Origin of the sequence: Vannielia litorea, assembly GCF_900142295.1 — a bacterium.
GTDB classification, from domain to species: Bacteria; Pseudomonadota; Alphaproteobacteria; order Rhodobacterales; family Rhodobacteraceae; genus Vannielia; species Vannielia litorea.
Map to the genome: position 1 here is coordinate 1,710,921 of NZ_FSRL01000001.1, position 109,687 is coordinate 1,820,607.

Annotated in this window: 117 protein-coding genes and 6 tRNA genes (2 of these 123 only partly in view); 60 read left to right on the forward strand and 63 right to left on the reverse strand. The window is 68.3% G+C overall.

What is annotated here, in order from left to right; translation table 11 throughout:
* Positions 1-128, reverse strand: the 5' portion of a protein-coding gene (locus tag BUR94_RS08480; RefSeq protein ID WP_074255831.1) for a hypothetical protein. It extends 499 nt beyond the left edge of the window; the window shows 128 of its 627 coding nt (coding positions 1-128); the start codon lies at positions 126-128; the stop codon falls past the left edge of the window.
* A 461-nt stretch (positions 129-589) separates the two neighbouring features.
* On the opposite strand from BUR94_RS08480, the gene purL reads away from it, so the two are divergent.
* Positions 590-2,749, forward strand: a complete 2,160-nt coding sequence (gene purL / locus BUR94_RS08485) for a phosphoribosylformylglycinamidine synthase subunit PurL (RefSeq protein WP_074255833.1) — start codon at positions 590-592, stop codon at positions 2,747-2,749.
* A gap of 28 nt (positions 2,750-2,777) precedes the next feature.
* Positions 2,778-3,278 carry a hypothetical protein gene (locus BUR94_RS08490; protein WP_074255834.1) on the forward strand — a complete coding sequence of 167 codons (501 nt, stop codon included), beginning with the start codon at positions 2,778-2,780 and terminating at the stop codon, positions 3,276-3,278.
* Here BUR94_RS08490 and BUR94_RS08495 read toward each other — a convergent pair.
* A complete protein-coding gene (locus BUR94_RS08495) occupies positions 3,269-4,408 on the reverse strand; it encodes a pyridoxal phosphate-dependent aminotransferase (protein ID WP_074255835.1) in 1,140 nt (379 codons plus the stop codon). The genes BUR94_RS08490 and BUR94_RS08495 overlap by 10 nt on opposite strands.
* A 125-nt stretch (positions 4,409-4,533) precedes the next feature.
* On the opposite strand from BUR94_RS08495, the gene BUR94_RS08500 reads away from it, so the two are divergent.
* A complete protein-coding gene (locus BUR94_RS08500) occupies positions 4,534-5,283 on the forward strand; it encodes a DsbA family protein (protein WP_074255837.1) in 750 nt (249 codons plus the stop codon).
* A 41-nt stretch (positions 5,284-5,324) separates the two neighbouring features.
* On the opposite strand, the gene ispG is transcribed toward BUR94_RS08500, so the two are convergent.
* The 3 genes from ispG to hemA all read right to left on the reverse strand — a co-directional run bounded on the left by ispG (position 5,325) and on the right by hemA (position 9,689).
* Complete coding sequence (ispG, locus tag BUR94_RS08505) at positions 5,325-6,452, reverse strand: flavodoxin-dependent (E)-4-hydroxy-3-methylbut-2-enyl-diphosphate synthase (protein ID WP_074255839.1); 1,128 nt, start codon at positions 6,450-6,452, stop codon at positions 5,325-5,327.
* 118 nt (positions 6,453-6,570) lie between these two features.
* On the reverse strand, positions 6,571-8,274 hold the full coding sequence (locus tag BUR94_RS08510; RefSeq protein ID WP_074255840.1) for a helix-turn-helix domain-containing protein: 1,704 nt from the start codon (positions 8,272-8,274) through the stop codon (positions 6,571-6,573).
* Between the two features lie 197 nt (positions 8,275-8,471).
* Positions 8,472-9,689 carry a 5-aminolevulinate synthase gene (hemA, locus tag BUR94_RS08515; RefSeq protein ID WP_074255842.1) on the reverse strand — a complete coding sequence of 406 codons (1,218 nt, stop codon included), beginning with the start codon at positions 9,687-9,689 and terminating at the stop codon, positions 8,472-8,474.
* A gap of 223 nt (positions 9,690-9,912) precedes the next feature.
* Here hemA and BUR94_RS08520 point away from each other — a divergent pair, with 223 nt between their 5' ends.
* Positions 9,913-11,292 carry a dipeptidase gene (locus BUR94_RS08520; protein ID WP_074255843.1) on the forward strand — a complete coding sequence of 460 codons (1,380 nt, stop codon included), beginning with the start codon at positions 9,913-9,915 and terminating at the stop codon, positions 11,290-11,292.
* A gap of 82 nt (positions 11,293-11,374) precedes the next feature.
* The gene (locus tag BUR94_RS08525; protein ID WP_074255845.1) at positions 11,375-12,244 is read left to right on the forward strand and encodes an alpha/beta fold hydrolase; all 870 of its coding nucleotides are present in this window, start codon (positions 11,375-11,377) and stop codon (positions 12,242-12,244) included.
* Between the two features lie 277 nt (positions 12,245-12,521).
* On the opposite strand, the gene BUR94_RS08530 is transcribed toward BUR94_RS08525, so the two are convergent.
* The 6 genes from BUR94_RS08530 to BUR94_RS20275 form a co-directional block, all read right to left on the reverse strand.
* Positions 12,522-12,598 (reverse strand) — tRNA-Asp (locus BUR94_RS08530).
* A 49-nt stretch (positions 12,599-12,647) separates the two neighbouring features.
* Positions 12,648-12,724: transfer RNA gene (locus BUR94_RS08535), tRNA-Asp, on the reverse strand.
* Between the two features lie 64 nt (positions 12,725-12,788).
* Positions 12,789-13,634 carry a hypothetical protein gene (locus tag BUR94_RS08540; RefSeq protein ID WP_074255846.1) on the reverse strand — a complete coding sequence of 282 codons (846 nt, stop codon included), beginning with the start codon at positions 13,632-13,634 and terminating at the stop codon, positions 12,789-12,791.
* 135 nt (positions 13,635-13,769) lie between these two features.
* Positions 13,770-13,845, reverse strand: a tRNA-Val gene (locus tag BUR94_RS08545).
* A 94-nt stretch (positions 13,846-13,939) separates the two neighbouring features.
* A tRNA-Val gene (locus tag BUR94_RS08550) sits at positions 13,940-14,014 on the reverse strand.
* A gap of 12 nt (positions 14,015-14,026) precedes the next feature.
* A complete protein-coding gene (locus tag BUR94_RS20275) occupies positions 14,027-14,446 on the reverse strand; it encodes an HU family DNA-binding protein (protein WP_084192961.1) in 420 nt (139 codons plus the stop codon).
* A gap of 109 nt (positions 14,447-14,555) precedes the next feature.
* Between BUR94_RS20275 and BUR94_RS08560 the strand changes: the two genes are divergently transcribed.
* From BUR94_RS08560 to BUR94_RS08570, 3 genes are all read left to right on the forward strand, one after another.
* Positions 14,556-15,986: an MFS transporter gene (locus BUR94_RS08560; RefSeq protein WP_074255848.1), complete on the forward strand. Its 1,431-nt coding sequence runs from the start codon at positions 14,556-14,558 to the stop codon at positions 15,984-15,986.
* Between the two features lie 31 nt (positions 15,987-16,017).
* The gene (locus tag BUR94_RS08565; protein WP_074255849.1) at positions 16,018-16,707 is read left to right on the forward strand and encodes a DUF2199 domain-containing protein; all 690 of its coding nucleotides are present in this window, start codon (positions 16,018-16,020) and stop codon (positions 16,705-16,707) included.
* A 146-nt stretch (positions 16,708-16,853) separates the two neighbouring features.
* Positions 16,854-17,114, forward strand: coding sequence for a hypothetical protein (locus BUR94_RS08570; RefSeq protein WP_074255850.1), 261 nt, complete (start codon positions 16,854-16,856; stop codon positions 17,112-17,114).
* A 38-nt stretch (positions 17,115-17,152) separates the two neighbouring features.
* On the opposite strand, the gene BUR94_RS08575 is transcribed toward BUR94_RS08570, so the two are convergent.
* Positions 17,153-18,226, reverse strand: coding sequence for a hypothetical protein (locus BUR94_RS08575; RefSeq protein ID WP_074255851.1), 1,074 nt, complete (start codon positions 18,224-18,226; stop codon positions 17,153-17,155).
* A 153-nt stretch (positions 18,227-18,379) separates the two neighbouring features.
* On the opposite strand from BUR94_RS08575, the gene BUR94_RS08580 reads away from it, so the two are divergent.
* The 4 genes from BUR94_RS08580 (at position 18,380) to BUR94_RS08595 (ending at position 21,865) form a co-directional block, all read left to right on the forward strand.
* Positions 18,380-19,024, forward strand: coding sequence for an SDR family NAD(P)-dependent oxidoreductase (locus BUR94_RS08580; RefSeq protein ID WP_074257644.1), 645 nt, complete (start codon positions 18,380-18,382; stop codon positions 19,022-19,024).
* A gap of 159 nt (positions 19,025-19,183) precedes the next feature.
* Entirely contained in the window at positions 19,184-19,969 is a 786-nt protein-coding gene (gene surE, locus BUR94_RS08585) for a 5'/3'-nucleotidase SurE (RefSeq protein ID WP_074255852.1), read from the forward strand.
* Entirely contained in the window at positions 19,966-20,616 is a 651-nt protein-coding gene (locus BUR94_RS08590; RefSeq protein ID WP_074255853.1) for a protein-L-isoaspartate(D-aspartate) O-methyltransferase, read from the forward strand. Before surE ends, BUR94_RS08590 begins: the two co-directional genes overlap by 4 nt.
* A gap of 52 nt (positions 20,617-20,668) precedes the next feature.
* Entirely contained in the window at positions 20,669-21,865 is a 1,197-nt protein-coding gene (locus tag BUR94_RS08595) for a peptidoglycan DD-metalloendopeptidase family protein (protein WP_074255854.1), read from the forward strand.
* A gap of 184 nt (positions 21,866-22,049) precedes the next feature.
* On the opposite strand, the gene BUR94_RS08600 is transcribed toward BUR94_RS08595, so the two are convergent.
* The 6 genes from BUR94_RS08600 to BUR94_RS08625 form a co-directional block, all read right to left on the reverse strand.
* A complete protein-coding gene (locus tag BUR94_RS08600; protein ID WP_074255855.1) occupies positions 22,050-22,874 on the reverse strand; it encodes an ATP-binding protein in 825 nt (274 codons plus the stop codon).
* Positions 22,875-22,888: 14 nt separating this feature from the next.
* Entirely contained in the window at positions 22,889-23,746 is an 858-nt protein-coding gene (tatC, locus tag BUR94_RS08605; protein ID WP_074255856.1) for a twin-arginine translocase subunit TatC, read from the reverse strand.
* Between the two features lie 4 nt (positions 23,747-23,750).
* Positions 23,751-24,413: a Sec-independent protein translocase protein TatB gene (tatB, locus tag BUR94_RS08610; RefSeq protein ID WP_074255857.1), complete on the reverse strand. Its 663-nt coding sequence runs from the start codon at positions 24,411-24,413 to the stop codon at positions 23,751-23,753.
* Positions 24,414-24,434: 21 nt separating this feature from the next.
* A complete protein-coding gene (gene tatA, locus BUR94_RS08615; RefSeq protein WP_074257645.1) occupies positions 24,435-24,650 on the reverse strand; it encodes a twin-arginine translocase TatA/TatE family subunit in 216 nt (71 codons plus the stop codon).
* A 159-nt stretch (positions 24,651-24,809) separates the two neighbouring features.
* Positions 24,810-25,889 carry an ABC transporter ATP-binding protein gene (locus BUR94_RS08620; RefSeq protein ID WP_074255858.1) on the reverse strand — a complete coding sequence of 360 codons (1,080 nt, stop codon included), beginning with the start codon at positions 25,887-25,889 and terminating at the stop codon, positions 24,810-24,812.
* A 113-nt stretch (positions 25,890-26,002) separates the two neighbouring features.
* Positions 26,003-26,785 carry an SDR family oxidoreductase gene (locus BUR94_RS08625; RefSeq protein ID WP_074255859.1) on the reverse strand — a complete coding sequence of 261 codons (783 nt, stop codon included), beginning with the start codon at positions 26,783-26,785 and terminating at the stop codon, positions 26,003-26,005.
* Between the two features lie 260 nt (positions 26,786-27,045).
* On the opposite strand from BUR94_RS08625, the gene BUR94_RS08630 reads away from it, so the two are divergent.
* Positions 27,046-28,074 (forward strand): Hint domain-containing protein, encoded by a 1,029-nt coding sequence (locus tag BUR94_RS08630; protein WP_084192962.1) that lies wholly within the window; start codon positions 27,046-27,048, stop codon positions 28,072-28,074.
* 70 nt (positions 28,075-28,144) lie between these two features.
* A complete protein-coding gene (locus BUR94_RS08635; RefSeq protein WP_074255861.1) occupies positions 28,145-28,777 on the forward strand; it encodes a TetR/AcrR family transcriptional regulator in 633 nt (210 codons plus the stop codon).
* 350 nt (positions 28,778-29,127) lie between these two features.
* On the opposite strand, the gene BUR94_RS08640 is transcribed toward BUR94_RS08635, so the two are convergent.
* Positions 29,128-29,394 carry a Rho termination factor N-terminal domain-containing protein gene (locus BUR94_RS08640; protein ID WP_074255862.1) on the reverse strand — a complete coding sequence of 89 codons (267 nt, stop codon included), beginning with the start codon at positions 29,392-29,394 and terminating at the stop codon, positions 29,128-29,130.
* A 71-nt stretch (positions 29,395-29,465) separates the two neighbouring features.
* Here BUR94_RS08640 and BUR94_RS08645 point away from each other — a divergent pair, with 71 nt between their 5' ends.
* The 4 genes from BUR94_RS08645 to BUR94_RS08660 all read left to right on the forward strand — a co-directional run bounded on the left by BUR94_RS08645 (position 29,466) and on the right by BUR94_RS08660 (position 34,626).
* Positions 29,466-31,064, forward strand: coding sequence for a peptide chain release factor 3 (locus tag BUR94_RS08645; protein ID WP_074255863.1), 1,599 nt, complete (start codon positions 29,466-29,468; stop codon positions 31,062-31,064).
* 85 nt (positions 31,065-31,149) lie between these two features.
* Positions 31,150-32,115: a hypothetical protein gene (locus tag BUR94_RS08650; RefSeq protein ID WP_074255864.1), complete on the forward strand. Its 966-nt coding sequence runs from the start codon at positions 31,150-31,152 to the stop codon at positions 32,113-32,115.
* An 82-nt stretch (positions 32,116-32,197) separates the two neighbouring features.
* Positions 32,198-33,046, forward strand: coding sequence for an alpha/beta hydrolase (locus tag BUR94_RS08655; RefSeq protein WP_074255865.1), 849 nt, complete (start codon positions 32,198-32,200; stop codon positions 33,044-33,046).
* Between the two features lie 125 nt (positions 33,047-33,171).
* Positions 33,172-34,626: a DEAD/DEAH box helicase gene (locus BUR94_RS08660; RefSeq protein WP_074255866.1), complete on the forward strand. Its 1,455-nt coding sequence runs from the start codon at positions 33,172-33,174 to the stop codon at positions 34,624-34,626.
* 87 nt (positions 34,627-34,713) lie between these two features.
* On the opposite strand, the gene BUR94_RS08665 is transcribed toward BUR94_RS08660, so the two are convergent.
* The 5 genes from BUR94_RS08665 to BUR94_RS08685 all read right to left on the reverse strand — a co-directional run bounded on the left by BUR94_RS08665 (position 34,714) and on the right by BUR94_RS08685 (position 39,668).
* A complete protein-coding gene (locus BUR94_RS08665; RefSeq protein WP_074255867.1) occupies positions 34,714-35,661 on the reverse strand; it encodes a hypothetical protein in 948 nt (315 codons plus the stop codon).
* A 69-nt stretch (positions 35,662-35,730) separates the two neighbouring features.
* Positions 35,731-37,056, reverse strand: coding sequence for a trigger factor (gene tig / locus BUR94_RS08670; protein WP_074255868.1), 1,326 nt, complete (start codon positions 37,054-37,056; stop codon positions 35,731-35,733).
* Positions 37,057-37,218: 162 nt separating this feature from the next.
* On the reverse strand, positions 37,219-38,010 hold the full coding sequence (locus BUR94_RS08675) for a M15 family metallopeptidase (protein ID WP_139301248.1): 792 nt from the start codon (positions 38,008-38,010) through the stop codon (positions 37,219-37,221).
* Positions 38,011-38,057: 47 nt separating this feature from the next.
* Entirely contained in the window at positions 38,058-39,398 is a 1,341-nt protein-coding gene (locus BUR94_RS08680; protein ID WP_074255870.1) for a caspase family protein, read from the reverse strand.
* A 188-nt stretch (positions 39,399-39,586) separates the two neighbouring features.
* Positions 39,587-39,668, reverse strand: a tRNA-Leu gene (locus tag BUR94_RS08685).
* 142 nt (positions 39,669-39,810) lie between these two features.
* Between BUR94_RS08685 and BUR94_RS08690 the strand changes: the two genes are divergently transcribed.
* The gene (locus BUR94_RS08690) at positions 39,811-40,308 is read left to right on the forward strand and encodes a Hint domain-containing protein (protein WP_084192965.1); all 498 of its coding nucleotides are present in this window, start codon (positions 39,811-39,813) and stop codon (positions 40,306-40,308) included.
* A gap of 117 nt (positions 40,309-40,425) precedes the next feature.
* On the opposite strand, the gene BUR94_RS08695 is transcribed toward BUR94_RS08690, so the two are convergent.
* The gene (locus tag BUR94_RS08695) at positions 40,426-41,988 is read right to left on the reverse strand and encodes a bifunctional ADP-dependent NAD(P)H-hydrate dehydratase/NAD(P)H-hydrate epimerase (RefSeq protein ID WP_074255871.1); all 1,563 of its coding nucleotides are present in this window, start codon (positions 41,986-41,988) and stop codon (positions 40,426-40,428) included.
* 178 nt (positions 41,989-42,166) lie between these two features.
* Between BUR94_RS08695 and BUR94_RS08700 the strand changes: the two genes are divergently transcribed.
* From BUR94_RS08700 to BUR94_RS08710, 3 genes are all read left to right on the forward strand, one after another.
* Positions 42,167-42,505 (forward strand): P-II family nitrogen regulator, encoded by a 339-nt coding sequence (locus BUR94_RS08700; protein WP_074255872.1) that lies wholly within the window; start codon positions 42,167-42,169, stop codon positions 42,503-42,505.
* A gap of 52 nt (positions 42,506-42,557) precedes the next feature.
* Positions 42,558-43,964 carry a type I glutamate--ammonia ligase gene (gene glnA, locus BUR94_RS08705; RefSeq protein WP_074255873.1) on the forward strand — a complete coding sequence of 469 codons (1,407 nt, stop codon included), beginning with the start codon at positions 42,558-42,560 and terminating at the stop codon, positions 43,962-43,964.
* 322 nt (positions 43,965-44,286) lie between these two features.
* Positions 44,287-45,825, forward strand: coding sequence for a hypothetical protein (locus BUR94_RS08710; RefSeq protein WP_074255874.1), 1,539 nt, complete (start codon positions 44,287-44,289; stop codon positions 45,823-45,825).
* Between the two features lie 15 nt (positions 45,826-45,840).
* Here BUR94_RS08710 and BUR94_RS08715 read toward each other — a convergent pair whose 3' ends face one another.
* A complete protein-coding gene (locus tag BUR94_RS08715; RefSeq protein WP_074255875.1) occupies positions 45,841-47,166 on the reverse strand; it encodes an ATP-binding protein in 1,326 nt (441 codons plus the stop codon).
* Between the two features lie 36 nt (positions 47,167-47,202).
* On the opposite strand from BUR94_RS08715, the gene BUR94_RS08720 reads away from it, so the two are divergent.
* The 4 genes from BUR94_RS08720 (at position 47,203) to BUR94_RS08735 (ending at position 50,346) form a co-directional block, all read left to right on the forward strand.
* Positions 47,203-48,108, forward strand: a complete 906-nt coding sequence (locus tag BUR94_RS08720; RefSeq protein ID WP_074255876.1) for an MBL fold metallo-hydrolase — start codon at positions 47,203-47,205, stop codon at positions 48,106-48,108.
* Positions 48,109-48,177: 69 nt separating this feature from the next.
* Positions 48,178-48,252: transfer RNA gene (locus tag BUR94_RS08725), tRNA-Asn, on the forward strand.
* A 788-nt stretch (positions 48,253-49,040) separates the two neighbouring features.
* Positions 49,041-49,508, forward strand: coding sequence for a hypothetical protein (locus tag BUR94_RS20655; protein WP_175570439.1), 468 nt, complete (start codon positions 49,041-49,043; stop codon positions 49,506-49,508).
* Between the two features lie 316 nt (positions 49,509-49,824).
* Positions 49,825-50,346: a hypothetical protein gene (locus tag BUR94_RS08735; RefSeq protein ID WP_074255877.1), complete on the forward strand. Its 522-nt coding sequence runs from the start codon at positions 49,825-49,827 to the stop codon at positions 50,344-50,346.
* A 114-nt stretch (positions 50,347-50,460) separates the two neighbouring features.
* Here BUR94_RS08735 and BUR94_RS08740 read toward each other — a convergent pair whose 3' ends face one another.
* From BUR94_RS08740 to BUR94_RS08755, 4 genes are all read right to left on the reverse strand, one after another.
* Positions 50,461-51,027 (reverse strand): transglutaminase-like cysteine peptidase, encoded by a 567-nt coding sequence (locus BUR94_RS08740; RefSeq protein WP_175570440.1) that lies wholly within the window; start codon positions 51,025-51,027, stop codon positions 50,461-50,463.
* Positions 51,028-51,222: 195 nt separating this feature from the next.
* Positions 51,223-51,885, reverse strand: a complete 663-nt coding sequence (locus BUR94_RS08745; protein ID WP_074255879.1) for a 3-oxoacid CoA-transferase subunit B — start codon at positions 51,883-51,885, stop codon at positions 51,223-51,225.
* Positions 51,885-52,604, reverse strand: coding sequence for a 3-oxoacid CoA-transferase subunit A (locus BUR94_RS08750; RefSeq protein WP_074255880.1), 720 nt, complete (start codon positions 52,602-52,604; stop codon positions 51,885-51,887). Before BUR94_RS08750 ends, BUR94_RS08745 begins: the two co-directional genes overlap by 1 nt.
* A 24-nt stretch (positions 52,605-52,628) precedes the next feature.
* Positions 52,629-54,281, reverse strand: coding sequence for a thiamine pyrophosphate-dependent enzyme (locus BUR94_RS08755; RefSeq protein ID WP_074255881.1), 1,653 nt, complete (start codon positions 54,279-54,281; stop codon positions 52,629-52,631).
* 240 nt (positions 54,282-54,521) lie between these two features.
* On the opposite strand from BUR94_RS08755, the gene BUR94_RS20660 reads away from it, so the two are divergent.
* From BUR94_RS20660 to BUR94_RS08795, 9 genes are all read left to right on the forward strand, one after another.
* On the forward strand, positions 54,522-54,674 hold the full coding sequence (locus tag BUR94_RS20660) for a hypothetical protein (RefSeq protein WP_175570441.1): 153 nt from the start codon (positions 54,522-54,524) through the stop codon (positions 54,672-54,674).
* Between the two features lie 78 nt (positions 54,675-54,752).
* Positions 54,753-55,109 (forward strand): TfoX/Sxy family protein, encoded by a 357-nt coding sequence (locus BUR94_RS08760; RefSeq protein ID WP_074255882.1) that lies wholly within the window; start codon positions 54,753-54,755, stop codon positions 55,107-55,109.
* A 58-nt stretch (positions 55,110-55,167) separates the two neighbouring features.
* Positions 55,168-55,677 carry a hypothetical protein gene (locus BUR94_RS08765; protein ID WP_074255883.1) on the forward strand — a complete coding sequence of 170 codons (510 nt, stop codon included), beginning with the start codon at positions 55,168-55,170 and terminating at the stop codon, positions 55,675-55,677.
* A 70-nt stretch (positions 55,678-55,747) separates the two neighbouring features.
* Positions 55,748-56,179 carry a DUF4112 domain-containing protein gene (locus BUR94_RS08770; protein ID WP_074255884.1) on the forward strand — a complete coding sequence of 144 codons (432 nt, stop codon included), beginning with the start codon at positions 55,748-55,750 and terminating at the stop codon, positions 56,177-56,179.
* 35 nt (positions 56,180-56,214) lie between these two features.
* Positions 56,215-56,685, forward strand: coding sequence for a YbaK/EbsC family protein (locus BUR94_RS08775; protein ID WP_074255885.1), 471 nt, complete (start codon positions 56,215-56,217; stop codon positions 56,683-56,685).
* Entirely contained in the window at positions 56,682-57,269 is a 588-nt protein-coding gene (locus BUR94_RS08780) for a hypothetical protein (RefSeq protein WP_074255886.1), read from the forward strand. Before BUR94_RS08775 ends, BUR94_RS08780 begins: the two co-directional genes overlap by 4 nt.
* Positions 57,270-57,406: 137 nt before the next feature.
* Entirely contained in the window at positions 57,407-57,880 is a 474-nt protein-coding gene (locus BUR94_RS08785; protein WP_074255887.1) for a DUF2852 domain-containing protein, read from the forward strand.
* 115 nt (positions 57,881-57,995) lie between these two features.
* Positions 57,996-58,451 carry an RDD family protein gene (locus BUR94_RS08790; RefSeq protein WP_074257647.1) on the forward strand — a complete coding sequence of 152 codons (456 nt, stop codon included), beginning with the start codon at positions 57,996-57,998 and terminating at the stop codon, positions 58,449-58,451.
* A 116-nt stretch (positions 58,452-58,567) separates the two neighbouring features.
* Positions 58,568-59,422, forward strand: a complete 855-nt coding sequence (locus BUR94_RS08795) for an arginyltransferase (protein ID WP_074255888.1) — start codon at positions 58,568-58,570, stop codon at positions 59,420-59,422.
* Positions 59,423-59,467: 45 nt separating this feature from the next.
* Here the strand turns inward: BUR94_RS08795 and BUR94_RS08800 are convergent, their stop codons facing one another.
* From BUR94_RS08800 to yajC, 11 genes are all read right to left on the reverse strand, one after another.
* Positions 59,468-60,013: a DsbE family thiol:disulfide interchange protein gene (locus tag BUR94_RS08800; protein WP_074255889.1), complete on the reverse strand. Its 546-nt coding sequence runs from the start codon at positions 60,011-60,013 to the stop codon at positions 59,468-59,470.
* A complete protein-coding gene (gene ccmD / locus BUR94_RS08805) occupies positions 60,010-60,156 on the reverse strand; it encodes a heme exporter protein CcmD (protein WP_074255890.1) in 147 nt (48 codons plus the stop codon). Before ccmD ends, BUR94_RS08800 begins: the two co-directional genes overlap by 4 nt.
* Positions 60,149-60,904 carry a heme ABC transporter permease gene (locus tag BUR94_RS08810; RefSeq protein WP_074255891.1) on the reverse strand — a complete coding sequence of 252 codons (756 nt, stop codon included), beginning with the start codon at positions 60,902-60,904 and terminating at the stop codon, positions 60,149-60,151. Before BUR94_RS08810 ends, ccmD begins: the two co-directional genes overlap by 8 nt.
* Before the next feature lie 56 nt (positions 60,905-60,960).
* Complete coding sequence (gene ccmB / locus BUR94_RS08815; protein WP_074255892.1) at positions 60,961-61,617, reverse strand: heme exporter protein CcmB; 657 nt, start codon at positions 61,615-61,617, stop codon at positions 60,961-60,963.
* Between the two features lie 163 nt (positions 61,618-61,780).
* On the reverse strand, positions 61,781-62,395 hold the full coding sequence (ccmA, locus tag BUR94_RS08820) for a heme ABC exporter ATP-binding protein CcmA (RefSeq protein ID WP_074255893.1): 615 nt from the start codon (positions 62,393-62,395) through the stop codon (positions 61,781-61,783).
* Positions 62,392-62,754, reverse strand: a complete 363-nt coding sequence (locus BUR94_RS08825) for an Mth938-like domain-containing protein (RefSeq protein WP_074255894.1) — start codon at positions 62,752-62,754, stop codon at positions 62,392-62,394. The genes ccmA and BUR94_RS08825 overlap by 4 nt, the downstream gene beginning before the upstream one ends.
* 7 nt (positions 62,755-62,761) lie before the next feature.
* Positions 62,762-63,517, reverse strand: a complete 756-nt coding sequence (locus tag BUR94_RS08830; RefSeq protein ID WP_074255895.1) for a sulfite exporter TauE/SafE family protein — start codon at positions 63,515-63,517, stop codon at positions 62,762-62,764.
* An 82-nt stretch (positions 63,518-63,599) separates the two neighbouring features.
* Positions 63,600-64,349: a sulfite exporter TauE/SafE family protein gene (locus tag BUR94_RS08835; protein ID WP_074255896.1), complete on the reverse strand. Its 750-nt coding sequence runs from the start codon at positions 64,347-64,349 to the stop codon at positions 63,600-63,602.
* Positions 64,342-65,316 carry a protein translocase subunit SecF gene (secF, locus tag BUR94_RS08840; RefSeq protein ID WP_074255897.1) on the reverse strand — a complete coding sequence of 325 codons (975 nt, stop codon included), beginning with the start codon at positions 65,314-65,316 and terminating at the stop codon, positions 64,342-64,344. The genes BUR94_RS08835 and secF overlap by 8 nt, the downstream gene beginning before the upstream one ends.
* A 4-nt stretch (positions 65,317-65,320) precedes the next feature.
* Complete coding sequence (secD, locus tag BUR94_RS08845) at positions 65,321-66,994, reverse strand: protein translocase subunit SecD (protein WP_074255898.1); 1,674 nt, start codon at positions 66,992-66,994, stop codon at positions 65,321-65,323.
* Positions 66,995-67,026: 32 nt separating this feature from the next.
* Positions 67,027-67,317 (reverse strand): preprotein translocase subunit YajC, encoded by a 291-nt coding sequence (gene yajC, locus BUR94_RS08850; protein ID WP_074255899.1) that lies wholly within the window; start codon positions 67,315-67,317, stop codon positions 67,027-67,029.
* A gap of 377 nt (positions 67,318-67,694) precedes the next feature.
* Between yajC and serS the strand changes: the two genes are divergently transcribed.
* From serS to grxD, 4 genes are read left to right on the forward strand one after another with little or no spacing between them, the layout of a single operon-like run.
* Positions 67,695-68,987, forward strand: coding sequence for a serine--tRNA ligase (gene serS, locus BUR94_RS08855; protein ID WP_074255900.1), 1,293 nt, complete (start codon positions 67,695-67,697; stop codon positions 68,985-68,987).
* Positions 68,988-69,047: 60 nt separating this feature from the next.
* A complete protein-coding gene (locus tag BUR94_RS08860) occupies positions 69,048-69,281 on the forward strand; it encodes a BolA/IbaG family iron-sulfur metabolism protein (RefSeq protein WP_074255901.1) in 234 nt (77 codons plus the stop codon).
* A 10-nt stretch (positions 69,282-69,291) separates the two neighbouring features.
* On the forward strand, positions 69,292-69,492 hold the full coding sequence (locus tag BUR94_RS08865; protein ID WP_074255902.1) for a hypothetical protein: 201 nt from the start codon (positions 69,292-69,294) through the stop codon (positions 69,490-69,492).
* Between the two features lie 5 nt (positions 69,493-69,497).
* Positions 69,498-69,857 (forward strand): Grx4 family monothiol glutaredoxin, encoded by a 360-nt coding sequence (grxD, locus tag BUR94_RS08870; protein WP_074257648.1) that lies wholly within the window; start codon positions 69,498-69,500, stop codon positions 69,855-69,857.
* Positions 69,858-69,891: 34 nt separating this feature from the next.
* On the opposite strand, the gene BUR94_RS08875 is transcribed toward grxD, so the two are convergent.
* From BUR94_RS08875 to cysS, 3 genes are read right to left on the reverse strand one after another with little or no spacing between them, the layout of a single operon-like run.
* On the reverse strand, positions 69,892-70,668 hold the full coding sequence (locus BUR94_RS08875) for a squalene/phytoene synthase family protein (RefSeq protein WP_074255903.1): 777 nt from the start codon (positions 70,666-70,668) through the stop codon (positions 69,892-69,894).
* A 10-nt stretch (positions 70,669-70,678) separates the two neighbouring features.
* A complete protein-coding gene (cimA, locus tag BUR94_RS08880) occupies positions 70,679-72,310 on the reverse strand; it encodes a citramalate synthase (protein ID WP_074255904.1) in 1,632 nt (543 codons plus the stop codon).
* A complete protein-coding gene (gene cysS, locus BUR94_RS08885; protein ID WP_074255905.1) occupies positions 72,307-73,671 on the reverse strand; it encodes a cysteine--tRNA ligase in 1,365 nt (454 codons plus the stop codon). Before cysS ends, cimA begins: the two co-directional genes overlap by 4 nt.
* 213 nt (positions 73,672-73,884) lie before the next feature.
* Here cysS and BUR94_RS08890 point away from each other — a divergent pair, with 213 nt between their 5' ends.
* From BUR94_RS08890 to BUR94_RS08920, 7 genes are all read left to right on the forward strand, one after another.
* Positions 73,885-74,709 (forward strand): isocitrate lyase/PEP mutase family protein, encoded by an 825-nt coding sequence (locus BUR94_RS08890; RefSeq protein WP_074255906.1) that lies wholly within the window; start codon positions 73,885-73,887, stop codon positions 74,707-74,709.
* Between the two features lie 19 nt (positions 74,710-74,728).
* A complete protein-coding gene (locus tag BUR94_RS08895; RefSeq protein WP_074255907.1) occupies positions 74,729-75,079 on the forward strand; it encodes an MmcQ/YjbR family DNA-binding protein in 351 nt (116 codons plus the stop codon).
* A gap of 42 nt (positions 75,080-75,121) precedes the next feature.
* A complete protein-coding gene (locus tag BUR94_RS08900; protein ID WP_074255908.1) occupies positions 75,122-76,015 on the forward strand; it encodes a TPM domain-containing protein in 894 nt (297 codons plus the stop codon).
* Positions 76,016-76,122: 107 nt separating this feature from the next.
* On the forward strand, positions 76,123-76,740 hold the full coding sequence (locus BUR94_RS08905) for a CDP-alcohol phosphatidyltransferase family protein (protein WP_074255909.1): 618 nt from the start codon (positions 76,123-76,125) through the stop codon (positions 76,738-76,740).
* Positions 76,740-77,963, forward strand: coding sequence for an ABC transporter substrate-binding protein (locus BUR94_RS08910; RefSeq protein ID WP_074255910.1), 1,224 nt, complete (start codon positions 76,740-76,742; stop codon positions 77,961-77,963). The genes BUR94_RS08905 and BUR94_RS08910 overlap by 1 nt, the downstream gene beginning before the upstream one ends.
* 97 nt (positions 77,964-78,060) lie before the next feature.
* On the forward strand, positions 78,061-79,737 hold the full coding sequence (locus BUR94_RS08915) for an ABC transporter permease (RefSeq protein ID WP_074255911.1): 1,677 nt from the start codon (positions 78,061-78,063) through the stop codon (positions 79,735-79,737).
* The gene (locus tag BUR94_RS08920; protein WP_074255912.1) at positions 79,730-80,380 is read left to right on the forward strand and encodes an ATP-binding cassette domain-containing protein; all 651 of its coding nucleotides are present in this window, start codon (positions 79,730-79,732) and stop codon (positions 80,378-80,380) included. The genes BUR94_RS08915 and BUR94_RS08920 overlap by 8 nt, the downstream gene beginning before the upstream one ends.
* A gap of 64 nt (positions 80,381-80,444) precedes the next feature.
* On the opposite strand, the gene BUR94_RS08925 is transcribed toward BUR94_RS08920, so the two are convergent.
* The 8 genes from BUR94_RS08925 to argS form a co-directional block, all read right to left on the reverse strand.
* Positions 80,445-82,262: an ABC-F family ATP-binding cassette domain-containing protein gene (locus tag BUR94_RS08925; protein WP_074255913.1), complete on the reverse strand. Its 1,818-nt coding sequence runs from the start codon at positions 82,260-82,262 to the stop codon at positions 80,445-80,447.
* Between the two features lie 65 nt (positions 82,263-82,327).
* Positions 82,328-82,480 carry a hypothetical protein gene (locus BUR94_RS20665; protein ID WP_175570442.1) on the reverse strand — a complete coding sequence of 51 codons (153 nt, stop codon included), beginning with the start codon at positions 82,478-82,480 and terminating at the stop codon, positions 82,328-82,330.
* A gap of 4 nt (positions 82,481-82,484) precedes the next feature.
* Positions 82,485-82,625, reverse strand: coding sequence for a hypothetical protein (locus tag BUR94_RS20670; protein ID WP_175570443.1), 141 nt, complete (start codon positions 82,623-82,625; stop codon positions 82,485-82,487).
* A gap of 3 nt (positions 82,626-82,628) precedes the next feature.
* Positions 82,629-83,231 carry an SMC-Scp complex subunit ScpB gene (gene scpB / locus BUR94_RS08930; RefSeq protein WP_074257649.1) on the reverse strand — a complete coding sequence of 201 codons (603 nt, stop codon included), beginning with the start codon at positions 83,229-83,231 and terminating at the stop codon, positions 82,629-82,631.
* Between the two features lie 43 nt (positions 83,232-83,274).
* Positions 83,275-84,066 carry a segregation and condensation protein A gene (locus BUR94_RS08935; RefSeq protein WP_074255914.1) on the reverse strand — a complete coding sequence of 264 codons (792 nt, stop codon included), beginning with the start codon at positions 84,064-84,066 and terminating at the stop codon, positions 83,275-83,277.
* Positions 84,059-85,081, reverse strand: coding sequence for a glycoside hydrolase family 3 N-terminal domain-containing protein (locus tag BUR94_RS08940; RefSeq protein WP_245794407.1), 1,023 nt, complete (start codon positions 85,079-85,081; stop codon positions 84,059-84,061). Before BUR94_RS08940 ends, BUR94_RS08935 begins: the two co-directional genes overlap by 8 nt.
* A complete protein-coding gene (locus BUR94_RS08945; RefSeq protein WP_245794408.1) occupies positions 85,078-85,971 on the reverse strand; it encodes an SPOR domain-containing protein in 894 nt (297 codons plus the stop codon). Before BUR94_RS08945 ends, BUR94_RS08940 begins: the two co-directional genes overlap by 4 nt.
* A 243-nt stretch (positions 85,972-86,214) precedes the next feature.
* Positions 86,215-87,957, reverse strand: a complete 1,743-nt coding sequence (argS, locus tag BUR94_RS08950; protein WP_074257651.1) for an arginine--tRNA ligase — start codon at positions 87,955-87,957, stop codon at positions 86,215-86,217.
* A gap of 226 nt (positions 87,958-88,183) precedes the next feature.
* On the opposite strand from argS, the gene BUR94_RS08955 reads away from it, so the two are divergent.
* Positions 88,184-89,266 (forward strand): hypothetical protein, encoded by a 1,083-nt coding sequence (locus BUR94_RS08955; RefSeq protein ID WP_074255916.1) that lies wholly within the window; start codon positions 88,184-88,186, stop codon positions 89,264-89,266.
* On the opposite strand, the gene BUR94_RS08960 is transcribed toward BUR94_RS08955, so the two are convergent.
* Entirely contained in the window at positions 89,240-90,469 is a 1,230-nt protein-coding gene (locus BUR94_RS08960; RefSeq protein ID WP_281249224.1) for a deoxyguanosinetriphosphate triphosphohydrolase, read from the reverse strand. The two genes, BUR94_RS08955 and BUR94_RS08960, sit on opposite strands and share 27 nt — an antisense overlap.
* Positions 90,470-90,507: 38 nt before the next feature.
* On the opposite strand from BUR94_RS08960, the gene BUR94_RS08965 reads away from it, so the two are divergent.
* Complete coding sequence (locus BUR94_RS08965) at positions 90,508-90,825, forward strand: HesB/IscA family protein (RefSeq protein WP_074257652.1); 318 nt, start codon at positions 90,508-90,510, stop codon at positions 90,823-90,825.
* A 76-nt stretch (positions 90,826-90,901) separates the two neighbouring features.
* Here the strand turns inward: BUR94_RS08965 and BUR94_RS08970 are convergent, their stop codons facing one another.
* A complete protein-coding gene (locus BUR94_RS08970) occupies positions 90,902-91,159 on the reverse strand; it encodes a hypothetical protein (protein WP_074255918.1) in 258 nt (85 codons plus the stop codon).
* A gap of 115 nt (positions 91,160-91,274) precedes the next feature.
* On the opposite strand from BUR94_RS08970, the gene xth reads away from it, so the two are divergent.
* The gene (gene xth, locus BUR94_RS08975) at positions 91,275-92,057 is read left to right on the forward strand and encodes an exodeoxyribonuclease III (RefSeq protein ID WP_074255919.1); all 783 of its coding nucleotides are present in this window, start codon (positions 91,275-91,277) and stop codon (positions 92,055-92,057) included.
* Positions 92,050-92,817, forward strand: coding sequence for a DUF6630 family protein (locus BUR94_RS08980; protein ID WP_074255920.1), 768 nt, complete (start codon positions 92,050-92,052; stop codon positions 92,815-92,817). The genes xth and BUR94_RS08980 overlap by 8 nt, the downstream gene beginning before the upstream one ends.
* Positions 92,818-92,865: 48 nt before the next feature.
* On the opposite strand, the gene BUR94_RS08985 is transcribed toward BUR94_RS08980, so the two are convergent.
* Positions 92,866-94,023: an FAD-dependent oxidoreductase gene (locus tag BUR94_RS08985; RefSeq protein ID WP_074255921.1), complete on the reverse strand. Its 1,158-nt coding sequence runs from the start codon at positions 94,021-94,023 to the stop codon at positions 92,866-92,868.
* A gap of 63 nt (positions 94,024-94,086) precedes the next feature.
* Positions 94,087-94,509, reverse strand: a complete 423-nt coding sequence (gene dksA, locus BUR94_RS08990) for an RNA polymerase-binding protein DksA (protein WP_074255922.1) — start codon at positions 94,507-94,509, stop codon at positions 94,087-94,089.
* A 178-nt stretch (positions 94,510-94,687) separates the two neighbouring features.
* On the opposite strand from dksA, the gene BUR94_RS08995 reads away from it, so the two are divergent.
* The gene (locus BUR94_RS08995) at positions 94,688-95,527 is read left to right on the forward strand and encodes an AAA family ATPase (protein ID WP_074255923.1); all 840 of its coding nucleotides are present in this window, start codon (positions 94,688-94,690) and stop codon (positions 95,525-95,527) included.
* Between the two features lie 11 nt (positions 95,528-95,538).
* Here BUR94_RS08995 and BUR94_RS20455 read toward each other — a convergent pair whose 3' ends face one another.
* Together BUR94_RS20455 and BUR94_RS09000 are read right to left on the reverse strand one after the other, a co-directional pair.
* Positions 95,539-95,802, reverse strand: a complete 264-nt coding sequence (locus BUR94_RS20455) for a hypothetical protein (protein WP_139301249.1) — start codon at positions 95,800-95,802, stop codon at positions 95,539-95,541.
* A gap of 18 nt (positions 95,803-95,820) precedes the next feature.
* Entirely contained in the window at positions 95,821-96,174 is a 354-nt protein-coding gene (locus tag BUR94_RS09000; protein ID WP_139301250.1) for a hypothetical protein, read from the reverse strand.
* A 25-nt stretch (positions 96,175-96,199) separates the two neighbouring features.
* Between BUR94_RS09000 and BUR94_RS09005 the strand changes: the two genes are divergently transcribed.
* The 3 genes from BUR94_RS09005 to BUR94_RS09015 all read left to right on the forward strand — a co-directional run bounded on the left by BUR94_RS09005 (position 96,200) and on the right by BUR94_RS09015 (position 98,495).
* The gene (locus BUR94_RS09005) at positions 96,200-97,051 is read left to right on the forward strand and encodes a PhzF family phenazine biosynthesis protein (protein WP_074255925.1); all 852 of its coding nucleotides are present in this window, start codon (positions 96,200-96,202) and stop codon (positions 97,049-97,051) included.
* Between the two features lie 66 nt (positions 97,052-97,117).
* The gene (locus BUR94_RS09010; RefSeq protein WP_074255926.1) at positions 97,118-97,534 is read left to right on the forward strand and encodes a Fur family transcriptional regulator; all 417 of its coding nucleotides are present in this window, start codon (positions 97,118-97,120) and stop codon (positions 97,532-97,534) included.
* A gap of 79 nt (positions 97,535-97,613) precedes the next feature.
* Positions 97,614-98,495, forward strand: a complete 882-nt coding sequence (locus BUR94_RS09015; protein ID WP_074255927.1) for a DMT family transporter — start codon at positions 97,614-97,616, stop codon at positions 98,493-98,495.
* On the opposite strand, the gene BUR94_RS09020 is transcribed toward BUR94_RS09015, so the two are convergent.
* Positions 98,492-99,193 (reverse strand): heme-dependent oxidative N-demethylase family protein, encoded by a 702-nt coding sequence (locus BUR94_RS09020; protein ID WP_245794409.1) that lies wholly within the window; start codon positions 99,191-99,193, stop codon positions 98,492-98,494. The two genes, BUR94_RS09015 and BUR94_RS09020, sit on opposite strands and share 4 nt — an antisense overlap.
* Before the next feature lie 184 nt (positions 99,194-99,377).
* On the opposite strand from BUR94_RS09020, the gene dddP reads away from it, so the two are divergent.
* Positions 99,378-100,709, forward strand: coding sequence for a dimethylsulfonioproprionate lyase DddP (gene dddP / locus BUR94_RS09025; RefSeq protein ID WP_074255929.1), 1,332 nt, complete (start codon positions 99,378-99,380; stop codon positions 100,707-100,709).
* Between the two features lie 158 nt (positions 100,710-100,867).
* Positions 100,868-101,662, forward strand: coding sequence for a lytic murein transglycosylase (locus BUR94_RS09030; RefSeq protein WP_074255930.1), 795 nt, complete (start codon positions 100,868-100,870; stop codon positions 101,660-101,662).
* On the opposite strand, the gene BUR94_RS09035 is transcribed toward BUR94_RS09030, so the two are convergent.
* Positions 101,637-102,566, reverse strand: a complete 930-nt coding sequence (locus BUR94_RS09035; RefSeq protein WP_175570444.1) for an endonuclease/exonuclease/phosphatase family protein — start codon at positions 102,564-102,566, stop codon at positions 101,637-101,639. The two genes, BUR94_RS09030 and BUR94_RS09035, sit on opposite strands and share 26 nt — an antisense overlap.
* A 58-nt stretch (positions 102,567-102,624) precedes the next feature.
* Between BUR94_RS09035 and BUR94_RS09040 the strand changes: the two genes are divergently transcribed.
* From BUR94_RS09040 to BUR94_RS09055, 4 genes are all read left to right on the forward strand, one after another.
* Positions 102,625-103,839 carry a bifunctional alpha/beta hydrolase/OsmC family protein gene (locus BUR94_RS09040; RefSeq protein WP_074255932.1) on the forward strand — a complete coding sequence of 405 codons (1,215 nt, stop codon included), beginning with the start codon at positions 102,625-102,627 and terminating at the stop codon, positions 103,837-103,839.
* A gap of 155 nt (positions 103,840-103,994) precedes the next feature.
* A complete protein-coding gene (locus BUR94_RS09045; RefSeq protein WP_074255933.1) occupies positions 103,995-104,936 on the forward strand; it encodes a nucleoside hydrolase in 942 nt (313 codons plus the stop codon).
* The gene (locus BUR94_RS09050) at positions 104,933-105,400 is read left to right on the forward strand and encodes a GNAT family N-acetyltransferase (protein ID WP_074255934.1); all 468 of its coding nucleotides are present in this window, start codon (positions 104,933-104,935) and stop codon (positions 105,398-105,400) included. Before BUR94_RS09045 ends, BUR94_RS09050 begins: the two co-directional genes overlap by 4 nt.
* The gene (locus BUR94_RS09055; protein ID WP_074255935.1) at positions 105,397-106,797 is read left to right on the forward strand and encodes a protein adenylyltransferase SelO; all 1,401 of its coding nucleotides are present in this window, start codon (positions 105,397-105,399) and stop codon (positions 106,795-106,797) included. Before BUR94_RS09050 ends, BUR94_RS09055 begins: the two co-directional genes overlap by 4 nt.
* A gap of 15 nt (positions 106,798-106,812) precedes the next feature.
* On the opposite strand, the gene BUR94_RS09060 is transcribed toward BUR94_RS09055, so the two are convergent.
* The 3 genes from BUR94_RS09060 to BUR94_RS09070 all read right to left on the reverse strand — a co-directional run.
* On the reverse strand, positions 106,813-107,940 hold the full coding sequence (locus BUR94_RS09060) for an NUDIX domain-containing protein (RefSeq protein ID WP_074255936.1): 1,128 nt from the start codon (positions 107,938-107,940) through the stop codon (positions 106,813-106,815).
* A 30-nt stretch (positions 107,941-107,970) separates the two neighbouring features.
* Positions 107,971-108,477 (reverse strand): TrgA family protein, encoded by a 507-nt coding sequence (locus BUR94_RS09065; protein WP_074255937.1) that lies wholly within the window; start codon positions 108,475-108,477, stop codon positions 107,971-107,973.
* 136 nt (positions 108,478-108,613) lie between these two features.
* Positions 108,614-109,687: the 3' portion of a cryptochrome/photolyase family protein gene (locus BUR94_RS09070; RefSeq protein WP_074255938.1), read on the reverse strand. 309 nt of this gene lie beyond the right edge of the window; 1,074 of the gene's 1,383 nt are visible here — the last part of the coding sequence; the start codon falls outside the window, past its right edge — the gene reads right to left on this strand; it ends in the stop codon at positions 108,614-108,616.

Sequence of the window (109,687 nt, forward strand, 5' to 3'; positions counted from 1 at the left end):
GCCACCGAGCCCCCGCCAACGCTCACCCCGGCGGAAATGCCGCCGACACTCACGCCCACGCCCAGGCCTCCGGCTTGCGCCGGCACAACCAGAGCGAAAGATGCGCCGACCACGGCCGCAGCCTTCATTGACTTGTTAAGTATCTGCACGCTAATCATTTTTCTGCTCCTGGCAATAGTTCCATCGGATGCCCCACACCTCAGATGATAGCATTCCGCTCTCCCTCCGGCTGCATCACATGCCGGTAACGGAACCGTGAACTGACCCCATGGAACCGTAAGCATACGCAATGAAATTAACGATCTGCCAACAATCGCTGGCTGGCCTTCATCGGCGAAAATCTGGGCCTACGACCATGGTCGGTGTGAGACTCAGGCACTGACCCCGCGTCAACAAACTGTTTCCAAACGGTTTTTGCCCACCTGCAATCGGTTACACACGCCCGGCGTGAAAAAGGTTAACGCCAGATGCAGCTTTTACGCCCCCCGCGCCGGCCCCTCCGATTCGCCAATCCCGGCCCGCTGCACTTTGCGCCTTTCCCTCCTGCGGCCCTTTTTCTAAAAGGCGCGTGAGCATCAGGGGAGCCATCATGACCGAACCCGAAATCACGCCCGAACTGATCGAAGCCCACGGGCTGAAGCCGGATGAGTATGAGCGCATCCTCGAGATCATCGGGCGCGAGCCGAGTTTCACCGAGCTCGGCATCTTCTCGGCCATGTGGAACGAGCACTGCTCCTACAAGTCCTCCAAGATCCACCTGCGCAAGCTGCCCACCTCCGGCCCCCAGGTGATCTGCGGCCCCGGCGAGAACGCGGGCGTGGTCGACATCGGCGATGGCCAGGCCGTGGTGTTCAAGATGGAGAGCCACAACCACCCCAGCTACATCGAGCCCTATCAGGGCGCGGCCACCGGCGTGGGCGGCATCCTGCGCGATGTCTTCACCATGGGCGCCCGGCCCATCGCGGCGATGAACGCGCTCAGCTTCGGCGAAACCGCCCACCCCAAGACCCGCCAGCTGGTCAACGGCGTGGTCCACGGCATCGGCGGCTATGGCAACTGCTTCGGCGTGCCCACCGTGGGCGGCGAGGTCCGCTTTCACCCGGCCTACAACGGCAACTGCCTCGTCAACGCCTTCGCCGCCGGCCTGGCGGACGCCGACAAGATCTTCTACTCCGCCGCCTCCGGCGTGGGCCGCCCCGTGGTCTACCTCGGTGCCAAGACGGGGCGTGACGGCGTCGGCGGCGCCACCATGGCCTCGGCCGAGTTCGACGACACCATCGAAGAGAAGCGCCCCACCGTGCAGGTCGGCGACCCCTTCACCGAAAAGCGGCTGATGGAGGCCACGCTGGAGCTGATGCAGACCGGCGCGGTGATCTCGATCCAGGACATGGGCGCCGCCGGCCTCACCTGCTCCGCCGTCGAGATGGGCGACAAGGGCGGCCTCGGCATCCGGCTCAACCTCGACGCCGTGCCCCAGCGCGAGCCCGACATGACCGCCTACGAGATGATGCTGTCCGAGTCGCAGGAGCGCATGCTCATGGTGCTCGACCCGGCCCGCGAGGCCGAGGCCCGCGCCGTCTTCGAGAAGTGGGATCTCGACTTCGCCATCGTCGGCGAGACCATCGCCGAAGACCGCTTCATCGTGATCCACGGCAACGAGACCAAGGCCGACCTGCCGCTGGCCACCCTCTCCGGCTCCGCCCCCGAGTATGACCGGCCCTGGGTCGAGACGCCCCCCGCCGCGCCGCTCGCTCCGATCCCCGAGATCGACCCCATCGACGGCCTGAAAACCCTGATCGGCTCGCCCAACTACGCCCACAAGGCCTGGGTCTGGGAGCAATACGACACGATGGTCATGGCCGATACCGCCGTGCCCCCCGGCGCGGGCGCCGGCGTGGTGCGCGTCCATGGCACCGGCAAGGCGCTGGCCTTCACCTCCGACGTGACCCCGCGCTACGTCAAGGCCAACCCCTACGAGGGCGGCAAGCAGGCGGTGGCCGAGGCCTACCGCAACCTCACCGCCAAGGGCGCCCTGCCGCTGGCCACCACCGACAACCTGAACTTCGGCAACCCCGAGAAGCCCGAGATCATGGGCCAGTTCGTCGGCGCCCTGCGCGGCATCGGCGAGGCCTGCGAGGCGCTCGACATGCCCATCGTCTCCGGCAACGTCTCGCTCTACAACGAGACCGACGGGCAAGGCATCCTGCCCACCCCCACCATCGGCGCCGTCGGCCTGCTCGACAGCCTCGACCAGCTCATCGACGGCCAGGCCCGCCCCGGCCATGTCGCCCTTCTGGTCGGCGCCGAGGGCAGCCACCTCGGCCAGTCCGCCCTGCTCTACGAGGCCTTCGCCCGTGAAGACGGCGACGCGCCCCACGTCGACCTCGCCGCCGAGAAGGCCCACGGCGCCTTCATCCGCGCCAATGCCGGGCTGATCGTCGCCTGCACCGACCTCGCCGATGGCGGCCTCGCGCTCGCCGCCTTCGAGATGGCCGAGGCGGCCGGCACCGGCGTCACCATCGAGGCGGCAGGCAACGGCCCGCTCTTCGGCGAAGACCAGGGCCGCTATCTCATCGCCTGCTCCTTCGACAAGGCCGAGGCGCTGATGGTCGAGGCCGGCAAGGCAGGCGTGCCCGTCACCACCGTTGGCAAGTTCGGCGGCGACAGCGTGTCTCTCGGCGGCAGCTCCGCGCCGCGCGCCGAGCTCTCCGCCCTCTACCGGGGCGTCTTCGCCGAGGCCTTCGACTGATGCAGGCAGGGACACCCCGCCAATCGCCATGACCGAGCTGCCCGACCTCACCCCCGACTGCGAGCACTGCGCCGCGCTCTGCTGCATGGCGCTGGCCTTCGACGCGGGCGATGACTTCGCCATCGACAAACCCGCCGGCCTGCCCTGCCCCAAGCTCGCGGGCCATGCCTGCACCATCTACGACCACCTCGAGGCCGAGGGCTTCTCCGGCTGTGCCCGCTACACCTGCCACGGCGCAGGGCAGCGGGTCACCCAGGAGGTGTTCGACGGCGCCACCTGGGTCGATACGCCCGAGCTGGCCGGCCCGATGTCGGAGGCGCTCCGTCAGATGAAATCGGTCCACCAGGCGCTCGAGCTGCTGGCCTCCGCCGAGCGGCTGGAGCTGGAGGACGACGACGAGGAGACCCGGCAGGAGATCGTCGCCGCACTCTCGCCCGAGGCGGGCTTCACCCCCGAGACCCTGGCCGCCACCGCCGAGACGCTGAAGCGCGTGCCCGCCTTTCTGGCGAGCCTGCGCGACTACATCTGAGGCACGACCTCGATCAGCCGCCGCAGCCCTTCGGCAATATCCGCCTCGCCCCGCGCATAGGAAAACCGCAGCCACTTCGCACCCCGCGCGGAGTCGAAATCGAGGCCCGGGGTCGCCGCAACCCCTGCCCTTTCAAGCAGTTGCCGGGAGAAGTTCAGGCTGTTTTCGGTCAGCTCCGACACGTCCGCATAAACGTAAAACGCCCCATCCGGCGGCGCGAAGCGGGTAAAGCCGGCCTTGGGCAAGCCCTCCAGCATCGCCGCCCGGTTGCGGGCATAGACGGCCCGGTTGGCCTCCAGTTCCTCTTCGCAGTCGAGCGCCGCCAACGCGGCCACCTGCGCCACATGGGGCGGGCAGATGAACATGTTCTGCGCCAGCCGCTCGTAGGTGCGGATATCCGCCTCCGGCACCACCATCCAGCCCACGCGCCAGCCGGTCATGCTGAAATACTTGGAGAAGGAGTTGATCACCACAACATCATCCGTAAGCTCCAGCGCGCTCACCGCCCGATCGCCGTAGTGCAGCCCGTGGTAAATCTCGTCGCTGACAACGCTCGCCCCAATCTCCCCCGCCCGCTCCAGCAAGGCCGACAGGGCGCCGCGGTTCAGGATCGTCCCGGTCGGGTTGCCCGGCGAGGCCAGGATCAGCCCCGCAAGCCCCTCAGGCACATCCTCCGGCGCGGGCTGCATCCGGGTGGCCAGCCGCGCCTCGATCTCCACCGGCTGCAAGCTCAACGCCCGCAATATCTGCCGGTAACTCGGATAGCCCGGCGCCCCCAGCCCCACCTTCTCGCCCGCGTCGAACAGCGCCGAGAAGGCCAGCAGGAAGGCCCCCGAGGAGCCCGTGGTCACGATCACCCGCTCCGGGTTCAGCTCCACCCCGTACCAGCGTGCATAAAGCCGCGCGATCCCCGCGCGCAGCTCCGGCAGCCCCAGCGCCACGGTGTAGCCCAGCGGCCCCGCCTCCAGCGCCGCCGCCACCGCCGCCCGCGCACCCGCCGGTGCCGGCGTGCCCGGCTGGCCTACCTCCATGTGGATCACGCTGCGCCCCGCCGCTTCCGCCGCCCGCGCGGCCTCCATCACGTCCATCACGATGAAGGGATCGACCTCGCTTCGCCTTGAAACCCGCATCTGCCTCTCCTTAACCTGTGGCCACCACACCCAAGCGGCGCCCTGCCGTCAACATCGCCCTCGCTTGCGGCACCGCACGAACCGTGCGAAACCCGCCGCAACCTGCCAGCCAAAGGACGACAGTCATGTTCCGCGCCCCCCTTCTCGCCGCCACCCTCGCCCTCACGGCCCTGCCCGCCGCCGCCTTCGACATGGCCGCGATGAGCGATGCCGAGCGCGAGGCCTTCCGCGCCGAGATCCGCGCCTACCTGCTCGACAACCCCGAGGTGCTGATGGAGGCCATCGGCGTGCTCGAGGAGCGCCAGGCCGAGGCCCAGGCCCAGGGCGACGTGGCCCTCGTGTCCTCTCACGCCGATGCGCTCTTCAACGACGGCTTCAGCTGGGTCGGCGGCAACCCCGAGGGCGACATCACCATCGTCGAGTTCATGGATTACCGCTGCGGGTACTGCAAGAAGGCCTTTCCCGAGGTCGAGAGCCTGATCGAGGCCGATGGCAACATCCGCTTCATCGTCAAGGAGTTCCCGATCCTCGGCGAACAGTCCGAGCTGGCCTCCCGCTTCGCCATCGCCACGCTCCAGGTCGAGGGCGACGCGGCCTACAAGGCCGTGCATGACGGGCTGATGCAGATGCGCGGCGAGATCAACGAGGCCTCGCTCACCGCCCTGGCCGCCGAAGCCGCCTTCGACCCGGCCCCGGTGCTCGCCGCCATGACCTCCGACGAGGTCAGCGCCGTCATCGCCGAGAACCGCGCGCTCGCCCAGCAGATGCAGATCAGCGGCACGCCCACCTTCGTGCTCGAAGACCAGATGCTGCGCGGCTACGTGCCCCTGCAAGCCATGATGGGCCTCGTCAGCGAGGCCCGCGACGCGAAGTGACGCGCCGCTTCATCCGGGATGCCTGAACGCGCGGCAGCGGCTCACTCCGCCGCTTCCGCCTTCTCCGCCGCCTCGATCTGCGCCGCCTTGGCCTCGACCTGTTCGACGATGTGCTCGATCATCTGGTCGTTGCTGATCTTGTGGTCCTGCTTGCCCGCCAGGTAGACCATCCCGTGCCCGGCGCCGCCGCCGGTGAAGCCCACGTCGGTCATCAGCGCCTCGCCCGGCCCGTTCACCACGCAGCCGATGATCGAGAGGCTCATCGGGGTCTTGATGTGCTCCAGCCGCCGCTCCAGCGCCTCCACCGTCTTGATCACGTCAAATCCCTGCCGGGCGCAGCTCGGGCAGGAGATGATGTTGACGCCCCGGTGCCGCAGACCGAGGCTCTTCAGGATCTCGAAGCCCACCTTCACCTCTTCCACCGGGTCGGCCGAAAGGCTCACCCGGATCGTGTCGCCGATCCCCATCCACAGCAGGTTGCCGAGGCCGATGGCGCTCTTGATCGTGCCGGAGGTCAGCCCGCCCGCCTCGGTGATACCCAGGTGAATCGGCGCATCCGTCGCCTCCGCCAGCTGCTGGTAGGCCGCCGCGCTGAGAAAGACATCCGACGCCTTGCAGCTGATCTTGAACTCGTGAAAGTCGTTGTCCTGCAACAGCTTGATATGATCGAGTCCGCTCTCCACCATCGCCTCGGGGCAAGGCTCGCCGTATTTCTCCAGCAGGTGCTTCTCCAGCGACCCGGCATTGACCCCGATCCGGATCGAGCAGCCGTGGTCCTTGGCGGCCCGCACCACCTCGGTCACCCGCTTGGCATCGCCGATGTTGCCCGGATTGATCCGCAGGCAGGCCGCCCCCGCCTCGGCGCTCTCCAGCGCCCGTTTGTAGTGAAAGTGGATGTCGGCCACGATCGGCACCGGGCTCTCGGCCACGATCTCCTTCAGCGCCCGGCTCGATCCCTCGTCGGGCACCGAGACCCGCACGATATCCGCCCCTGCCTCGGCTGCCGCCAGCACCTGCGCCACCGTCGCCTTCACGTCGGTGGTCAGCGTGTTGGTCATGGTCTGCACGCTGATCGGCGCGCCGCCGCCCACCGGCACCTTGCCCACCATCACCTGCCGGCTCTCCCGGCGGTAGATGTTTTTCCAAGGGCGCACTGCGTTGATCGACATGGGGCCTCCGAAACGTTCACGCGTCAGCCCGAGACATAGGCCGCGCGCCCTCGGGCGGCAATGCGAGAAAACCGCGCGCCGTCCTCGGCTGCGCCGTCATCGCGGCTCCCGGGTTGCTCTATTCGGATACCAGCGGCGCGTTTTCCGCCACCATCACGTCCTTCAACGCGGGGTCGCGCGTCAGGTCGGCCAGGGCCAGCCCTTCGGTCGCCCCCTCCGCACTCAGCGCGAAGTTCGAAACCACCTCGCCCCGGCTGCCCACCGGCCCGTAGGCCTGGCCTCCGGTGACAACGTAGATCGAGCCCGCATCGCCGGTGCGCAGGGTCGCCGCCAGCTCGGCCTGCGGCACCACGTAACGGTCGCCCGGCTGCATCGTGCGCTCGTAGATGGTGCTGCCATCGGCGGCCCGCACCCGCACCCAGCTCGGGCGCACGGCGACAAGCTCCACCACCGGCTGGCCATCGGCCGTCACCTTGGGCGCATTGGCCACGATCGCCTCGGCAGCGCGGCGCAGCTCCTCGTAGTTCTCGGGCGCGTTCAGCGGCTTCTGCGGCGCCTCGGCCAGCACGCGGGCCAGCGCATCGTCCCCCGCCCCGTCGGCCACCGTGAAGGCGTCGCGCAGCCCGTCGCGGGTCAGCTCGACCCCCGACACCACGTTGCCGCTCGGCCCGGCCGGGCCATAGGTCTTGCCGTCCATGGCAAAGTAGACGGCCCCCGCCGCGCCCGTGCGCAGCACCGCGGCACGCTCGCCCTCGGGCACGATCCAGCGTTCCCCGGCGTTCAGGGTCTTCTCGAACAGAATGTTGCCCGCCTCGTCCTGCACCCGCACCCAGGCCGGGGCGGTGGCGACGAGTTCGAGCACGTCGGCGGTCTCCACCTCGGTGCCGTCGTCGCGGATGACCTCGCTGGTCTCGGCCATCAGCGTGCCGCCCTGGCCAAAACCGGCCCCCGGCGCAAGCGCCCCCTGGGCCTGCGGATCGAGCGCGGCAATCGGGCCATCGCGCGGCACCATCACCGGCGTGTCCAGCGCCTGCGGACGGTAGAGCCGGTCGAGCGCATCGGGCGTCGCGGCATCCACGCCGGCATATTGCGGCGAGTCGCCCTCGGGCGCCGCAGGCACTGCCAGCGGATCGAGGTCGGCCAGCACGCCGGGCGCCTCGTCGACCGGGGCGACGGAGACGCGCTGCAACTGCTGGAGCACCGCCCAGCCGCCATAGCCCACCGCGCCGATCAGGGCGAGCAGCACCAAGGACGAGCCGATCGCGCCCGGTTCGATCTTCGAGAACATCCCCTCTGCGCGCGGGGTGAAACTGACGCTGGGCTCGGCAAAGGGATCGCGCGCGCCGGCCACGCGGGTCAGCGGCCGCGCCTTGGCGCCGCCCTTGCCCCGGGCCCCGGGCGCACCGCCCTTCAGCCGGGTGAGCATGCCCCCCAGCGCACCATCGGCGGCGGCAGCCGCCTCCTTCGACACCTTGGCGCTCTCGCCCTTGCGCCCGCCCTGCTCCAGCCCGGAGAGGGTGGCAAAATCGGCCTCGCGGCAGAAGGTCTCGAAGGCCCATTCCGGATCGAGCGCGAGGTAGCGCGCGTAGGAGCGCACGTATCCTGCGATGAAACCGGGGGTCTCGAAGGCGCTCGGGTCGGAATTCTCGATCGCGGCGATGTAGGTCGCCTTGATCTTCAGCTCGCGTTGAACGTCCAGCAGGCTCTTGCCCATCGTCGCCCGCTCGCCGCGCATGATATCGCCGAGCCGAAGATCGAAATCATCGAACCCCTTGGGAGGCGTGTCCTCCGCTTCCGGCTTTGGCGGCCTGCGCCTGATCATCTGCCCTGCCCCGCGCGAATTTGCGTGTTTTTCCCCAAGATCTACGGCGATTCGTGCGCATCACGCCGCGATCACGTGCAGATTACCATGATGCCAATACCGATGCACTTGCAGAAGCATGTGCAGGAGGCTTCTTGCCGATGCGGCAGCAGCACGCGAAACTGCGCTCCCACCAGGCCGCGGCGTGGCAGCCTGCCTCAGGCCGACAGTTCCTGCCGGTTCAGTTCGCAGTGGTTCCAGAGCCCGTCCATCGCCTTGACCAGCCCGTCGATCATCTTGGGGCCATGCACCGGCGAGGGGGTGAACCGCAGCCGCTCGGTGCCCCGGGGCACCGTCGGGTAGTTGATCGGCTGCACGTATACCCCGTACTGCTCCAGCAGCATGTCCGAGATCATCTTGGTGTGCTTGGGGTCGCCCACGATCACCGGCACGATGTGCGAGCCATGGTCGATGATCGGCAGCCCCAGCGCCTTCAGCCGCATCTTCAGGATGCGGGCGTTGGTCTGGTGCTGGTCGCGGATCGTCTGGTCCTGCTTGAGGTGCGCAACGCTCGCCGCGGCCCCGGCCGCCACCACCGGCGGAAGGCTGGTGGTAAAGATGAAGCCCGGCGCATAAGACCTTACGGCATCACAGATTTTCGCGCTGGCTGCGATGTATCCGCCATGCACGCCAAAGGCCTTGCCCAGCGTGCCGTTGATGATGTCGATCCGGTCCATCAACCCGTCGCGCTCGGCCACGCCGCCGCCGCGCGGGCCGTACATGCCCACCGCGTGCACCTCGTCGAGATAGGTCAGCGCGCCAAACTCGTCGGCCAGGTCGCAAAGCTCCCGGATCGGGCCAAAATCGCCATCCATAGAGTAGATCGACTCGAAGGCGATGAGCTTCGGCGTCGCCGGGTCGTCGGCGGCCAGAAGCTCGCGCAGATGCGCCACGTCATTGTGCCGGAACACCCGCTTGGCCCCGCCGTTGCGGCGGATGCCCTCGATCATCGAGGCGTGGTTCAGCTCGTCGGAGTAGATGATGAGCCCAGGCAGCAGCTTGGGCAGCGTGCTTAGCGTTGCGTCATTGGCGATGTAGGCCGAGGTGAAAAGCAGCGCGGCGTCCTTGCCGTGCAGGTCGGCCAGCTCGGCCTCCAGCCGCTTGTGGTAAACGGTCGTGCCGCTGATGTTGCGCGTCCCGCCCGAGCCCGCGCCGGTGGCTTCCAGCGCCTCGTGCATGGCTTCCAGCACCACCGGGTGCTGCCCCATGCCGAGATAGTCGTTGCCGCACCACACCGTGATGTCCTGCTCGGATCCGTCGGGCTTCATCCACACGGCATGCGGAAAATGCCCCTTCCGGCGCTCGATGTCGATGAAGGTCCGGTAGCGGCCTTCCTCGTGCAGCCTGTCGAGGGCTGCATCAAACTTGTCGAGCATGTCCGTCTTGCAAGTCACGGGGCGCGTCCTCCTTGATCCGCTCTGCGGCGTCGTAAAGTCTTAACAGAGCCATAGCATTTCGTGAATGTTTCTCACCTGCGATATTTTGGCGCTTTGATCCAGATCACGTGGATTTCACGAAAAGCGCACGCCCGGGCATGACTCCGGCCCGCTGGACACTCCCCTGCCCGGTGCTACCCTCCGCCGAAATCAAGGAGGCACCATGTCCATCGACCCCGTTCTCGCCCGTATCGATTCTCAGCTACCCGCCGCGCTCGAGCGGCTGATGGAGCTGCTCCGCATCCCCTCCATTTCCACCGACCCCGCCTTCAAGCCCGACTGCGCCCGCGCGGCCGACTGGCTGGTCGAAGACCTTCAGTCGCTGGGCCTCAAAGCCTCCGCCCGCCCCACCCCCGGCCATCCGATGGTGGTGGCCCACGGCGGCCCCGAAGGCGCGCCCCATCTGCTCTTCTACGGCCATTATGACGTGCAGCCCGTCGACCCGCTCGACCTGTGGGACCGGGACCCCTTCGACCCCGAGATCCAGGACACCCCCAGGGGCCGCGTGATCCGCGCCCGCGGCGCCTCCGACGACAAGGGCCAGCTGATGACCTTCGTCGAGGCCCTGCGCGCCTGGGTCGCCGAGCACGGGAGCCTGCCCTGCAAGCTGACGATCTTCTTCGAGGGCGAGGAGGAGTCCGGCTCGCCCTCCCTCATCCCCTTCATGAAGGAGCACGCCGAGGAGCTGAAGGCCGATATCGCGCTGATCTGCGACACCGGCCTCTTCGCCGATACCGTGCCCGCCATCGTCACCCAGCTCCGCGGCCTCCTGGGCGAGGAGCTGACCATCACCGCGGCCAGCAAGGATCTGCACTCCGGCATGTATGGCGGCGCCGCGATGAACCCCATCCGCGTGCTCACCCGCATCCTCGCCGCGCTGCACGACGACGAGGGCCGCATCACCGTGCCCGGCTTCTACGACGGCGTCCCCGAGATCGGTGACAACCTCAAGAAAAGCTGGCAAGCCCTCGGTTTCGATGAGAAAAAATTCCTCGGAGAGGTCGGCCTTTCCGAGCTCGCCGGCGAGAAGGGCCGCATGGCGCTCGAGCAGCTCTGGTCCCGCCCCACCTGCGAGATCAACGGCATCAAGGGCGGCTACACCGGCGACGGCTTCAAGACCGTGCTGCCCTCCAAGGCCTCCGCCAAGGTGAGCTTCCGCCTCGTCGGCGAGCAGGACCCTGTGGCCCTCCGCGAGAGCTTCCGCGCGATGGTCCGCTCCATGCTGCCGCCCGATTGCGAGGTCGAGTTCCACGGACACGGCACCTCGCCCGCCGGCCACATGGACACCGCCCACCCTGCCTTCGAAACCGCCCGCCAGGCCCTGACCGAGGAATACGGCGTTGATGCCGCCTACGTCGGCTGCGGCGGCTCCATCCCCATTGCCGGCTACTTCAAGTCGATCCTCGGCATGGACGCCATGCTCATCGGCTTCGGCAAGGACGACGACCAGATCCACAGCCCGAACGAAAAATACGACGTGGAGAGTTTCCACAAGGGCACGCGCAGCTGGGCCCGAATCCTGGCGGCCCTCGCCAAGAGCTGAGGCAATCACCGTCATCCTCGGGCTTGACCCCAGGATCTCCACCCGACGAGATCGTCGGCTCAAGCCCGAGGATGACCGCACCATGACCTTCACCCCCCACACCACCCCAATCGACGGCCTGACCATCGCATACGAGACCGGCGGCTCCCCAACCGGCCTCCCCCTCCTCTTCCTCCACGGCTTCCCGCAAACCCGCGCGATGTGGCATCCCATCGCCGCTGCCTTCGCCGCCAGCCACCCCGTCGTGCTCGCCGACCTGCCCGGCTACGGCGCCTCCGACAAGCCACAGGACCTCGCCCCCTATTCCTTCCGCGAGATGGCCCGCCGCCTCGCTGCCCTCATGTCCCATCTCGGCCACGAGACCTTCGCGGTCGTCTCCCACGACCGCGGCGCGCGGGTCGCCCACCGCATGGCGCTCGACCACCCCGACCGCCTCTCCGCCGTCACCCTGATGGACATCGTCCCCACCCACACCCTGCTCACCGAGCTGAAACTCCCGGTCGCCCGGAGCTACTACCACTGGTTCTTCCTCGCCCAGCCCGAGCCCTTCCCCGAGCGCATGATCGCCGCCGACCCCGAGGCCTATTACGAATCCTGCCTCCTCGGCTGGGGCGCCGCGCAGCTCTCCGATTTCCACGAAAGCCAGCTCATGGCCTACCGCGCCGCCTGGGCCAACCCCGAGACCCGCCGCGCCATGTGCAACGATTACCGCACCACCCTCACACGCGACCTCGCCGACGACGCGGCCGACCTGGGCGCGCGCATCGCCTGCCCCGCCCAGATCCTCTACGGTGCCTCCGGTGCCATGGCCCGGCTCTACGACGTTCCCGCCACCTGGGCGCCAAAGACCGGCACGATGACCCACGCCGCCCTCCCCGGCGGCCACTTCTTCCCCGACACCGCCCCGGAAGAGACCGCCGAGGCCATCAAGAGCTTCCTCGAAGCGCTGTAAGACTCCGAGCCTCTGAGCCTGCGAGCCTTGAAGGCCCCGCCGCCCCGCGCCCCAGTCTCCTCCCCGCATTAACCTTAACCGGCATTAACCTTGACGCGCGCGAAACCGCCCCCCGCACCGGCCCCCGAAACTGCTCCAAGCCCCATTGTCTTGCTGCAGTTGTTCCCGAGGGGTCGCCATTGTGGCGCCATCGGGTCGAGCCCAATGGCGACGGGGCATCGCCCCCATGGCAAAACGCCCGTCAAAAGGAGAACGCGTTCAGACTGAAAGGAGAAGGTGGCGCGGTTGACGGGGCTCGAACCCGCGACCCCCGGCGTGACAGGCCGGTACTCTAACCAACTGAGCTACAACCGCGCATGGGCCTGATAAGGCAAGTCTACCTGCCATGAAGGCAAGGACAGCGTGGCGCGGTTGACGGGGCTCGAACCCGCGACCCCCGGCGTGACAGGCCGGTACTCTAACCAACTGAGCTACAACCGCGCAGCGCTGTAGGGGGGCTTCTATGCAAGCCGTCCGGCCTCGTCAAGCGGCCAATCGCGCGCTTTCAGTATTTGATGGCCTTCGTCCGTTCGAGGTCCGAAACCATCAGTTCCTCCACCTTTGCGAGCTTGTCGATGAGCCATGTGAGGTTGCCGGCCGAGATCTCCTGCGTGGCGGTCGTGACAACCTCCTGCCCGTCCACGCGGTTGATGACCCGGGTTTCCAGCACCACCGGCTGGCGTCGGGTGTAGAGCGCCTCCATCACCGCCCAGGCCGCATCGCCCGAAAAGCCCCAGACGGGGTTGTCGGGCACGCTCTCCTCCTGCGCGCTCAGCGGCCAGCTGCGCGCCGCCTCGGGCAGCTTCAGCTCCATCTCCATCGCCATCCGCCCCGCCGCCACGTCGTCGCCCACCATCTCCCAGAGCGCCGGGTTGACCACGCCCGAGGCCGGAAAGGCCATGACCCGGATCCCGGTGAACTGGAGCGCCTCGTCGAAGAACCGCACCAGAAACAGGCCCTTGCCCGCCGCCATGTCGACCCGGCACACATAGCCGCCGGCCTTTCGGCGGGCGCAATCGGCCACCGGCCGCGCCCCGCCCTCCTCGCCCCGGAACTTCAGGAAATAGGTGATCCGCCCCTCGGCATAGGCGACATGTTCCTCGGTCTCGCTGCCCGCGGGCAGGAACTCCGCCCAGTATTGCTCCACCACCCCGTCCTTCAGCGCCCGCAGGCACTCCACCGTGCCGCCAAAGGCGCCGGGCCAGGCCTCGATCCGATGAACCACCTCCGCCTCCGCCCCCTCGGGCGCGCCATCGAGATAGAGCGGCGCCTCGCAGCCCGGCATCTCCTGCGCCAGCGCCCCCGCCGCCCAGGTCACCAGACCGCAGGCCATCCCCGCCACACGCACCATGCCGCCCCCTTCGAAATCGCACAAACCTGTGGGCGAGAGGCTAGGCGAGGCAACGCCACCCTGTCCAGAACCGCCAGGGGGACAGCCCGCCGCTGGCCGGTCCAGAGGGTATCGCGGAGAGCAAGGCAAGAGAGATGGTGGGTCGTGACGGGCTCGAACCGCCGACATCTTCGGTGTAAGCGAAGCGCTCTACCAACTGAGCTAACGACCCCAACCAGCGAGGGCTCTGGCGCGACGGGCGCACCCGGATCAAGCCCCCCGGGATGAGAGAGGCCCCGCGCCTTTCAGCGACGGGGCCCCGAAACTGGTGGGTGATAAGAGATTTGAACTCCTGACATCTTCGATGTGAACGAAGCGCTCTACCACTGAGCTAATCACCCGTGGGGGGCGATTTAGCCGTTGTCGCCGTCCTCTGCAAGAGGCTTGGCGGCAGTTTTTCGGCGGAGCTTCAGCATCACCATCTCGCCGTTCGCCACCGGCTTGCGCTTGTGGATCATCAGCTTTCCCAGCTCGGGGATCTGGAGCGTCGCGCCTTCGCCGATGATCTTGTCCATCTCGGCAAACATCGCCTCCAGCGCCGGCTTCACGTCCTTGCGCTTGAGCCCCGAGGCCTCCACCACGCGGTCGATCAGGTCGTTCTTCTTGACCATCTTCTCGCTCACCACCGGCTCGGCCGGCGTGACCACGGTGATCTCGGGCTTGGGCGCGGGCTCCACCAGCTTCACCGCCGGGGCCGGCTTCTTGGCGGCCGTCCTGCGGGTGCCGGCGGCGCGCGGCTTTGGGGGTCCATCGGTCTTGCGGGGTCCGGGCATGCCTGCCACTCCGTTCTGATGCTGCTCTTGCGCGGCAGCCTAGCACGTCACCCTGCCCTTGCAATCTTGGTCTTGACCTCAACCAAGGTTGAGGCTCGAGCTTGCAGGGATGACACAGAGCCTCTCCCTGCTTTCCCCCGGCACCCGCGGCCCTGTCCTGGCGATCTCCGCCGGGATCGGCATGCACGCCTTCAACGACCTCGCCATCTCGGCCTCGATTCCGGTGGCGATGGAGAGCCTCGGCGCGCTGACCATGCTGCCGCTGGTCTATGCGCTCTTCTTCATCGCCGTGGTGGCCGGCGGCGTGACCTCGGCCGAGATCCGCGCCCGCATCGGGGCCCGCGCCACCGCGCTGGGGGCGGCCGGCTGCTTCGTCGCGGGCACCCTGCTCACCGCCACGGCCTCCTCCGGCGCCGCCTTCGCGCTGGGCCGCGCGCTCCAGGGCCTCTCCGACGGGGTGATCGCCGCGCTCTGCTACGCGCTGATCCCCCAGCTCTTCGCCGCCGCCGTGGTGGCGCGGGTCTTCGCTGTCGAGGCCACCGTCTGGGCGCTGGCGGCGGCGCTCGGCCCGCTGGCGGGCGGCTATGCCACCGAACACGCGGGCTGGCGCGTGGCCATGCTCACCGGCCTGCCGCTGGCGCTGGTCTTCCTCGCCACCGGGGCCGCCATCCTGCCACGCCGCGCCGCCGACGGCTTCGTCATCCAGCGCCGCACGCCACTCGGGCCGGTGGCGCTCTGCCTCGCCGGGGCCGCCGTGCTCGCCCTGCCCTCCGCCCTGCCCGAAAGCCCGGCGGCAGCGCTCGGCCTGCCCGCGGGCCTTGCCCTGCTGGCCCTCGCGCTCGCCACCGACCGCCGCCGCCCGCGGCCCCGGTTCTTTCCGTCCGGGGCCTTCACCCTCACCCCGCTGGGGGCCGGCACATGGCTGATCTTCCTGATGCCCGTGGCGCAAAGCGTGTCGTCGATCTTCACCGCGCTCTGCACCCGGGCGATCTTCGGGCTCTCCACAATCCTCACCGGCTGGGTGGTGGTGACCATGGCGCTGAACTGGAGCCTCTGGGCCGTGGTGGCAGGCCGCCTGCCCGCCCACCGCCGCCAAGCCGCCCTGCGGGTGGCGCCCGCGCTCCAGATCGCCGGCGCGGCCTGCGTCGGCACCGGCTTCGTCACCGCCACCCTGCCGCTGGTGCTGCTGGGGCAGTCGCTCTCCGGCGCCGCCTTCGGCTTGTCCTGGGGGCCCGCCAACCAGCTCGTCATGGAGGCCGCGCCCGAGGCCGAACGCCCCCGCACCGCCTCCTTCATGCCCACCGTGCAGACCCTGGGCTTTGCCACCGGCGCCGGGCTCTTCGGATGGATCGCGGGCGTCACCGGCCTCCTGCCCGCCCTCGCGACAGGCGCCACCGTCCTGCCGCTCGCAGCCCTCTGGGGCACCGCCGCGCTCATCGCCTGCACCGCCCTGCTCGCGGCCCGCAGGCTCCACACCGCCTCCTCCGCCGACCCGGCCCCCTCCAGTCCGGCCCCCTCCGATCCGGCCCCCGCCCCTTGACCGCCCGCGCGCATCCGGCCACATCTTCCCCATGGCCTTCCACGCCCCGCAATGGTTCTCCGACGCCCTGACCACCGCCTCCGGTGATCCCGCGCTCGACCGCGATCCGCGCTGGCCCCGCTTCTTGAACCCCGACTGGCGCTGCCCCTGCTGCGGGATCGGCTCGCCGGGCCTCGCCGACATCGGCTTCGATCACCCCGCCGTCTGGCCCCACGGCTCGCGCCACGCCACCGGCGAGGTGCTGATGCAGGTCGGCCGCGACCGGCTGACCAGCGACCTTTGCCGTTACCGCGACGCCCATTTCATCCGCTGCATCCTGCCCGTGCCGATCACCGGATACGACGGCTACATCTGCTTCGGCCCCTGGGCGCGGGTGGCGCGCGAGCACTTCGAGGCCTATGCCGCTTCTACCCTGCCACCCTTCCCCCCCTTCGACGGCTGCGAGGCCATGCTCGCCAACGACCTGCCGGGCAGCGATCCGCGCATGCCCGTCCCCTGCCTGCTCACCACCGCCGGGCCAACCGACCGCCCGGCCCTCTTTGCCGAGGGCGGGGGCCTGCGGCACGCCCAGCAGCAGGGCCTCACTTTCGACTCCCTGCTCGAGATCTACGCCGCCCTCGGCACCGACCTGCGCGGCCATCTCGACCATGACCCCGAGGTCGATCCCGCCGCAGAGCCCGGGCAATCCCCCGGTCCGGGCCCTGACGACCCCAACGGATAGGCAAGTCTCCGCCGCCTCACGCCGGTCTGAACGCCTGCGACCCAAGGCCCTCTGGCCGCAGGCCCCGGGGCCTGATAGCTCCACGCTCCTCATCAGCAACCGCCCGGGTTCACGCCCGGGCGTTGCCATTCCCGGAGACCACACCCGTGACCCAATCGTCATCCGGCCAGACCAAGGCCGCCCGCATCGCCACCACGTCCAACGCGCTCGACCTCTCGGCGCTGAGCCTCATCGCGGTGACCGGCAAGCCCGACGCACGCCGCGCGATCCTGCGCCACCGCAATGGCCGCACCGAAACCGTCCGCCCCGGCACCTCCGCCGCCGGCGGCACCGTCACCGCCATCGACGCCGGCAGCGTGACCCTTTCGATGGATGGAAAGCCCCTCCGCCTCGCCCTGCCCGCCTGACGCAGCGCACCTGGGCCCGGCCGCCTGGCCCCGGCCCCTCAGCGCCCGGGCTCGACCACCCCGAGCAGGGCGCCGCCCGGCGCAAGCCGCACCTCCCACTCGCCCGCCGCCCCCGGCGGTGCGCCCTCCTCGGCAAGGCGCACGATCCACACCGGCCTCTCCGCCCGCACGCCGGGCACCAGCCGCCCATGCAGCCGCCGCACCTCCCGGTGCCCGCTGGCCCGCCGGGCGGCGATCACCAGCCGGGGCACCTCCGCCAGCCGCAGATCGCTCAGCCGGAACGGCCCGAGCCGCCCCGCCTCGGGCAAGGCCAGCCGTTCCGGCAGGTCCACCAGCGCGGGGCTGAATCGCCCGCGCTCCCAGCGCAGCTGCCGGATCACCCCCGGCCTGTCCGGCGCGGCGACCGACAGGGTGATGCGCTCGCGGTCGATCTCGATGTCCTGCACCAATGCGCCAGGCGGCAAGAGCGCTTCGAAGCCCGCCTGCACCTCCTCAAGCCGCACCCCGTCGGGCAAGAGAAGATCGGGCCAATCTTCACCCTCCCCCGAGGCCTCCGCGCCCGTTGCGGCCTCGCCCAGGCCAAGCGGCGCGCCCTCGGGGCCCAGCTCCACGCGCAGGGTCTGGCCGCTGGCCTCCAGCTCCACCACCCAGCGGAGCGCACCCTGCCCCGGCGCCGCGCCCACCTCCAGCCTGCGGGCGATCGTCACCGACCGAACCTCGGCCTCCCCGCGCGGGTCCAGGCGCATCCGCGCCGCCTCGACCGCATCCGGGAGCCGCTCCATCGCCAGGTCAGAGACCGCAAAGCCGGCCGCCTCCGGGCTGGTGCCCGGCACCGGGGGCGCCACCACCTCGGGGCCCTCCAGCCGGTCCATCGCCAGCAGAAGCCGCACTCTGCGCACCTGCCAGCTCGCCGCGCCGCCCTCCGGCGCCAGAGCGATCAGCCCGATCCGCGCCGGCTCCACCTCGACCCTGAGCGCCACCGTGTCTTGCGGCAACGCCCCGGCCAGCCGCTCCCAGGCCGCCGCAAACAGCGCCGGGCTGTCCAGATAATCCTCCGCTCGCGCCACACCTGCGACGCACAGCAGAACAAGGGCCGCCAGCAAGGGTTTCATCTCGGCCTTTCCCGGTCCGGTCGATCCGCGCGAGGGCCTGCCCGATCCGGCGGCCCCGCACCGATCATGCCAGCCCCCGCCGCGCGGCCCAAAGGCTTTTCGCGCCGCCATTCCCCGCTTGACGACACCCGCGCCCCGCGCCACACCCGCCGCATGGAAAAGACAGCCCTCGTCACCGGCGCATCGCGCGGCCTCGGCGCCGCCCTGGCCGAAGCCCTCGCCCCCACCCACCACGTCATCGCCGTGGCGCGCACCACCGGCGCGCTGGAAGAGCTGGATGACCGCATCCGCACCGCCGGCGGCGCCGCCACCCTTGCGCCCATGGACATCGCCGTGGAGCCTGCCATGCAGCAGCTCGTGGCCTCCATTGCCGGGCGCTGGGGCGGGCTCGACCTGTGGATCCACGCCGCCGTCCATGCAGCCCCCCTCGGCCCGGCCGCGCATCTCGACGAAAAGGACTGGCAGAAGAGCCTCGACACCAATGCCACCGCCACCCGCCGCCTCATCGGCCTGGTCGAGCCGCTCCTGCTGGCCCGCTCCGGCACCGCGGCCTTCTTCGACGATGCCCGCGCCGGCGACAAGTTCTTCGGCCACTACGGCGCCACCAAGGCCGCTCAGATCGCGCTCGCCCGCAGCTGGCAGGCCGAGACCGTCAAGACCGGCCCCCGCGTCCTGATCCTGGCGCCCCGGCCGATGCCCACCGCCACCCGCGCCCGCTTCTTCCCCGGCGAAGACCGCGCACCCCTCGCCGCCCCCGCCGACGAGGCCGCCCGCCTGCTGCCCGAAATCACGGGCTGAGCCACGCCCGGCGCGTGCGCCCCGCGCCCGCGCCCTCGGCCAGGCTGCACGACGCCCTGCCGCAACAAAATGCCACAGCTCTGGCCTGCTGCGGCGGTGTTCCGCTTGTGAGCCGCCGGACCCTCGCCTATTCAGGGAGGAACGAAAGGGCGGGGCAGGATGCGCATTCTCATCACCAACGACGACGGGATCAACGCACCGGGACTTGAGGTCCTGGAGCAGATCGCAGCCGATCTGGCCGGCCCCTCCGGCGAGGTCTGGGTCGTGGCCCCCGCCTTCGAGCAGTCCGGCGTCGGCCACTGCATCAGCTACACCCACCCCACCATGATCGCCGAGCTGGCCCCGCGCCGCTTTGCCGCCGAGGGCAGCCCGGCCGACTGCGTGCTCGCTGGCCTCTACGACGTGCTCGCCGGCAGCCCGCCCGACCTCGTGCTCTCGGGCGTGAACCGCGGCAACAACGCCGGCGAGAACACCGTCTACTCCGGCACCATCGGCGGGGCGATGGAAGGGGCGCTGCAGGGCATCCGCTCGATCGCGCTGAGCCAGTTCTACGGCCCCGAGAACGTCCGTCTCGACAACCCCTTCGAGGCCGCCGCCGCCCACGGCGCCACAACCGTGCGGGCGCTGCTCGAACACGGGCTCTGGGAGGGCGAGGACTACCACACCTTCTACAACGTCAACTTCCCGCCTTGTCCCGCAGCCGATGTGGGCGAGATCAAGATCACCTCGCAAGGCCGCAGGAAAAAGACCAATTTCGCCGTCGAGCCCCACATCGCGCCCTCCGGCCGCCGGTTCCTGTGGATCAAGGGCGGCGAGCAGCACGAGCGCACCGGGGCGGGCACCGACGTGGAGGCCACGCTCGACGGGCACATCTCGGTCACGCCGATGCGCGCCGACCTCACCGCCCATGACGCCCTGCAAACCCTGCGGGAGCGCCTGGGATGAGCCACACGCCCTCGGAGGCGGAACGCAAGATGCAGTTCCTCTTCGCCCTGCGCTCCCGGGGGGTGACCGACAAGCACGTGCTCGAGGCGATGGAACGGATCGACCGCGGCCGCTTCGTCCAGGGCCTCTTCTCCGAACGCGCCTATGACGACACGCCGCTGCCCATCGCCTGCGGCCAGACCATCTCGCAGCCCTCCATCGTCGGCCTGATGACCCAGGCGCTCCAGCTCACGCCCCGCGACAAGGTGCTCGAGGTCGGAACCGGCTCGGGCTACCAGGCCGCGATCCTCGCCCTGCTCGCCCGCCGGGTCTATACCGTCGACCGCTTCCGCCGCCTCACGCGCACCGCCGAGGCGCTCTTCCAGGATCTCGGGCTGACCAACGTCACCACCTTCACCGCCGACGGCTCCCACGGCCTGCCCGAGCACGCGCCCTTCGACAAGATCATCGTCACCGCCGCCGCCGAAGACCCGCCCGGCCCGCTCTTGGCCCAGCTTCGGATTGGCGGTATCATGGTGCTGCCCGTTGGCCAGTCGGACGCGGTGCAAAGCCTGATCCGCGTGCACCGCACCGAAGAGGGCCTGCGCTACGACGAGCTGCGCGACGTGCGTTTCGTTCCGCTCCTCGAGGGGTTGGGCAAAGAGTAGTCAGGGAGGTGCCGCAATAAGGCATCCCCACCATATTGAGGGAACGAGCGTCATGCGTTTCACCGCAACTCTCGTGGCATCCGCGAGCCTTCTCGGGCTGGCCGCCTGCGAAGACCTGGACAGCGACTTCCGTGGCTTCGGCGGCGGCTTCAACACCACCTCGGCCGCCCAGAAGGCCACCGAGCCCCGCCCCGCGCCCGATGACCGCGGCATCCTCTCTTATCCCGGCTACCAGGTCGCCGTCGCCCGGCGCGGCGATACCGTGAGCACCGTCGCGGCCCGCATCGGCCTGCCCGAGAGCGAGCTCGCCGCCCGCAACTCCGTGCCCCCCGGCGCGCCGCTCAACGCCGGCTCCGTCCTGCTGCTGCCGCGCCGCGTGGCCGAGCCCTCGCCCGCCACCGGCGCCATCGCCACCGGCCCGATCCGCCCCGCCGAGCAGGTCGATGTCGCCGTTCTGGCCGACACCGCGATCTCCCGCGCCGAAGATAGGACCGGGGGCACCATCACCCCGGCACAACCCGCCACGCCCGCCCGCGCGCCCCAGACCGGCCAGGAGCCCATCCGCCACGTGGTCAAGTCCGGCGAAACCGCCTATTCCGTCTCGCGCCTCTACGGCGTGTCGGTGCAGGCGCTCGACGACTGGAACGGGCTCGACGACAAGCTCACGCTGCGCATCGGCCAGACCCTGCTGATCCCGCCGGAGGCGCCCAGCCGGCCGAGCCAGGCCACCGTCACCCGGCCCGGCGCCGGCTCCGCCACGCCCACGCCGCCCTCGGCCGCCACGCCGCTGCCCAAGGACGAGCCCGCCGCGGCCCAGACCCAGACCTCCCAGGCCAAGCCCGCCCCCGGCACGCCCGCCAGCCCCGACCTCGGCAAGCAGGCCACTCAGGCCTCCGCCTCCAAGGCGCGCTTCAGCACGCCGGTGCAGGGCAACATCATCCGCGCCTTCTCGGCCAAGTCCGACGGCATCGACATCGGCGCGCCCGCCGGCACTGCGGTCAAGGCCGCCGATGCGGGCACCGTCGCCGCCATCACCCAGAGCACCGACAAGGTGCCGATCCTCGTGCTGCGCCACAGCGGCGGCCTGCTGACCGTCTACGCCAACGTCGACGGGCTGACCGTCGCCAAGGGCGACAAGGTGTCGAAGGGGCAGACCATCGCCAAGGTCCGCTCGGGCAACCCCTCGTTCCTGCACTTCGAGGTGCGTGACGGGCTGAAGGCGGTCGATCCGGCGCAATACCTGCCCTGATCCGGCGGAGGGGGCCACGGGCCCCCGCACGGTCCAGTCAGGTTAACCATGTGGTGCAAAACCCCGTATGCATGGGTTGTGCATGGGTTGTGCATCACTTGTGCCTGTGGCGGATATGTCGGTTAACGGCGCAAAAGTTAACAGGGCCGGGCCGGGCACCGGGGTCGAACCACCCCGCCCGAGCCTAGAGCTTCACGCCCTTCCGGCCCGCCAGGTCGGTGAAGAACTGCCAGGCCACCCGGCCCGAGCGCCCGCCCCGCGTGGCCTGCCACTCGATCGCCTCGGCGCGCAGCACATCAGGCTCGACCTCGACGCCATGCTCCGCGCAATAGCCTGAAATCATTTCAAGATATTCGTCCTGGGTGCACGGATGGAAGCCCAGCCACAGCCCGAAGCGATCGGAGAGAGAGACCTTCTCCTCGGTCGCCTCGCTCGGGCTGATCGCGGTCGACCGCTCGTTCTCGATCATGTCCCGCGGCATCAGGTGGCGGCGGTTCGAGGTGGCATAGAACACCACGTTTTCGGGCCGTCCGGCTATGCCCCCATCGAGCACCGCCTTGAGGGATTTGTAATGTTCGTCGTCATGGCTGAACGACAGGTCATCGCAAAACAGCAGGAATCGCGCGTCGGATCGGCGCAGATGCCCCAGCAACCGCCCGATGGAGGGCAGGTCTTCGCGCTGCACCTCGATCAGTTTCAGCTCCGGACAATCCACCTGAACAGCGGCATGGACCGCCTTGACGAGGCTCGATTTTCCCATGCCCCGCGCACCCCAGAGCAGGGCGTTGTTGGCAGGCAGCCCGGCGGCGAACTGGCGGGTGTTGGCCACCAGCGTGTCGCGCGAGCGGTTGATCCCCACCAGCAGGCCGATATCGACCCGGTTCACCTCTCCCACCGGCTCCAGCCCGTCCGGGTCCGCATGCCAGAGAAAGGCCGAAGCCATTGTGAAGTCGGGAGTTTTCAGCGGCGGCGGCGCCATCCTCTCGAGCGCCTGCGCGATCCGGTCCATCGGGTCATCGACGCTCAAAATTCTTCGTCCTCGTCCAGCACGCCCTCGGCCCTGAGCCGCGCCGTGCGCTTCTTCTCGACCCGCGCCACGAGGAAGATCGAGATCTCGTAGAGGCCATAAACCGCCACGAAAAGGATGACCTGGGTAAACACGTCCGGCGGCGTCACGATGCCGGCCAGCACCAGGATCGCGACCACCGCGTATTTCCGCACCGCCCCCAGCCCCGCGCTCGAGACCAGCCCTGCCTTGCCCAGCAGCGTGAGCAGCACCGGCAGCTGAAAGCACAGCCCGAAGGCCATGACGAAGGTGATCGTCAGGCTCAGGTATTCCGAGATCGAGCCCTGGAACACCACCGAGCCCGACCCCGCCACCACCTGGTCGCCATCCGCCGTTTCGCCCGCCGGCACCTGGCCGCCAAAGTCCTGGAACCCAAGGAAAAAGTCGTAGGCCAGCGGGATCACGACGTAGTAGCAGAAGGCCGCGCCAAGCAGAAACATCGCCGGCGACGACACCATGAACGGCAGGAACGCGGAGCGCTCCGAGCGGTAGAGTCCCGGCGCCACGAAGCGCCACAGCTGGAAGCCGATCACCGGAAACGCCAGCGCGAAACCGGCCAGCATGGCGATGCGGATCTGCACGAAGAAGCCGTCCTGAAGGCGGATCATCTGGAGATTGCAGCTCTGCATCCGCTCCGCCATCGCATGGCAGACCGGCTGCTTGAGGAAATCGAAGATCGGATCTGCGAAATAGAAGCAGATGAAGACCGCAATGATGAAGGCCACCGCCGACCGGATCAGCCGGGTGCGCAGTTCCGCCAGGTGTTCGATCAGCGGCGCGGAGCTGTCGTCGAGTTCGTCTTCGGCCTGTGTCATCGGGTCAGCTCACGCCCGCATCGCCCGCAGCCCCGGATTTGGGGGCAGGCTTGGGCTTTGTCTTTGCAGCGGATTTCTTGGCCGCGGGCTTCTTCGGGGCAGGCTTCTTTGCGGCGGGCTTCCTGGCGGCCGGTTTCGCCGCCGTCCCGGCAGGCGCCTTCCTGGCAGCCGGTTTCTTCGCCGCGGCTTTCGCCGGCGGCTCCGCCCCATTGACCGCGGGTTCCGCCTCGGGCTCGCCCGCCATCTCGGCCGCTTCGGAGGCCGCGATGGCTTCCTTCCGCTTGCGCTCTTCGGCCGCCTTGGCGCTGGCCTCCTGGATCTTCCGCTTGGCCTCCGCCCGCTCTTCCGAGAGCTTCTGGGTTTCCGGCCCGAGGGGCTTCTTTTCAGGCTCTTTCTTCGTGGGGTCCCACTTGTCGAACCGGTCCGCCGCATCGCGCAGCTTGTCGATCCCCATCGACTTGGGGCTCATCGTCCGGTTCAGGTCGCTGGCCACGTCCTTCATCCCGGTGCTGTCGGCCGCGTCCTCCATGGCGCGCGAGAAGTCCCGCGCCATGCGGCGCACCTTGGCCGTCATCTTGCCGAGTGACTGGAACATCACCGGCAGGTCCTTCGGACCCACCACGATCAGCGCCACGACGCCGATCAGCAGAAGCTCGCTCCAGCCCATCGTCTGACCCCTAAACGCCTGTCAGACCTTGTCTTTCTCTTCCGGCGTCACGTCGCGCGCGGCCGCCGCATCGGCGTCCTCGAGCTCCTTGTTGCCCTCCGAAACGCCCTTCTTGAACGAGGTGATCCCCTTGCCCACTTCACCCATGAGCGAAGAGATCTTGCCCCGCCCGAAGAGCACCAGCACCACGACGGCAATGAGCAGCCATCCGACCGGGGGGATATTGGTGATGAACATCGCTTGCATGATTTGCCCGTCCTTTGATCCCTGTAACCCTGCCACGCGGCGGTATCACCCCGTGAGGTCGCCCCTATTTATGGAGTTTCGGCCCCGGGTGAAAGGGGCCTTTCCATCACGTTTCACCAATTCCGGGGGGCAGATGGCCGCAGCCCGCCCTCATTTGGTGCGCACAGGAAACAGAAAGCACCTGTCGCGCCGGATGGTGAGCCAGAGCACAGTCCCCGGTTTCGGCAGAAACACCGAGGGAATCGTGGCCCGAAGCACCGCGCCGTCGTGGTCCATCTTCAGCTCCACCAGGCTTTCGCGCCCCATGAAGCGGGCCCGCTCCACCACGCCCCGCGCCGGCATGCCGTGGCTTTCGGTCGGGTTCGGCCCCCGGCCCGCGCGGTCGAGGTCGATGGTCAGGTGCTGCGGCCGGATGACGATTTCCACCTCCTGACCGTCGGGCACCCCCGGCGCGAGGAAGGTGCCAAAGGCCGTCTCCGTCAGCGCCCCTTCAACCTTGCCCCGCAAAACATTGATATCGCTAAAAAAGGCCGCCGCCTTCCGGTCTACCGGGTTGTTGTAGATCGTGTAGGGCGCGCCGTGCTGCACGATCTCGCCCTCGCGCATCAGGGCGATCTCGTCGGCCATCCGCATCGCCTCGTCGGGCTCGTGGGTCACCAGCAGCACCGCGGTGCCCTCTTCCTTCAGAACGCTCAAGGTCTGGTCGCGGATATCGTCGCGCAGCCGCATGTCGAGGCCCGAGAAGGGCTCGTCCATCAGCATCACCCGCGGCTTCGGCGCCAGCGCACGCGCCAGCGCCACCCGCTGCTGCTCGCCGCCGGAGAGCTCATGCGGGTACTTGCCCGCGTGCCCGGCCAGCCCGACCCGCTCCAGCAGTTCCTCCACCCGGCCCCGTGCCGCGCCGCGCGGCAGGCCGAAGCCCACGTTTCTGGCCACCGTCAGATGCGGAAACAGCGCAAAATCCTGAAACATCAGCCCGATGTTGCGCGCCTCCGGCGGCACGAACATCCCCGGCCCGCTGACCTCGGCGCCTTCCACAAGCACGCGCCCCGCGTCCGGCCGGTCCACCCCGGCGATCATGCGCAATGTCGTGGACTTGCCGCAGCCCGACGGCCCGAGCAGGCAGGTCACCTGCCCCGCCGCCACCTGCAACGACAGGTCGCGCACGATCTCGCGCCCGCCCAGGCGGCGCGTCAGGTTCTGCACCTCAAGCCGGTAGCTCTCGCCCACGCTTCTGCCTTCCGTTTCCCGAGCGAAAACCTCGGTCTTCGGGCGTGGTAGCAGCCCCTCCCGAGCCCGGCAAGCGGGCAAGCTGCCGCGTCAGGCTGCCACCAACCGCCCCCTCAGGCGAGCGTGTAGTTCAGCGAGCCGCCGTCGAGCAGGATGTTCTGCCCCACCAGGTATCCCGCGTATTGCGAGCACAGGAAGGCGCAGGTCTGGCCGAACTCCTCGGGCGTGCCGTAACGGTTGGCGGGGATGGTCGAGGCCCGCTTGGCCCGCGCCTCCTCCATGCTGATCCCTTCCTTCTCGCAGACCGCCCTGTCGAGCGAATTCGCCCGGTCGGTCGCATGAATACCGGGGAGCAGGTTGTTGATATTGACGCCATATTCCGCCACCTGCCGCGCCGTGCCGGCAACAAAGCCGGTCAGGCCCGCCCGTGCCGAGTTCGACAGGCCCAGCACCGCGATCGGGCTCTTCACCGACTGGCTGGTGATGTTCACCACCTTGCCCCAGCGCCGCTCCATCATGCCCGGCAGGGCCGCCTGCATCAGCGCGATGGGGGTGAGCATGTTGGCATCGAGCGCCTTGATGAAATCCTCACGGCTCCAGTCCTTCCACATGCCCGGCGGCGGGCCGCCCGCGTTGGTGACCAGGATCTCGACCTGCCCGGCGGCCGCCAGCAGCTTGGCCCGCCCCTCCTCGGTGGTCACGTCGCAGGCCACGGTCTCGACCTCCACGCCAAAGTCGGCCCGGATCGCCGCCGCGCTCGCCTCCAGCGCCTCTTCGCCGCGGGCGTTCATCACCAGCCGGCAGCCCGCTTCGGCCAGCGCCCGGGCGCACCCCAGCCCCAGCCCCTTCGACGAGGCCGAAACCAATGCCCGCTTGCCCGAAATTCCCAGATCCATCTCGCGTCTCCCTGATGTGTTTGTGCAGACATGCCCGCCGGTTCACCGATTCGCCAGCAGGCCGCCCTCGCAGCGGCTCGTCCCGCGCGTTGTGTCTTTCTTAATTGTGACCCTGCACAATTGCCACATCCTGCCCCCAAACCACCCTCGCACTAGCGGCCCGTTTGCCATCGGCCGGGCCCCGGAGTAAGACTTGCCACAGGTGGTGGCACAAACGGCTGCGGGGCAGGTCTCCGCAGATCGCGAACGACTGAGTGCTGATGACCACGTCCCCTGCCCCCTCTTCCCCATCCGCGCACCGCAGGGCGAGCTACGGCTGCCACGTGTTCAGCGGCCAGGATCTCCACGTCACCTCCGGCGCCAACCTGGGCGACAGGCTGGGCCCCACCGACGAGCTCTGCGAGGGCGATACCTACGGGCTGGCCGAGGAGGCCGAGGTCTCCAAGCTGGCGCTGGTCAGCGAGGCCGGGCGGCTGCTGGTGGCCGGCGATTCCGAGATCGGTCGCGCCGGCGATGCCGTGACCCTCGCCGGGCGGCTCACCTTCATGGGCGGCGACGGCGGCGGCACCGAGCTTGTGGTCATCGAGCTCCCCGGCCCCGAGGGCGGCACGCGGCACTTCCTGCCGCTGCAGCCGATGGAGCCGCGGGTGGACTACGCCCTCATCGGCGTATCGAACGACCCCGGCGAGGTGCATCTCTCCGATCTCACCTCCTTCGCCTTCGCCCGCGGCACCGCCATCACCCTCGCCTCCGGGGCGCAGAGGCCGGTGGAAGATCTCGCGCCCGGCGACCGCGTGCTGACCCGCGACCACGGCGCCCAGCCGGTCCGCTGGATCGGCACCCAGACGGTGCGCGCCGTCGGCGCCTATGCCCCCGTGGTCATCACCAGGGACACCCTGGGCAACGCCGCCGACCTGATCCTGAGCCAGCACCAGCGCCTCTTCGTCTACCAGCGCGGCGCCGACCGGGTGACCGAGACCGCCGAGATGCTGGTCAAGGCCGCCCTGCTGGTCGATGACGATGCGGTCTTCGTGCGCAAGGGCGGCTTCGTCGATTACTTCACCCTGGTCTTCGACCACCACGAGGTGATCTACGCCGAGTGCATCCCCGTGGAATCGCTGGAGCTTTCGCCCGACACCCGGCACAGCCTGCCCGGCGAGATCGCCGCCGGCATAGAGGCCGAATTCGGCGACCTCGCCCATACCCCCGCCTTCGGCACCGAGGTCTCGGGCGAGCAGTTGAGCCCCGACAAGCGGCGCAAGATCTTCCGCGGCAGCGCGGGGCGCTGACATGGGTTAGAGCTTTGAGCCGGCCCGCGCCTTGGCTATCGTGGGCCTGCGTCAGCAAAAGGCCCGCCCCATGACCACCGGCCAGCACAACCGCAAGGAAGAGATCGTCACCGCCGCGTTCCAGACCCTCATGGACGAGGGGCTGCCGATGCTCTCCTACGATGCCATCGCCCGCCACGGCGGCCTGTCGCGCCAGCTGATCCGATACCATTACCCCGACCCCGAGGAGCTGATGATCGACCTGCTCGATCACATGGCCGGCGTCTACCGCGAGGCGATGATCGCCGAGGTAACCAGGCTCCAGGGCACCGACCGGCTGCGCTGCTTCTTCGACTTCTACTTCGACATGATCGAGGGCAATCCCAAGCCGCGCGACAATCAGGCCTATGACGCGGCCATGTCCCTCGCCACCGCCCACCCGCCGATCCGCGCCACGCTGCGGGGCCAGTATTCCCTGCTGGGGCAGGTGCTCAGCCACGAACTCGAGCTCCAGTATCCCGTCCTCGGCATCCAGGGCGCGCAGGAGCTCTCCTGGCTTTTCGTCTGCCTGATGTACGGCCACTGGAAGATGGTCGCCTCGCTGGGCTTTGCCGAGACCCACCGCAGCGTGACCCGCGCCGCCATCGACCGGCTGGTCGAGTCGTATCTCGCCCGCCCGTCGCAGCCCGAAACCGCGCCCAGGATCTGGCACACCACGACCTGACCCGCTTTTCATTTTGAAAGGCCGCCAAGGCATTCACGCCGATTTTTCAAGGCGGCGCGTCCCTGCGCACACGCTCTGCGGGAACCGGGCATCTCTGCGGCCTTGCAACTCGAAAGTGGGTTTTCAAGAAGATTGACAGAAGATCGGCGATTTGTTGCCGTAGGGTCATTCTTCAGGCGCGGGCCGCCCGCCACGGGGGGCGGATTGATATCCCGCAGGGTATTGAGGCCCACCCAGTCAGGGTCCGGCCATGTGCCGGACCCGCACTGCCGTCATTCCAAAACGTCGCCCCGCCCCGGGTGGCGCTCCGGGGGCGGTCGGTCGGATGATCTGTCACCGGTCGGCCACACCTACCCCCTCAGCGCGGCGATCAGCTCCGGCTTGGTCATGTCGCTGCGGCCCTCGATCTCCAGTTCCTTCGCCCGGTCATAGAGCTCGTCCTTGGTCCAGTCCTCGTAGGGCGGAGCCTTGCCGCCCTTCTCGCCGGGGTGCATGTCGGGGTTGGCCCGGGCATTGGCGATCCGCGCCGACTTCTCCTTCGAGTAGCCCTTGTCGCGCAGCGCCTCGTAAACCTCGTGGTCCTTCACGCTCGGACCCGGATCCTCTCTCTTCGCCATCTCGCATCTCCTTTGCGGGCCCAACGCCCATGGCCGCTTGCCGTTCCCGCCGGGCGTGGTAGAGAGCGGCCATGCTCGACAATCGCCCCACCCTGCCCCCAGAAATCGCCCGCCGCCGGACCTTTGCGATCATCTCGCACCCCGACGCCGGCAAGACCACGCTGACCGAGAAGTTCCTGCTCTACGGCGGCGCGATCCAGATGGCCGGTCAGGTCCGGGCCAAGGGCGAGGCCCGGCGCACGCGCTCGGATTTCATGCAGATGGAGAAGGACCGGGGCATCTCCGTCTCCGCCTCCGCCATGTCCTTCGACTACGGCAAGTACCGCTTCAACCTCGTCGACACGCCCGGCCACAGCGATTTTTCCGAAGACACCTACCGCACCCTCACGGCGGTGGATGCCGCGATCATGGTCATCGACGGCGCAAAGGGCGTCGAGAGCCAGACCCGCAAGCTCTTCGAGGTTTGCCGCCTGCGCGACCTGCCGATCCTGACCTTTTGCAACAAGATGGACCGCGAGAGCCGCGACACCTTCGAGATCATCGACGAGATCCAGGAGATGCTGGCGATCGACGTGACCCCCGCCTCCTGGCCCATCGGCACCGGCCGCGATTTCCTCGGCTGCTACGACATGCTCCACAACCGCCTCGAGCTGATGGACCGCGCCGACCGCAACAAGGTGGCGGAGTCGATCAAGATCAACGGGCTCGACGACCCCAAACTGGCGCAGCACGTCCCCGCCGACCTGCTCGAAAAGCTGCTCGAAGAGGTCGAGATGGCCCGCGAGCTGCTGCCGCCGCTCGACCCGCAGGCCCTGGCCGAGGGCACCCTCACCCCCATCTGGTTCGGTTCCGCGATCAACAGCTTCGGGGTCAAAGAGCTGATGGACGGCATTGCCGAATACGGCCCCGAGCCGCAGCCGCAAAGCGCCGAACCGCGCCAGATTTCTCCCGAGGAAACAAAGGTTTCCGGCTTCGTCTTCAAGGTCCAGGCCAACATGGACCCAAAGCACCGCGACCGCGTGGCCTTTCTCCGCCTCGCCTCGGGCCACTTCCAGCGCGGCATGAAGCTCACCCACGTCCGCACCAGGAAGCCGATGGCCGTCAGCAGCCCCGTGCTCTTTCTCGCCTCCGACCGCGAGCTGGCCGAGGAGGCCTGGGCCGGCGACATCATCGGCATCCCCAACCACGGCCAGCTCCGCATCGGCGACACGCTGACCGAGGGAGAGGCGCTGAAGGTCACCGGCATCCCCAGCTTTGCGCCCGAACTGCTGCAAAACTGCCGCGCGGGCGACCCGCTGAAGGCCAAGCACCTCGACAAGGCCCTGATGCAATTCGCCGAGGAAGGGGCCGCCAAGGTGTTCAAGCCGCAGATCGGCGCGGGCTTCATCGTCGGCGTTGTCGGCCAGCTGCAATTCGAGGTCCTGGCCTCCCGCATCGAGCTGGAATACGGCCTGCCCGTCCGCTTCGAGCCCTCGCAGTTCACCTCCGCCCGCTGGGTCTCGGGCCCGCGCGACGCGGTGGAAAAATTCGCCAACGCCAACAAGCAGCACATGGGCACCGACAACGACGGAGACCTCGTCTACCTCACCCGCCTGCAATGGGATATCGACCGCGTCGAGCGCGACTACCCCGAGGTGAAGCTCACCGCGACCAAGGAAATGATGGTCTGAGCCCTTGAGGCTTGCAGCAACAGGCCCTGCCCCCGTAAACTGACGGCATTCATTCTTTACCGTCAATTTTCCGGGAGCAGTTTCAATGGCCTACGAGGTGCGCGTCGTCGCCGAGAACGTGGAGGCCTTCGTCAAGGCCAAAGATATCTTCGAGATCACCCGCGATGTGAACACGGTCACGCGCAACAACATCCGCGTCACCATCCCCAAGGGCACCGCCTACCTGCCGGCCAAGATGTATGTCGTCGGCGAGGCCGGCTCCTGGGTCTTCTACCTGAGCGGCAAGCAATTGCTTTCCATGGGGCTGGAGCCTTTTGCGCATCAGATGAGCCATCACAATCTGACGGCCGATCTCTACGACCGCACCAAGGCCATCATCCCGGCAGCCAACCTGATGGCCGCCTTCTGCATCGGCCTCGGCATGGGCATGTGCACCTTCTGGGTCGGCACCGCCATCACCGCCGGCACCAAGATGTTCCAGCTCTACATCTTCTATGAAAAGAACGAGCGCGCCATCAAGAAGGTGGCCGCCCACAGCGCCGAGCTGTTTTCGGCCCTGACCTGGATGAAGGAGCACGCTCCCGTCACCCACGAGCAGATCCTCAAGCTGCTCGGCGAGCACCTCGACGATGCCCTCTATGCCGCCGCCGGCGGCATCACGCCCAGCACCTGCGCGCCCATCGTCGGGCGGCTGATCGGGCAGCTGGTCTCCATGGGCAAGAACGGCCCCGGCAAATACGTCAAGACCGGGCTGGTGTTCTGGATCACCACCCTGACCAAGATGCTCGCCACGGCCACCGCCACCAATTTTCCGATCTTCCTGCAGGCCGGCCTGATCCGTGCCGGCAAGGCCACGGCGGCGGTCATCGGCGAGGCCTTTGCCACGGCGGGGCAACCCGTCAGCGAGGGCGTCGCCCGGATGATGGAACAGGAGTGGAAGCGCCCTGAGGCGCCCGAGCAGATCGTCCAGTTCTTCGCCGCGGCCAAGGCCCTCTCCGAGGAGATGGGCGGACTTGCCCAGGCGCTCGACGCCGAGATCCCAGATTTTTGACCACGGTCACAAACGCAGGAAATTGGCCTCGGGCGTAGGCATCCGCACGCGTCTGCGTAGGATGGACAAAGGAGATCCGCCCATGCCAGACCCCACGCCCCCGCTCACGCGCCGCGCCACCCTCGCCGGCCTTGCCGCCCTCACAGGGCTCGCGGCCCTGCCCGCCCGTGCTTCCGCCCCGAGGCGCGACATCGCCTATGGCCCCCACGCGCTTCAGCGCTACGACGCCTACCTGCCCGAGGCGGCACATGCCGCACCTCTGGTCGTGTTTCTCCACGGCGGCGGCTGGGCCATCGGCGACAAGGCCAACAACAACGTCTGGAAGGCCAAGTCGGCGCATTGGAACGCCCGCGGCATCGGCTTCGTCTCGGTCAACACCCGGCTCCTGCCCGAGGCCGACCCGATGCAGCAGGCTGCCGACCTTGCACGCGCCCTCTCGCACATCCAGCAGGCCGCGCCCCCCTGGGGCGCCGACCCGAACCGCCTGGTGCTGATGGGCCACTCCGCGGGCGCCCATCTCGTGGCGCTGCTCGGGGCCGATCCGGGCCTCGCGCGGCGCTGGGGCGCGCAGGGCTGGAGCGCCACCGTGGCGCTCGACACCGCCGTCTACGACACCGAGCGCTACATGGCCCGCAAGCCCTCGCGCATCCATGCCCGCGCCTTCGGCACCAGCCGCGCCTTCTGGGAGGAGGCCTCGCCCCAGGCCCGCCTCGGCCCCGGCGCCACGCCTTTCCTGCTGGTCGCCTCCGCCAAGCGCCGCGAGGCGCTCTCGGCGGCGCGCAACTTCGCCCGCGCGGCCAAGGCCCGCAAGGTCGAGGCCGAGCTGCTCGAGGTCAACCTCTCCCACGCCGCCATCAACGCCACCCTCGGCGAGCCCGGCGCCTTTACGGAGGCCGTCGATGCCTTCCTGGCCCGTCACGGCGTGGCGTGATTGACCTTGCCGCCAATCTGCGCTAGGCCGCGCTTGCCCCCACGATGCGCGTGCGGGCAAGCGCGGGGCGCCTGATCAATGCGTCCCAATCCCGCGGGGAACCTCCCCGCAAGACACGGACGTACATGACAAAATTCAGTGACCTGAAGCTGGACCCCAAGGTCCTCAAAGCCGTCGAAGATGCCGGCTACGAAACCCCCACCCCGATCCAGGCCGGCGCCATCCCGCCAGCGCTCGAAGGGCGCGACGTTCTGGGCATCGCGCAAACCGGCACCGGCAAGACCGCCAGCTTCACGCTGCCGATGATCTCGCTGCTCAAGCGCGGCCGCGCCCGCGCCCGGATGCCGCGCAGCCTCGTGCTGGCGCCCACCCGCGAGCTCGCCGCCCAGGTGGCCGAGAACTTCGACACCTACGCCAAGCACACCAAGCTCACCAAGGCGCTGTTGATCGGCGGCGTGAGCTTCGGCGAGCAGGACAAGCTGATCGACCGCGGCGTCGACGTGCTGATCGCCACCCCCGGCCGCCTGCTCGACCATTTCGAGCGCGGCAAGCTCCTGCTGACCGGCGTGCAGATCATGGTGGTCGACGAGGCCGACCGGATGCTCGACATGGGCTTCATCCCCGACATCGAGCGCATCTTCCAGCTCACGCCCTTCACCCGGCAAACGCTGTTCTTCTCCGCCACCATGGCGCCCGAGATCGAGCGGATCACCAACACCTTCCTGTCGAACCCCGAGAAGATCGAAGTGGCCCGCGCCGCAACCACCGGCGAGAACATCACCCAGGGCGTGTTGATGTTCAAACCGTCGCGCCGCGACCGCGCCGCCACCGAAAAGCGTGACATGCTGCGCCGCCTGATCGAGCGCGAAGGCGAGGCCTGCACCAACGCGATCATCTTCTGCAACCGCAAGGTCGATGTCGATGTCGTCGCCAAGTCGCTCAAGAAGCACGGCTACAACGCCGAGCCGATCCACGGCGATCTCGACCAGTCGCAGCGGATGCGCACCCTGGCCGGCTTCCGCGACGGTTCCATCAAGTTCCTGATCGCCTCCGACGTGGCCGCCCGCGGCCTCGACATCCCCGCCGTCTCCCACGTCTTCAACTACGACGTGCCGAGCCACGCCGAGGACTACGTGCACCGCATCGGCCGCACCGGCCGCGCCGGCCGGTCCGGGGTTGCCCTGATGATCTGCGCGCCCGTCGACGAGAAGAACCTCGCCGACATCGAGCGGCTGGTGCAAAACCAGATCCCGCGCCTCGATGCGCTGGAGGGCACCGCGACCCCCGCCGCCGAAGAGGCCGAAGAGACCGCCGAGTCCAAACCCTCGCGCAGCCGCAGCCGGTCGCGCAGCCGCAGCCGCAGCAACTCCGAAGAGCCCGCAGCCGAGGCCCCCGAACCGCAGGAGGCCGAAGCCCCCAGGAGCGAGGAAAAATCCTCGTCCCGCCGGTCCGGCCGTGGCCGGCGCGATGGCGGAGACCGGGACCGGGGTGGCAACACCCCCACCGGCCTCGGCGATCACCTGCCCGATTTCATCGCGCGCAGCTTCGACGACCGGCAGGAAACCCCCGAAGCAGGCTGAGGCAGGGCCCAGCCCTCATCGCTGAGCCATTCCCCCGCCGGAGGCCCCAGCGCCGCCCGGCGGCCATCCGGCCCAAAACCCGCGTGCTCAGCCCTGCCCGCCCATCGCCGCGATCAGCCGCCCCACCTCCGCGTCGGGCGCGCGGTGCCCCACCACGGCCACCTCCAGCCCGGCATTGCGATAGATCCGGAACGCCCGCTCCATCGCCCCCAGGATCCACGCCTTGTCGTTGCCGAAGGCCCCGCCGCCCAGCAGCGTCAGGAAGACCGGCACCTGCAGCCGTGCCGCCAGCCCCAGCGTGATCTCATAGGCCTCCTCCAGCACCAGCCGGGCAAAGGGCGCCCAGGGGCCGGGCCGCCCGTAGGCCACCGGCAGCGCCGAGCAGTAAACCTGGTGCACGAGATGCCCGCCCCCCTCCAGCGTCACCTCCGTGTCACGCTGGAGCCCCACCTCCAGCAGGCCGCGATAGCTGTCCGTCCCCCCGGCCAGCCGCGCGCCCACCGCCTCGAGCCCGCCCGGATGCGGCAGCGCGTAGCCGTTGCGCATCTCCCACAGGGCGCCCCCGTCGTTCCCCAGCGCCCGTCCCAGCGGCGCCAGACAATCCATCTGGCGCGTGCACTGGCCCGCGACCCCGTCATGCTCGGCAAAGTAGTTCCGCCAGATCGTCCCGGCGGCGCAGGCGATGGCGCAGGCCGGGCCCTGGGTCGGGTCGCCCTCGTAGCGGGTGATGCCCATCGCGGGCGTCACATCGGGCGCGATCATCTCCAGCAGGTTGAACTGCGACGCCACCTGAAACAGCGCCCCCGGATGCGCAAGGTGCAACGCCCTCGCCTCCCCCACGACCTGGCCAAAGCGGGACGGCCCGCGCTCCGGCACCGGCCCCAGCGCCGCGCCGGTCACCCGCTCCAGCACTCCGGGCCGCATGACCCGGCCGTTCACCCGGCTGCGCAGCGCGCCCTTCTCAACCACCAGCTGGCGCCGCACCTCCTCCGGCCCCCGCTCCCTGAACCCCGTCAGCCGTTCAAAGAAGTCCATCGCAGGTGCCCCCCAAAGCAAAAGGGCCACCCCATCGGGCGGCCCTCTTCAAATCCATGCCAGCCGGCCTCACTCGTCTTCGAGCTTGTCCACGGCCTCTTTCAGCTCGTCCTTGCTGACTTCCTTCTCGCTGACCTTGGCCAGCTCGAAGATGTAGTCCACGACCTTGTCCTCGAAGAGCGGCGCGCGCATCTGCTGCTGCATCTGGGCGTTGTTGCGGACGAACTCGAAGAACTCGCGCTCCTGCCCCGGATACTGGCGCGCCTGCGCCATGATCGCCTGGGTCATCTCGGCGTCGGACACCTCGATCTTGTTCTTCTGGCCCATCTCGGCCAGCAGCAGACCAAGACGCACGCGACGGGCGGCGAGCTTCTTGTGCTCCTCGGTCGTCTCGATCTCGGGGTGATCGTGGCCCTGCACATCGGGGTTTTCCTCGTGCCACAGCTGATGCGCGATCTGCTTGGCCTCGGCATCGAGCAGGGTCGGCGGCAGGTCGAAATCCACCAGCTTGTCCAGCTCGTCGAGCAGGGTGCGCTTCATCACCGCGCGGGCGGCACCGGCATATTCGGCCTCGAGGCGCTCGCTCACCTGGCCCTTCAGCGCGTCGAGGCTCTCGGCGCCGAACTGCTTGGCCAGCTCGTCGTCGAGCTTGGCCTTGGCGGGCTTCTTCACGTCCTTGATGGTGCAGTCGAACACCGCCGCCTTTCCGGCGAGGTTCTTGGCCTGGTACTCCTCGGGGAAGCTCACCTCCACGGCCTTCTCGTCACCGGCCTTCACGCCGACGAGCTGCTCCTCGAACCCGGGGATGAACTGGCCCGAGCCGAGCACCAGCGGAAAGTCTTCCGCCGAGCCGCCGTCGAAGGCCTCGCCGTCGATCTTGCCGACAAAGTCCATCACCACCTGGTCGCCATCCTTGGCGGCACCCTTCTTGGTCTCGAAGGTCTTGGCCTGCTCGGCCAGCCCTTCCAGCGCCTCGGTGACCGCCGCGTCATCGGCCTTCACCACGAGCTTCTCGATCTTCACCTTGCCAAGGTCGACCTCGGGGATCTCGGGCAGCGCCTCGTAGGACATGGACACGACCACGTCGTCGCCTTCCTTCCAGTCCTCGTTGGTCATCTTCACCTCGGGCTGCAGCGCCGGACGGTCGCCGCTCTCCTCGAAGTGCTTGGCCATCGCGCCGTCGATCGCCTCCTGCATCGCCTCGCCCAGCAGGCGGGGGCCAAACTGCTTCTTGAGCAGGGCCAGCGGCACCTTGCCCTTGCGAAAGCCCTTCAGCTCCACGTTCGGCCGGGCCTCTTCGAGCTTGCCGGTCACCTTCTCTTCCAGCTCGCTGGCCGGAATGGTGATCTCGTAGCCCCGCTTCAGGCCGTCTTTCTGGGTCTCGGTGACCTGCATTCCTGCTTCCTTCTTCGAATAAGCACCGCAACCCCCTCGGGCTCGAGGGGGTGACAAATCAGGCGCGTTGTAGGTGGCCCGCGGCGTGGTTGCAAGGCGATTCCCTTGGCCGGGGGCGGGGCCTTGCCGGTCTCTTTCGTCCGGTCTGCCGGTGGCCCGTGGCTAATTCGCGCCCGGATCTTTCCGCAGCCGTGCATGGAGGATCAGCTCGGGTCGATACTCGAAATGCATCCCGTCGAAGTGGTGCCATTTCCCGCCCCAGATAAAGCCGAAACGCTCCATCTGCCGCACCAGCGCCTCGGGGTAGGTGTTGTCAAAGCGCCCGGCATCGCCCTCCTTGGCACCCGACCAGCGCCAATACCCGCCCAGCGCGGTGTTGAAGTCGACCGCGATGCCGAAACTATGCGCACTCAGCCGCCCGGTTCCGGCCACCACGCGCCAGTTGAAGCTGCCGCCAACCTCGTTGAAGAACCTGTCCATCTCCGGCCCCTCGGCCGCAATGGCATCCAGGGCGGCCTGAAGCTGCGGAGCCACGCAGTAACGCCCGCTTGCCGAAAATCGCGCGCTCCGGCCTGCGCCCCGATAGTCCGTGCGCAGCAGCTCGCCGGCCACCTCCTTCTCGCTCTGCCCGTAGAGCGCACGCATCAACCCCTCGTGCCTCGCCCGTCCCGGATCGTTCCACGGCGTCAGGCGCTGGTCGAGATCGAAGGCCAGCGGATAGGCGTCGCTGAACATCTCCGCAATCGACGGGTCCGCGAGGCGCTCGCGCGGGGGGCGGCCGGCGTCCTGCCCGAGCGGCAGCACGGTGCCACTCACCCGCACCGATCCCTTCGCCTCGTCCACCTGCAGCCCCGGATAGGCCAGCTCCAGCGCAACGGCTATCGCAGGGCGCTCGCCGAATGCCGGCAAAGGCAGGGCCAGGAAATCCCGAACCTCGCAAGCGGCAGCGGACACGCTCGGCAAGATCCCCAGGGCAAGGGACAGCGCAACAAGCCTCGATCTCAACATCCGTTGGCCTGCTCCGCCGCCTTGAGGCGGGCAACCTCGCGCTCCTCCGCCGCCGTCAGCACCGGAGAGCGCGTCGTGCAGCGGCTGGTGTCAAAAACCGACCGGGCACGCGCGGAGGAAAAGCAAAAGCCCCTGTTGTGGAAGATCAGGTTGCGCTCATACCACAGCCGCGTGCAGATATCGCCACTGGTCAGCGGGCTCGGCGGTGACGGCTCGGCAGCGGGCGCAGGCTCAGGCTCAGGCGCAGGCGCGGCTCTCGCGTTCTGGAGCACCGCGAGCCTGTCCTGTGCGGCGGCCACGAAGATCGGGCAGTCGGGATACTTGCCGATGAACGCCTGCAGCGCGGCAGAGCTCTCGGAGGAGTCGAGCACCTGCCAATCGGCGCGGGCGGCGGTGCAGGGGTCGCTCGGCGGGGCCACGGCCTGCGGCTGCACGGCCTCCTGCGGAACAATCGTCACCGGCTCAACGCTGTCCTCGACGCGGCTGCCGGGGTTGAAGCTGAAGTCGCCCGAAAGCTGGTCGTAGTAGGCCGGAAACTGATTGTGCTGCACGGTGCCGGCCAGCGCCCGCACATCGGTCCGCACCGCCCTCACCAGATCATGGATCGAAAGGCCCTGCTCGCGAAGCCGGGGCAGCAGGGCGCGGGTGAAGACCGAGTTCGGGTCGGGGTCGGAATTCGCCAGCCGGTCCAGCGCGGTCTGCCCGGAGCCTGCGGAGAACAGGATGAAAGACCCCTCGGGCGCGTCCATCCGGGCCAGGCCGCGCGATCCCCCCAGCGATCTCTGACCCTCGCCGGGGAACGGGTTGTTGCGACAGGCATCGAGGATCAGCAAGGTCACCCGCGCGCCCCGCTCCCGGAACGCCCCCAACACCCGGTCGGCCGCGATGCTCTCGCTGGTGACAAAGCTCTCGTCCCCCGGACGAGCCGCAGGCACGTCCGCCGGCAGCAGGTAATTCCGCCCGTTCACCTCGATGCCGTGGCCCGCGAAGTAGAAGACAACCTCGTCGCCGGGCCGGATCTGCGAGGCGACCTGCGAGATCGCCTGGTTGAGCGTGCGGCGATCGGCGTCGATGATGCGGGTCACCTCGAAGCCGATCCGCAGCAGAGTGTCCGATACGGACTTCGCATCGTTCACGGCTTTCTGGAGCGGGGTGACATTGTCGTAGGCGTCGATCCCGATCACCAGCGCCAGCCGCCCGCTGCTCGTGGCGGGCAGGATCACCGCAGAACGGTCCTGGGCCCGCAGATGCGAAGCCGTCGCGAGCAGCACCACGAGGATCGCCGCGAGGTGGGCCCAAGAGCCATGGCGGATCGTTTGACGAACGATACCCATGCGGTCTCCAGTCGATTGTCGTTTTGCACGCCCCCCGGCATGCAGGTCATCCTGCTCGAAACCCAGCATGGGAGAGGATGGAAGTCAAACACGCCGTGCTCTGACGGACATCCGATACGTCGGAAAAGCCGCCAACTCCGAACCGCGCCGCCGGACGGAGCAGGCGCAGCACCCGGTTGAAATCACGGTGCGGGTGAAGGGACTCGAACCCCCACGCCTCGCGGCGCCAGAACCTAAATCTGGTGCGTCTACCAATTCCGCCACACCCGCTTTCCGTGCGAGCGGCTTCTATCAGCGCCCCCTGTGGCAGGAAAGCCGGAAAAACACGCCCCGCCGCCAAAAGGAGTAGCCTTTAAGGCTTCCTTTACGGTAGCGTGAAAGAAAAACGAGGCAGTTTCATAGCGAGCACCCCATGTCTGACATGACGATGGGAGACCTGCGCCGCGCCGCACAGGTGTTCACTCCCGATCTCGGGCCAGCCGGCATATCCGCCAGCGCCCGTATCCTCACCGCGCGTGGTGAGCGGCGCCTGGGCGATCTCGAGCCGGGCGAGCGGATCATCTCGCGCACCTCCGGCATGATCCGGCTGGCCGGGCTGACCCGCTTTGACTGCGAGGCCTGCCCCATCGCGCTGGCGCCCCACGCCCTCGGCAACGGCAGACCTTCCGATCTCGTCCACGTCAGCCCCGCGCAAAAGCTCCTGCTGCGCGACTGGCGGGCCAAGCTGCTCTTCGGCAGCGCCGCCGCATTGGCCCCCGCCGCCGCCCTGGTGGACAATGGCTACATCACCCGCACCCCCCGGCTGACGGGGATGGAGATGGTCACGCTCCACTTCGACGCGCCCCAGATCCTCTATATCGGCATGCTCGAATGCGCCTTCGAGCCCGACGAGGCCTCGCAGGCCGCGTGATCTGAGCGCCGATCCCCGCGCCGTCATCCTCGGGCCTGACCCGAGGACCTCCCGCCACGAGACCCCCGGGTCGAGCCAGAGGATAAAACGTCGCCAACGCCCCCGCAGGCTGCGCATTCAAGGCGCACCTTCCCCGGCCTCCAACCGTGCCAACACCCGCGGCATCATCTCTGGCAGATCCTCCGCAATCAGCCCCGGCCCGAATTCCCGCGCACATTCCACATGCAGCCAGGCCGCCGTCTCCGCCGCCTGCATCGGCGCAAACCCCCGCGCCATCAGCCCGGTGATAAACCCCGCCAGCACATCCCCCGCCCCCGCCGTCGCCAGCCAGGGCGCGGCCCGGTCGTAGACCGCCGCGTTCACCGAACACGCCCCGTCCGGCCCCGCGATCACCGTATCCGGCCCCTTGAACAGCACCACGCAGCCCGCCCGCGCCGCCGCCTCCCGCGCCGCATCCACCTTCGAATAGGCCGGCCCGCGCTCCGCAGGTGCCTCCAGCCTCGAAGCGATATCCGGGAACAGCCGCGCGAACTCCCCGCCATGCGGCGTCAGCACGCAGCCCTCGTGGAGCATTTCAAACAGCGCCTCCGGCGCCTCCGCAAAACCCGTCAGCGCATCCGCATCGAGCACCGTCGCACGACCCGCGCCAAGAACCACCGGCACCATCTCCCGCGCCCGCTCGATCCCCAGCCCCGGCCCGAGGCACACCGCAGTGATCCGCCCGTCCTCCAGCACCCGCGCCAGCGCCGCGCCGTCCCCCACGGCCTGCAACATCACCGCATCCAGCCGCGCCGCGTTCTCCTGCAACGCCCCAGGGCTAGGCGCCACCGTCACTAGCCCCGCGCCAATCCGCAGCGCCCCCCGCGCCGCCATCCGCGCCGCGCCGCCCTTTCCACCGCCTCCCGCAAGCACCAGCGCATGCCCGTGGGTGAACTTGTGCGCGTGCCGGCCGAACGGGTCGACCTTGGTCGCCACGGTCACCACAGGCCCGTCGATCCGCTGCACGATGCCCCTGTCCGCCGCCCCGGCCCGCAGTCCGATGTCCGCCACGGCAACACGGCCGCACACGAAGGGGCCGCGCCCCAGATAGTGCCCCAGCTTGGCGGCATGAAAGGTCACCGTCAGATCAGCCCAGAGCGCATCGCCCGCCAACGCACGTCCGCTGTCGCTGCACAGCCCCGAGGGCAGGTCCACCGCAACAACGCGCGGGCATCCCGGCTCCTGGCGCAGGTCCCATTCCGGCAGCCGCGCGCCAAACCCCGCATCGCGCGACAGCCCCCTAGTCAGGCCGGTTCCGAAGAGCGCATCCACGATCAGATCACAGGACCAGGGGTCGCACCCATCCTCCCAGGCCCGCACCTCCCCCAACTCCCCCCACCGCTCATGATTGACCCGCGCATCCGGCGGCAGCTTCTCCACGTCCCCGTAGAGAAACACCTCCACGTCCCAGCCCCACTCCCGCAGCAGCCGCGCCACCACGAACCCATCCCCCCCATTATTCCCCGGCCCGCACAGCACCACCGCGCGGAACGTCCCCGCCGCCAGCTCCGGCCATTCCTCGAACATCGCCCGCACCACGCCCCGTCCGGCGCGTTCCATCAGCTCCAGCCCGGTGACCTCGCCCGAGGCGATCGCATCCTGTTCGATGCCGCGCATTTGTGCAGATGTCAGAAGTTCCATGCGCCATCCGCCTCAAAAGTTTCCAAACCGCCCACGCGGCAATCGACTTGCATATTTTTTCATCACGCCCGAGAATTCCCCCGATACGCGCACTCACGCAAGAACCGGCCCCGTTGCCGCCACTTGCTGAAAGTGTTCTCACCCCTAGCGGAATGGACATCAAGGGAGTCGGCCAGCCATGAAGAAGATCGAGGCGATCATCAAACCCTTCAAGCTCGACGACGTGAAGGAGGCCCTACAGGCCGTCGGCGTGCAGGGCCTTTCGGTGATCGAAGTCAAGGGCTTCGGCCGCCAGAAGGGGCACACCGAACTCTATCGCGGTGCCGAATACGTGGTGGACTTCCTGCCCAAGGTGAAGATCGAGGTCGTGCTGGCCGATGACCAGCTCGACGGCGCCATCGAGGCGATCATGTCGGCGGCCAAGACCGACAAGATCGGCGACGGAAAGATCTTCGTCTCCACCATCGAACAGGCCATCCGGATCCGCACCGGCGAAGACGGCGAAGACGCGCTCTGAGCGCCGCCGCCCTCGCCCGAGAAACTTTCAGCAAGGAGAAAGAGAAGTCATCATGAGCAACAAGGACGTTCTCAAGACCATCAAGGACGACGACGTGGAGTACGTCGACATCCGCTTCACCGACCCGCGCGGCAGGCTCCAGCACGTCACGGTCATGTCCGACCAGGTCGACGAGGACTTCCTCGAAGACGGCTTCATGTTCGATGGCTCCTCCATCGCCGGCTGGAAGTCGATCGACAAGTCCGACATGAAACTCATGCCCGATGCCTCCTCGGCCTACATGGACCCGTTCTATGCCGAGAAGACCCTCTGCCTGCACTGCTCGGTGGTCGAGCCCGACACCGGCGAGGCCTACAACCGCGACCCGCGCGGCACCGCCCAGCTGGCCGAGGCCTACCTCAAGTCGTCCGGCATCGGTGACACCTCCTACTTCGGCCCCGAGGCCGAGTTCTTCCTGTTCGACGATGTCCGCTACTCGGTCGAGATGAACAAGGTGAGCTTCCAGGTGGATGCAGGCGACGCCGCCTGGAACACCGACACCGAGTTCGACATGGGCAACATGGGCCATCGTCCCGGCATCAAGGGCGGCTACTTCCCGGTCAACCCCACCGACGACGCCCAGGACCTGCGCTCCGAGATGCTCTCGACCATGAAGCGCATGGGCATGAAGGTCGACAAGCACCACCACGAGGTGGCCTCGTGCCAGCACGAGCTCGGCCTGATCTTCGGCACGCTGACCAAGCAGGCCGACGAGCTCCAGAAGTACAAGTACGTCATCCACAACGTGGCCAACGCCTACGGCAAGTCGGCCACCTTCATGCCCAAGCCCATCAAGGGCGACAACGGCACCGGCATGCACGTGAACATGTCGATCTGGAAAGACGGCAAGCCGCTCTTCGCCGGTGACAAATACGCCGACCTCTCCGACGAGGCGCTCTACTACATCGGCGGTATCCTGAAGCACGCCAAGGCGCTCAACGCCTTCACCAACCCCTCGACCAACAGCTACAAGCGGCTGATCCCCGGCTTCGAGGCTCCGGTTCTGCGGGCCTACTCGGCCAACAACCGTTCGGGCTGCATCCGGATCCCGTGGGCCGAAAGCCCGAAGGCCAAGCGCGTCGAGGCCCGCTTCCCGGATCCCTCGGCCAACCCCTACCTGTGCTTCTCGGCGCTGCTGATGGCCGGCCTCGACGGGATCAAGAACAAGATCCACCCCGGCGAAGCCATGGACAAGGACCTCTACGACCTGCCGCCCGAAGAGTTGGCCGGCATCCCCACCGTCTGCGCCTCCCTGCGCGAAGCCCTCACCGAGCTGGAAGCCGACATGGACTTCCTCACCGCCGGCGACGTCTTCACCAAGGACCAGATCGAGGGCTACATGGACCTCAAGTGGGAAGAGATCTACGCCTACGAGCACACCCCGCACCCGGTCGAGTACAAGATGTACTACAGCTGCTGATTTCACGCGGGACAGTGAAACAGGGGGGCGCTCTTCGGAGCGCCCCTTTTGCGTCGGGCGGGCAATCTGCCCCCTGCTGCACAACCCGGGTCGCCACCCTGACAGGCCGTCTCGAGGCGCGCCGTCGCGGCCCCCGCAACGCCCCCCTCTCCAACACGCCCGGCACCCGGCCCCGTTTCCCCTGCCCCCGGCCAGCGGGCGGGCGGGTGAGCGCGCGCCTCCGCCCCGCCGGGCCGCGCTGCCGCCCCAGCCGCGCCCTACTCTGGCCAGATTGCCCTGCCATCACGCGGCCAAGCAGTGCAAACCAAAAGAGGCAGCCGACATGCCCCTTCCGAGCCGGATCGACGCCGCTCTTCTCTATGCCTCCAGCCCCGCGCCGGACTTCGCCGCCGTGGCGGAGCGCGTCAACGCGATCATGGCGCCCTCCGGCATTGCCCTCGAGACCACCACGCTGAAACCCGCCCAGGGGGCCAAGCTCGAGGCGCCCGGCCTCTCCCTCACCTTCGCGCTGGCCGGCAAGCGGCTCTCCGAGGGCCGGCTGGCCCGCGCCGTGGCCTCCGACTACACCCGCCTCACCGGTCTCGACGCGCCCGCCGAAGTGGCCGCGCACCAGGCCTTCATCGCCGTCGTGGCCGAGGCCAAGGGCTTCGACGCCGGCAGCCAGGAGAGCTTCGAGACCCTGCTGGCGCTGACCCAGATCGCCACCAGCCACCTCGCCATGAGCGCCGAGCCGCTGGCGATCCACTGGGGCCAGTCCGATCAGCTGTTCTCGCCCGAGCGTTTTCTCGCCATGGCCGATGTGCTGTTTCCGCTGCCGCTGTTCTGCCATCCCCGGCCCTTCTCCTCGGGCCGCGTGGCCGAGGGCACCCAGGTGATCGGCTTCCGCCTCGACCACGCCGAAGAGGTGCTGGGCCGCCCGCTGCTCTTCCGCGAGGCGCCGGCCCGCCTGCCCTACCTGCTCGACCGCGCCTATGCCTTCATCGACCACTGCCGCGACAAGGGCCGGATCCTCGGCGATGGCGCCCAGTTCGGCGCCTCCCCCGGCGAGGTCATCGCCGTGGCCATGAAACCGCCGTCGCAGGACTACCCGCAGGGCCACATCGAGCTGACCCTGCGCGAGCGCGAGGGCGTGTTCCAGCTCCAGCCCGACGGGGCCTTCAACCCCGCAGGCCTCGCCGATGCCCGGCCCGAAAGCGCGCCCCCCGGACCGCTGCCCACCGGCGGCAAGACCGGCAACGCGATGGATGACTTCTTCTCCACCCCCGATGCCTCCGCCCGCGAGCGCATCGGCCAGGCCTCGGCCGCCGGCACCATGCGCCCGAACGCGATGGGCGGCCTCGCCGCCACCGCCGCGGCCACGCCCGGCGGCATCGAGGCGCTGCGCGCCGCCTCCCGCGAGCGGATGGACCGCGAGAAGCGCCGCTCCGAGGCGCATGTGAAACAGATGCAATGGGTCGGCTTTCTCTTCGGGGCCGGCATCCCCGGCTGGCAGACCGCCGCCACCACGCCCGGCCTCCAGAAGATCCTGCCCTGGCTCGCCATAGCCGCCACGGCACTGGTCCACCCCATCGCCGCCGGCCTCATGCTGGCCGTCCACCTCGTCCGCCCGATGCCCTATTACGTCTATGGCGGCATCGCGACGCTGGTCTTCATGGTGGCCATGATCGCCGGTGCCGACCCGGCGCTCGGCTACATGGACCTTCTGTCGCTGGCCCTGGGCGATGAGATGTCGCTGTTCCAGGTCTCCGACAGCACCTACGAGCCCAGCAACTTCGTCGAACGCGACTATTACGAAGGCGCGCGCAGCGATTACGATACCGGCGGCACCGGCTGGTGGTCGCTGCTGAAGGGCACCTTCTGACCGCAGAACACGCACCTACCGCGCCAGCACCAGCTCCGCCTTCAGCCCGCCAAGCGCCTCGCTCTCGCCCAGCCTGAGCGTGCCGCCGTGGCTCCGCGCCACGTCGAGCGCAATCGCCAGCCCCAGCCCCACGCCCCCGCCCGCATCCTGGTTGCGCGCCTCGTCGAGCCGGGTGAAGGCCCGCATCGCCTCCTCCCGCCGCGCCTCCGGAATCCCCGGTCCGTCGTCCTCGACGGTAAACCGCACCATCCGCTCGCCCAGATCGAGGCTCAGCCGGGCCTTGCTGCCATAGCGCCGCGCGTTCGAGAGCAGGTTCGCCACCGCCCGCTCCACCGAGAGCGCGCGGATCGCGATCTCCCGGCTGCCCTCGCCACGCCGCTCCAGCTCCACCATGCCTCCGGCCCGCCGCGCCTTCTCGGCGACCCGCTCGGCCAGCTCCACCACGTTCACCGCCTCCGCCGCCTCGCCCGCCTCGGAGCGGACGAAGGCCAGGAAGCCGTCGAGCATCGCCTCCATCTCCGCCACGTCGCGGGCCAGCTCCTCCACATCGGCCCCGTCCGCCTCGGCCAGCGAAAGCCCCAGCTTCATCCGGGTCAACGGCGTGCGCAGGTCGTGGCTCACCCCGCTAAGCAGCATCGTGCGCTGCGCCGTCTGCCGCTCGATCCGGTTGCGCATGTCGAGAAAGGCATTGCCCGCCGAGCGCACCTCCACCGCCCCGGCGGGCTTGTAGGGCTCGATCCGCCCCCGCCCGAAGGCCTCCGCCGCCGCCGCCAGCCGGGTGATCGGCCTCAGCTGGTTGCGCAGGTAGATGAAGGCCACCAGCGCCATCACCACCCCCACGAAGCCCATCAGCACCAGAAACTGGTGCGGGTTCGAGGCACTCACCCGCCGCCGGTCGAACCCGATGCTGAGCGGCCCGTGCGGCGTGCTCACCTGCAACGACACCCGCCGCGAGTTCTCCGACAGGTCCACCGCCTCCACGCCCTCCAGCCCGCCGCGCAGCTCCGCAATCACCGTGGCGCCCGACACGTCATAGAACGGCCGCTTGAAGCCGTGCATCTCCTCGCCCGGCAGGGCCAGCTGCAACCGCAAGGCCTCGGCCAGCCCCGCGACCTCCGCCAGGGCCGTCTCCGCATCCGGCGCCGCCGCCACCTCCCCGGTCAGATGGCGCAGCTCCAGCAGCAGCGAGTCGGTCATCTGCTGCGTCACGTCCTCGAAATGCCGCTGGATGAACACCACCGACACCACGACCTGAAGCACCACGATCGGCAGAAGCAGGATCAGCGCGGCCCGGCCGTAGATCCCCCTTGGCATCGAGCGTTTCAACCACGAAAAATCCATGCCACAAGGTTACGGGCGGCAGGCAGGGAGCGAAAGATGCAAAGCGCGGCAGGCGTGGCGGTTGAGCTGGAGCCCGGCGTGGTGCGGGTGATCGCGCCCAACCCCTCGCCGATGACCCATTGGGGCACCAACAGCTACCTCGTCGGCGAGACCGGGCTGGCCCTGATCGACCCGGGACCCGACCTGCCCGCCCATGCCGAGGCCCTGCTCGCCGCGCTGAAGCCGGGCCAGGCGATCACCCACATCCTGTGCACCCACTCCCATCTCGACCACTCCCCCCTCGCCGCCCGCCTCTCCGCCCGCACCGGCGCGCCCGTCCATGCCTTCGGCACTCACCTCGACGGCCGTCGCCCGGTGATGCAGGCCCTGGCCGAGAGCGGCCTCGCCGGCGGGGGCGAGGGAATAGACGCGGGCTTTGCCCCCGACATCCGCCTCGCACATGGAGATGTGCTCGCAGGCCCCGGCTGGCAGCTCACCGCGCTCCACACGCCGGGTCACATCGCCAATCACCTCAGCTTCGCGCTGGCCCGTCCCGAGGGCGAGGCCGTGTTCACCGGCGATCACGTGATGGGTTGGGCCTCTTCGCTCATCAGCCCGCCCGATGGCGACGTCACCGCCTTCATGGCGTCGCTCGCGCTGCTGGCCGGGCGCCCCTCGCGCATCTACCACCCCGGCCACGGGGCGGCGGTCACCGATCCCGCCGCCCGGCTCGCCTGGCTGGCCAGCCACCGCCGTGCCCGCGAATCCCAGGTCCTCGCCGCCCTCGCCGCCGGCCCCGCGAGCCCGCCCGAGCTCACCGCCCGCGTCTACACCGATGTCCCCCCGGCGCTCCTCCCGGCCGCCGAGCGCAACCTCCTCGCCCAGCTCGTGGCCCTTGCCGAGCAGGGCGCCGTCACCGCCTCGCCCACCCTGTCCGCCAGCGCGACCTACGCCCTCGCGTAACCCCCGCAACTTTTTCGTCAAAACCCTCTGGACGCCCCCCGGACCCGTTGCTAAAAGCCGCGCCAGTGTTCCGGCGTAGCTCAGCGGTAGAGCAGTTGACTGTTAATCAATTGGTCGTAGGTTCGATCCCTACCGCCGGAGCCAATTTTCTCAAGAGCGATGGCAAGATGCTGCGGCACGCCCCGAAGGGGCTGTCCTGACGTCCGAACGCGGCAACGCATGGTGCGTCGCCGCTTGGCCCGCCCGCCGGCACCGGCTGCCGCTCCCCGATCCGCAGGCCGGGCTCCGAACCGCCGCACGTCCTCTCCAAAGCCTTTGAAAAAAGGGATATCGTCGCGATCGCCGGCTCCCGGGCCTTCTGGCCGGCGCGCCCGGTCTCGCGCCCTGGCGCAGCCCCTGATTCCGGAATCAACCCGCGATTGCGGACCCCCGAAAATCCCGAAACAATCAACCCACAATCGACCCAAATGGCCTAACTCGGCGGGATTATGTCAAAATTTTGTTGAAATGTGGCAAAATTGCGCCCACCATCACCGGGCAAGCCTTTTCATCATCAAGTCGTTTCACCGTGGGGGGAGAAATGCCACAGTTTTCGGGGCTAAGAACGCCCATCCTTTTCGGAGTTATCGGTCTCGCAGCCAGCACCACGATGGCCCTGTCTGCAGAACCGACAAGATGCAGCCGTCTCATGTCTCAAGTCAGCGCCGAAGCGCTGTGCGGCTGCGACATCGTCACAACAGGGTTTATCCGCAGGGTCCAGCTGCTTCCGGAGTTCCCGGCGCTGCTCGAACAGACGGAAGAGATGTGTCCCAAACTCGCTTTCGTTCTGTCCGACACCGCGACGGCAGCGATCACGCCCGCCACCAACGGCAGTACCGCCGGTGGCGGGGGCACCGCAGGCAACACCGGCGGCGGCGGTAGCACCGGCGGCGGTGACACGGGCGGCGGTGATGACACGGGCGGCGGTGGTGACACTGGCGGCGGCGGTTCCGGCGGCGGCAGCGGCGGCGGCGGTTCCGGCGGCGGCGGCGGCGGTGCTGGCGGCGGCGGCAGCGGCGGCGGCGCCGGCGGCGGCGGCTCCGGCGGCGGCAGCGGCTCCGGCGGCGGCAGCGGCGGCGGTTCCGGCGGCGGCGGCGGCGGCGGCGGCGGCGGCGGGGGTCGGCGGCGGCGGCGGCGGCGGCGGCGGCAGCGGGGGTTCTGGCGGCAGTGGCGGCAGTGGCGGCGGCGGCGGATCCGGCGGCGGTTCTGGCGGCGGCGGCGGCGGCGGCGGCGGCGGCGGCGGGTCCAGCGCCGCATCCGGCAACCCTGGCAATGACAAGGATGTCGGCAAGGCGGGTGAAAACCCCAACGGCAAAGGCGGCTGGGGCGGTGGCTCGCGCGGCAAGTCCGACGGCAAATAGGTCAGGGTCAGTCCGCCTGGTCTGAGCCCTGTGCCAACCCGAAACACGGACGAGGGCCCTTCCGGGCCCCGTCCAAAGCACGAAAGGACAAGACACGACACCAGGACCGATCCGCCCCGACAGGGGCGACGCTGCCGGGGCCGGATGACGGCTCGGCACAGGATCCTGGCTCAGCGCGTGACCTCGGTGATCTTCGCGTGAATCTCGGCGCAGAAAGCGTGAATTCCGGAAACGATCCGTAGCGAGTCACCCGCCAAGGCGCTGAAATCGAAACTATTGCTGACCCGAATTCAATTCAACCAATGGAGGTTCAATCATGTATCTTGTGAAATCCGTTACCAAATTTTCGCTCGCCCTCGGCCTCGGCCTGGCGGCCCTCTCCGCCACCCCGGCCTCGGCCGCCAAATGCACGGCCTTCTCTGCCGTCGGCATGAGCTCGGCCCCCGAGATCTGCGGCTGCACCGTGGTGACCCAGGGCTTCCTGCGCTCGGTCTCCCGCAAGGACAACTTCGGAACCCTCCTGGGCGCGATGGAGCAATCCTGCCCCGCCCTCGCCCAGCTGGTCACCGACCTTCCCACCGCGGCCGCCGTGCCGACCATCCGCAACCCCCCGAGCGGGCGCAGCGTGCAGGTGGCCGAGGCTCCGGCTGAGGAGGTGGACGAAGAGTATGAGGACGAAAACGGCTACTGTGAGCCGGGGGACAGGAAACAAAAAGAAGTCCGTGAGTCCCGTCGCTCCGAGAAGCAATCCCGGAAAAGGTCTAAGTCGAAAAACCGCTCTGAAGGCCGCAAAAAGCGCGGCTCCAAGTCCGGTCGCTCCGAGCAACAGGTCGATTGACAGGCGCTGCCAAGTCTTGAAGAGAGCGCCTCAAGCGCACTCTCTATGGATTTAGGGCCCCGTCTCTCGATCAATCGACAGACGGGGCCAATTCAACCCTAATACTGGACTTGCCTACCGGCCAAACCCCGAGACCCAGCGCGCCGGGTTGTCCGGGTCCTGCATCCGCAGGAAGATGTAGCCGGTCTCGCGCCAGCCCAGCATCTTGTTGGTCTGGTTGTCGAGCACCACATCGCCCCCGGCGCTGCGATAGATCAGCACCGCATGCGAGCGGCGCTGGTTGTCCAGCGCGGTGGCGATGAGCAGCCGCGACGGGGCCACGCCGCTGCGGATCAGCTCGCGCTTCTTGATCAGGGCGAAGTCCTCGCAGTCGCCGCCCTTGCGGGTGGGCAGCGCCCAATGCTCCTCGCGCGCATATTGCGACTTGTCCGAGATCGTCCGGGTGGAGGCATTGATCGCCAGGTTCACCCGGCGCACCAGCGCCAATTCCGAGGGCCGTCCCGGCCCGGACTGGGCCGCACAGGCCCAGGCGTATTGCGAGCACAGCGAGCGTGCGCCGCTCGGCGCGGGGGCCGACCGCGCGCCCACCATGTAAGTGCCCGCCGCCAAAACCGGCGCGGCCGGGGCCGTGAGGCCGAGTGCAAGAAAAAGTCCAGCGATGACGGTTCGTGCCGTGTTCATGGGCCTACCTCGTTCAGTCATTGTGCCTTTTGCGGCAACCCGACCCTGCTCGATCAGGGAACCGGTCTTCCGGTGTTAGGTCGCGGGTGCGACCGAATTGTGGAGTCTGAGTGACCAATTCGGGGTTAACGCACAATCGCCATGCTCAACCACCGCGAGAATTGGCGGAAAAGCGCCAAACATGGTTGGCTGACCCTACGGAACCACCAGATCTAGCACAGGCCCGTCCAGATGGAGCCTGGCTCCGGTAACCGCCTGAAGCGCCTCCATCGACAGGCCGGGCAGCTTTTCACGCAGCACGAATCGCCCCTCCACCACGTCGACCACCGCCAGCGAGGTGTAGATCCGGCTCACGCAGCCCACCCCGGTCAGCGGGTTGGTGCAGCGCTCCACCAGCTTGGGCGCGCCCGCCCGCGTCACATGTTCGGTCACCACGGCCACCCGTTTGGCCCCGGTCACCATGTCCATCGCGCCACCCACCGCCGGGGTGCCGCTGTGCCCGATCCGCCAGTTGGCGAGGTCGCCTGTCTCGGCCACCTCGTAGGCCCCCAGCACCGCGAGATCGATATGCCCGCCCCGCACCATGGCAAAGCTGTCGGCGTGGTGAAAGATCGCGGCGCCGGGGTTCAGCGTCACCGCCTTCTTGCCCGCGTTGATCAGGTCCCAGTCCTCCGCGCCCTCTTCCGGCGCGGGCCCCATCCCGAGAATGCCGTTCTCGCTGTGGTAGGTCACATGCCGCCCCGCGGGCTGAAACTGCGCCACCATCTCGGGAAATCCGATGCCGAGGTTCACATAGGCCCCGTCGGGAATATCCTGCGCCGCCCGCCAGGCGATGCCCGCGCTCGTCAGCTTCTCCATCAAAACACCTCCCCCGCCCGCACCAGCGCCTCTTCCTGCGCGGGCTCCGGCACCTCGACCAGCCGCTCAACAAAGATCCCCGGCGTCACCACCGCCTCCGGGTCGATAGCGCCCGGCGCCACCAGCCGCGAGACCTGGGCGATGGTGCAACCCGCCGCCATCGCCATGATCGGCGCAAAGTTCCGCGCCGCCAGCCGGTAGGTCAGGTTGCCATGCCGGTCGCCCAGCTGCGCCTTCACCAGCGCCACATCGGCCTTCAGCCAGCGTTCGCGCAGATAGAGCCGCCCGTCGAACTCCTCCACCGGCTTGCCCTCGGCCAGTTCGGTGCCCACGCCCGTGGCCGTGTAGAAGGCCGGGATCCCCGCGCCCCCTGCCCTGATCCGCTCGGCCAGCGTGCCCTGAGGCACCAGCTCCAGCGCCACCTCGCCGGCCTCGTACCGGCGCTGAAACGCCTGCGGCTGCGACGAGCGCGGAAACGAGCAGATCACCTTGGCCACCATGCCCGCATCGAGCATGGCCGCGATCCCCACCGCGCCGGTGCCGGCGTTGTTGTTGACCACGGTCAGTTTTGCCGGATGCCCGGTCTCCCGAAACCGCGAAACCAGCGCATGGATCAACTCCACGGGAATCCCCGAGCCGCCAAAGCCCGCGATCATCACCACCGCCCCGTCGGCGATGTCACCCACCGCCGCCGTCAGGCTCGCAACGCTCTTGTCCATCGCCGCCTCCCCCGCAACCCTGGCCTAGAAATACCCTTTCTTCGGCCCTTCGCCATGGGGCGGCGGCATCAGCAGCGGCCAGGGCGAGCCATCGCTGCCCCGCTCCTGCTTCACGCAGATCAACGCCGGCTCGTCCCGGTCGAGCGCGGCCTTCAGCGCCGCCTCCAGCGCCTCCGGCGTATCCGCCCGCTCGGCATGAAGGCCAAAGCTCTTCGCCATGGCCACGAAATCCGGGTTGCCCAGTTCGGCCCCCAGCCTGCGACCCTCGTACATCGTGTCCTGGTCGCGCAGCACGTTGCCGAAGGCCCCGTTGTCGAAGACCACCACCACCACGCCGATGCCATGCTGCGCCGCCGTCGCCATCTCCTGCGCCCCGAACAGAAAGCCCCCGTCCCCGGTCACCGCCACCACGGCGCGGTCGGGGTTGGCCACCTTGACCCCCAGCGCGGTGTTGTAGCCGAACCCGAGGTTCTCCTGGTAGGCCGAGGTCACGTAGGTCCTTGGTTCATAAACCGGAAAGGCAAACCGCGCGGTAAAGCCCACCTGGCTGATCTCCTCCACGAAGAACCCGTCGCGCGGCAGCGCCGCCCGGATTGCCTTGAGAAAGCCCACCTGCGGCTGCACCCCGTCGATCTTCTCCTGCGCCGCCGCCCGCGCCGCTGCGATCGCCGCGCCCCGGTCCGGCCCCTCGCCCACGCGCCCCAGCAGCGCCGCGCAGGCCTCGCCCGCATCGCCCAGCACAAAGCCATCGGGCTTCAGCCGCACCGCCTCGGTCGGGTCGATGTCGATGCGCAGCACCTTCACCCCCTCGGGCTTCCATTGCCACCGCATGAAGGGCAGCTCCAGCCGCGAGCCGATGCCAAGGATCAGGTCGCAGTCGCGGTAAAGGTCGTAACCCGCCACCATGTTCACCGCGAGCGGGTCATCCTCGGGGATCACCCCCTTGCCGCTGCGATGCGCCACCACCGGCGCCCCGAGCTTGCGGGCGAGCGCCAAGACCTCGGCCCCCGCCCCCATCGCCCCGAAGCCGACAAAGATCATCGGGTTCTCCGCCTCGGCGATCATCTCCGCCGCCCGCGCGAGCTGGCCCTCGTCGAGCGGCGGCGGCAGCACCGCCTCCGCCTCGTAGCCTCCGCGCACGGTGCCCTTGGCGGCCATCACGTCCCAGGGTGCCTCGATGGCCGCAGGCCCGCCCCGGCCCCGGGCCATTTCGCCAAAGGCGCGGCCCAGCATGCGGCCCGTCTCGCTGGCATGTTCCACGCGCCCTGCCCAACGGGTGATGCTGCCCAGCGTCGCCAGCTGGTCGGGCAGCTCGTGCAGCTGCCCCCGCCCCTGCCCGATGAGGTTCGAAAAGATGTTGCCCGTCACGCAAAGCACCGGCGTGCCGCCCGCATAGGCCGTGCTCAGTGCGGCGCCCGCGTTCAGCACCCCAGGCCCCGGCACCACGGTAAACACGCCCGGCCTGCCGCTCGCGCGGGCATAGCCATAGGCCATGTAGCCCGCCCCCTGCTCGTGCCGCGTGTGGATGAACCGGATCCGCCCCGCCTCCCGCGCCAGCGCATCGTTGAAGGCATACATGTGCGCGCCCGGAATCCCGAAAACCACCTCTGTTCCCGCCTCGGCCAGCCCCGCCGCCAGCGCCTCGCCCGTGGTCCGCTCTGCCTCGTTGCCGCTCATCCTGCCCTCCCGGTGAATTTCATTCACATGTTAAGCACATGTGCGGGCCGTCCACAACGCCCGCCCGCGACCTTCCTGCCACACCGCCGCAAAGCAAGGCAAATCCCGAGGGCTTGCCTCATTCTGGTCACATTCGCGGCACCCAATATCCGAACAGAAGAGCAAAGCTCCCACTTGAGAGGCAGGAACCACAGCGCCGGAGAGCCCGTTGGTGTGGTAACAGAGCAAAGGAACAAGGCAATGGCACCCAGGAAATCGGCCAAGCCGGAGATGAAGACCGAAGAGCGCGCCGCCGAGAAGCGACAGCGCGACACACAGTCCGACATCTGGGATATCGCTCCCGATGCCGAGACCGACCAGCGGTACATCATCACCGACTGGGCCAGCATCTGACCCGCTGACATCCCCTGTCAGCAGGGGCGGCCGCCGCCCCTGTTCCGCGCCCCGTCCCGGCGCTAGGCTGCGGCCATCATGGCCGACTCCCGCACTCCTGTGTCCTCCATCCGCAATCTCGGCCCCGCGATGGAGGCTTCCTGCGCCCGCGCGGGCATCCACTCCGCCGAGGAGCTGGCCGCGCTCGGCACCGACGAGACCTACCGCCGCCTGCTGCAAACCGGCGCCCGCCCCCATTTCATCGCCTATTACGTCATCGAGATGGGCCTTCAGGGCCGCCCCTGGAACGACTGCAAGGGCAAGGAGAAGGAGCGCCTCCGCGCCCGCTTCGACGCCCTCGTGGCCGAGGCCCACGATCCCGGCCTCTCCGAGCTGGAGCGCACGCTCGACCAGATCGGCGTCCGCCCCGCCCCGCGCCGCTCATCCGGGCCTTGAGGGTTTACCCCGCCGCCTTCCCCAGCGTAACCTCGTGGCAACAGAAGGAGGGCGCACCATGGCCTGGATGCTCAACGGCGCAATGAACTTCGTGCTGATCGGACCGCTCGACGTGATCCGCGAGGAAACCGTCGGCTGGGATGCGGCGGCGGTGATCTACCCCTCGGTCTCCTCCTGCACCACTGTGACCCTCTACAACGGCGCCGCCGGAATGGCGGGCTTTCATGTGACCATGGGCACCACCCAGCCCAAGGTCGCCGCCCTGCTCGATCGCGCGGCAACCCACCTCGGCGGGGTCACGCACATCGTCCATGCCGGCCGACTGACCCAGAGCCTCCCCGGCGGCTGGAACACCTTCAACGGCCTGCAATGGCCGCAGCAGGCCGCCACCATGCGCGCCATGATCCCCGCCCCGGCCGCGGCGTCGCGCAGCGTCGATACCCCCGTGGGCATGCAGGTCAACGTCAAGGCCTACTGGCACAACAACGGCCCCGCCATCGCCCTCTCGCCCGACCCCAACGCCCTCACACCGGGCGCCGCTGGCTGGGCCCAGGTCGCGCTGACCTGAGCCGGGTCACCCGCGCGCACGCCATGTAAACCCTCTTCACATCGCGCCCGGCAGCCCCCATATCCCGGGCATGACCGCGCCCACATCCCTCACCGGCCCGCCCGTCGATGCCGAGATCGCCGCACTCCACCGCCTCGCCCGGCGGATGGATGCGCTCTTCCGCATCCCCGGCACCCAGGTCGATATCGGCCTCGACACCCTGCTCGGCCTCGTGCCGGTCGTGGGCGACACGCTCGCCGCCGCGCCCTCCGCCTGGATCATCTTCAAGGCCCACCGTCTCGGCGCCACTCCGGGCGCCCTGGCGCAAATGGCGCTGAACACCGCGCTCGACTGGTCCATCGGCTCGATCCCCTTGGTGGGCGACATCTTCGACGCCGCCTTCAACGCCAACATCCGCAACGTGACCCTGCTCGAGAAGAACCTCGCCAGCCAGGCCGCCCGCGCCCGCGAGGTTGGCCCCCGGCGGCTGAATCCGCGTGCCTCCGGAGCGCCCGCGCCCTAGGCTGCGCCAAATTCACGAGTCAAGGCGCTGTCCCCATGTCCAAATCCCTCGCCCGCGTCCGCTCCGCGCTCCAAACCGCGGGCCTTCCCGCAGAGATCCGCGAGATGCCCGAGAGCACCCGCACCGCCGCAGAGGCCGCCGCCGCCGCCGGCTGCGAGATCGACCAGATCGCCAAGTCGATCATCTTTGCCGGCAAGGCGAGCGGCGCGCTCTATCTCTTTCTCACCGCGGGCGGCAACCAGGTCGATCCCGCCAAGGCCAGCGCGGCGGCCGGCGAGCCGCTTGCCCGCGCCGACGGCAAGGTGGTGCGCGACCTCACCGGCTTCGCCATCGGCGGCGTCGCCCCCATCGGCCACCTCGCCGCACCCCGTGCCTTCCTCGACCCCCGCCTGCTCGACTTCGCACAGGTCTGGGCCGCCGCGGGCACCCCGCGCCACATCTTCTCCATCGCGCCGCACGACATGGCCCGCCTGGCAGATGCCACCACCACGGGGTTCACCGCATGATCCGCCCCGCCGCCGCCGCCCTCCTCGCCCTCTCCTTCCCGCTCAGCGCCCAAACGCCTCTCCAACCCGTGCCCGTCGGGCTCGAGGCGCTCGTCGTCGCCCTCGTCGAGCAACGCGCCGATGGTGAGCCCTCCACCTTCGGGCCCATCCTGCGCGAGCTGATCCTCAAGACCGATGACGACCCCACCAACGACAATCCCGGCCATGTCCTGACCCTCGGCGACCGGATGCGCCTCACCAGGGAGGCCGCGATCCTCCGCGTGGCCCTCACCGACGATCAGATCGTCCAGGCCTGGGCGCTCAAGGCCGACCTCGGGCGCGGCTGCACCGGCTTTCCCGCCGCGCTTCACGCCTTCTGGAGCGTTCCCGCGACCCAGGAGGCCACGCCGCGCCAGATCGCCACCCTCTCCGTGCTCGCTCTGGACCCCGCCACCAACGGCACCACCCCCGAGGCCCTGGCCGAAGCCTACCGCCGCGCCCTCTCCGACGCCGGCAACGCCCTGCCCGCCCGCATCGTCGAGATCCTGGCATCCCAAGGCCCCGAGCCCATCCCCGAACCGGCCGGATGCGCAGAAAAGCCCTGAAAATCAGGCTCCCCGGCAGTTTCTGCCCGTAAATGTAAAAAACATTCACATCGACCCTTGACCGATCCGGACCCCGCCCCCATCTGATGTAATGTGAAAGACATTCACATAGACCCAAACCGAAACGGAGACCTTCGATGAACACCGCCCAAACCGCCACCGTCACGCACCAGCCCGGCTGGTTCGCCCGTGCCGAAGGCTGGCTGGACGAGCGTGGCAAGGGAGCCTGGATCGCAGCCATGGTGCTGGGGTTCATCTTCTTCTGGCCCCTCGGTCTCGCCCTTCTCGCCTACATGATCTGGAGCAAACGCATGTTTTCCGGCCGCTGCGCCGCCAAGCGCACCCAAGGGCACCACGCCCACACCATGATGAACCGCCGCCACGGCTTCCGCAGCTCGGGCAACACCGCCTTCGATGCCTACAAGGCCGAAACCCTGCGCCGGCTCGAAGACGAGCAGGAGGCCTTCGAGAACTTTCTCGACCGTCTGCGCGAAGCCAAGGACAAGCAGGAGTTCGATGCCTTCATGGATGACCGGGCCAAGGCCGCCCGCGCCCCCAAGGACGCTGACGCCGACGCCGAGGGTGAACCCGAGCTGAACGAGCCCCGCTGAGGCCCGCACGGAACGGGGCAGCGCCCCCCGCGTTAGTCCCCCGAAGGCCCGCCGCTTCCTCCCCCCTGAGCGGCGGGCCCCTGGCATAACACCGGAGAAGCCCCACATGTCCGCCATGGACTACACCAGCACCCACCCCCTCCCCGACCCCGAGCTGAACCCCGAGTTCTACGCCGACACGCCGGCCAAACGCTTCTTCGCCTGGCTGGTCGACGGGGTGCTGATCTTCCTCGTGACCCTGCTGGTGCTGCCCTTCACCGCCTTCACCGGGCTCTTCTTCTACCCGTTGCTCTGGCTGGTCATCTCCTTCGCCTACCGCACCATCACCCTGGCCTCCGGCTCCGCGACCTGGGGCATGCGGCTCATGTCGGTGGAGATGCGCACCCATCGCGGCGCACGCTTCGGGCTGGGCGAGGCCTTCGTCCACACGCTGATCTATTCCTTTGCGATCTCGACCTTCTTCATCCAGGTCATTTCGATCGTGCTGATGCTCACCACCGCCCGCCGCCAGAGCCTGGGCGACCATCTCCTGGGCAGCGTGGCGATCAACCGGGCAGCCACTGCAGGCTGACCGGGGCCTTTCGCCGCATGTCGCCCCTCCGCCGCGCCTCCCCCGTTCTGGGGGCTTGGCGTGGCGTCATGCCACTGTTACCGTCCTGTGGACGAAAGCAAATCACCCGTTCGCCCTTGCGCCACACGCTCCCCATCGCGCCCCAGTTCTACGTGACGGCTCCGCAGCCCTGCCCCTACCTCGACGGGCGGATGGAGCGGAAGCTGTTCACCGCGTTGCAGGGCGAGGGCGCCGAAAAGCTGAACGACACGCTGAGCCAGCAGGGCTTCCGCCGCAGCCAGAACGTGCTTTACCGCCCCTCCTGCGCCGATTGTTCGGCCTGCATGTCGGCCCGGATCCGGGTTGCCGACTTCCGGCCCACCCGGAGCCAGAAGCGGGTGGTCAAGCGCAACGCCGCGCTCACCCGCAAGGCCAACAGCCCCTGGGCCACCGAGGAGCAATACGCCCTCTTCCGCCGCTACCTCGACCAGCGCCACGCCGATGGCGGCATGGCCGACATGGACATCTTCGAGTTCGCCGCGATGATCGAGGAGACCCCGGTCAAGAGCCGGGTGATCGAATATCACCTGCCCCCGGGGGCCGAGGGCAACGACACCGGCGAGGACAAGCTCATCGCCGTCTGCCTGACCGACGTGCTCGAGGACGGGGTGAGCCTGGTCTATTCCTTCTTCGAACCGGCGATGGAGCGGCACTCGCTCGGGCGCTACATCATCCTCGATCACATCGAGATCGCCCGCGAGGCCGGCCTGCCCTATGTCTATCTCGGCTACTGGGTGCCCGGCTCGCCGAAGATGGGCTACAAGGCCAGCTACGGCGCGCTCGAGATCTACAAGGCCGGTGCCTGGCGCGACCTGGTCGACCCCGAGGCCCACCGGCAAGACCTGCATCCGCTCTCGGTCGATCCGATCGCCGAGCAGGTCGCCCGCATCCGCCTGCCCGACAGCCGCCCCGCGCCAACCCGCCGCGACTGAGCGCGATGGCGCCGCCGCCGGCGGGAGACGCGCCGCAGGGCCGCCCTATTCGCCCAGGCGCACCGTGATCCCCGCCGCCTCCAGCGCCGGTCCCAGGTCGCGCGCGAAGGTCGAAGAGGTCACCGGCCCCGCCACCCGCAGCACGATCCGGCCCGCACCGTCGATCAGGTAGGTCTCCGGCACGCCGTAGACCCCCCAGCCAAAACCGTTGCGCCCGTTGGTGTCGGCTCCGATGGCGGCATAGGGGTTGCCGAGTTCCGCAAGAAAATCCGCCGCCTTCGCCGGATCGTCCTTGTAATTGATCCCGTAGACCGGCACGCCCGCCTCCGCGATCGCCACCAGGTTGGGGTGCTCCACCCGGCAGGGCGCGCACCAGCTGGCCCAGAAGTTCACCAGCTTCAGCCCCTCGCCGTCGAGCAGCGCACGGGTCAGCTCCGGCTCGCCCGCAAAGCCGTCCAGCATCAGATCCGGCGCCGGAAGGCCGATCATCGTCGAGGGCAGCTCCTCCTGCCCCGCCCGCCCGTTGCCGAGCCAGAAGGCCACGCCGAGCGCGAGGATCACCACGAAGGGCACAAAATGCAGCGGCTTCACTTGCGTTCCTCCTCCATTCGCCGCAGCCGCTCGCGCACCTGCGCTCCGCGCCTCAGGCTCAGCCACAACAGCCCGGCCAGGATCGCGATCGACCCGGCATAGGCCAGCAGCACCTCGGCGGCATATTTCCCCAGCTCAGGCATCGGCCATCCGCGCCCGCGCCTCCAGCGCCTTGATCCGCCTGGCCCTGATCTCGGTCCGCGTCCGCAGCAGCACCAGCGCGATGAACAGCAGCACGAAACCCGCCATGCTCACGAAGAGCGGCACCGCGTAGACGTTGCTCACCTTCTCCTCCGTGTCGGCCCCCGTCACCGCCCCGGCCCGCAGCACCGAGGCCCCCTGGTGCAGCCCCTGGTTCCAGAAGTTCACCGCATAGCGGCTGAGCAGCGCAAAGACCGAGCCGACTAGGCAGAGCACGCTGGTCAGATCGGCCGCCGTGTCCGGGTCGTCGATCGCCGCCCAGAGCGCCATGTAGCCCAGGTAGAACAGGAACAGGATCAGAAACGAGGTCAGCCGCGGGTCCCAGGCCCACCAGGTCCCCCACATCGGCTGGCCCCAGACCGCCCCGGTGAAGAGCGCGATCAGCGTCATCGCCACGCCCACGGGGGCCGCCGCCTTGGCCGCCAGCGCGCTCACATGGTGCCGCCGGACCACCCAGATCAGCGAGCAGACCAGCATCATCGCCCAGGCATTGATCGCCATCATCGCCGCCGGCACGTGCAGGAAGATGATCTTCACCGTCGCGCCCTGCTTGTAATCCTCCGGCGTCGCAAAGAACCCCCAGGCCACGCCCGCCAGCGTCAGCACGCCCGCCGCCACGGCGAACCACGGCAGCAGGCGCCCGCTGGTGGCCATGAACTTGACCGGATTTGCATATTCCCACAGCGACATGCCGCGCACCCTAGGCCCCGTCCCGCTTCGGCTCAAGACACATAGCCCGGAGCCCCTCAGCGCAGGTTGATACGTATTGCCGCAGCCGATGCGAAGGGCAAAAGCGCCACCGCCCCTGCCGTCAGCCCGCCCAGCAGCGCCAGCGGCGTGCCCACGGCCAGCGCCTCGGTGCCCCGCCGCGCCACCTCGGCCCCGAAGATCAGCACCGGCACGTAGAGCGGCAGCACGATCAGGCTCAGGAGCAGCCCGCCCCGCTTCAGCCCCACCGTCAGCGCCGCCCCGAAGCAGCCGATCACCGAAAGCGCGGGCGTGCCCACCGCCAGCGAGACGGTCAGCCACAGGAATCCCGGCCCCGGCAGGTGCAGGAGCACCCCCAGCACGGGGGCGGCCAGCACCAGCGGCAGGCCGGTGGTCAGCCAATGCGCCAGCGCCTTCACCGCCGCCACGCCCTCCAACGGCACCGGCGCCGTGGAGAGAAGCTCCAGCGAGCCATCTTCGATATCCAGCGCAAAGATCCGGTCGAGCGACAGGAGACAGGCCAGCAGCGCCCCCAGCCACAGCACCCCCGCCGCGATCTCCCCCAAGACCTCCGGCTGAGGGCCCACGGCAAAGGGCACCAGTGTGACCACGATCAGGAAGAAGGCGAGCGCCAGCCCGAATCCGCCGCCCGCCCGCACCGCCAGCCGCAAGTCCCTGACCAGCAAGGCCCTCACCGCTCCGCTCCAGTGGCTTGCCGAAAGTGCTCATCCCCGCCACCGGCCCCCCGGCGCATCGCCTGGACGGCAGGCGCAGGGTGGGCGACACCCACCAAGCCCGGGCGGTGAGCGCACCGAAAAGCCCCGCCCCCCGAGCGCAGCGCGGCCCCCGAAGGCCGCCTCACAGGAAGGCCTCGTCAAACCCGCCGGGCGCGGCCCGCTCCACCGCCCTGAACGGCCCGAGCTCCAGCACCCGCGCCTCCTCCAGCCCGAGCCCGATATGGGTGGCGATCACCGCCGCCCCGCCCGCCGCCACATGCCCGCGCACCACGCCGGCAAAAAGCGCCACCGAATCCGCGTCGAGCGAGACCGTCGGCTCGTCGAGCAGCCACAGCGCCCGCCCCGTCACCAGCAGCCGCGCAAGGCCCAGCCGCCGTTTCTGCCCCGCGCTCAGGCTGCCCGCCTGCCGTTCCGCCAGGGCGCCCAGACGCATCCGCTCCAGCGCATCCCCCACCGGGCGCTCGTGCAGCTCCGCCCAGAAGGCCAGGTTTTCGCGCACCGTCAGCGTGGCCTTCAGCCCGTCCGAATGTGCCGCATAGGCCGCGCCCTCGCTCTCCACCCGGCCTTTTACGGGCGGCGCCAGCCCCGCCAGCACCCGCAGCAGCGAGGTCTTGCCCACCCCGTTCGGCCCGCGCAGCACCAGCACCTCGCCGGCCGCCACCTTGAAGGACAGCCCCTCCAGCACCGGCACCCCGCCCCGCGCCACCACCAGGTTTTCTGCATGAAGCAGGGTCAAACGCCACCCACCGGGATCAGCGCGGCCGCAACCCGGCGCCCCTCGCTCAGAAGCACGTTGTAGGCCCGCGCGGCCGAGGGCGAGGCCATCACGTCCAGCCCCTGGCCCGTCAGTTCGACCGCCTCGCGCAACGCGCGCGGCACCGGGGCAATCTCGCCGCCCATGCCCAGAAACAGCACATCCACCCGCCCGGCGATCTCGACCAGCGCGGCGGCATCCTCCAGACCGCCCCAGGGGTGCAGGCCACCCGGCCCCACCAGCACCGGCCCCTCGATCACCTGGCCGCCCACGCGCCAGAACCCCGGCCCGTAGCCCTGGACCGGCATCTCGCCCCTGAATTCCACTTCGGTGATCCGCATGTCCGCCTTAATCGCCAAAGATCGGCAGCCCCGCAAGGGCCGAGGCGATGAAGACGGCATAGGCCACCGCGCGATAAAGCCGCGCCTTCTCGGGATCGAAGAGCGCCTGCCCCGCGAGGTTGCCCGCCACGTAAGGCGGGATCAGCAGCAGCCCGAGCGCGATGCCGGGCCATGAGAGCACGCCCCGCAGCGCAAAGACCACGCCGAGCATGGCCACGAAGGACAGCATGAAAAGCAGCGTCGTCGCCCGCACCCGCTCGGGGCGGTATTGCCCGCCAAGATAGGCCAGCACCACCGGCGGCCCCGGCATGCCGACGAAGCCGCCCAGAAAGCCCGAGGCCACGCCCACGCCCGCGAGCCCCTTCGGGCCGAGGTCCACATGGTGCCGCCAGCCCGAGATCAGCAGCGCCACCAGCGCCAGCGAAAGCCCCGACACGCCCCAGCGAAACACCGCAGGGTCGGAGGCCGTCAGCGCATAGGTGCCCAGGGGCAGCGCCAGCACGCAGCCCGCCAGCATCCAGCCGAGGTCGCGCCCCCGCACGTCGCGGATGGCGCGCGGCAGCACCGGGGCCGAGCCCGCCACGTCCACCGCGATCACCGCGGCCATCACCGCGAGCGGCGGCAGAAAGATCGAGGCCAGCGGGATGAACACCATCCCCGTGCCGAACCCGGCAAAGCCGCGCACCAGCCCCGCGAGCCCGATGATGGCCACGAGCCACCAGAAGCCTTCGAGCGCCCAGGCCTCCCGAAACGCCTCGATCATGCCGCAGGGTGGGTGAACCCCACCATCCCGAGCCTCGTCATCCCGCAATCCCCCTCGCCGATCCCCGCACTCGCACCCTCTCTCACCACACCGGCAGGCTCATCGCCACCGCGAGGCCGATGAGCCCATAGGCCACGCGGCGATAGAGCGCCTCGTTCTGCGGCCGAAACAGCGCCTGCCCGGTCAGCGCCCCAACCGCGTAGACCGGCACCACCAGGACCGCGAGCCAGAGCGCCTCGGCCCGGATCAGCCCCTGCACCCAGAGCATCGGCAGAAGCAGCATCGACAGCAGGGTCAGAAACGCGATCGTCGAGGCCCGCACCTCCGCCGCGCTCGCCTTGCCCGAGAGCTTGAAGAGGATCATCACCGGCCCGGTCAGCCCGGTCGCCCCGCCAAGCACCCCCGAGGCCGCGCCCACGCCGAGCAGGGCGCCCGCGCTGTCCCGGGTCTTCCGCCGCCAGCCCGCGACCAGCGCACAGAGCGTTGCGGCGGCCACCGCGCAGATGCCCCAGCGCATCGCCTCCGGGTCCGCGACCTTCAACAGCCACACGCCCACAGGCAGGCCGATGAGCGAGGCGGCGAGCAGGATCCCGGTGTCGCGGGTGTCGGCCAGCTTCAGCGCCCGCGGCAGCACCGTGACCACCGAGGCCAGCCCCATGCAGGCCTCCAGCGTCACCGCCTCCACCGGCCCGACACGGGCGGCGGCCACCGGCATGAAGATCAGCGCCGCGCCGAAGCCCGCAAAGCCATAGGCCAGCCCCGCCGCCCCCGCCGCCACCAGCACCCAGACCACCCCGGGCACCGCCAGCGCCGCGAGGAGCGGGTCAGGCATCCGAAGTGGAAAACTGCGTGCCGCCCGGCCCGCCGTCCGAAGGCTTCGACCAGTCGCGCTTGGTGCCCAGCATCAGCACGATGTTCTTGGCCACATAGACCGACGAATAGGTGCCCACGACCACGCCCCAGGTGATCGCGAAGACAAAGCCCCGGATCACGTCACCGCCCAGCACCAGCAACGCGATGAGCGCAATGAGCGTGGTGCCCGAGGTCATCACCGTCCGGCTCAGGGTCTCGTTCACGCTGACGTTCATCACGTCCTGCAAGGCCATCTTCTTGTACTTGATGAGGTTCTCCCGCACCCGGTCGAAGATCACCACCGTGTCGTTGATCGAGTAGCCCACGATGGTCAGCAGCGCCGCGATGGTGGCCAGGTCGAAGCGGATCTGGAACACCGCGAAGATCCCGATGGTCAGCAGCACGTCGTGGAACAGCGCAACCACGGCGCCCAGGCTGAACTGCCACTCGAAGCGCAACCAGATATACACCATGATCGCGCCCAGCGAGGCCAGCACGGCCAGGATCGCGCTCTGCACCAGCTCTCCGCTCACCTTGGGGCCCACGCTCTCGACGGAGGTGAAGGTGATGCTCTCGTCCACCCCCTTCAGGGCCGCCTCCACATCCGCGATCATCTGCTCGTCGGCGCTCTCCGCCCCCTCCTGCGCCTGGATCCGCAGCATGGCCACATGCTCGTCGGCGGCGAAGGTCGGGTCGAACACCTCGCTGATCGCCACGTCGCCCAGGTTGAGCGGCTGCAACGCGTCGCGATAGGCGCCCACGTCCACCGGCTGGCTGCTCTCGGTCCGGATCGTCGTGCCGCCCTGAAAGTCGATGCCGAAGTTCAAGCCCATGGTCAGCCAGGCCACGACCGACAGCACCATAAGCACCATCGAGGCCCCGAAGGTCACCTTCCGCGCCGCGAAGAAGTTGATGTTGGTCGTCTCGGGAACCAGTCTCAAACGCATCGGATCATACCTCGATCGTCTTGGGCCGCGCCCGTTCGAACCATGTCACGATCATCAGCCGCGTCACGTAGATCGCGGTGAAGACGCTCGTGATGATCCCCAGCGCCAGCGTCACCGAGAAGCCGCGCACCGGCCCCGAGCCCATGACAAAGAGAATGGTCGCGGTGATGAAGGTGGTGATGTTGGCGTCGATGATGGCCGAGAGCGCCTTCTCGTAGCCGAGCGAGATCGCCCGGCTCGGCCCCTTGGCCGTCTTCAGCTCCTCGCGGATCCGCTCGAAGACCAGCACGTTGGCATCGACCGCCATGCCGATGGTCAGCACGATCCCGGCGATGCCGGGCAGCGTCAGCGTCGCCCCGATGGTGCTGAGCAGGCCAAAGATCAGGCCCACGTTGATCATGAGCGCGATATTGGCGAACACCCCGAAGAGCCCGTAGCTCAGCACCATGAAGATCAGCACCGCCGTAAAGGCCACCGCGCAGGCGATGGTGCCGGCCCGGATGCTGTCGGCACCAAGCTCCGGCCCGATCGTCCGCTCCTGCAGAAAATCCATGCCCGCCGGCAGCGCGCCCGCACGCAGCAGCACCGCGAGGTCGCTGCTCTCCTGCACCGAGAAGTTGCCGGTGATGATCCCGGTCCCGCCCGGAATGTGGCTGCGGATCACCGGCGCCGAGATCACCTCGTCGTCGAGCACGATGGCGAAGGGGCTGCCGATGTTCTCGGCGGTGTAGTCGCCGAACTTGCGCGCGCCCGAGGCATTGAACCGGAAGTTCACCGCAGGCTGGCCGTTCTGGTCGAAGTCGGGCTGCGCGTCGGTCAGCTCCTCGCCGGTCACCACCGGCGTCTCCTCCAACACGTAGAACACGCCCTGCTCGTCGGGGTCGGCACTGGGCAGGGTGATCGTCCGGCCCGTGGCATCGGCCCCCGCGTCGGACGAGGACACCCGCTGCACGACCGGGTGGAAGGTCAGCTTGGCCGTGGTCCCGATCAGGTCCTTCAGCTCCTGCGCCGAGCCGATGCCCGGCACCTGGATGATGATCCGGTCCGCGCCCTGCCGCTGGATCGTCGGCTCCCGCGTGCCCACCTCGTCGACCCGGCGGCGGATGATCTCGAGGCTCTGCTGCACCGTGCGTGCATCCGAAAGCTCGCGCTCGGCCTCCGAGAGCTGAACCACCAGGATGTCGCCCTCGGCGGTGACGGTGATATCGGTCGCACCGGGATGGGAGAGCGAAACCACCTGCCGCGCCAGCCCCTCAACCTCGGCAATCGCCGCCGCCATCTGGTCGGCGTTCTGGATCCGCACGCGCAGCTGGTCTTCCGGCCCCTCGACCCGGCGAATGGTGCCGACCGTGCCGCGCAGGTCGCGCAGCGCATCGCGCACCTCGGGCCACATGGCCGTCATCCGTTCGGCATAGACCTCTTCCACCCGGACCCGGCCCAGCAGATGCGCCCCGCCCCGCAGGTCGAGGCCCAGGTTCACCAGGTTGTTGGGCAGATAGCCCGGCCACTTGGCCGCATCGGCCTCCAGCTCCGGCGTGGCCCCGCCCGTCTCGATCGCCGCCACCGCGTCATTGTGGGTCTCGACCCGGCCGTAAAAGACATTGGGCATCGCCGCCAGCAGACCCGCGGCCACGAGCACCCAGATCACCAGGCGATTGAAAAAGGAGATTTGAAGCATGAGCCCCCCGCCGAGCTAGCGCGCCGCGCCTGTTACGACTGTGCGTCAGCCGCCGGTTCGGTCTTGCTGAGCACCTGGGCGACGGTCGATTTCACGACCCGCACCTTCACGCCCTCGGCGATTTCCACCTCGACCTCGTTCTCGTCGCGCACCTTCACGACCTTGCCGACGATCCCGCCCTGGGTGATGATCTGGTCCCCCCGGCGGAGCGCGGCAACCATGGCCTGGTGCTGCTTCAGCTTCTTCTGCTGCGGACGGATGAGGAGAAAGTACATGATCCCGAAGATCAGGATCAGCGGCACGATGGATTCAAAGCCCTGCATGGAGGCTCCTTGTTTTTCTTGTTTCCTGTCCCCGCACGAGGGGCGGGCGTTTCGGCGCGCACCCTATGGCCCGTCATGGGGCGATGCAAGCGCGTGAGGCGGCAGATAAGGACGATTTGACCGGAACGCCAGAGGAAGGGGTGATTGTGTCGCGCCCCCCACCGGGTCCGCCGGGCCGGCGCGGCCACCCACCCTGCCCCAGCGCACAGCCCGCCCGGTTAACCCCCCGCATCGGTGCGTAAACCGCGTATGTATGGGTTGTGCATGGGTTGTGCATGGGTTGTGACGATTAATGCTTCACTAACAAACACCGCCTTGTTAACCCCTCCGCACGGTGGGTCTGGTAGGCCCGCGCCAGCAACGACAGGACCTCAGAGATGCACGATATCCGCACCATCCGCGAAAATCCCGCCGGCTTCGACGCCGCCATGGCGCGGCGCGGGATCTCTTCGGCCTCCGCCCCCATCCTCGCTCTCGACGAGGCCCGCCGCGCCGCCATCACCGCCGCCGAGGCCGCCCAGGCCGAGCGCAACGCGGCCTCCAGGGACGTCGGGGCCGCCAAGGCCGCCGGCAACGAGGCCGAGTTCGAGCGCCTCCGCGCCCTTGTCGCTGAAAAGAAAGACGAAATCGCCCGCCTCGAGGAGGAGTCCAAGAGCAAGGACGCCGAGCTGCGCGAGATCCTGATGGGCCTGCCCAACCTGTTGCAGGACGACGTGCCCGACGGCGCCGACGAAACCCAGAACGTCGAGATCCACCGCTGGGGCACGCCCCGCGATTTCGCCTTCGCGCCGCTTGAGCATTACGAGCTGCCCGGCGCGAAGGAGGCGATGGACTTCGAGACCGCCGCCAAGCTCTCGGGCTCGCGCTTCGTGCTGATGAGCGGCGGAATTGCCCGTATTCACAGGGCCTTGTCCCAGTTCATGCTCGATTTGCACATCACCCAGCACGGGCTCACCGAGGTCAACGGCCCGGTCCTGGTGCGCGAGGAAACCATGCTCGGCACCGGCCAGCTGCCCAAGTTCGGCGAAGACAGCTACCAGACCCGCGAGGGCTACTGGCTGATCCCCACCTCCGAGGTGACGCTGACCAACATCGTGGCCGATTGCCTCATCGCCGAGAGCTATCTGCCGCGCCGCTACACCGCCCATTCGCTCTGCTTCCGCTCCGAAGCGGGCAGCGCGGGCCGCGACACCGCCGGCATGCTCCGCCAGCACCAGTTCGAGAAGGTCGAGATGGTCTCGATCGTGCACCCCGACGCTTCGGCCGCCGAGCAGACCCGGATGACCAACTGCGCCCAGGCCGTTCTGGAAGCCCTTGAATTGCCTTACAGAACCGTCGTGCTCTGCTCGGGCGACACCGGCTTCGGCGCACGCCGCACCCACGATCTCGAGGTCTGGCTGCCGGGGCAGAACACCTACCGCGAGATCTCCTCGGTCTCCAACTGCGGCGATTTCCAGGCCCGCCGGATGAACGCCCGCTTCCGCCCCGAGGGCGGCGGCAAGCCCGAGTTCGTCCACACGCTCAACGGCTCCGGCCTCGCCGTGGGCCGCGCGCTGATCGCGGTGCTCGAGAACGGCCAGCAGCAGGACGGCACGGTAACCCTGCCTTCCGTGCTGCACGCCTATACTGGCGGCCTGACCACGCTGACGCGCGACGGAACCCTTGCCTGATCCCCTTGCTCCCCCGCTCTGCGGGCCCTACATCTGGTGCGACGAAACAAGGGACTGCATATGGCCATCGACGCGCAAGACATCGAGAACCTCCTCCGTGAATCGTTCCCTGACGCAACGATCTCCGTCGAGGGGAATGACGGCCAGCATTTTGCCGCGGAAGTGATCGACGAAAGCTTCCGCGGTATGAACCGTGTCCAGCAGCAGCGGGCCGTCTATGCCGCGCTCAAGGGCAAGATGGATGGCCCCGCCGGCGAGCTGCACGCGCTGGCGTTGACCACCCGGGCGCCCTGAGGCCGCCGCGATGGACCCGGCGCTGATCCTTTTCCTGGGGTTCATCGTCGGCGTTGCCGTCCTCCGCGCCAGCATGAGCCGCCGCAAGAAACACCGGATCAACCCCGACCCGGATCCCGACGAGGCTCCCCAGGAGCCCGAAACCGACACCCCGCAGCGCCGCCCCAGTTATGGCGCCGCCCGATCCAGAACCAGAAATCTCCGGGAGTGACCGTGATGACCGCACAAGACAAGATCGCCGAAACCGTGAAGGCACATGATGTGGTGCTCTACATGAAAGGCACCAAGGAGATGCCCCAATGCGGCTTCTCCTCCCGAGTAGCCGGCGTTCTCAATTTCATGGGCGTCGAGTACCAGGACGTGAACGTGCTGGCCGACGAGGAAATTCGTCAGGGCATCAAGGATTATTCCGACTGGCCGACGATCCCGCAGCTCTACGTGAAGGGTGAATTCGTGGGCGGTTGCGACATCATAACCGAGATGACCCTCTCCGGCGAACTCGACACGCTCTTCGAGCAGAACGGTGTCGCCTACGACAAGGACGCCGCCGACAAGATCCGCGAAGCTAACGCCTGAGTCATGTTTGATCCCAAGCGCTTGCGGTTCGAAGCTACATGCGCCATTGCGGCGTCGCGGCCATCCGCATCAAGCGAAAGCGCTTGCGGAACTCGCTCAACTCCAGCGCCCCGTCGGCCACACGGCCCGGGGCGTTGATGGCCTTGCGCAGCAGCACCGGCGCCATCGCGCCGAGCAGCATCGGCGACGACGCCAAGGCACTCAGCCTCCCGCGCCATTGCGAACCTGAAGTCATGGCCGCAAGCCCTTCTTCCGCAATGGCTTTCACAGCTTCCGGCCGACCGTCCACCAGCGGCAGCCGACCCCGGCTCTCAAGCTCGGGCACGGCTTGCAGATAGCGCGCCAGGGCAGCGCCCCGCCCCCAGGCGCGCAAGCCCTCTTCGGCGTCGGGACCGGCTCCCAAGGCCGCCGCCGCGGCCCAGACCAGCCCACCGCCCGTTGCATCGAGGTAGCCCCAGAACGCCGCCTCATCGGCAAACGGTTCCCGCCCCACGTCCCACTCGCGGGCATCGACGCAGGCCAGCAGAGGCGCCACCGGCACCCCCTCGGCCACCGCGGTGGCCAGGGGCGCGGCCACCTCATGCGCCCGCGCCTTGCCCGTTGCGGCCTCCTCCAGCACGTCGCGCCAGAACTGCAATCGCATCTGCGCAATCATCGGTTCCTGGCTGGCCCAGGGCGCCCGCGCCAATTCCAGTGCAAAGGCCTGAACCGGAAAGAGGATCCTGCGCGCGTCGACCGGCGCCGCCATGATCGCGGCAAAGCTCTCCCGCCCCGCGCGGGCAACCAGATCTGCGCAGGCCTGAAGGCTCATCGACCGCGCCTCACACGCCCGACCGACGCAACTCGGCCCCCGTCTGAACCAGCTTCCAGGTCACCGCGTCGATCAATGCGCCGAAGCTCGCATCGACGATATTGGCGCTGACACCGACGGTGCTCCACCGCCGCCCGGCGTCATCCTCGCTGTCGATGATGACCCGCGTCACCGCCTCGGTGCCGCCATTGGTGATCCGCACCTTGAAGTCCACCAGGCGCATGTCGTCGATCCGGCCCTGGTAGGGGCCGAGATCGTCGATCAAGGCGTGCCAGAGCGCGTTGACCGGCCCCGCATCCTGCATCTCTTCAGGGTGCTCGTTCTTGTAGTAGTTGGTCACCAGCTTTCCGCCCGGCAGCGTCACGGCCACCACCGCCTCGCTCTCCACCACGATCTGCCCGCGCGCGTTGCGGCGGCGCTCCGAGATCACTCGGTAGCGCTCCACGTCGAAGTAGTCGGGCAAGAGCCCAAGCTCCCGCCGCGCCAGCACCTCGAAGCTCGCCTGCGCCGTGTCATAGGAAAAGCCCTGCGATTCCCGCTCCTTGATGGTGTTCAGGATGGCGCTCAGCTGGGCCTTGTCGGCCTCCAGCCCGGCCTCGGCCAGCCGCTTCTTGAGGTTCGAGGTGCCCGCCTGGTTGCTCATCGGGATCACCCGCATGTTGCCCACCAGTTCCGGCGCGATGTGCTCGTAGGTCGCGGGGTTCTTCAGGATCGCGGAAGCATGCAGCCCCGCCTTGTGGGCAAAGGCCGAAGCCCCGACAAAGGGCGCCGCCCGCATGGGCACGCGGTTCAGAATGTCGTCGAGCTTGCGACTGATGAAGGTCATCTGCGCAAGGCTCTCCCGGCTCACGCCGGTCTCATAGGTGCTGGCGTAGGGCTCCTTCAGCAGCAGGATCGGGATCAGCGTGGTGAGGCTCGCGTTGCCGCAGCGTTCCCCCAAGCCGTTCAGCGTGCCCTGGATCTGCCGGACACCGGCATCAACGGCCGCCAGGCTGCCAGCCACCGCGTTGCCGGTATCATTGTGGGTGTGAATGCCGAGGTGATCGCCCGGCACGCCGCTGTCGATCACGTCCTTTACGATTTCGTAAATCTCGCCAGGTAGGGTGCCCCCGTTGGTGTCGCAAAGGACGACCCAGCGCGCACCGGCATCGAGCGCCGCCTTGAGGCAACTCAACGCATAGTCGGGGTTGGCACTGTAGCCATCGAAGAAGTGCTCGGCATCAAACAGCGCCTCTCTGCCCTTTGCCATGATATGCGCCACCGAGGCGCGGATGTTCTCCACGTTCTCCTCGAGCGTGATCTCGAGCGCGTCGGTGACGTGAAAATCATGGGTCTTGCCGACCAGGCAGACCGACGGCGTGTCCGCGTTGAGCACGCCGGCCAGCACCTCGTCGTTCTCGGCGCTGCGCCCGGCCCGCTTGGTCATGCCGAAGGCTGTGAAGGTGGCGCGGAGTTTCGGCCTGGCCTCGAAGAAGGCGCTGTCGGTCGGGTTCGCCCCCGGCCAGCCACCCTCGATATGGTCGACCCCGAGGCCGTCGAGAAGCGCCGCGATCTCCTGCTTCTCGGCGAGCGAAAACTGCACGCCCTGGGTCTGCTGCCCGTCCCGGAGGGTGGTGTCGTAGAGATAGAGGCGTTCGGTCATATCAACGCCTCCAGCTTGGCAGCGTCGAAACCCGGTTTCGCCTCCAGATCAACACCTTGCTTGCTCATCTTCACTTCCACGCCTGCCTCGGTCAAAGCCGATTTGAAAGCATCCACAGCAGAGAAGTCCTTGCTCTGCATCGCCGCCTCCCGCAGTGCCGCGAGCTGCCGGGCGTAGCCCGAAAGATCCACCGTCGAGACCGTCTCCCAGCCGGCCAGCTCGTCTGTCAGCACGCCCATGAGTCGACCCGCGGCCAACAGCCCGGCGGCATCGCCCTCGCCCGCGAGCCGGTGCATCTCTGCAACCACGCCGGGCGTGTTCAGGTCGTCGGCCAAGGCCGCGAGCACAGCGCGCGGCACCTCGCCCGGCGTGACGCCAACCACCATCACACGCCACTTCCGCAGCACCGCCTCCGCCTCGCCCCGCTTCTTCTCGGTCCAGTCCATCGGCTTGCGGTAATGCGTCCCCAGAAACACGAACCGGATCACCTCGCCCGGCACGCCCTGGTCCAGCAAGTCCCTGACGGTAAAGAAATTCCCCAGGCTCTTCGACATCTTCTTGCCCTCGACCTGGAGCATCTCGTTGTGCATCCAGATCCGCGCAAACTGCCCGTCCGGGTGCGCGCAGCAGCTCTGCGCGATCTCGTTCTCGTGGTGCGGAAACATCAGGTCGTTGCCCCCGCCATGAATGTCGAAGCTCTCGCCGAGGATCCCGTGCGCCATGGCCGAGCACTCGATGTGCCACCCCGGGCGGCCCTTGCCCCAGGGCGAGGCCCACCCCGGCTCGCCCGCCTTGGCAGGCTTCCACAGCACAAAGTCCATCGGGTCTTCCTTGTAGGGTGCCACTTCGACCCGCGCGCCTGCGATCATGTCGTCCACCGAGCGGCCCGAGAGCGCACCATAGGCCTCGTAGCTTCGCACCCGGAACAGCACGTGCCCCTCGGCCTCGTAAGCATGCCCGCCCGATATCAGCCCCTCGATCATCTCCACCATCGCGGCGATCCACTCGGTGGCGCGGGGCATGTCCGTGGGCTCCAGCGCGCCCACCGCGGCCATGTCCTCGAGATACCATTGGGTTGTTTCGGACGTGATCTGACCGATTTCCCGGCCCGACTCCTCTGCCCGCGCGATGATCTTGTCATCGACATCGGTGAAATTGCGCACGTAGCGCACGTTCACCGGCCCGTAGACATGCCGCAGCAGCCGAAACAGCACGTCGAAGACGATGACGGGCCGGGCATTGCCGATATGCGCCCGGTCGTAGACCGTCGGGCCACAGACATACATGCCCACCCGCCCCGGCGTGACCGGGACCAGAAGCTCTTTCTTCCGGGTCTTCGTGTTGTGCAGATGAATGTCCATGAGGGCTCCTCGGGGCTACCCGCGGGCTTTAGCAACTTCGTCTGGATGATAAAAGAGACCGGGCCCGCGTGACTGATGTCAGCAGGGAATGCAGCAGATGTTGATGATCTCGGCGCGGGTCATGAGCTGTCAGTAGCACCGCCCGCGCAGCCTGCCAAGCCTCTTGTCCCGCGCCGCAAGCCGGGTCAGCCTTGGTGTCAAAGGGAGGCACCCATGGACAAGTTCGAAACCTACCGCGCGCTGCATGTGCCGGGCGACCCCTTCATTCTCGCCAATGTATGGGACGTAGGCTCGGCCCGGATGCTCGCCGGGCTGGGCGCCAGAGCACTGGCCACCTCTTCCGCCGCACTGGCCTTCGTGCAGGGCAGCCGCGACATGGGCGCGATCAGCCGCGACGACGCGCTGGCCCATGCAGAGCAGATCGTTGCCGCCACCGACCTTCCGGTGCAGGGCGATTTCGAGAACGGATTCGGCGACGATCCCGACACGGTGGCCGAAACCGTGCGCCTTGCCGCCGAGGTCGGACTGGCCGGGATCTGCGTGGAAGACATCTCCTACCCTTCGAACCAGCCCTACCCTGCCGAACTGGCAACGGAGCGGATGCGGGCCGGGGCGGCGGCGGCCCGTGCTCTTCGGCGTGACTTCGTCTTCGTCGCGCGGGCCGACGGCGTCTTGAACGGAGTCTACGGCATGGAGGAGGCCCTCGCCCGTGTCGCCAGCTTCGATGCCGCGGGAGCCGATGCCCTCTATGTGCCCCTGCCACCCACGCTTCAAGATCTCGCCCGCATTTGCGCCGCTACCACCAAGCCCGTGAACGCACTGGCCGCCGGCGCCTTCACCGCCGCCACGCTCTCCGATTTCGCGAAAGCGGGCGTGGCGCGCGTGTCGCTGGGCGCTGCACTGGCACGGGTGACCCACCGGGCGATCCTCGATGCGGCGCAGGCCATGCTGAACGCCGGGGATTTCACCCCGCTCGCCCATTCGGTCTCGGGCGCGCAGATCCAGGCGCTGATCGACAAGGGCGTGCCAAGAGGCTGACACGGGAGCACAGAGGATCATGGACAGAGCCAGCGTGAACACGATCTGCGCAGCCCTTCCGGGGGCGACTGTTTCGGACCCCTGGGGCGGAGGGCATGACGCCTGGAAGGTGGGCGGCAAGATGTTTGCCTGCATCGGGGCCATGGGCCAGGGCGTGAGCGTGAAGACCGACAGCATCGAAACCGCGCAGTTGGTGATCGAGGCCGGACGCGCCGAGAAGGCGCCCTACTTTCACCGCAGCTGGGTTCTGCTGCCCTGGGGCATCGTTTCCGATGCTGAGGTGGAAGAACGGCTACGAACGAGCTACGCCCTCATTCGCGCCGGATTGACGAAGAAGGCTCAGGCCGCCCTCGCCCCCTTCACCGCCTGAAAAACCTTGCCCGACTCGGCCCCTCGTGGCCAAATCCCGGCTATGACGTTTTTGATCCGCGCATTTCGCCCCGCCCAATTTCTTCTGGCCGTCCTCGCGCTCACCTTTCTGCCCGCGAGCGCGCGCGCCCAAAGCTATCCGGACCTGCCGTCGAGCTACCTGCTTGACGATGCGGGCGTGCTGTCGGACGCGCAGGAGGCGGATCTCGCCGAGGCCTTGCGCGAGATGAAGGCCGATACCGGGGTCGAGATGGCGGTGGTGACCGTGATGTCGACGGCCGACTATGGCGGTTTCGACTCGCTCGAGAGCTTTGTCACCGGGTTGTTCAACAGCTGGAGCCTTGGCGACGAGGCCAGGGGCGACGGCATCCTGGTGTTTCTCGCGCGCGCCGATCGCGAGGTCAGGATCGAACTGGGGACCGGCTTGCAGGGCAGCTACGACAATGAGGCCGCGCGCATCATCGACGAGGTCATGCTGCCCGCTTTCCGCGAGGATCGTTACGGCGATGGCGTGGTGGAGGGCAGCAAAGCCGCCATCACCCGCATCGCCACCCCCTATGCAACGCCCGCCGCAGCCTCGGGTGGAGATGCCGCGGCAACGGGGGATGAAGAGAAGGGCGGCGGCGGCCTGACCCTCGGCATCATCGGCGCCGTCATCGCCGGGGTGATCGGCCTCGTTGTCTTCGGGGCCAAGCGCGCAAAGGCCAACCGGGTCTGCGCATCCTGCGGGGCCAAGGGGCAGGTCGAGATCAGCAGCCGGACGATCCAGCAGCCCACCGAAACCTCAACCGGGATCGGCGAGAAAACCACCACCTGCGGCGCCTGCGGCCATAGCTCGACGGAGAAATACACCATCGCCCGAAAGAGCAAGCCGTCCTCCACCACCAAGACGGGCGGAGGCAAATCCGAGGGCGGTGGCGCATCAGGCAAGTGGTAGGCGCGCCGGCCGCGCCCCTCACAAACACGTCACGGGCTGTTACAACCGGTTGTCACAGCACGGAAAACCGCGCCATAACCCCCTGACACCAAGGGGATGGGTCAAACATGCTCGACGGCGTCGCGCGCAAACTGATCGACCCGCCACTGAACCGGGCTGGCACGATGCTCGCGTCGCGCGGTTGGCAGGCAGATCATGTCACCCTGGCGGGACTGGGCCTCGGGCTGGCAGCCGCCGCGCTGATCTGGGCGGGGTTGCCCGGCATCGCCCTGATCCCCCTCCTCGCTTCGCGGATCGCCGATGGGCTTGATGGCGCCGTCGCCCGAGCCACGGCCAAGACCGACTTCGGCGGCTATCTCGATATCTGCGCCGATTTCGCCTTTTACGCGGCCATTCCTCTGGCTTTCGTCCTCTCGAATCCCGCAGGCAACGGTGCTGCCGGAGCCTTCCTTCTGGCCTGCTTTTACATCAACGGTTCCACCTTCCTCGGCTACGCGATCCTCGCCGAACGCGCGAAGATGCAAACCTCATCGCGCGGCGCAAAGACGCTCTATTTCACCGGCGGATTGCTCGAGGGTACCGAAACCATCGTTTTCTTCTGCGCGATCTGCGCCCTGCCCCACCTCTTCAATCCGCTTGCCTGGGCCTTCGGCGCCCTCTGCCTTGTCACCGCCACCAGCCGCGTGCTTCTGGCGCACCACACATTCCGCGCAAAGGACACGTGATGAAATACACGCTCGCACTCGCTCTCACCCTCGCCACACCCGTTTTGGCCGGGCCGGACCCCGAACGCCTGTCCGACGGACTCGCTGCGGATGAATGGCAATCGGTGGTCGAGGCGGCGCAGGGGCAGACGGTCTACTGGCACGCCTGGGGCGGGTCGACCACGACCAATGCCTTCATTGATTGGGTCGGAGACCGGGTGCAGGAGGAGTACGACGTCACCCTCCAGCACGTGAAGCTCTCCGACACCGCCGATGCCGTCTCCCGCGTGCTCTCCGAGCAGCAGGCCGGGCAGGATGAGGGCGGCGCGGTCGACCTCATCTGGATCAACGGGCCGAACTTTGCCGCCATGAAGGGCCAGGGCCTGCTCTTTGGTCCCTTCGCCGAGAGCCTGCCCAACTGGAAATATGTCGACGTTGAAAACAAGGACGTGCAGACCGATTTCACCCTGCCGGTCGAAGGCTACGAGGCGCCCTGGGCCATGGCGCAGGTGGTGTTCATCTACGATAAGGCGCGCCTTCCCGAACCGCCACAATCCATGCCCGCACTTCTTGAATGGGCGCAGGCCAACCCCGGCCGTTTCACCTTTCCGCAGCCACCAGACTTTCTCGGCTCGACCTTCCTGAAACAGGCGCTGATCGACCTGAACGGCGATGATCCTGCGCTTTCAGGCCCGGTCGAGACCGCCGACTACGAGGCCAGCACGGCGGCGCTCTGGTCCTTCATCGACGCCCTCACTCCCAACCTCTGGCGGCAGGGCCGGGCCTACCCGCAGACTGGCCCGCGCCAACTGCAACTCATCGCGGACGGCGAAGTGGAACTCGCCATCTCCTTCTCGCCGGGCGAGGCCTCCGCCGCGATCGCCAACAACGAGCTGCCTCCCACGGCGCGGACCTATGTGCTCGAGGGCGGCACCATCGGCAACGCGAGCTTCGTCGCGATCCCCTACAATTCCTCGGCAAAGTCGGGCGCCATGGTGGTCGCCGACTTCCTGATGTCGCCCGAGGCACAGGCACGCGCGCAGGACCCCGAGGTGTTGGGCTACGGCACCGTCCTGTCGATGGAAAAGCTCGGTGACGCAGACCGCGCCGCCTTCGACGCGCTCGACCTCGGTGTGGCCACCCTGTCGCCTGCCGAACTCGGCACCGCCCTGCCCGAGCCGCACCCATCCTGGATGACCCGCCTCACCGAGGACTGGATCGCCAGGCATGGCGTCAAGGAGTGAGCGCTGGTCGCTCTCCTGCCCTTTCGGCCGGCTACACGGCGGGGGTGCGCCTGCCTGGTGGCGCCGGAGATAACCGACGAGCGATTTCGCCAACCGCATGAGAGTTCCTCGCCTCACCCTGCCCGCGCTCACGGTGGCGCTGCTGACCCTGCCGGTGGGGTTGGGGTTGTTCTACACACTGGCGCCTGCGCTCGGCCTCATCGGTCCGCCCGGTCCTGCGCCCTTCATGCGCCTCGGGGACTGGCCCGGCATCGGCCCGGCCACCCGGCTCTCGCTCACGACCGGCTTCGCCGCGACCGTGCTCTCGCTCGCCATCACCGCGCTCATCGCGGCCGGCTGGCAAGGCACCCGCGCCTTCGCCTTGCTGCAACGGCTGCTTTCCCCCCTGCTCTCTGTACCTCACGCGGCCGCGGCCTTCGGGCTCGCCTTCCTGATCGCCCCCTCCGGCTGGCTCGCCCGGGCGTTCTCGCCCTGGCTCACTGGCTGGAACACTCCGCCGGATCTGCTCATCGTGCAAGACGGCGCAGGGCTGGCGCTGATTGCCGGCCTCACCGCGAAGGAGGTGCCATTCCTCCTGCTGATGCTGATTGCCGCCCGCAGCCAGACCCGCTCGGAGGCCCATGCCCGCGTGGCCACCACCCTCGGCTACCCTCGGGCCACGGGCTGGCTGCTGGTGGCCTTTCCCTCGCTCTACGCCCAGATCCGACTGCCGGTTTACGTGGTGCTGGCCTACTCCATGTCGGTGGTCGACGTGGCCATGATCCTTGGCCCCAACACGCCTCCCACGCTCGCGGTTCAGATCACCCGCTGGATGGCGGACCCCGACCTCTCCCTCAGGGCCGTCGCCGCAGCGGGGGCACTGTGGCAACTGGCGCTGGTTCTGGGGGGCCTCACCGCCTGGCGCGCCGCCGAGGCCCTGGCGGCCCGTGCGGGCGTCGCCCTCGCGATGTCCGGCCACCGCCTGCCGCGGCTTGCCGCTGCCCTGCGCGCCGTGGGCCTTGCCGCCGGCCTCGCCGTGGCGGCCTCTGTGCTCGCGGGCCTTTCCTCGCAAGCTGTCTGGTCCGTTGCGGGCTACTGGAGCTTCCCCGAGTCCTTCCCCGACGCCCTCGACCTCAGGACATGGGCGCGCCATGGCCCCATGCTCTGGCCCATCGCCCTGACGACCCTGCTCGTTGCCGCCACAGCCGCCTTCGCGGCGCTGGCCCTCGTTGTCGGCTGCCTTGAAACGGAGGCCCGCCACGGGCTGCGCATCGGACGCACCGGACGGCTCATCCTTTACCTGCCCTTGCTGATCCCTCAAATCGCCTTCCTGCCCGGCCTTCAGGCCCTCATGCTCTCGCTTGGCCTGCGCGAGGGGCTGTGGCCGGTGATGCTGTCGCACCTCACCTTCGTGCTGCCCTACACGCTCATCGCGCTCTCCGGGCCCTACCACGCGATCGACCGGCGCTTGTTCACTGCCGCCGCCGCGCTCGGTGCCTCGCCCGCCCGCCGGTTCTTGCGCCTGCGCCTGCCGCTGCTGCTGGCCCCGCTGCTCACGGCCCTTGCCGTGGGCTTTGCCGTCTCCGTGGGGCAATACCTGCCCACCCTCCTGCTCGGCGGCGGGCGCGTCACCACGCTCACGACCGAGGCCGTCGCCCTCACCTCGGGTGGGGACAGACGCGCCATCGGGGCCTACGCGCTGGCACAAACCGGCGCGGCGCTCTTGCCTTTCGCCCTGGCCCTCGCCATCCCGCGGCTGATGTTCGCCAATCGAAAAGGAATGCGCGGTGGCTGACGGCCTGATCCTCGATCGCCTCGAAGTCATGTTGGGCGGGGCCTGCCTGCTGGGTCTGACGGCCCGGATTGCGCCGGGCGAAGTGCTCACCCTGATGGGCCCTTCGGGCGTGGGCAAGTCCGCCCTGCTCTCGGCCCTCACCGGCACCCTCGATGCCCCGCTCACGGCGGCAGGCTCGGCCAGGCTCGCCGGAACGGAGATCACCCGCCTGCCATCGGAGCGCCGCCGCTTGGGTATCCTCTTTCAGGAGAGCCTGCTCTTTCCCCACTTGTCGGTTGCCGGAAATCTGGCCTTCGCCCTTCCGCCCGGTTCACGCGCCCAGCGGAACGCCGCCATCGAGGCGGCCCTGTCCGACGTCGGCCTGCCGGGCTTCGGACACCGTGATCCGGCCACGCTCTCGGGCGGCGAACAGGCCCGCGTGGCGCTCATGCGCACGCTGCTCGCCGAACCGCGTGCCCTGTTGCTCGATGAGCCCTTCTCGCGGCTCGACGCGGCCCGGCGCGAAGAGGTGCGCCAGCTGGTCTTCGACCGGGCGCAGGCGCGCGGCCTGCCGGTGCTCATGGTCACTCACGATGCAGAGGATGCGCGGGCTGCCGGTGGGCCCGTGGTGGAGGCGGTGCCGGGGCAGATCGTGGGCCACTGAAGATTGCGCGGAGTGCTGCTCCGCACACCGCAGATGGAGCACCCCGGTTTCGCGCCTATCAGCGTCAGCCCGCCGCCTTCTCTTCCAGCGTGAGCCACTCCTCCTCCGCCGCCGCCAGCTTCTGCTGACGTTCGGTGAGGGCCTCGGTCGCCTTCTTGAACTTTGCCGGCTCGCGGCTGTAGAGCTCAGGGTCGCTCATGAGCTCGGTCAACTTGCCGATCTCCGCCTCCAGCCGCTCGATCTCGGCCGGCAAAGCCTCGAGCCGGTGCTTCTCGGTAAAGCTGAGCCCGTTTGCCTTGCGCTTCTGGAGCGCAGGCTCCACGGCGGGCCTGACCTCGCCCTTCTTGTCCGGCGCGGACCGGCTCTGCCAAAGCCCGCCGCCCTGCGCCACCAGATCCGACCAGCCGCCCGCATAGATCGAGGCGCGCCCCTCTCCCTCCAGCACCACGCTGCGCGTGGCCACCCTGTCGATGAAGTCACGGTCGTGACTGACCAGCAGCACCGTGCCGGGATAGTCGGAGAGCACTTCCTGGAGCAGGTCGAGCGTTTCGATATCGAGATCGTTGGTAGGCTCGTCGAGCACCATCAGGTTGCTCTCGCGGGCCATGAGCCGGGCCAGCAACAGCCGCGCCTTCTCTCCCCCCGAGAGCGACCGAACCGGCGCCCGCGCCTGTGCCTCTTCGAAGAGAAAATCCTTGAGGTACCCCACCACGTGGCGCGGCTGGCCCCGCACCATCACCTGGTCGGCCTGCCCGCTCACGCGCATGTCCGGGTCGCCGGCAAGGCTCTCCCAAAGGCTCATCTCGGGATCGAGCGCCGAACGGGTCTGATCGAAGACCGCCATCTCGACCCCGTGCCCCTGCTTGATCCGCCCCTCGTCGGGAGCCGTGCGCCCGATCAGCATGTTGACCAGCGTGGTCTTGCCCGCGCCGTTGGGGCCGACGAAGGCCACGCGCTCACCGCGCGTGAGCTTGAGATCGAACGGGCGCAGGATGAGCTTGTCGCCGTAGCGTTTTGAAATGCCTTCAGCTTCCAGCACGACCTTGCCCGACTTCGTGCCTTCTTCCAACTCCAGAGCCGCCACACCCTTGCGGCGGATCTGTCCCGCCCGCTCGGCGCGGAGCTCCTGCAGCGCCCGCACCCGGCCCATGTTGCGCTTGCGCCGGGCCGAGATGCCCTCCACCGCCCACCTGGCCTCGGCCTTGATCTTGCGGTCGAGCTTGTGGCGCGCGGTGTCTTCCTCTTCCCAGGCCTTGTCGCGCCAGGCCTCGAACCCGGCAAAGCCCTGCTCCTGCCGGCGCACCTCGCCCCGGTCGATCCAGAGCGTGGCGCGGGTGAGCGCGGTGAGAAAGGCCCGGTCGTGGGAGATCAGGACAAAGCCGGCACGGGTCTCGCTCAGCTCCTTCTCGAGCCAGCCGATCGCCTCGATATCGAGGTGGTTGGTCGGCTCGTCGAGCAGCATGAGCTCCGGTGCCTCGGCCAGGAGCTTCGCCAGGGCCGCGCGCCGCCGCTCCCCGCCACTGGCGGAAGCCACCGCCGTGTCGAGGCCGAACTTGAGGCCTTCCGCCACCGACTCCACCCGCCAGGTTTCGCTCGGCTCAAGCCCCGAGGCCGCAAACTCGCCCAGCGTGGCAAAGCCCTCCATGGACGGCTCCTGCTCCATGTAGCCGACGCGCACGCCGGGGGCAGCCACCACATCACCCGCGTCGGGTTCGACCAGCCCGGCCATGACCTTCATCAGCGTGGATTTGCCCGACCCATTGCGCCCCACCAGCGCAACGCGGTCGCCGGGCTGCACGGTCAGCCCCACCCCTTCGAACACGGGATTGCCGCCGAAGGTAAGAGAAATGTCAGAGAGTTGCAGAAGCGGGGCGCGGGCCATGATGCGCTCCGCCTATCCCGCCAGCGGGTGACGGTCAAGCTACGACGGGTCGACCCCGCTGGCTCTCAGAACCGGCCGAATATCCGGCCGATGCGCAGCGCCGACCGCAGCTTCCGGCCATTCGCATTTGCGCCCTTGCCGCCGCCCCCATTGGCATTGCGCCGCCGGGTGCGCATCAGCATGCGCAGCGCCATGTTGATGAGACGTGCCGCGTTCACGCGATCAGCCGTCCTTGCTCTTGCGGGTCGCCTTGTCGGTCGCCGACCGGATGCCGCGGCTGACCGCAGTGTTGACCGTGTGCTCCGCCTTGTAGCGGAACTGCCTGGCAATCGAGCGCCAGATGGCCGTGAAGAAATCACCCATGTCCTAGTCCTCCTTGAAAAGTTCGTCCTGATCCTCGTCCTGGTCCGCCTCGTCCTCGTCTCCCAGCCCGAGGCTGCCCGGCGGCGGGCGGCTGTCGAGCAGGCCCGCGGCGCGAAGCTCCTTGAGCCCCGGAAGGTCGCGGGCGCTTTCCAGGCCGAAATGGTCCAGAAAGGTCTGTGTCACCACGTAGGTCACGGGCCGCCCGGGCGTCATGCGGCGACGCCCGAACCGGATCCACTCCATCTCTATCAGCTGATCCACCGTGCCCCGGCTCACGCTGACGCCGCGGATCTCCTCGATCTCGGCACGGGTCACGGGCTGGTGGTAGGCCACGATGGCCAGCGTTTCGATGGCCGCTCGGCTCAACTTGCGAACCTCGACCGTTTCCTTCTGCATCAGAAATCCGAGATCGGCGGCCGTGCGCATGGCCCAGGCATCGCCCACGCGGCGCAACTCCACGCCCCGGCCATCGTAGCGCTTCTGAAGGTTCTCCAGCGCCACCTGCGCCTCGGCGCCGTGCGGCATGCGGGCGTTCAGCTCCGCCACGGTCACCGGCTCGGCCGACGCGAAGAGGATGGCCTCGACCATCCGCTCCTGCTCGCCCATCGGCGGGGCTTCAAAGAGGCTCTCCTCGACCTCCGTTTCGAGCTCAGCCACGGGGAGCCTCCCGCAGCTTGATCTGGATCGGGGCAAACGTGTCTTCCTGGCGGATGGTGAGGTGACCGTGCTTCACCAACTCCAGCGAGGCGGCAAAGGTGGCCGCGGTCGCCGAACGGCGGCGCATCGGGTCGTTCTCCCAGCCTTCGGGGAGGTAGGTCATCAGGTTGGTCCACTCGCCCGCATACCCGATGAGGCCGCGCAGCCGGTCAAGCGCCTGCTCCATGGTGTAGAGGTTCTCGCGGTCCATCACGAAGGGGCGGAATTCGTCCTTGGTGCGGATGCGGGCATAGGCCTGCATCAGGTCGAGCAATGTTGCGGTGTAGGTCACCCGCCGCACCCGCTCAACGCTCTCCGGCACGCCGCGCGGAAAGAAATCGCGGCCCAACTGGTCGCGGGCCATCAACCGGGCCGAAACCTCGCGCATCGCCGAAAGCCGCTCGAGCTGGAAGGCAAGATGCGCCGCCAGTTCCTCGCCGGAGGGCCCCTCCTCCGATGGATCGGGCGGCAGGAGCAGCTTCGATTTCAGGAAGGCCAGCCAGGCCGCCATGACCAGATAATCGGCAGCCAGCTCGATCCGGAGTTGCTTGGCACGCTCCACGAAGCCCAGGTATTGCTCGGCCAGTTGCAGGATAGAGATTTTCCGCAGATCGACCTTCTGGGTCCGGCCAAGGGTCAGCAACAGATCGAGCGGGCCCTCGAAGCCGTCGACGTCGATGATCAGCGCCTCGGCGGCCAGCCGATCGGAAACGTCCGCAAAACCTGCCGCGCCGTCTTCAGCCATCCACCGCCTGCCCTTTCAACAGGGCCTCATACTCGGCCCGCGTTGCGTTGCGATCAATGGTATCAGGCGCGCGACGGGCTTCCAAGGCGGCATCGGCCCGGGCGAGGCTTGTTTCATTCATGTCTTCGGCAATCTCGGCCAGCGCAGCGAGCTCGCTGAAGGCCCCCTTGCAGTAGAGCACCGCGTCACAGCCGGCCGCCAGCGCCGCCTCGGCCCGCTGCGGCAAAGAGCCGTCGAGCGCCTCCATGCTCAGATCGTCGGTCATGAGCAGCCCGCCGAAACCGATCTCGTCGCGGATCATCGCAATCATCCCCGGGTCCACGGTTGCCGCGCGGTCTGAGAGCGCCTCGTAGACGATATGGGCGCTCATGCCGAGCGGCAGGTCGTTGAGAGCCTCGAAAGCGGCGAAATCGGTCAGCCGCAACTCCTCGGCCGATGCGGACACACGAGGCAACTCGAGGTGGCTGTCCATCGTGGCGCGGCCATGGCCGGGAATGTGCTTGAGGACCGGCAGCACCCCGCCCGCGAGCAGGCCATCGGCCACGGCGCGGGCCGATTTTACCACCGTTTCAAGGGTTTCTCCGTAGCAACGATTGCGGAGCACCGGGTGCGTGCCAGGATGGGCGATGTCGCCCAAGGGAGCGCAGTTGCCGTCGATCCCCACCGCGCGCAGGTCGTCGGCGATCAGGCTATACCGCAGACGCATCGCCCGCGCCGCATGGTCCGGCCCGACCCGCGCCCCCTCGTCGAGCGGCGGCAGCCAGCTGCCCCAATGGGGCGGCCCCATCCTGTCTACCCGACCACCCTCCTGGTCGATGAAGATGGGCGCCTCCCAGTCAACCGCCTCCCGCAACCCGGCCGTCAGGCGCCGCAGCTGCTCGGGATGCTCGATGTTGCGCTTGAACAGGATGAACCCGAAGGGCTGCACGTCGCCGAAGAGCGCGGCTTCGTCAGGCGTCACCTCCAGCCCGTCGCAGCCAAAGATGAAAGGTGAGAGCCGCGCAGGCCTCGTCACCGCGCCACGACCGGAATGCACTCCGCCCTCTCGGCCACCAATGCGGCGCAGAACCGGCGGGCATCGCTGAGGTCCGCAAAGCCCTGCGCGCGGAGCCTGTAGAAGGTCTGGCCACCGCTCTCGGCCTCCATGATGAGCCGGGTCTTTTCGACCATAAGGCTGTCAAACTGGCCCGCCAGCCGTGCCCAGAGCTCTGCCGCCTCGTCGGGGCTCTCGAAAGCTCCCAGCTGCACCAGCCGCGTGCCTGCCGGCACCTGATCGGCCCGCGCCACAACGGCATCCTGCGGGACCACCGGAGCGCTTGGCGCGTCGGCCTCGATCTCCGAAGCCGCCGTCCGCTTCAGCCCGGCGGGGCGACCCAGCGGGCGAAGCGACACCTTGACGCCCGGAAGCTGTGCGAGCTTTGCCTTGGCCGGATCGGCCACCTCGACCTCCTCCCCGCCCGAAAGCGGCTTTGCGCCTTCGGTAAGCTCGCCCGCGAGCGCCAGCGCCACGGCGACCGGATCGTTGGGGTCCACATCGTCCGGCAGGTTCACTGCAACCGCAAGTTCCGGCTCGGCAAGGGCCCCGTCAGCGGCCTCGCTCGTCGGGGTGACTTCCGTCTCTGCCTCGACCTCGCGCTGAACCATCGCCGCCAGCGGCAGATCCTCTTCCGTCAGCAAGGCCGGTCCGGGAGCCAGGGTAATTTCTTCAGGCAACTCGCCGGCCTCGCCCTCGGCGGCCACGTCATTGACCGTGAGGCCGGTGTGGTCGGCCACCTCGCCGCCCGGATTCTCTGGCGCAATCCGCATCGGACCCTCGAGCGCCGCAACCACGGGCACGCCCGTCACGTCGCGCACGGTGATGCGGTAGCCCCAGATGGCCAGCCCGGCGATCAGCGCGAGGCTCATCACGGCCCCTGCCCCACTGACCAGCCGAGCACTTGCACTTCTCGGCGCATCTTCATGAAAATCATGAGAATAGTCGGGGTCGTCACCCGCATACATCTCTGCCTGCGGTGCCCCATCAGGGTACCACGCGACCTTGTTCATCGGTCGATGATCCATGCTCGCCTCGCTCTCTCGGCCCGCCCTCTTTGCCGGGGCTGGGCACGCTTGCCTGCCTCCCCGATCCGAGGAGGCAGGCCGCAAGGCCTAGCGCATCTCTTCCGCCGGGGTTACCCCCAAGATACCAAGACCGGCCGAAATGACAACGGAAACGGCCTTGGCCAAGGCGATTTTCGGCAAACTCGCGCTCTCTTCGCCCTCGCGGTAGAACCGCAGTTCGGGCAAGTCGTTGCCCCGGTTCCACAGGGCGTGGAAGGCCTGCGCCAGATCGTAGAGGTAAAATGCGATCCGATGCGGCTCGTGGCCCTTGGCGGCGATCTCCACCAGCCGGGGCCACTCCGCCAGTTTGCGGGCGACCGCGAGCTCGGCCTCGTGCAGCCCGTCGAGGTCCTGGTCCAGCAGGGTCACGTTGTCCAGCTTCCAGCCCGCAGCTTCGGCCTTGCGCATCACTGAACGCACGCGCGCATGGGCATACTGGACATAGAACACCGGGTTGTCCTTGCTCTGCTCGAGCGCCTTGGCAAAATCGAAGTCGAGCGGCGCGTCGTTCTTGCGGGTGAGCATGACGAAACGGGTCACATCGGCCCCCACCTCCTCCACCACGTCGCGGAGGGTCACGAAGGTGCCCGCCCGCTTGGACATCTTGAACTCCTGCCCGTCCTTGAAGAGCTTGACGAGCTGGATCAGCTTCACGTCAAGCGGCACGGTCTGGCCGGAGAGGGCGGCAACTGCAGCCTTCATCCGCTTCACGTAGCCCCCGTGGTCCGCGCCGAACACGTCGATCAGCTCGTCGAAGCCGCGCGTCACCTTGTCGTAGTGATAGGCGATGTCGGGCGCGAAATAGGCCCAGGCGCCATCAGCCTTCATCACGGGCCGATCCTCGTCGTCGCCGTAATCGGTGGACCTGAAGAGCGTCTGCTCGCGGGCCTCCCAGTCTTCGGGGAGCTTGCCCTTGGGCGGTGCGAGCGTGCCCTCGTAGATCAGCCCCTTGCCCCGCAGATCGTCGATCGCCGCCTCGATCTTGCCGGTGCCGTAGAGGCTCTTCTCGCTGAAGAACACATCCATCTGCACGCCCAGCGCGGCGAGGTCCTGGCGGATCAGCTCCATCATCGCGTCGGTGGCGAAGTTGCGCACCTCCTCGAGCCAGAACTGCTCTCCCTTGTCGATGAACCGGTCCCCGACCCTGGCCTTCAAGGCCTCGCCCACCGGCACGAGATAATCGCCCGGATAGGTGCCATCCTCGAAGGCAACGTCATGGCCGTGCGCCTCGAGGTAACGCAGGTAGACCGACCGGGCGAGCACGTCGACCTGGGCGCCGCCATCGTTGATGTAATACTCGCGCGTCACCTCGTAACCCGCATAGGCCAGCAGGCTTGCCAGCGCGTCGCCAAACACCGCGCCCCGGGTGTGCCCCACATGCATCGGCCCGGTAGGGTTGGCGGACACGAACTCGACGTTCACCCGCCGTCCCTCGCCCATGCTCGACCGGCCATAGGAGACCCGATCCGCCAGAACCGCCTTCACGATCCCGCCCCAGACATCGGAAGCCAGAGCGAGGTTGATGAAGCCGGGGCCGGCCACCTCCGCCCGTTCGATCCGGCCATCACGCACCAGACGCTCCGCCAGCGCGGTGGCGATCTCGCGCGGGTTGGCGGCGGCGGGCTTGGCCAGCACCATCGCGGCGTTGGTCGCCATGTCGCCATGGGCGGCGTCGCGCGGCGGCTCCACCGTCACGTTGGCGAGGTCCAGCCCCTCGGGCAGCGCGCCTTCGGCCATCATGGCGCCCAGCTCGGCCACCACCAGCGCCCGGATATCGGCAAAGAGGTTCATCATTTCGGTCCTTCTCGTGCCCCGCGTCTCTATCACCGCGCATCCGCGCGTCAAGCACCGCTTGCCGCGGCCGTGCCGCTTGGTAGAAGACGGGGATGAAGGCTGACCTCGGCCAGTATGACCCGCAACAGGGCCTCGCGATGGTGGTTTCTGCGCTCCGCCTCACGGCGCCCGAAGCCTTCTCCGCCGCTCGCACCTACCTCAACCGCTGAACCCAAGGCCCCCCATGGACGACCTCTCCCCCAGCCACCGCGCCCTGCGCCTGAGCATCGCCCTTGCCCTGGCCTCGGCAGGCCTGAGCCTGCTGCTCTTCACCATCCCCCGCGAGATGATCATGCCCCGGCCGCCGCTCTACCAGTTCGAGGGGCTGGCCTTCCGGTTCGTGCAGGGGGCGGGCCTCGCCATCTCTTTGCTGTCCATGCTGATCGCCGCCGTGCTGCCGCAAGCCGTGCCTCTGCCCGGCTCGGGGCGCTGCGCGCGCATCGGGGCGCACCTGGCCACGGCCCTCCTGGCGCTGATCGCGGTGGCCAACATCTGGTTCGCCACCCGCAGTGGGCTGGAGCTGGCCGCCCGCGATGTCTACGTCGCACAGGTTGCCGTGCTGTCGCTTGGCGCGCTCATCGGCATCGCCGGTCCGCTGGCGCTGATCGCCGCTCTGGCGCTGCGCCTGCCCCGGCGTGGGCCGCGCATTGCCGCGCTGGCCGCTCTCGCCCTGCTGGTGCTGGCCGACGTCGCGCTTTCGGCGGGCCTCTCGCCCCTGCCCACCGGCGGGCTGCTCCTGGCGCTCCTGTTGCTGCTCGCCACCGCCCTGCACCGCCACGCCCTGATGCCCGGGGCCACCCGCCCCTGGCTCGTCGCGCTGGCCGCACTCTGGGCCCTGCCCTGGGCGGTGGCCCGGCTGCCGCTGGCCGGGGCCGCGCTGATGATCAGCGACACCTCCCAGCGTTTTCCCTCCCTCGCCGAGGCCCTCCTTGCGCCCGAACCCGCCGACCACCTGATCGGCGCCCTGCCGCTGCTGCTCTGCCTCGGCGCGCTGGCCAGCCTGCTCTTCGCCCAGCCGCACCGCCGGATCAACCGCGCCCTCGCTACGCTGCTCTGCCTCGCCGCCCTGCTGCCCGCGCTGGTCCAGGCGCTCGGCTACGCGCCCTTCAGCCCCTCCGCAGCACTCGACATGCTGCGCTCGGGCGCCCTCGGCCCCGGCGCCGCGCTGGCCACCTTCCTCGGCTGGGTCGCGCTCACGGCGGCCGTGCCCATCGCCGCCCTCGCCGCCGCCTGGCTCTGGCTAAAGGCCGCCCGCGACCCGCTCTGAGTCCCCGCCCAGAAGCCGCTCGTGCACCTGCAAGGCAAAGCGGTCGGTCATGCCGGCAATGTAGTCCGCCACGATCCGCGCCATGGCTGTCTCGTTCTGCGCCTCGGCCACATCCTTCTGCCATTCGTCGGGAAGCAAATCGGGGCGCGACATGAAGAGCGGAAACAGCTCTTCCACCACCCTGGTCACCCGTGTCCGCATCTCCACCACCGCCGGCGCCCGGTACATGCGGTGAAACAGGAACTCGCGCACCTCCGCGATGCGCTCCTTGAGGTCGGGCGAGAAGTCCACCACCGCGTGGCCCAGCTCGCGCACCTCCTGCGCGCTCTCCGGTGCGGCGGCATTGAGCCGTGCCCGGCTGACCGCGATCACGTCTTCGACCATCACCCCGAACACCCGCCGCAGGGCCTCGTAGCGCCGCCGCTTGAACTCGAGCCCGGGGTAGAGCTGATCGACCTGACGATAACTGTCGGCGGTGAGCTTCAGCTCCTCCAGGTCGGCATCGGTGAACAGGCCGGCGCGCAGCCCGTCCATCAGGTCGTGGTTGTTGTAGGCGATGTCATCGGAGAGCGCGGCCACCTGCGCCTCGGCGCTGGCGTGGGTGTGCAACTCGAGATCCTGCAGCCTGGCGTATTCGGCGAGGCCATAGGGCAGCTCGCCGGTCACAGGCCCGTTGTGCTTGGCAATCCCTTCGAGGCTCTCCCAGGTGAGGTTGATCCCGTCGAACTCGGCGTAGTGCCGCTCCAGCGAGGTGACGATGCGGATGGCCTGGGCATTGTGATCGAACCCGCCATAGGGGGCCATCAGTTCCGCCAGCGCATCCTCTCCGGTATGGCCGAAGGGCGTGTGGCCAAGATCATGGGCCAGCGCCACCGCCTCGGTCAGTTCGATGTTCAGCCCCAGCGTGCCCGCGATCGTCCGCCCCACCTGCGCCACCTCCAGAGTATGGGTCAACCGGGTGCGAAAGTGATCGCCCTCGTGCTCGACGAAGACCTGGGTCTTGTGCTTGAGCCGCCGGAACGCGCTGGCATGGATGATCCGGTCCCGATCACGCTGAAATGGGGACCGAAAATGGCTTTCTTCTTCCGGATAGAGCCTGCCGCGGCTCTGTTCCGGATCACATGCATAGGCTGCCCGCATTCCTGCCCTTTCCCCGAACTTCTGGCGCTGCCCTGCCTTGCCGCGCCCTGTGTCGCCCCATATATTTGAAACCTGAACGGAAAGCGATGCACCCGATGACCCTGACCCTGCCTCCCAAAGTCACCCCACGTGCCTATGCGCGCCTGGCCGAGATCGGCGCGGCGCCGAAAGCCCTGCGCGTTGCCGTCGAAGGCGGCGGCTGCTCGGGCTTTCAGTATGAGATCACGCTGGACGACCCTGCGGCAGATGACCTGGTGCTCGAGGCCGACGGACAGAAGGTTGTGGTCGACGAGGTGTCGCTGCCCTTCCTGGAGGGGGCAACCATCGACTTTTCCGACGAGTTGATCGGAGCCCGCTTCGTCATCGAGAACCCGAACGCCACCTCATCTTGCGGCTGCGGCACGTCGTTCTCGATGTAGGTCCCGGCATCGTCCGGAAACGTCAGAACCTTGCCTGCCACCGCCTGACACCACCGGGCCGAACGGCCGCGATGCCTCAGGCCAGATGACGCGTATGGTCGACCTGCTCCCTGGGCAGATCCAGCGAGATATGCCCGGTGCGCGGATTGACCGTGACGGCGGGCTTCTCGGGCAGGAAATCAATGGCGGTGTTGAGGTCGCCCAGCAATCGTTCGATCGCCTCGCGGCGGGTTTCGATCCGGGGGGCTTCGGTGCTGCGGGGGCCGAAAATGGTGCTGAACATCTGGTAGCTCTCTCTCGGGTCTGTCGGGGTCTCGCCGATCTGGCGTGTCATGAGAAGAACCGCGCCGCCCTTCGGTCGGTTCCCTTGATTTCTTCTGGAAGCCCGGACAGGCGTTGTGCGCCCCGGCCCCTTGGGGCAGAAAGGCCGCGAGGATCCGGAGGGCCGAATGAAGATCGCCACGTTCAACATCAACGGAGTGAAGGCCCGTCTGGAAGCCGTCACCACATGGCTGCAACAAAGCGCCCCCGACGTGGCCCTGCTGCAGGAGATCAAGTCGGTCGACGAGGCCTTCCCGCGCGAGATGTTCGAGGATCTGGGCTACCAGGTCGAGACCCACGGCCAGAAAGGCTTCAACGGCGTGGCGATCCTGTCGAAGCTGCCGCTCGAAGATGTCACCCGCGGCCTGCCCGGCGACGAGGCCGACGAACAGGCCCGCTGGATCGAGGCCACCGTGATGGGCGAGCGCACCGCGCTTCGCCTCTGCGGCCTCTACCTGCCCAACGGCAACCCGGTCGACAGCGATAAATTTCCCTACAAGCTGGGCTGGATGGACCGGCTGATCGAGCGCGGCAAGGCTCTTCTGGCCGATGAGCAGCCCGCCTTGATGGCCGGCGACTACAACATCATCCCCGCCGCCATTGACGCGGCCCGCCCCGAGGCCTGGGTCGGCGACGCGCTCTTCCACCCCGAGAGCCTCGCCCGTTGGCGCGCTCTGAACAACCTCGGCTTCACCGAGGCCTTCCGCGCCCGCACCGGTGCCCCCGGCCACTATTCCTTCTGGGATTACCAGCGCGGCGCCTGGGACCGGAATGACGGCATCCGCATCGACCATGTCCTGCTCGCACCGCAGGCCGCCGACTGCCTCGTGGATTGCTGGATCGAAAAAGACCTGCGCGGCCGCGACAAGCCCTCCGACCATGTGCCGGTCTGGGTGGAGCTGGATGTCTGACGTCACCCCGGGCGAGGCCGCTCGCGCCGCCCTCGTGGCGCTCACACTCGGCGTTCTCCCCCTGCTGCCCCTGGCGGGCTACGCCTGGGCGCAGGGCGTGTTCGACCCGCCCCGCATCAAGCTCACCCGCCTCGTCACCGGCAATGACAGCACGGCCCTGCGCGTCGCCCGTGCCATCGAAACCGGCGATACCCCCGGCGTCATCGAGGCTCAAACCGGCGTCGCGATTGAAGACGGCGGCTCCCGCTCCGGTACCCTCGCCTGGTATCTCGTCGACGCCTTCAGCCAGGACAGCCCCCGCGCCGCCTATTTCGACTGGAAGGACGGCTGCGAGCAGGCTTGCCCGCAGCTCGACGCCATGCTGCAACACCACGGCATCGCCGAGCGCCCCGACCCGGCCCGGATCATCGCCGACGAGGCCATCCACGCGCAGAACCGGGGCGCGATGCCCGTCGTCTGGGCCCATTACGCCCCGATCTTCGACGCCCACGGGCTGCACCTTCTCACCCTCGATCCGCAGCCGGGATGGGATGCCTACTACCTCTTCGTCGCCCCCCGCCGCACCGCCCGCAAGTGGTCCGGCACCGTGATCGAAGAGCCCGGAAACGGCGGGCTCGAAATCCATGCCATCCCTGCCCCCACCAGCGACATCTCCACAGCCGAAGGCCTCGCCGCCGCGCTCTCCGAGGTCACCGCCGGTGCCGACGCGGCGCACCCCGCCCCGCTGCTTGCAGGCCTGCCCCTCTCCGATCTCTTCTGAGCTGCAACGGGACGGCGGGTGGGGTGTCGTCGCGGCACGCGACGCAGGTCACACCGCCGTCACATCCTCGCCCCAGAGCCAGTCGAACCGCCCCGGCAACATCCCCGGCGCAAAACGGCTCGCCGCCCCCAGCGCCCGATGCGCCAGCCAACGCTTCGGCCCCCGGCCCATGTGATAGTTGCGCGCGTTTGCCGTCGCCGCCGCCACGATCCTGCGGCACCGCTCCGCGCGCGCCGCCTGAAAGGCCGCCAGCCCGGCCTCCATCCCATCGGCGCGGTCCAGTTCAGCCGCCAGAACCCAGGCATCCTCCAGCCCCATCGCCGCGCCCTGCGCGAGGTAGGGCAAGGTCGGATGCGCGGCGTCGCCCAGGATCACCAGCCGCTCCCGCTGCCAGCGCGTCGCCACGCCGTGACGAAAGAGCCCCCAGCGTCGCACCCTCTCGACCCGTTCCAGCCAGCCCGGCACCGGCCCGCCGAAGCCGCCGAACGCCGGCCGGAACGCGCCCGGCTCGCCCGGCACCTGCCAGCCCTCCTCGGCCCAATCCGCCGCCTCCTCGCAGGCCACGATGTTCACCAGCCGGCCGCCCCGCAGAGGGTAAGCCACCAGGTGCCGCCCCGGCGCCAGGAAAAGCTGCGCCTCGGGCGGCAGCGGCCCTTCTGCCTCCACCAGCGCCCGCCACGCGACCTGATGGGTGAAGACCGGCTCCTCCGGCCCCATCAGCGCCGCCCGCGCGACAGAGTGCAGCCCGTCCGCCCCCACCACCAACCCGGCCTCAAGCCCCTCGCCCGTCGCTGTCACCACCGCGCCCTCCGGCCGCACCTCCGCCACCCGGCAGCCCAGCACGATCTCCACGCCCGCCTCCCGGGCGCCGCGCTCCAGAACCTCGATGATGTCGGCCCGGTGCACGTTGGCAAACCGCCCTCGGCCCGCGTAGGGCACGAAAGCCACCTCCCGGCCCGAGGCCGCCTCGCGCATCCGCACGCCGCGGCTCTCGTCGCTGACCTCGGCAAAGGCCTCCCCGAGGCCCAGCGCCCCCAGCACCCGCCCGGCGTTCGGACTCACCTGGATCCCCGCGCCCACCTCGCCGATCTCGCCGGCCTGCTCCACGAGGCGCACCCGCGCCCCGCGCAACGCCAGCGCCCGCGCCGTGGCCAGCCCGGCGATCCCGCCGCCCAGCACCAGCACGTCCAATCCGATCAGGGCCATGAAACCACAACGCCCGGCCAGCCTCTCGGCCTCCGGGCGCTCCTTGCCGCATCCGTCACCGGATCAGTCGTCCCGATGCACCTTCTCGCGGCGCTCGTGGCGCTCCTGCGCCTCCAGGCTCAGCGTGGCGATCGGGCGCGCATCCAGCCGCTTGAGAGAGATCGGCTCGCCGGTCTCCTCGCAATAGCCGTATTCGCCATTGTCGATCCGGCGCAGCGCGCTGTCGATCTTGGCCACCAGCTTGCGCTGCCGGTCACGGGTGCGCAGCTCCAGCGCCCGGTCGGTCTCCTCGCTGGCACGGTCGGCGATATCGGGGATGTTGCGGGTCGAGTGCTGCAGGCCCTCGATCGTGTCACGGCTGTCGCTGAGCAGGTCGTTCTTCCACTGGATGAGCTTGCGGCGGAAGTATTCCGTCTGGCGGTCATTCATGAAGGGTTCGTCTTCGGCCGGGCGATAATCGTCGTCCAGAAAAAGTTCCTGCTTCATCCGTGCTCCCTCGGGCTGTGCTTGTTTCTCACTCTTACGAGTCGTCTGCATCACGCGCTCCATTGGGGCTCATCTACACGGGCAAGCCCCCCTTGTCACTGTCTTTTAATGCCGTCAGTGTGGAATTGACCACGCCGTGATCACAATAATCCGCCCACGGGGAAGATTGAGGAAATTCATGAAATTCGAAGGCACGGAAAGCTATGTCGCCACCGAGGACCTGACTGTCTCGGTCAATGCCGCGGTGGCCCTCGAACGGCCGCTCCTGGTGAAAGGAGAGCCCGGCACTGGCAAGACAGAGCTGGCCCGCCAGGTCTCGGCTGCACTGGGTCTTCCGATGATCGAATGGCACATCAAGTCCACCACCCGCGCCCAGCAGGGGCTCTACGAGTACGACGCCGTCAGCCGGTTGCGCGACAGCCAGCTGGGCGACGAACGCGTCCACGACGTGGCCAATTACATCAAACCCGGCAAGCTCTGGGAGGCCTTCTCGGCAGAGCGCCGCGTGGTGCTGCTGATCGACGAGATCGACAAGGCCGACATCGAGTTTCCCAACGACCTGCTGCAGGAGCTCGACCGGATGGAGTTTCACGTCTACGAAACCGGTGAGACGGTGCGCGCCATCCACCGCCCCATCGTCATCATCACCTCCAACAACGAAAAGGAGCTGCCCGACGCCTTCCTGCGCCGCTGCTTCTTCCATTTCATCCGCTTCCCCGACCTGGAGACGCTCAAGCAGATCGTCGAGGTCCACCACCCCGGCATCAAGCCCGAGCTGCTGACCACCGCGCTCACCCAGTTCTACGAAATCCGCGACCAGCCCGGCCTGAAGAAGAAGCCGTCAACAAGCGAAGTCCTAGACTGGCTCAAACTCCTCCTCGCAGAAGACCTCTCCCCCGAGGACCTCAAACGCGACGGCGCCAACGCCCTGCCCAAGCTCCACGGTGCCCTGCTGAAGAACGAACAGGACGTGCACCTGTTTGAACGCCTGGCGTTCATGGCGCGGCGGGAGAGGTGAAACTCAGCTCTCTACTCTGCCGGAATTCGCCAGAGAGATTGAAGTTTGCTGGTGCTTGATGCTGCCAAAGCGTTCGGCGTCACAGAGACAATTCTTAGCCAAGCACTGTAGTCCGATGATTTAGCGACAATCGCTGAATGCGTCGCCGTTTTTCGAAGGTGGACGCTGGGATTCAAAGGCATGTACCCAGACGCTAGGACCACCGCCCGCACTTCATTTACAGCGGCCAGCGCCTTCCCTTCTTCTTCCAGTGCCTGATACTCTTCGTAGGTCATCGGTTCATCCTCACCGGGTCACAGCCCGGTTGCTCCCCTGAATATAGCAGCCCTTCCCAGTTTTTCCAAAATCCGTTCTGTAGGATTGTCCGGGTCGGGCACTCTGAGCTGTGCAATTGTCACCACGATGCGGTCACCATCCCGCCCAACGAAGTGAACCACGTCATAGCCCTCCAATTCCCTAATCCTGAGGTCGCCCACAACCCGGTCGTCCGGGGAGAACAGAGCTTCTTTCAGCCGCGCTGCGATCCGGTCCATTGCGGCGTCTGTAATATGGTAGCAGCGAATGTCGAACTCGGCCTTCTCCGTGGTCTCTGCAACCACCTTGACGCCGCGCCGAGTAAACTCGCTCACATTCTCACCGCTTGCCATGCCCGCGTCTGACCCTAAGCTCGGCATGAACGATCAGGCAAGGCCCATGACCCCCTACCTCACCCTCGACGTCTTCACCGACACCCCCTTCACCGGCAACCCCCTCGCCGTCATCCCCGACGCGCGCGCCCTCCCCGAAGACGCCCTCCAGAAGATCGCCGCCGAGTTCAACTACTCCGAAACCACCTTCATCTTCCCGCCCGAAGACCCCGCCCACACGGCCCGCGTCCGCATCTTCACCCCTACCATGGAGATCCCCTTCGCCGGCCACCCGCTGATCGGCACCGCCGTGGCGCTGGGCCGTGCGGGCCATGGGCCTGACCTCATCCTCGAAACCGGCGTCGGCCCGATCCGCGCCCATGCCACCCCCACCGAAGCCCGCTTCACCACTGAGGTCTCGCTCCAGGTCCTCGCTCACCCAGATCCATCCCTCACCGCCCGTGCCCTCGGCCTGCCTCAAACCGCGCTGGCCGCCCCACCGGTCATGGCCTCCGTCGGCCTGCCCTTCACCCTCACCGAGTTGACCAGCCGCGAGGCGCTGGCCGCCTGCACCCCCGACACCGCCGCCTTCAAGCAAGGCGCCGCGGCCCACCCCGGCTCGCTCGACTTCGCCCAGTTCGCCTGGGTGCGCGACGGCGCCACGATCCACGCCCGCATGTTCGCACCCCTCGACATGATCCCCGAAGACCCGGCCACCGGCTCCGCCTGCGCCGCCCTCGGCGCCTGGCTTACCGCGCAGCACGGGCCCCAGACCCTGACGATCCGCCAGGGCGACGACATGGGCCGACCCTCCCGCATCGGTGTGACCACTACCGCGAACGCCGTCACGATCTCGGGCGCTGCCGTGCCTGTCATGCAGGGCACCCTGGCGTTCTGACGGCCCGCAACTGCTGGAAATCCTCGGCGACCACGGCTAAACCCATGCCGAGAGCCGGAGAAGCCCATGACCACCCCCACCCTCATCGAGCGTTCTGCCGCCAAGGGCCTGCGCATCACCGGCCAGCGCAAGGTGATCGCCGAGGTGCTCGACGCCGCATCCGACCATCCCGATGTGGAAGAGCTCTACAGCCGCGCCTCCGCCGTCGATCCGAAGATCTCGCTCGCCACGGTCTATCGCACGGTCAAGCTCTTCGAGGAATCCGGTCTGCTGGAAAAGCTCGAGTTCGGCGATGGCCGTGCCCGCTATGAAGATGCCGAACGCGACCACCACGACCACCTGATCGACATGAAAACCGGCGAGGTCATCGAGTTCGTCGATCCCGAGATCGAGGCGCTCCAGGAAAAGATCGCCGCCCGCCTCGGCTACGAGTTGAAAGGCCACCGGCTCGAACTCTACGGCGTCCGCAAGAAACGCTCCTGACCGCGTGCGGCCCCGGCCGCCCTCGCCTTTTGCGGCGCATGGCTGTAGCCCTGCGCGGGCAACAACCGGAGCGGCTCGAATGACCGACAATTTCAGGGGCATCGCGCTGATGGTGCTTGCCATGTTCGGGCTTGCCTGTACCGATACCGTGGTCAAGCTGATGTCGGCCTACCTCCCCGCGCCACAGGTGATCCTGATCCTCGGCGGCGGCACCGCCCTGATCTTCGCAGCTGCCGCCCTGCTGCGCGGGGAGCCCGTATTTTCGCGGGCGTTCTTTCATCCGGCCGTCGTGGGGCGCAGCATCGCCGAAGCGGTTGCGTCGCTGACCATCACGCTCGCCATTGCCCTCGCCCCGCTGACCACCGTCTCAGCGCTGATGCAGATGAACCCCATTCTGGTCACGATGGGCGCGGCCCTGTTCTTCGGCGAGCGCGTCGGATGGCGGCGCTGGTCGGCCGTGGTGGCCGGGATGGCCGGCATGCTGATGATCGTTCGCCCGGGCCTCGAAGGGTTCGATCCCTCCTCGCTCGTCGCCGTCGCCGCGGCCATTGCGCTCTCGGCCCGCGATCTCACGACCCGTGCGGCGCCCCGGTCCATCCCCTCGCTGACCTTGGCGGCCTGGGGCTTCTCGCTGGTGCCTTTCGCCGCCGTCGCGGCGCTCCTCGTCGGGCCGGGCTTTGCGCCGCTCACAGGGACGTCCCTCGCCTGGGCCCCTCTCGGCATCGTCTTCACGCTCGTGGGCTATCTCGCGCTGACCTCGGCGGTGCGGGTCGGTGAACTCGCCACCATTGCGCCTTTCCGCTATTCCCGCCTCCTCTTCGCTACGATCATCGGCGTGACCTTCTTTGCCGAGCGCCCGGATGGATGGACCATCGCCGGCTCGCTCCTCATCATCGCCGCCGGGCTCTACGCGTTCTTCAGGGAGCGCCAGCGCACAGCGGCGCCGGCGGGGCACCGCTAGATCTGCGGGGCCGCCTGCCCTCGCAACAGCGCCCGCTGTGCCTCTGTCAGCGCCGCAGCCTCCACAACCGTCGTATGGATCGAGAAGAGCGTGGCCCGGCTCTCCGGCATCCGCAGCAATGCCTGCCGCTCACTCCGGAAGTACCTCGCGTCAGCCTCCCAGCGCTTCTCCGCGACCTCGGACCTGGGATGAAACAGACGCGGGTCCGAATGAAAATGGCCGTTCGCCCGCCACAGGCCGGAACCGGGGCGCAGCGCCCCCATCATGCGCTCCACGCGGGTGTTGAGGTCTTCGCCATAGCCCGGGACCGGCGCGTGGATTCGCAGCATCGCCCGACCCATCTTTTCGGCGAGCACCCAGCGCGACGGAAAGCACAGCACGGCGCCCACCAGCACCTGCGCCCCCTCACGGGCTTCCAGCAGGCAGATGTCTTCCGCGATGATCCGTCCCAGGCTGCCCAGCGGATCGGTGGCATCCACATCCACGCACCGCCCATCCGGGCGGCGCACCGTGCGGCCGGTGAGCTGCCACTCGGGCCGCGCGGCGATATGCGTCAGCACCATCTCCAGGGCCTCGGCGGCGACCGCTTCGCAGCCCGACTCCAGCGCCACCACCTCGCTGCGCCGCTCCGCAAGCAGACGTTCCCGCTCGGCCATCTGCGCCCCGTAGGCATCGTCCACCGTCAGCCAGCCGGCCATGTCCAGAGGCCCGGTGCCCGGCAATCGTCCGAACCCGGGCGGCAAGGCACCCAGCGCTTTTTGAAGAATCGCATCCATCCCGACAGCGTGGGTAAATCCTGCGATCTCCGCAACTCTGCAAACACGACATGCACGGTCGCATTCGGCTCAGACTCGCGGCTTCCGACACCGGCACCCTCGCCCCATGGACACGTCCTACGCCGCAACCCGCAAGATCGACCCGACCAGGGGCGCCCGCTTGCCCGATGGCACGCCCAACGATGCCAACCGCGTCGAGATCGGCCCCACACCGCTCGCCCTGCGAGAATGGGACGCTGCCGGCCTTGCCGCGCCAAACCTCTCCGCCATCCGCAAGTATCGCCTCTCCCGGCTCACCGATGCCATCCAGGCACGTGATCATGCCGGGCTGCTGATGTTCGACCCGCTCAACATCCGCTACGCCACCGACAGCACCAACATGCAGCTCTGGAACGCGCACAACCCGTTCCGCGCCTGTCTTGTCTGCCCCGACGGCCACATGGTGCTGTGGGACTACGACCGCTCGCCGTTTCTCTCCGAGTTCAACCCGCTGGTCGCCGAGCGGCGCGGCGGAGCCTCGATGTTCTATTTCTCCACCGGCGACAGCACCGCCGACGCCGCGCGCCGTTTTGCCGCCGAGGTGGCCGAGATCCTCAAGGCCCACAGCCCCGGCAACCGCCGCCTCGCCGTCGACAAGCCGATGCTGCACGGGGTCGACGCGCTCCGCCAGCAGGGCTTCGAGCTGATGCAGGGCGAGGAGGTCACCGAACACGCCCGCTCGGTGAAATGCCCCGACGAGATCAAGGCCATGCGATGCGCCATCCACGCCTGCGAGGTCTCCATGCAGGCGATGGAGGACTACGCGCGCCGCGAGGTTCCCAAGGGCGGCGTCACCGAAAACGACATCTGGGCCCTGCTCCATGCCGAGAACATCCGCCGTGGCGGCGAATGGATCGAGACCCGCCTGCTCTCCTCCGGCCCCCGCACCAACCCCTGGTTCCAGGAATGCGGCCCCCGCGAGGTCGGCGAGAACGAGATCCTCGCCTTCGATACAGACCTGATCGGCCCCTACGGCATCTGCACCGACATCTCGCGCACCTGGTGGCTGGGCGACAGCCCCGCCCCCGCGCCGATGCGCACCGCCATGGCCCACGCCGTCGAGCATATCGAAGCCAACATGGCCCTGATCCGCCCCGGCCTCACCATCCCCGAATGGTCCGCCGCCTCCCACCGCCTCGCGCCGATCTACACGGCCGGCCGTTACTCCTGCCTCGCCCACGGCGTCGGGCTTTGCGACGAGTGGCCCCACGTCGCCTACCCCGAGGACGACCACGGCGGCTTCGATTACCCCCTGCTCCCCGGCATGACCCTCTGCGTCGAGGCGCTGGTCGGCGAGACACCGGGTGAGTTCTGCATCAAGCTCGAAGAGCAGGTGCTGGTCACCGAGACCGGCTGCGAAAAGCTCTCGAGCTACCCCTACGACCCGCGCCTGATCTGACCCCTCGCACCGCCCTCACCACCCCGTCATCCTCGAGCCGTCATCCCCGAGCCCGCCCGCCACACCGGCAACAATCCGCCATGCCCTGTTTGTGACTTGGCCATTCCCCGCCGCCTCGGTAACCTGCCGAAAAGTTCATTTTTCCGAGGCATTGACCCATGTTCAAACCCCTTCTCACCGCCATCCTGCTCTCCCTCGCCCCGGCCTCCGCAATGGCCATCGGCTGCGGCAACAACGCCTCCGGCTTCGAGGCCTGGAAGGCCGATTTTGCAAAGGTCGCCCAGCAGAACGGCGTCGGCCAGCGCGGGCTTCAGGCGCTCGCCGGTGCGCAATACGCCTCGCGCACAATCGCCGCAGACCGCAATCAGAAGAGCTTCAAGTATTCGCTCGAGAAGTTCATGCAGGTGCGCGGGGCGAACACGATCATCAGCCAGGGCAAAAAACGCAAGGCTCGCAACGCAAACTACTACAACGCCCTCGAAGCCCGCTACGGCGTACCTGCAGGCGTCATCATCGCCATTCACGGAATGGAAACTGCCTTCGGTAATTTTATGGGCGACTCCAATGTCCTTAATGCGATAACGACATTGGCCTACGACTGTCGAAGACCGGAGCTCTTCACGCCGCATGCCATCGCCGCACTGAAGATGGTTGATCGAGGGATCATGTCCCCTAACGCAATCGGCGCTAAGCACGGCGAGCTTGGGCACACTCAGTTCTTACCTGGGAGCGCCCTCAATTACGGTGTCGATGGCAATGGTGACGGGCGCCTGGATCTCAACAACCAGTCTGACGCTCTGGCTTCCACCGCCAACTACCTACGTGCCAAGGGCTGGAAACCAGGCCAGCCCTACGGCGAAGGCACCCACAACTTCCGTGTGCTGAACGAGTGGAACAAGGCCACCGTTTATCAACAAGCGCTGTCCATTATGGGCAAGGCAATCGACGGATAGCATAGGGTTGAAGATCTGCCCAACAGGGCGCCACCAGCTGCGCCACCACCCCGAAGTGATCCGACCCGAGCTGCGGCCGGATCACGCTTCGCCCCTGCCATCCCTGGGGCGCGAGGACATGGTCGATCGGCAGCCACAACCTGCCGCCGAACTGCTCTATGGACAGCCGCGCCCGCCCCACGCGCGCCGCGCCGAGGGCCTCGCCCAAGCGCACCATCGCTCCCGACCAGGGCACCATGTTGAAGTCGCCGCCCACGAACACCGGCCCTTCCAGCGCCGCCAGCTCCGGCAGCGCCCGCGCGAGATGGGCCCGCTGCGCGTAGGGTGCCGGCCAGTGCAGATGCACCGAAACCAGCCAGAACGCGCCGTCCGGGTGATCCACCTTCATCCCGGCCCAGCCGTAGCCGCAAACCGTCTCCAGCGCCGCCCAGCGTGACAACACAGCCTGCCCCCCCACGGCCGAGAACTCGCAGTAGTGCTGGCCCGGCCACCGCCCGGCCATCGCAGCCATCACCGCCCGGTTCTCGGCGTCCACTTCCTGCAGCGTCACCAGGTCGGGCGCGACCGCCTCGATGTCTGCGAGCAGGGGCGCCACCGTGGGCATCCGGTAGTTCATGTTCTTCTGATAAAGCATCAAGGCCGCCGGGTCCTGCGGCTGCGGCCTCCACTTGGCCCAGCCGACCGGCGCAAGGCAGCCAAGCACGACGAGCGACAGGGCAGCGACCCAGCGCCAGCCCAGCGCCCCCGTCACCCCGCAGAGCAACAGCCACGCAAGCCCCGCAAGCCCGATGAAGCTGCGCGCCACCGCAAGGCTGTCACCCCAGGCCCACCAGCGACCCCAAAAGCTGGCGGCCAGCGCGGCAAACCCCAGGGCCGCCACCAGCGCCATCACACCCCGGATCATTTCCATCCCGCGTCGAATCCCTTCACAACGGGTCAACCCTTACCGCGAGGAGCCTGCCGTGCCCATCGAACGTATCACCTTCCCCTCCGGCTCCGGCCACCAGCTCGCCGCCCGCCTCGACCGGCCCGAGGGCGCGCACCTCGCCACCGCGCTCTTCGCCCATTGCTTCACCTGCTCCAAGGACATTCCCGCCGCCCGCCGCATTGCCGCAAGGCTCACCGCCGAAGGCTTTGCCGTGCTGCGGTTCGACTTTACCGGGCTGGGCCATTCCGAGGGCGAGTTCGCCAATACCGACTTCACCTCCAACGTGGCCGACCTCGAGGCCGCGGCCCGCTGGCTGACCGAGCAGGGCATGCCGCCCTCCCTGCTCATCGGCCATTCACTGGGCGGTGCCGCCATGCTCAAGGCGGCTCGCCGGATCGAAAGCGCCCGCGCCGTGGCCACCATCGGCGCGCCATTCGACCCCGCCCACGTGACCCGCAATTTCGGCCGCGTGCTGGACACCATCGAAGCCGAGGGGGCCGCCGAGGTCGATCTCGGGGGCCGCCCCTTCACCATCCGCCGCGCGTTTCTCGACGACGTCCGCGCAGAAAACCTCGCGCCCGACATCGCGAAGCTCCACCGCGCCCTGCTCATCCTCCACGCCCCGCGCGACAGTATCGTGGGCATCGAGAACGCAACCCAGATCTTTACCGCCGCCAAGCACCCCAAGAGCTTCGTCACCCTCGACGAGGCCGACCACCTCATCTCGTCGCCCGACGACGCCGAATATGCCGCAGAGATCATCGCCACCTGGGCCGACCGCTACCTCGGCCTGCCCGAGCCCCCCGCCCCCGAAGGCGCGCCGGAGGGCGTTACCCGCGTCTCCGAGGCGGATCCGCAAGGGTTCATGCAAGATGTGCAATCCGGCCCCCATCACCACACGCTGGCCGACGAGCCACTCAGCTTCGGCGGCACCAACCGCGGGATGACCCCCTATGGTTTTCTCGCCGCCGGTCTTGGCGCCTGCACCTCCATGACCATCCGCATGTATGCCCGGCGCAAGGGCTGGCCCCTCACCCATGTCAGCGTCGATGTCACCCATGACAAACAGCATGCCACAGATGCCGAAACGGACAGTGCGGCCAAGGTCGACCATTTCCACCGCGTCATCCACCTGGAGGGAGATCTCACCCCCGACCAGCGCCAGCGCCTCCTCGACGTGGCCGACAAATGCCCCGTCCACCGCACGCTAGAACAAAGCTCCGAGATTGCCACCACCCTCGCTGACTGACTCGCTCCGGTTCCATGCTTCAGATGTCTCCGGGGGACGCCATCGGGTCGAGCCCGGTGGCCACGGGTCAGCGCGCCCCGCTGTCACGCTGCCGTCTTTACCGCCACTGGACATCGGCCGCCCCTCATCCCACTCTCCGCGCCAAAGGAGCTCCCATGTCCCCCCGCAAGATCATAATCGACACCGACCCCGGCCAGGATGACGCGGTGGCGATTCTGCTCGCCCTCGCCTCGCCCGAGCTCGAGGTGCTGGGCATCACCGCCGTCGCAGGCAACATCCCGCTGACGCTCACCTCGCTCAATGCCCGCAAGGTCGTCGAGGTGGCGGGCCGCACCGATGTCCCCATCTTCGCCGGTTGTGAAAAGCCCCTCGCGCATACGCTCGTCACTGCCGAGCACGTTCACGGCCAGACCGGGCTGGACGGCTACGACCTGCCCGACCCCACGCTCCCGCTCCAGCCGCAGCACGCGGTCGATTTCATCATCGAAACGCTTCGCGCCGAGCCCCCCGGCACCGTCACGCTCTGCCCGCTGGCCCCGCTCACCAACATCGCCACCGCCCTGCAAAAGGCACCCGACATCGCCCCGAAAATTGCCGAGATCGTGCTGATGGGCGGGGCCTACTTCGAGGTCGGAAATTACACGCCCGCAGCCGAGTTCAACATCTACGTCGACCCGGAAGCCGCCGAGATCGTGTTCAAATCCGGGGTTCCGCTGACAGTCATGCCGCTCGACGTGACCCACAGGCTCCTCGTCACCGCCCCCCGCGTCGAGGCCCTCCGGGCCCTGGGCAACCGGACCGGGGAGGTGGTGGCAGGCTGGATCGGCTTCTTCGAGCGGTTCGACACCGCCAAATACGGCTCCGAGGGCGCCCCGCTGCACGACCCCTCCACCATCGCCTACCTGCTCGATCCGACCCTGTTCACAGGCCGCCATATCAACGTCGAGATCGAAACCACCTCCCCCCTGACCCGCGGCATGACCGTGGCCGACTGGTGGGGCGTCACCGACCGCGCGCCGAACGCCACCTTCATGGGCACCGTCGACGCCCCCGGTTTCTTCTCCATGCTCACCCAACGCCTGGCCAGCCTGCCATGAGCGCTCAGATCCATCTCGCTACCCCCGATGACGCCGAACGCGTGCTCTCCATGGTCGCGCGGTTCCACGAGGAGTTCGCGCTCGACCTCTCCGACGAGCACCGTGCCCGCGCCGTACTGCCCCTGCTCGAGGGCCACCCCCTGGGCGCGATCTACCTCATCGGTCCCAGGCGCGCCCCGGTGGGCTACATCTGCGTCTGCTTCGGCTGGGCCATAGAGATGGGCGGGATCGACGGTTTCATCGACGAGTTCTGGGTGCGACCCTCCGTCCGTGGCCGCGGCATCGGCATGGAGGCCCTGCACAAGGTGATGACCGCCCTCGGCGAGGCGGGCGTCTTCTTCATGCACCTCGAGGTCGACCGCGAGGACGACAGGGCCCAGCGCCTCTACCGCCGCTATGGCTTCGAGGCGCGCGAGCGCTATTTCCTCATGTCGATGGACCTCAGCAAACTCCCCAAGGCATGACCCTGCACCTGCCCCTCACCCAAAGCTACGCCACCCTCGGCCCGCGCTTCTATCACGCCCAGCAGGCGCAGCCGGTAAAGGCGCCCGAGCTGCTTCTGCTGAACGAAGGCCTCGCCCGTGACCTCGGGCTCGACCCCGAAGGGCTGAAGTCTGCCGATGGCGTGGCGCTGCTCTCGGGCAACGCTCCCCCGCCGCAGCACAGCCCCATCGCGCAGGTCTACGCCGGACACCAGTTCGGGGGCTGGTCCCCGCAACTGGGCGACGGTCGCGCCCTGCTGTTGGGCGAGATCGAAACACCCCGCGGCACATTCGACGTGCAGCTCAAGGGCTCGGGCCGCACCCCCTACTCCCGCAACGGGGATGGCCGCGCCTGGCTCGGGCCGGTGCTGCGCGAGTTCATCGTGTCCGAAGCGATGCACGCCCTGGGCGTGCCCACCACCCGGGCGCTGGCCGCCGTGGCAACCGGCGAGATGGTTCAGCGCGAACGCGCCTACCCCGGCGCCATCCTCACCCGCGTCGCCGCCTCCCACATCCGCGTCGGCACCTTTCAGTACTTCGCCGCCCGCGGCGACACCGAGGCCCTCGAGGCGCTCACGGCCTATGCCATTCGCCGCCACTACCCGGAGGCGGGCGGGCCGATGGAATTTCTCTCCGCGGTGGTCGAAGCGCAGGCGCGCCTCATCGCCCAATGGATGTCGCTCGGTTTCATCCACGGGGTGATGAACACCGACAACATGGCCATCTCCGGCCAGACCATCGACTACGGCCCCTGCGCCTTCATCGACACCTATCACCCGCAAACCGTCTATTCCTCGATCGACAGGATGGGCCGCTACGCCTACGACCGGCAGGCGCAGATCGGGGGCTGGAACCTCGCCCAGCTGGCCTCGGCCCTCTTGCCCATCATGGGGGGCGAAGAGGCGATCCCCGAGGCCACGGAGCGCGTCAACGTCTTCCGCGACAGCTATCAGCAGGCCTATCTCGCCCGGTTCGGCGCCAAGCTCGGCCTTGCCGATCCAACGGCGGATGACCTGCCGCTCATCACCGAGCTGCTCGAGATCATGACCGCCGAAGCGGCCGATTTCACCAACAGCTTCCGTGCCCTGACCGAGGGCTACAATCCCCTGCCCGACAGCCTCGCCTTTGCCGCCTGGCATGGCAAATGGCAGGCCCGAGCGCCCGCCCGCGAGATCATGGCCACAGCCAACCCCGCCATCATCCCCCGTAACCATCGCATCGAAGAGGCGATCCAGGCCGCCGTCGCGGGCTCTCTCGCGCCAGCCACGCGGCTGATCGAGGCCTTGGCGCATCCTCATGATCCGCCCGAAGGCACCGAAGACCTGCGCCTGCCGCCGGAGCCTCACGAGGTGGTCGCGGCCACTTTCTGCGGCACCTGACGCCAGGCCCGCCGCTCAGTCGCCGCGCAGCCCTGCACGCAAACGCGCGAGATGCAGCAACGAGATCACCGTGGTCCCGACATTCACCTCGCCGCTCGCCAGCAGGTCCATCGCCTCGTCAAACCCCAGCAGATGCGCGCGAATGTCCTCTCCCTCGCCCGCCATGCCGCCGATCCCCGCCGCCCCATCCGGAAGGTCGACGAGCCCGATGAAGCCATGCAGATACTCGCTCTTCGCCCCCGGGCTCGGGTAGTAACCGCCGATCGGCACCAGCCGCTCCATGTGAAGCCCCGCCTCCTCCATCGCCTCGCGGCGCGCGCAGTCCTCGGGGCTTTCGCCAGGGTCCACCCGACCTGCCACCGGCTCCAGCACCCAAGGCTCGGCATCGCCGCGTGCCAGCGGCCCGACTCGGAGCTGCTCGACCAGCATGACCCGGTCACGAACCGGATCGTAGGGCAAGACCGTCGCGGCATCCGCCGAGACAAAGGCCGCCCGTTCGATCTGCTGCCATCCGCCGTCGAAACGGCAGTGATCGAGAGTGTACTCCTCCACCGCAAAGAACCTGGCGTAGGGGCGCCGCATCTCGGCCACCTGCAGGTCTTCCGCCCCGGCCTGCCGCCGCACCTGCGTGGGCGCCGTCGCCCGCGCATTCAGGCGCGCCTGCGCCCGCGTGCAGATCACCCCGTAACGACGGCCAACCTCGGCAGTCGAGGCACGGCCCATCCACCACATGACCTCTTCGGCCGCCAACGTGCTCATCTCGCCCCATCGTGCGGCCCAGGCGTCCAGGCTCCAGGGCCCGCCCTCGGCGCCGTCATCGCCGACAGGCACATAGACCGTGGCCTGCGCCGGGCCGCCCTCGGTCAGTACGTCCACCGGCTTCCTGAGGTAGCCGTAGTTGTCGAGACCTTCGTAGAAATCCGCGCGCGCCAGCGCCTCGTCGGAAAGCCCGCGCAAGAGCAGCCCCTGGGCCATGCCATCGGGCGCGGCGCGCACCCGGGGATAGATCTCGCCCGGCACCGCCTCGACACGCCAGCCCGGCAGCCGCGCGTCAACAAGCTCTACGGCCTCGAAGCCGCAACCCAGCACGACGCGCAGCAGCGGCACGTGCATCAAAGTTCCGTAAATGAACAGATCGGCCATACGCCCCTTTCGCATGGGCGCCGGCCACGATCAGGCGATCTTGCCTGCGTCCTGCGAGCGCTCCTCGGTCCACTCCGCGAACCAGCCGCAGAGCATGCCGCCCACGATCAGAACGAGCGGCACCTGGGGCAGAAAATAGGTTCCCTCGCCGAGGGTAAAGCCGATTCTCGGGTCGGTGAGGATCAGGATGAGGTTGTCGAACATCAGGCCGAATGAGCCGTTCACCGCCTCCACCGGCCCTGCGTAGGTGCCAGGCCGGGTGGAGAGCCGGAGCATCTCCCAGATCGACCAGAAGACAAGGCACCAGAAGGTCGTCGCCAGCGCCGTTCGCACGCCGGCACCGCCAGCGGCAAACTTCCCGCGGCCTGCAAGGCGCCCCATGATCAGCCAGCCGCAGACAAGCCCGATCCCGGCGTTCACGAAGGAGAGCATCCCCGACTTGGTTCCTTCCGGCAGCAGCGGCTTGAACACTTCGGAGGCAAAGAAGGCCAGCACGGCGAAGGCCAGGGCAGACATGAGCTTGGTGGCGGTAGGCATGGGCGTTCCATCACATGAAAGGAGCGCGGACTCGCCCCTCGATTGCGGCAAGCACACCATGTGAAACCGGCGGAAATAAGGCAGAACCGCGAGAAAGCGGCGACACTGGCAGCCCTCGGGCGCCACTGTCGCCGCCTCAGAAATCGCGGGCCGCGTAGGCGTCCAACGCAGCCTTGCGCCCCTCCTCCAGCCCGACCACTGGTTTGGCCGGGCGATCCCTGCCCTGTTCCATCCGCCAGCTCACGGGCACCGCGTCATAAAAGCGCGACGCGTCTTCCCCGCTGCCGAGCCACCGCTCCCGGTAGCCGCCCTTCGCATCGAACTTCTCCGCCTGGCTGGCCGGGTTGAAGACCCTGAAGTAGGGCGCCGCATCCGGCCCGCAGCCCGCCGTCCATTGCCACCCGAGCGCATTGGAGGCCTCGTCCCAGTCGATCAGCGTGTCGGCGAACCAGTCACGCCCCACGCGCCAGTCGGTCATCATGTGCTTGGTCAGGTAGCTCGCCACGATCATCCGGGCGCGGTTGTGCATGGTGCCGGTGACGTAGAGCTCGCGCATCGCCGCATCCACCACGTCGACGCCCGTGCGCCCCTGTTTCCAGGCCTTCACCTCCGCTTTCCGCTCGTCATCCTTCCAGGGGAAGCGGCTCCATTCCTCGCGCCACTCCCGCTCGAACATATGCGGAAAGTGATAGCCCAGTTGCCAGCCGAACTCGCGCCAGGCCAGCTCCTTGCGGAACGTCTCGCTGCCGTCGCCCTCCGCCGCGTTCCAGCACTGGCGCGGGGAGATCTCGCCATAGGTGAGGTTCTCGCTCAGGCCGGAGGTCCAGCGCTCGGCGAGGAGGTCACGCCCCTTGGGGTAGTTGTGCATCCGCCCGGCGACGAAATCCCGAAGGCGCTCTTGCGCCGCCGTCTCGCCCACCACCGCATACCGCGCCAGCACCTCGCCGCCGCGCCGCATGGCGGCACCGAGTGTCCAGTCTCCGAGACTTTCGCTCTCGGGCCAATCCGCCGGCCCGGCCAGCTCGCGCGGGCGCGGACACTCCGTGCCGGGGGCCTCGCCCTTCATGGTCTTCCACATCGGCGAGAACACCTTGTAGGGCCCGCCCTGCCCGGTCTTCACCTCCCAGGGCTCCCAGAGCAGCTTGCCCGGAAAGCTCCTGGCCTCCACGCCCGCCTCCCGCAGCGCGGCCTTCACCTCGCTGTCGCGCTC

Coding starts and splice junctions, on each gene's coding strand:
- BUR94_RS08835 (WP_074255896.1), bottom strand. CDS start 64,349: ATGCCTGACCCGCTCCTCGCGGCGCTGGCGGTGCCCGGGGTGGTCTGG.
- BUR94_RS09055 (WP_074255935.1), top strand. CDS start 105,397: ATGACCCTGCACCTGCCCCTCACCCAAAGCTACGCCACCCTCGGCCCG.
- BUR94_RS08715 (WP_074255875.1), bottom strand. CDS start 47,166: ATGGATTTTTCGTGGTTGAAACGCTCGATGCCAAGGGGGATCTACGGC.
- BUR94_RS08910 (WP_074255910.1), top strand. CDS start 76,740: ATGAAATACACGCTCGCACTCGCTCTCACCCTCGCCACACCCGTTTTG.
- dddP (WP_074255929.1), top strand. CDS start 99,378: ATGGACACGTCCTACGCCGCAACCCGCAAGATCGACCCGACCAGGGGC.
- BUR94_RS08510 (WP_074255840.1), bottom strand. CDS start 8,274: ATGATCAGGCGCAGGCCGCCAAAGCCGGAAGCGGAGGACACGCCTCCC.
- BUR94_RS09035 (WP_175570444.1), bottom strand. CDS start 102,566: ATGATCCGGGGTGTGATGGCGCTGGTGGCGGCCCTGGGGTTTGCCGCG.
- BUR94_RS08865 (WP_074255902.1), top strand. CDS start 69,292: ATGGACCCGGCGCTGATCCTTTTCCTGGGGTTCATCGTCGGCGTTGCC.
- BUR94_RS08630 (WP_084192962.1), top strand. CDS start 27,046: ATGACCACGTCCCCTGCCCCCTCTTCCCCATCCGCGCACCGCAGGGCG.
- BUR94_RS08745 (WP_074255879.1), bottom strand. CDS start 51,885: ATGGAGAAGCTGACGAGCGCGGGCATCGCCTGGCGGGCGGCGCAGGAT.
- BUR94_RS08650 (WP_074255864.1), top strand. CDS start 31,150: ATGGCCTACGAGGTGCGCGTCGTCGCCGAGAACGTGGAGGCCTTCGTC.
- BUR94_RS20275 (WP_084192961.1), bottom strand. CDS start 14,446: ATGCCCGGACCCCGCAAGACCGATGGACCCCCAAAGCCGCGCGCCGCC.
- dksA (WP_074255922.1), bottom strand. CDS start 94,509: ATGAAGCAGGAACTTTTTCTGGACGACGATTATCGCCCGGCCGAAGAC.
- BUR94_RS08575 (WP_074255851.1), bottom strand. CDS start 18,226: ATGAAACCCTTGCTGGCGGCCCTTGTTCTGCTGTGCGTCGCAGGTGTG.
- BUR94_RS20455 (WP_139301249.1), bottom strand. CDS start 95,802: ATGACCTACGAAGAGTATCAGGCACTGGAAGAAGAAGGGAAGGCGCTG.
- cimA (WP_074255904.1), bottom strand. CDS start 72,310: ATGACCGAACGCCTCTATCTCTACGACACCACCCTCCGGGACGGGCAG.
- BUR94_RS08500 (WP_074255837.1), top strand. CDS start 4,534: ATGTTCCGCGCCCCCCTTCTCGCCGCCACCCTCGCCCTCACGGCCCTG.
- BUR94_RS08995 (WP_074255923.1), top strand. CDS start 94,688: ATGAAATTCGAAGGCACGGAAAGCTATGTCGCCACCGAGGACCTGACT.
- BUR94_RS08760 (WP_074255882.1), top strand. CDS start 54,753: ATGGCCGACTCCCGCACTCCTGTGTCCTCCATCCGCAATCTCGGCCCC.
- BUR94_RS09000 (WP_139301250.1), bottom strand. CDS start 96,174: ATGGCAAGCGGTGAGAATGTGAGCGAGTTTACTCGGCGCGGCGTCAAG.
- BUR94_RS08915 (WP_074255911.1), top strand. CDS start 78,061: ATGAGAGTTCCTCGCCTCACCCTGCCCGCGCTCACGGTGGCGCTGCTG.
- BUR94_RS08780 (WP_074255886.1), top strand. CDS start 56,682: ATGATCCGCCCCGCCGCCGCCGCCCTCCTCGCCCTCTCCTTCCCGCTC.
- secF (WP_074255897.1), bottom strand. CDS start 65,316: ATGCGTTTGAGACTGGTTCCCGAGACGACCAACATCAACTTCTTCGCG.
- BUR94_RS20670 (WP_175570443.1), bottom strand. CDS start 82,625: ATGGGTGATTTCTTCACGGCCATCTGGCGCTCGATTGCCAGGCAGTTC.
- BUR94_RS08690 (WP_084192965.1), top strand. CDS start 39,811: ATGTCTGACATGACGATGGGAGACCTGCGCCGCGCCGCACAGGTGTTC.
- BUR94_RS08600 (WP_074255855.1), bottom strand. CDS start 22,874: ATGGACCGGATCGCGCAGGCGCTCGAGAGGATGGCGCCGCCGCCGCTG.
- cysS (WP_074255905.1), bottom strand. CDS start 73,671: ATGGACATTCATCTGCACAACACGAAGACCCGGAAGAAAGAGCTTCTG.
- tatA (WP_074257645.1), bottom strand. CDS start 24,650: ATGTTCATCACCAATATCCCCCCGGTCGGATGGCTGCTCATTGCCGTC.
- BUR94_RS08645 (WP_074255863.1), top strand. CDS start 29,466: ATGCTCGACAATCGCCCCACCCTGCCCCCAGAAATCGCCCGCCGCCGG.
- BUR94_RS09050 (WP_074255934.1), top strand. CDS start 104,933: ATGAGCGCTCAGATCCATCTCGCTACCCCCGATGACGCCGAACGCGTG.
- hemA (WP_074255842.1), bottom strand. CDS start 9,689: ATGCTCGACAAGTTTGATGCAGCCCTCGACAGGCTGCACGAGGAAGGC.
- BUR94_RS08925 (WP_074255913.1), bottom strand. CDS start 82,262: ATGGCCCGCGCCCCGCTTCTGCAACTCTCTGACATTTCTCTTACCTTC.
- BUR94_RS09030 (WP_074255930.1), top strand. CDS start 100,868: ATGTTCAAACCCCTTCTCACCGCCATCCTGCTCTCCCTCGCCCCGGCC.
- BUR94_RS08640 (WP_074255862.1), bottom strand. CDS start 29,394: ATGGCGAAGAGAGAGGATCCGGGTCCGAGCGTGAAGGACCACGAGGTT.
- BUR94_RS08490 (WP_074255834.1), top strand. CDS start 2,778: ATGACCGAGCTGCCCGACCTCACCCCCGACTGCGAGCACTGCGCCGCG.
- ispG (WP_074255839.1), bottom strand. CDS start 6,452: ATGTCGATCAACGCAGTGCGCCCTTGGAAAAACATCTACCGCCGGGAG.
- BUR94_RS09005 (WP_074255925.1), top strand. CDS start 96,200: ATGAACGATCAGGCAAGGCCCATGACCCCCTACCTCACCCTCGACGTC.
- BUR94_RS09015 (WP_074255927.1), top strand. CDS start 97,614: ATGACCGACAATTTCAGGGGCATCGCGCTGATGGTGCTTGCCATGTTC.
- serS (WP_074255900.1), top strand. CDS start 67,695: ATGCACGATATCCGCACCATCCGCGAAAATCCCGCCGGCTTCGACGCC.
- BUR94_RS08580 (WP_074257644.1), top strand. CDS start 18,380: ATGGAAAAGACAGCCCTCGTCACCGGCGCATCGCGCGGCCTCGGCGCC.
- BUR94_RS09020 (WP_245794409.1), bottom strand. CDS start 99,193: ATGGCCGGCTGGCTGACGGTGGACGATGCCTACGGGGCGCAGATGGCC.
- BUR94_RS08680 (WP_074255870.1), bottom strand. CDS start 39,398: ATGGGTATCGTTCGTCAAACGATCCGCCATGGCTCTTGGGCCCACCTC.
- BUR94_RS09010 (WP_074255926.1), top strand. CDS start 97,118: ATGACCACCCCCACCCTCATCGAGCGTTCTGCCGCCAAGGGCCTGCGC.
- yajC (WP_074255899.1), bottom strand. CDS start 67,317: ATGCAGGGCTTTGAATCCATCGTGCCGCTGATCCTGATCTTCGGGATC.
- BUR94_RS08660 (WP_074255866.1), top strand. CDS start 33,172: ATGACAAAATTCAGTGACCTGAAGCTGGACCCCAAGGTCCTCAAAGCC.
- scpB (WP_074257649.1), bottom strand. CDS start 83,231: ATGGGCGAGCAGGAGCGGATGGTCGAGGCCATCCTCTTCGCGTCGGCC.
- purL (WP_074255833.1), top strand. CDS start 590: ATGACCGAACCCGAAATCACGCCCGAACTGATCGAAGCCCACGGGCTG.
- glnA (WP_074255873.1), top strand. CDS start 42,558: ATGAGCAACAAGGACGTTCTCAAGACCATCAAGGACGACGACGTGGAG.
- BUR94_RS08875 (WP_074255903.1), bottom strand. CDS start 70,668: ATGAGCCTTCAGGCCTGCGCAGATCTGGTTGCCCGCGCGGGGCGGGAG.
- BUR94_RS08560 (WP_074255848.1), top strand. CDS start 14,556: ATGACACAGAGCCTCTCCCTGCTTTCCCCCGGCACCCGCGGCCCTGTC.
- BUR94_RS08860 (WP_074255901.1), top strand. CDS start 69,048: ATGGCCATCGACGCGCAAGACATCGAGAACCTCCTCCGTGAATCGTTC.
- BUR94_RS08890 (WP_074255906.1), top strand. CDS start 73,885: ATGGACAAGTTCGAAACCTACCGCGCGCTGCATGTGCCGGGCGACCCC.
- BUR94_RS08765 (WP_074255883.1), top strand. CDS start 55,168: ATGGCCTGGATGCTCAACGGCGCAATGAACTTCGTGCTGATCGGACCG.
- BUR94_RS08695 (WP_074255871.1), bottom strand. CDS start 41,988: ATGGAACTTCTGACATCTGCACAAATGCGCGGCATCGAACAGGATGCG.
- BUR94_RS08540 (WP_074255846.1), bottom strand. CDS start 13,634: ATGGTGCGTGTGGCGGGGATGGCCTGCGGTCTGGTGACCTGGGCGGCG.
- BUR94_RS08810 (WP_074255891.1), bottom strand. CDS start 60,904: ATGTCGCTGTGGGAATATGCAAATCCGGTCAAGTTCATGGCCACCAGC.
- BUR94_RS08525 (WP_074255845.1), top strand. CDS start 11,375: ATGACCTTCACCCCCCACACCACCCCAATCGACGGCCTGACCATCGCA.
- tatB (WP_074255857.1), bottom strand. CDS start 24,413: ATGGGCTGGAGCGAGCTTCTGCTGATCGGCGTCGTGGCGCTGATCGTG.
- BUR94_RS08625 (WP_074255859.1), bottom strand. CDS start 26,785: ATGGATCTGGGAATTTCGGGCAAGCGGGCATTGGTTTCGGCCTCGTCG.
- BUR94_RS08635 (WP_074255861.1), top strand. CDS start 28,145: ATGACCACCGGCCAGCACAACCGCAAGGAAGAGATCGTCACCGCCGCG.
- BUR94_RS08970 (WP_074255918.1), bottom strand. CDS start 91,159: ATGACACGCCAGATCGGCGAGACCCCGACAGACCCGAGAGAGAGCTAC.
- surE (WP_074255852.1), top strand. CDS start 19,184: ATGCGCATTCTCATCACCAACGACGACGGGATCAACGCACCGGGACTT.
- BUR94_RS08935 (WP_074255914.1), bottom strand. CDS start 84,066: ATGGCTGAAGACGGCGCGGCAGGTTTTGCGGACGTTTCCGATCGGCTG.
- BUR94_RS08710 (WP_074255874.1), top strand. CDS start 44,287: ATGCCCCTTCCGAGCCGGATCGACGCCGCTCTTCTCTATGCCTCCAGC.
- BUR94_RS08785 (WP_074255887.1), top strand. CDS start 57,407: ATGAACACCGCCCAAACCGCCACCGTCACGCACCAGCCCGGCTGGTTC.
- BUR94_RS08900 (WP_074255908.1), top strand. CDS start 75,122: ATGACGTTTTTGATCCGCGCATTTCGCCCCGCCCAATTTCTTCTGGCC.
- BUR94_RS08905 (WP_074255909.1), top strand. CDS start 76,123: ATGCTCGACGGCGTCGCGCGCAAACTGATCGACCCGCCACTGAACCGG.
- grxD (WP_074257648.1), top strand. CDS start 69,498: ATGACCGCACAAGACAAGATCGCCGAAACCGTGAAGGCACATGATGTG.
- secD (WP_074255898.1), bottom strand. CDS start 66,994: ATGCTTCAAATCTCCTTTTTCAATCGCCTGGTGATCTGGGTGCTCGTG.
- BUR94_RS08830 (WP_074255895.1), bottom strand. CDS start 63,517: ATGATCGAGGCGTTTCGGGAGGCCTGGGCGCTCGAAGGCTTCTGGTGG.
- BUR94_RS08520 (WP_074255843.1), top strand. CDS start 9,913: ATGTCCATCGACCCCGTTCTCGCCCGTATCGATTCTCAGCTACCCGCC.
- BUR94_RS09065 (WP_074255937.1), bottom strand. CDS start 108,477: ATGCCTACCGCCACCAAGCTCATGTCTGCCCTGGCCTTCGCCGTGCTG.
- tatC (WP_074255856.1), bottom strand. CDS start 23,746: ATGACACAGGCCGAAGACGAACTCGACGACAGCTCCGCGCCGCTGATC.
- BUR94_RS08750 (WP_074255880.1), bottom strand. CDS start 52,604: ATGGACAAGAGCGTTGCGAGCCTGACGGCGGCGGTGGGTGACATCGCC.
- ccmD (WP_074255890.1), bottom strand. CDS start 60,156: ATGCCTGAGCTGGGGAAATATGCCGCCGAGGTGCTGCTGGCCTATGCC.
- BUR94_RS08595 (WP_074255854.1), top strand. CDS start 20,669: ATGCGTTTCACCGCAACTCTCGTGGCATCCGCGAGCCTTCTCGGGCTG.
- BUR94_RS08775 (WP_074255885.1), top strand. CDS start 56,215: ATGTCCAAATCCCTCGCCCGCGTCCGCTCCGCGCTCCAAACCGCGGGC.
- BUR94_RS08790 (WP_074257647.1), top strand. CDS start 57,996: ATGGACTACACCAGCACCCACCCCCTCCCCGACCCCGAGCTGAACCCC.
- BUR94_RS08720 (WP_074255876.1), top strand. CDS start 47,203: ATGCAAAGCGCGGCAGGCGTGGCGGTTGAGCTGGAGCCCGGCGTGGTG.
- BUR94_RS08985 (WP_074255921.1), bottom strand. CDS start 94,023: ATGGCCCTGATCGGATTGGACGTGCTGGTGCTGGGCGGCGGGATCGCC.
- BUR94_RS08700 (WP_074255872.1), top strand. CDS start 42,167: ATGAAGAAGATCGAGGCGATCATCAAACCCTTCAAGCTCGACGACGTG.
- BUR94_RS09045 (WP_074255933.1), top strand. CDS start 103,995: ATGTCCCCCCGCAAGATCATAATCGACACCGACCCCGGCCAGGATGAC.
- BUR94_RS09060 (WP_074255936.1), bottom strand. CDS start 107,940: ATGGCCGATCTGTTCATTTACGGAACTTTGATGCACGTGCCGCTGCTG.
- BUR94_RS08565 (WP_074255849.1), top strand. CDS start 16,018: ATGGCCTTCCACGCCCCGCAATGGTTCTCCGACGCCCTGACCACCGCC.
- BUR94_RS08740 (WP_175570440.1), bottom strand. CDS start 51,027: ATGAACACGGCACGAACCGTCATCGCTGGACTTTTTCTTGCACTCGGC.
- BUR94_RS08755 (WP_074255881.1), bottom strand. CDS start 54,281: ATGAGCGGCAACGAGGCAGAGCGGACCACGGGCGAGGCGCTGGCGGCG.
- BUR94_RS08945 (WP_245794408.1), bottom strand. CDS start 85,971: ATGAGCCTCGCGCTGATCGCCGGGCTGGCCATCTGGGGCTACCGCATC.
- argS (WP_074257651.1), bottom strand. CDS start 87,957: ATGAACCTCTTTGCCGATATCCGGGCGCTGGTGGTGGCCGAGCTGGGC.
- BUR94_RS20660 (WP_175570441.1), top strand. CDS start 54,522: ATGGCACCCAGGAAATCGGCCAAGCCGGAGATGAAGACCGAAGAGCGC.
- tig (WP_074255868.1), bottom strand. CDS start 37,056: ATGCAGGTCACCGAGACCCAGAAAGACGGCCTGAAGCGGGGCTACGAG.
- BUR94_RS08590 (WP_074255853.1), top strand. CDS start 19,966: ATGAGCCACACGCCCTCGGAGGCGGAACGCAAGATGCAGTTCCTCTTC.
- BUR94_RS08735 (WP_074255877.1), top strand. CDS start 49,825: ATGTATCTTGTGAAATCCGTTACCAAATTTTCGCTCGCCCTCGGCCTC.
- BUR94_RS08495 (WP_074255835.1), bottom strand. CDS start 4,408: ATGCGGGTTTCAAGGCGAAGCGAGGTCGATCCCTTCATCGTGATGGAC.
- BUR94_RS08980 (WP_074255920.1), top strand. CDS start 92,050: ATGTCTGACGTCACCCCGGGCGAGGCCGCTCGCGCCGCCCTCGTGGCG.
- BUR94_RS08770 (WP_074255884.1), top strand. CDS start 55,748: ATGACCGCGCCCACATCCCTCACCGGCCCGCCCGTCGATGCCGAGATC.
- BUR94_RS08955 (WP_074255916.1), top strand. CDS start 88,184: ATGGACGACCTCTCCCCCAGCCACCGCGCCCTGCGCCTGAGCATCGCC.
- BUR94_RS08825 (WP_074255894.1), bottom strand. CDS start 62,754: ATGCGGATCACCGAAGTGGAATTCAGGGGCGAGATGCCGGTCCAGGGC.
- BUR94_RS08895 (WP_074255907.1), top strand. CDS start 74,729: ATGGACAGAGCCAGCGTGAACACGATCTGCGCAGCCCTTCCGGGGGCG.
- xth (WP_074255919.1), top strand. CDS start 91,275: ATGAAGATCGCCACGTTCAACATCAACGGAGTGAAGGCCCGTCTGGAA.
- BUR94_RS08655 (WP_074255865.1), top strand. CDS start 32,198: ATGCCAGACCCCACGCCCCCGCTCACGCGCCGCGCCACCCTCGCCGGC.
- BUR94_RS08665 (WP_074255867.1), bottom strand. CDS start 35,661: ATGGACTTCTTTGAACGGCTGACGGGGTTCAGGGAGCGGGGGCCGGAG.